Origin of the sequence: Hymenobacter sp. UYP22, from assembly GCF_040547285.1 — a bacterium.
In the GTDB taxonomy this organism is placed as follows: Bacteria; Bacteroidota; Bacteroidia; order Cytophagales; family Hymenobacteraceae; genus Hymenobacter.
In genome coordinates this window covers 686515-780718 of record NZ_JBEPPK010000001.1, presented here as the reverse complement: position 1 = coordinate 780718, position 94204 = coordinate 686515, and the positions used below count along the sequence as shown (strand labels likewise).

At 60.5% G+C, this 94204-nt stretch carries 79 protein-coding genes, 1 tRNA gene and 1 other RNA gene (1 of these 81 cut by a window edge); 41 read left to right on the top strand and 40 right to left on the bottom strand.

What is annotated here, in order from left to right:
• The first annotated feature begins 545 nt into the window (after window positions 1-545).
• The 7 genes from ABIB60_RS03360 to ABIB60_RS03330 all read left to right on the top strand — a co-directional run bounded on the left by ABIB60_RS03360 (window position 546) and on the right by ABIB60_RS03330 (window position 12404).
• Complete coding sequence (locus tag ABIB60_RS03360) at window positions 546-3089, top strand: type IA DNA topoisomerase (RefSeq protein ID WP_354577742.1); 2544 nt, start codon at window positions 546-548, stop codon at window positions 3087-3089.
• A 74-nt stretch (window positions 3090-3163) separates the two neighbouring features.
• A complete protein-coding gene (locus ABIB60_RS03355) occupies window positions 3164-4120 on the top strand; it encodes a hypothetical protein (protein WP_354577740.1) in 957 nt (318 codons plus the stop codon).
• 13 nt (window positions 4121-4133) lie between these two features.
• Entirely contained in the window at window positions 4134-4364 is a 231-nt protein-coding gene (locus ABIB60_RS03350; RefSeq protein WP_125432822.1) for a DUF2905 domain-containing protein, read from the top strand.
• 71 nt (window positions 4365-4435) lie between these two features.
• A complete protein-coding gene (locus tag ABIB60_RS03345) occupies window positions 4436-5521 on the top strand; it encodes an acyltransferase family protein (RefSeq protein ID WP_354577738.1) in 1086 nt (361 codons plus the stop codon).
• Window positions 5522-5956: 435 nt separating this feature from the next.
• Window positions 5957-8296: a glycosyl hydrolase family 28 protein gene (locus tag ABIB60_RS03340; RefSeq protein WP_354577736.1), complete on the top strand. Its 2340-nt coding sequence runs from the start codon at window positions 5957-5959 to the stop codon at window positions 8294-8296.
• Window positions 8297-8545: 249 nt separating this feature from the next.
• On the top strand, window positions 8546-10474 hold the full coding sequence (locus ABIB60_RS03335; protein ID WP_354577734.1) for a DUF4350 domain-containing protein: 1929 nt from the start codon (window positions 8546-8548) through the stop codon (window positions 10472-10474).
• A 304-nt stretch (window positions 10475-10778) separates the two neighbouring features.
• Window positions 10779-12404 carry a glycoside hydrolase family 43 protein gene (locus ABIB60_RS03330; RefSeq protein ID WP_354577733.1) on the top strand — a complete coding sequence of 542 codons (1626 nt, stop codon included), beginning with the start codon at window positions 10779-10781 and terminating at the stop codon, window positions 12402-12404.
• Window positions 12405-12447: 43 nt separating this feature from the next.
• Here ABIB60_RS03330 and ABIB60_RS03325 read toward each other — a convergent pair whose 3' ends face one another.
• The gene (locus ABIB60_RS03325; RefSeq protein ID WP_354577731.1) at window positions 12448-13476 is read right to left on the bottom strand and encodes a LacI family DNA-binding transcriptional regulator; all 1029 of its coding nucleotides are present in this window, start codon (window positions 13474-13476) and stop codon (window positions 12448-12450) included.
• Between the two features lie 454 nt (window positions 13477-13930).
• On the opposite strand from ABIB60_RS03325, the gene ABIB60_RS03320 reads away from it, so the two are divergent.
• The 13 genes from ABIB60_RS03320 (at window position 13931) to ABIB60_RS03260 (ending at window position 33670) form a co-directional block, all read left to right on the top strand.
• On the top strand, window positions 13931-17200 hold the full coding sequence (locus ABIB60_RS03320) for a SusC/RagA family TonB-linked outer membrane protein (protein ID WP_354577729.1): 3270 nt from the start codon (window positions 13931-13933) through the stop codon (window positions 17198-17200).
• 18 nt (window positions 17201-17218) lie between these two features.
• The gene (locus tag ABIB60_RS03315; RefSeq protein WP_354577727.1) at window positions 17219-19060 is read left to right on the top strand and encodes a RagB/SusD family nutrient uptake outer membrane protein; all 1842 of its coding nucleotides are present in this window, start codon (window positions 17219-17221) and stop codon (window positions 19058-19060) included.
• Between the two features lie 217 nt (window positions 19061-19277).
• Window positions 19278-19586, top strand: a complete 309-nt coding sequence (locus tag ABIB60_RS03310) for a cupin domain-containing protein (protein ID WP_354577725.1) — start codon at window positions 19278-19280, stop codon at window positions 19584-19586.
• Window positions 19587-19610: 24 nt separating this feature from the next.
• A complete protein-coding gene (gene pelA / locus ABIB60_RS03305) occupies window positions 19611-21788 on the top strand; it encodes a pectate lyase (protein WP_354577724.1) in 2178 nt (725 codons plus the stop codon).
• An 11-nt stretch (window positions 21789-21799) separates the two neighbouring features.
• Window positions 21800-23323 carry a tagaturonate reductase gene (locus ABIB60_RS03300; protein WP_354577722.1) on the top strand — a complete coding sequence of 508 codons (1524 nt, stop codon included), beginning with the start codon at window positions 21800-21802 and terminating at the stop codon, window positions 23321-23323.
• A gap of 62 nt (window positions 23324-23385) precedes the next feature.
• The gene (locus tag ABIB60_RS03295) at window positions 23386-25041 is read left to right on the top strand and encodes a UxaA family hydrolase (RefSeq protein ID WP_354577721.1); all 1656 of its coding nucleotides are present in this window, start codon (window positions 23386-23388) and stop codon (window positions 25039-25041) included.
• A gap of 340 nt (window positions 25042-25381) precedes the next feature.
• On the top strand, window positions 25382-26818 hold the full coding sequence (gene uxaC / locus ABIB60_RS03290; RefSeq protein ID WP_354577720.1) for a glucuronate isomerase: 1437 nt from the start codon (window positions 25382-25384) through the stop codon (window positions 26816-26818).
• 134 nt (window positions 26819-26952) lie between these two features.
• Window positions 26953-27963, top strand: coding sequence for a PfkB family carbohydrate kinase (locus ABIB60_RS03285; RefSeq protein WP_354577719.1), 1011 nt, complete (start codon window positions 26953-26955; stop codon window positions 27961-27963).
• 95 nt (window positions 27964-28058) lie between these two features.
• Window positions 28059-28727, top strand: a complete 669-nt coding sequence (locus tag ABIB60_RS03280) for a beta/alpha barrel domain-containing protein (RefSeq protein WP_354577718.1) — start codon at window positions 28059-28061, stop codon at window positions 28725-28727.
• Between the two features lie 200 nt (window positions 28728-28927).
• Complete coding sequence (locus ABIB60_RS03275; protein ID WP_354577716.1) at window positions 28928-30286, top strand: MFS transporter; 1359 nt, start codon at window positions 28928-28930, stop codon at window positions 30284-30286.
• Between the two features lie 20 nt (window positions 30287-30306).
• Window positions 30307-30783, top strand: coding sequence for a nuclear transport factor 2 family protein (locus ABIB60_RS03270; protein ID WP_354577715.1), 477 nt, complete (start codon window positions 30307-30309; stop codon window positions 30781-30783).
• 185 nt (window positions 30784-30968) lie between these two features.
• Complete coding sequence (gene fbp, locus ABIB60_RS03265) at window positions 30969-32039, top strand: class 1 fructose-bisphosphatase (RefSeq protein ID WP_354577713.1); 1071 nt, start codon at window positions 30969-30971, stop codon at window positions 32037-32039.
• Between the two features lie 89 nt (window positions 32040-32128).
• Complete coding sequence (locus tag ABIB60_RS03260; RefSeq protein WP_354577712.1) at window positions 32129-33670, top strand: aldehyde dehydrogenase family protein; 1542 nt, start codon at window positions 32129-32131, stop codon at window positions 33668-33670.
• A 147-nt stretch (window positions 33671-33817) separates the two neighbouring features.
• On the opposite strand, the gene ABIB60_RS03255 is transcribed toward ABIB60_RS03260, so the two are convergent.
• The 3 genes from ABIB60_RS03255 to ABIB60_RS03245 form a co-directional block, all read right to left on the bottom strand.
• On the bottom strand, window positions 33818-35653 hold the full coding sequence (locus tag ABIB60_RS03255; RefSeq protein WP_354577711.1) for a prolipoprotein diacylglyceryl transferase family protein: 1836 nt from the start codon (window positions 35651-35653) through the stop codon (window positions 33818-33820).
• Between the two features lie 364 nt (window positions 35654-36017).
• Entirely contained in the window at window positions 36018-37538 is a 1521-nt protein-coding gene (locus ABIB60_RS03250) for an SDR family oxidoreductase (protein WP_354577709.1), read from the bottom strand.
• Between the two features lie 167 nt (window positions 37539-37705).
• Window positions 37706-38305 carry a sce7726 family protein gene (locus ABIB60_RS03245; protein WP_354577708.1) on the bottom strand — a complete coding sequence of 200 codons (600 nt, stop codon included), beginning with the start codon at window positions 38303-38305 and terminating at the stop codon, window positions 37706-37708.
• A 78-nt stretch (window positions 38306-38383) separates the two neighbouring features.
• Here ABIB60_RS03245 and ABIB60_RS03240 point away from each other — a divergent pair, with 78 nt between their 5' ends.
• Both ABIB60_RS03240 and ABIB60_RS03235 read left to right on the top strand, forming a co-directional pair.
• Window positions 38384-38590 carry a hypothetical protein gene (locus ABIB60_RS03240; protein WP_354577707.1) on the top strand — a complete coding sequence of 69 codons (207 nt, stop codon included), beginning with the start codon at window positions 38384-38386 and terminating at the stop codon, window positions 38588-38590.
• A gap of 55 nt (window positions 38591-38645) precedes the next feature.
• On the top strand, window positions 38646-40298 hold the full coding sequence (locus ABIB60_RS03235) for an ArnT family glycosyltransferase (RefSeq protein ID WP_354577706.1): 1653 nt from the start codon (window positions 38646-38648) through the stop codon (window positions 40296-40298).
• A 477-nt stretch (window positions 40299-40775) separates the two neighbouring features.
• Here the strand turns inward: ABIB60_RS03235 and lysA are convergent, their stop codons facing one another.
• The 23 genes from lysA to ABIB60_RS03120 all read right to left on the bottom strand — a co-directional run bounded on the left by lysA (window position 40776) and on the right by ABIB60_RS03120 (window position 61629).
• Window positions 40776-41918 carry a diaminopimelate decarboxylase gene (gene lysA / locus ABIB60_RS03230; protein ID WP_354577704.1) on the bottom strand — a complete coding sequence of 381 codons (1143 nt, stop codon included), beginning with the start codon at window positions 41916-41918 and terminating at the stop codon, window positions 40776-40778.
• Between the two features lie 62 nt (window positions 41919-41980).
• Entirely contained in the window at window positions 41981-43321 is a 1341-nt protein-coding gene (locus ABIB60_RS03225) for an aspartate kinase (RefSeq protein WP_354577703.1), read from the bottom strand.
• A gap of 148 nt (window positions 43322-43469) precedes the next feature.
• A complete protein-coding gene (locus ABIB60_RS03220; RefSeq protein WP_354577702.1) occupies window positions 43470-43616 on the bottom strand; it encodes a hypothetical protein in 147 nt (48 codons plus the stop codon).
• A 125-nt stretch (window positions 43617-43741) separates the two neighbouring features.
• A complete protein-coding gene (locus ABIB60_RS03215) occupies window positions 43742-44395 on the bottom strand; it encodes a hypothetical protein (RefSeq protein WP_354577701.1) in 654 nt (217 codons plus the stop codon).
• Window positions 44396-44405: 10 nt separating this feature from the next.
• Window positions 44406-44915: a hypothetical protein gene (locus tag ABIB60_RS03210; protein ID WP_354577699.1), complete on the bottom strand. Its 510-nt coding sequence runs from the start codon at window positions 44913-44915 to the stop codon at window positions 44406-44408.
• 149 nt (window positions 44916-45064) lie between these two features.
• Window positions 45065-45832: a slipin family protein gene (locus ABIB60_RS03205; RefSeq protein ID WP_354577698.1), complete on the bottom strand. Its 768-nt coding sequence runs from the start codon at window positions 45830-45832 to the stop codon at window positions 45065-45067.
• Between the two features lie 435 nt (window positions 45833-46267).
• Entirely contained in the window at window positions 46268-47137 is an 870-nt protein-coding gene (locus ABIB60_RS03200; protein WP_354577696.1) for a hypothetical protein, read from the bottom strand.
• 73 nt (window positions 47138-47210) lie between these two features.
• On the bottom strand, window positions 47211-48569 hold the full coding sequence (locus ABIB60_RS03195) for a M20/M25/M40 family metallo-hydrolase (protein WP_354577695.1): 1359 nt from the start codon (window positions 48567-48569) through the stop codon (window positions 47211-47213).
• Window positions 48570-48731: 162 nt separating this feature from the next.
• Window positions 48732-50003: a beta-ketoacyl synthase N-terminal-like domain-containing protein gene (locus tag ABIB60_RS03190; RefSeq protein ID WP_354577693.1), complete on the bottom strand. Its 1272-nt coding sequence runs from the start codon at window positions 50001-50003 to the stop codon at window positions 48732-48734.
• A complete protein-coding gene (bioA, locus tag ABIB60_RS03185) occupies window positions 49996-51327 on the bottom strand; it encodes an adenosylmethionine--8-amino-7-oxononanoate transaminase (protein WP_354577692.1) in 1332 nt (443 codons plus the stop codon). Before bioA ends, ABIB60_RS03190 begins: the two co-directional genes overlap by 8 nt.
• Window positions 51328-51552: 225 nt before the next feature.
• Complete coding sequence (gene bioD / locus ABIB60_RS03180) at window positions 51553-52173, bottom strand: dethiobiotin synthase (protein ID WP_354577691.1); 621 nt, start codon at window positions 52171-52173, stop codon at window positions 51553-51555.
• Between the two features lie 47 nt (window positions 52174-52220).
• Window positions 52221-52571, bottom strand: a complete 351-nt coding sequence (locus ABIB60_RS03175) for an immunity 51 family protein (RefSeq protein ID WP_354577690.1) — start codon at window positions 52569-52571, stop codon at window positions 52221-52223.
• 103 nt (window positions 52572-52674) lie between these two features.
• Window positions 52675-53832: an aminotransferase class I/II-fold pyridoxal phosphate-dependent enzyme gene (locus ABIB60_RS03170; RefSeq protein WP_354577689.1), complete on the bottom strand. Its 1158-nt coding sequence runs from the start codon at window positions 53830-53832 to the stop codon at window positions 52675-52677.
• Window positions 53833-53910: 78 nt separating this feature from the next.
• Window positions 53911-54174, bottom strand: a complete 264-nt coding sequence (locus tag ABIB60_RS03165; protein ID WP_354577687.1) for a hypothetical protein — start codon at window positions 54172-54174, stop codon at window positions 53911-53913.
• Window positions 54175-54208: 34 nt separating this feature from the next.
• Window positions 54209-55216: a biotin synthase BioB gene (bioB, locus tag ABIB60_RS03160; protein WP_354577685.1), complete on the bottom strand. Its 1008-nt coding sequence runs from the start codon at window positions 55214-55216 to the stop codon at window positions 54209-54211.
• A 122-nt stretch (window positions 55217-55338) separates the two neighbouring features.
• Window positions 55339-55884 (bottom strand): sugar O-acetyltransferase, encoded by a 546-nt coding sequence (locus ABIB60_RS03155; protein WP_354577683.1) that lies wholly within the window; start codon window positions 55882-55884, stop codon window positions 55339-55341.
• 100 nt (window positions 55885-55984) lie between these two features.
• Window positions 55985-56407, bottom strand: coding sequence for an inner membrane protein YiaA (gene yiaA, locus ABIB60_RS03150; RefSeq protein WP_354577682.1), 423 nt, complete (start codon window positions 56405-56407; stop codon window positions 55985-55987).
• Window positions 56408-56798: 391 nt separating this feature from the next.
• The gene (gene rluF, locus ABIB60_RS03145) at window positions 56799-57917 is read right to left on the bottom strand and encodes a 23S rRNA pseudouridine(2604) synthase RluF (RefSeq protein ID WP_354577680.1); all 1119 of its coding nucleotides are present in this window, start codon (window positions 57915-57917) and stop codon (window positions 56799-56801) included.
• A 123-nt stretch (window positions 57918-58040) separates the two neighbouring features.
• A complete protein-coding gene (locus ABIB60_RS03140) occupies window positions 58041-58388 on the bottom strand; it encodes a hypothetical protein (protein WP_354577679.1) in 348 nt (115 codons plus the stop codon).
• A gap of 148 nt (window positions 58389-58536) precedes the next feature.
• Entirely contained in the window at window positions 58537-59619 is a 1083-nt protein-coding gene (locus ABIB60_RS03135; RefSeq protein ID WP_354577677.1) for a proline iminopeptidase-family hydrolase, read from the bottom strand.
• 277 nt (window positions 59620-59896) lie between these two features.
• On the bottom strand, window positions 59897-60631 hold the full coding sequence (locus ABIB60_RS03130; protein WP_354577675.1) for a YebC/PmpR family DNA-binding transcriptional regulator: 735 nt from the start codon (window positions 60629-60631) through the stop codon (window positions 59897-59899).
• A 142-nt stretch (window positions 60632-60773) separates the two neighbouring features.
• Window positions 60774-61202, bottom strand: a complete 429-nt coding sequence (locus tag ABIB60_RS03125) for a hypothetical protein (RefSeq protein WP_354577674.1) — start codon at window positions 61200-61202, stop codon at window positions 60774-60776.
• A gap of 31 nt (window positions 61203-61233) precedes the next feature.
• The gene (locus ABIB60_RS03120; protein ID WP_354577672.1) at window positions 61234-61629 is read right to left on the bottom strand and encodes a hypothetical protein; all 396 of its coding nucleotides are present in this window, start codon (window positions 61627-61629) and stop codon (window positions 61234-61236) included.
• A gap of 154 nt (window positions 61630-61783) precedes the next feature.
• Between ABIB60_RS03120 and ABIB60_RS03115 the strand changes: the two genes are divergently transcribed.
• Window positions 61784-62698: an arginase family protein gene (locus tag ABIB60_RS03115; RefSeq protein WP_354577670.1), complete on the top strand. Its 915-nt coding sequence runs from the start codon at window positions 61784-61786 to the stop codon at window positions 62696-62698.
• Window positions 62699-62727: 29 nt separating this feature from the next.
• Window positions 62728-63588, top strand: a complete 861-nt coding sequence (locus ABIB60_RS03110; protein WP_354577669.1) for a DUF4097 family beta strand repeat-containing protein — start codon at window positions 62728-62730, stop codon at window positions 63586-63588.
• A 73-nt stretch (window positions 63589-63661) separates the two neighbouring features.
• On the opposite strand, the gene ABIB60_RS03105 is transcribed toward ABIB60_RS03110, so the two are convergent.
• Entirely contained in the window at window positions 63662-64651 is a 990-nt protein-coding gene (locus ABIB60_RS03105; protein ID WP_354577667.1) for an MBL fold metallo-hydrolase, read from the bottom strand.
• A gap of 198 nt (window positions 64652-64849) precedes the next feature.
• Between ABIB60_RS03105 and ABIB60_RS03100 the strand changes: the two genes are divergently transcribed.
• Window positions 64850-65353, top strand: coding sequence for a cupin domain-containing protein (locus ABIB60_RS03100; RefSeq protein WP_354577665.1), 504 nt, complete (start codon window positions 64850-64852; stop codon window positions 65351-65353).
• A gap of 19 nt (window positions 65354-65372) precedes the next feature.
• Here the strand turns inward: ABIB60_RS03100 and ABIB60_RS03095 are convergent, their stop codons facing one another.
• A complete protein-coding gene (locus tag ABIB60_RS03095) occupies window positions 65373-65900 on the bottom strand; it encodes a GNAT family N-acetyltransferase (RefSeq protein WP_354577664.1) in 528 nt (175 codons plus the stop codon).
• Between the two features lie 107 nt (window positions 65901-66007).
• Here ABIB60_RS03095 and ABIB60_RS03090 point away from each other — a divergent pair, with 107 nt between their 5' ends.
• Entirely contained in the window at window positions 66008-66571 is a 564-nt protein-coding gene (locus ABIB60_RS03090; protein ID WP_354577663.1) for a Crp/Fnr family transcriptional regulator, read from the top strand.
• Between the two features lie 9 nt (window positions 66572-66580).
• On the opposite strand, the gene ABIB60_RS03085 is transcribed toward ABIB60_RS03090, so the two are convergent.
• From ABIB60_RS03085 to ABIB60_RS03075, 3 genes are all read right to left on the bottom strand, one after another.
• Window positions 66581-66907 carry a DMT family transporter gene (locus ABIB60_RS03085; RefSeq protein WP_354577661.1) on the bottom strand — a complete coding sequence of 109 codons (327 nt, stop codon included), beginning with the start codon at window positions 66905-66907 and terminating at the stop codon, window positions 66581-66583.
• Between the two features lie 209 nt (window positions 66908-67116).
• Entirely contained in the window at window positions 67117-68841 is a 1725-nt protein-coding gene (locus tag ABIB60_RS03080; RefSeq protein WP_354577659.1) for a phosphoglucose isomerase-related protein, read from the bottom strand.
• Window positions 68842-69049: 208 nt separating this feature from the next.
• On the bottom strand, window positions 69050-69511 hold the full coding sequence (locus ABIB60_RS03075) for a hypothetical protein (RefSeq protein WP_354577658.1): 462 nt from the start codon (window positions 69509-69511) through the stop codon (window positions 69050-69052).
• Window positions 69512-69645: 134 nt separating this feature from the next.
• On the opposite strand from ABIB60_RS03075, the gene ABIB60_RS03070 reads away from it, so the two are divergent.
• Both ABIB60_RS03070 and ABIB60_RS03065 read left to right on the top strand, forming a co-directional pair.
• Window positions 69646-70524, top strand: a complete 879-nt coding sequence (locus ABIB60_RS03070; RefSeq protein WP_354577656.1) for an alpha/beta fold hydrolase — start codon at window positions 69646-69648, stop codon at window positions 70522-70524.
• A gap of 100 nt (window positions 70525-70624) precedes the next feature.
• On the top strand, window positions 70625-70999 hold the full coding sequence (locus tag ABIB60_RS03065; protein ID WP_354577654.1) for a DoxX family protein: 375 nt from the start codon (window positions 70625-70627) through the stop codon (window positions 70997-70999).
• Between the two features lie 96 nt (window positions 71000-71095).
• On the opposite strand, the gene ABIB60_RS03060 is transcribed toward ABIB60_RS03065, so the two are convergent.
• From ABIB60_RS03060 to ABIB60_RS03040, 5 genes are all read right to left on the bottom strand, one after another.
• On the bottom strand, window positions 71096-72106 hold the full coding sequence (locus ABIB60_RS03060; protein WP_354577653.1) for a J domain-containing protein: 1011 nt from the start codon (window positions 72104-72106) through the stop codon (window positions 71096-71098).
• Between the two features lie 50 nt (window positions 72107-72156).
• Entirely contained in the window at window positions 72157-73059 is a 903-nt protein-coding gene (locus tag ABIB60_RS03055) for a histone deacetylase family protein (RefSeq protein ID WP_354577652.1), read from the bottom strand.
• A gap of 88 nt (window positions 73060-73147) precedes the next feature.
• Complete coding sequence (locus tag ABIB60_RS03050) at window positions 73148-73879, bottom strand: LytR/AlgR family response regulator transcription factor (RefSeq protein ID WP_354577650.1); 732 nt, start codon at window positions 73877-73879, stop codon at window positions 73148-73150.
• Window positions 73854-74933: a sensor histidine kinase gene (locus ABIB60_RS03045; protein ID WP_354577649.1), complete on the bottom strand. Its 1080-nt coding sequence runs from the start codon at window positions 74931-74933 to the stop codon at window positions 73854-73856. Before ABIB60_RS03045 ends, ABIB60_RS03050 begins: the two co-directional genes overlap by 26 nt.
• Before the next feature lie 120 nt (window positions 74934-75053).
• Window positions 75054-75503, bottom strand: coding sequence for a DUF4890 domain-containing protein (locus ABIB60_RS03040; protein ID WP_354577647.1), 450 nt, complete (start codon window positions 75501-75503; stop codon window positions 75054-75056).
• Between the two features lie 253 nt (window positions 75504-75756).
• On the opposite strand from ABIB60_RS03040, the gene ABIB60_RS03035 reads away from it, so the two are divergent.
• The 5 genes from ABIB60_RS03035 to ABIB60_RS03015 all read left to right on the top strand — a co-directional run bounded on the left by ABIB60_RS03035 (window position 75757) and on the right by ABIB60_RS03015 (window position 85749).
• Window positions 75757-78405, top strand: coding sequence for a PAS domain-containing sensor histidine kinase (locus tag ABIB60_RS03035; protein ID WP_354577646.1), 2649 nt, complete (start codon window positions 75757-75759; stop codon window positions 78403-78405).
• Window positions 78406-79328: 923 nt separating this feature from the next.
• Window positions 79329-80618, top strand: a complete 1290-nt coding sequence (locus tag ABIB60_RS03030) for a PcfJ domain-containing protein (RefSeq protein ID WP_354577644.1) — start codon at window positions 79329-79331, stop codon at window positions 80616-80618.
• A 155-nt stretch (window positions 80619-80773) separates the two neighbouring features.
• Window positions 80774-82336: a TROVE domain-containing protein gene (locus ABIB60_RS03025; RefSeq protein WP_354577642.1), complete on the top strand. Its 1563-nt coding sequence runs from the start codon at window positions 80774-80776 to the stop codon at window positions 82334-82336.
• 146 nt (window positions 82337-82482) lie between these two features.
• Complete coding sequence (locus tag ABIB60_RS03020) at window positions 82483-83322, top strand: TIGR02452 family protein (RefSeq protein WP_354577640.1); 840 nt, start codon at window positions 82483-82485, stop codon at window positions 83320-83322.
• Between the two features lie 1023 nt (window positions 83323-84345).
• The gene (locus ABIB60_RS03015; RefSeq protein ID WP_354577638.1) at window positions 84346-85749 is read left to right on the top strand and encodes an RtcB family protein; all 1404 of its coding nucleotides are present in this window, start codon (window positions 84346-84348) and stop codon (window positions 85747-85749) included.
• Window positions 85750-85841: 92 nt separating this feature from the next.
• Here ABIB60_RS03015 and ABIB60_RS03010 read toward each other — a convergent pair whose 3' ends face one another.
• Both ABIB60_RS03010 and ABIB60_RS03005 read right to left on the bottom strand, forming a co-directional pair.
• Complete coding sequence (locus tag ABIB60_RS03010; protein ID WP_354577636.1) at window positions 85842-85991, bottom strand: hypothetical protein; 150 nt, start codon at window positions 85989-85991, stop codon at window positions 85842-85844.
• Window positions 85992-86279: 288 nt separating this feature from the next.
• Complete coding sequence (locus ABIB60_RS03005) at window positions 86280-86804, bottom strand: MOSC domain-containing protein (protein WP_354577634.1); 525 nt, start codon at window positions 86802-86804, stop codon at window positions 86280-86282.
• A gap of 374 nt (window positions 86805-87178) precedes the next feature.
• On the opposite strand from ABIB60_RS03005, the gene ABIB60_RS03000 reads away from it, so the two are divergent.
• The 3 genes from ABIB60_RS03000 to ABIB60_RS02990 all read left to right on the top strand — a co-directional run bounded on the left by ABIB60_RS03000 (window position 87179) and on the right by ABIB60_RS02990 (window position 90283).
• Window positions 87179-87838, top strand: coding sequence for a Dps family protein (locus tag ABIB60_RS03000; RefSeq protein WP_354577632.1), 660 nt, complete (start codon window positions 87179-87181; stop codon window positions 87836-87838).
• A gap of 327 nt (window positions 87839-88165) precedes the next feature.
• Window positions 88166-88247 (top strand) — tRNA-Leu (locus ABIB60_RS02995).
• 143 nt (window positions 88248-88390) lie between these two features.
• Window positions 88391-90283 carry a DUF4153 domain-containing protein gene (locus ABIB60_RS02990; RefSeq protein ID WP_354577631.1) on the top strand — a complete coding sequence of 631 codons (1893 nt, stop codon included), beginning with the start codon at window positions 88391-88393 and terminating at the stop codon, window positions 90281-90283.
• Between the two features lie 62 nt (window positions 90284-90345).
• On the opposite strand, the gene guaA is transcribed toward ABIB60_RS02990, so the two are convergent.
• A complete protein-coding gene (gene guaA / locus ABIB60_RS02985; protein ID WP_354577629.1) occupies window positions 90346-91878 on the bottom strand; it encodes a glutamine-hydrolyzing GMP synthase in 1533 nt (510 codons plus the stop codon).
• Window positions 91879-92186: 308 nt separating this feature from the next.
• On the opposite strand from guaA, the gene ABIB60_RS02980 reads away from it, so the two are divergent.
• The 5 genes from ABIB60_RS02980 to ABIB60_RS02960 form a co-directional block, all read left to right on the top strand.
• Window positions 92187-92648 (top strand): carboxypeptidase-like regulatory domain-containing protein, encoded by a 462-nt coding sequence (locus ABIB60_RS02980; RefSeq protein ID WP_354577628.1) that lies wholly within the window; start codon window positions 92187-92189, stop codon window positions 92646-92648.
• A gap of 123 nt (window positions 92649-92771) precedes the next feature.
• Window positions 92772-92869, top strand: an RNA gene (gene ffs / locus ABIB60_RS02975) — signal recognition particle sRNA small type.
• Window positions 92870-93079: 210 nt separating this feature from the next.
• Window positions 93080-93736 carry a fructose-6-phosphate aldolase gene (fsa, locus tag ABIB60_RS02970; RefSeq protein ID WP_354577626.1) on the top strand — a complete coding sequence of 219 codons (657 nt, stop codon included), beginning with the start codon at window positions 93080-93082 and terminating at the stop codon, window positions 93734-93736.
• Between the two features lie 95 nt (window positions 93737-93831).
• Entirely contained in the window at window positions 93832-94035 is a 204-nt protein-coding gene (locus tag ABIB60_RS02965) for a fructose-6-phosphate aldolase (protein WP_354577625.1), read from the top strand.
• Window positions 94036-94125: 90 nt separating this feature from the next.
• On the top strand, window positions 94126-94204 hold the beginning of the coding sequence (locus ABIB60_RS02960) for a cell division ATP-binding protein FtsE (RefSeq protein ID WP_354577624.1). The gene runs 611 nt beyond the window's last position; only the first 79 of its 690 coding nucleotides appear in the window; it begins with the start codon at window positions 94126-94128; its stop codon lies off the right edge, out of view.

Below are 94204 nucleotides of genomic sequence, written 5' to 3'. Positions count from 1 at the left end.
GCGGAGAGAAAGGAGATGGGTCGCACCTCAAATTTCGCTCATGCCGTGGGAGTCCTTTGTGCTTTAACCTGGTGCACCCTTCCTAAACAGGTTCAATATCACCGGATTATCGTAGGCTACTGGTTATTAATGGTTATCTGCTGGTAATTGGTGTTCTGTTATTTGGATGCTCGTACATAATAGGCTTGCCAGATCAGAGGATAAGTGATGACGTCTTCAAAGTACTAGTGCTTCTATTTGTATTCCTCCTTATCACGGTGTTGACTAATGTAGGATATGCCATAAGACTGCTATTCAGAAAGAAATACAGACTAGCTCTGTGTTACGCATTGGTCGCTCTGCTATGGTGGCCGCTATTTTATTCTATATCGGAAGGGCTTGGAGCGTTGGGTAGCAAAATCGGGGGCTGAGTAGAAGTCCTGCATCAAGGACATTTGCTGGTTGTAAAACGGGGAGAAGAGTCCAGTGCACCGGACTTTTCTCCCCGTTATCTTTGTTGATTCCCTGCTGGCCCCGGCCGGTGTACTTCATCCAATCTGCTACGAGTGAAAGTTTGCATTGCCGAAAAGCCCAGTGTGGCCCGCGAAATTGCCCAGGTGCTGGGTGCCAACCGCAAAATGGACGGCTACTTCGAGGGCAACGGCTACCAGGTAACCTGGACGTTCGGCCACTTCTGCCAGCTGCGCGAGCCCGAGGACTACCGCCCCGAGTGGAAGCGCTGGAGCATTCACGATTTGCCCATGCTGCCCGAGCAGTTTGGCATCAAGCTCATGCGCCGCGACGACGGCGTGGTGCGGCAGTTCAACGTGATTAAGAACCTGCTGGCTTCCGCCGAAGAGGTCATCAACTGCGGCGACGCCGGGCAGGAGGGGGAGGTGATTCAGCGCTGGGTGCTGCTGGAGGCCAAGTACCGCAAGCCCACCAAGCGCCTCTGGATTTCCTCGCTCACCGAAGAAGCCATCCGTCAGGGCTTCCAGAACCTACGCGAGGGCTCGGAGTTCGATTCGCTCTACCAGGCCGGCAAAAGCCGCGCCGTGGGCGACTGGCTGCTCGGCCTGAATGCCACCCGCTTGTTCACGCTCAAGTACGCGCCCGGGCAGCGGCAGGTGCTCAGCATTGGTCGGGTACAAACGCCCACACTGGCGCTGCTGGTGGACCGGTACCACGAAATTCAGAACTTCCGGCCCGAGCCGTATTGGGTATTGCGCACCGAATACCGGGGCACGATGTTCAGCCACGTGGCCGTGGTGAAAAAGGGCAAGGACGACGATGAGCCCGACGAAAAAGCCCGCCTGAAGGCCCGTGGCTACTTTGTGACCCAGGAGGAAGCCGACGCGGCCCTGGCCCAGGTAACCGGCCAGCTCCTTACGGTGACGAACGTGGAAATCAAGAAGGCGTTGGAAAGTCCGCCCGCGCTGTTCGACCTGACCTCCTTGCAGGTGCAGTGCAACAACCAACTGGGGCTCTCGGCCGAGGACACGCTCAAAACCGTGCAGGGCCTCTACGAGAAGAAAGTGGTGAGCTACCCCCGCGTGGACACTACCTTCCTGCCCGACGACCAGTACCCCAAAATCCCCGGCATTCTGCGCGGGCTGGGCGGGGTGCACGCCGCCCTGGCGGCTCCGCTGCTGACGGGCGGCAAAATCCGCAAGAGCACCAAGGTGTTCAACAACCAGAAGGTGACGGACCACCACGCCATCATCCCAACCGGGGCCAACGCGGGCAGCCTGCACGGCACCGAGCAGCAGGTGTACGACATCATCGTGCGCCGCTTCCTGGCTGCTTTTTACCCTGATTGTGAAGTCTCGAATACGACGGTAACGGCCGATGTAGCCGGGCGTACCTTCCGGGTGCGGGGCCGGCAGATTCTGAGCCCCGGCTGGCGCGAGGTGTACGGCGACCCGGAGAAGCAGCAGGCTCCCTCGGCCCCCAAAGCCGCCGGCGAAGGCGACGACGATGTGGTGAGCACCGTGCTGCCCAGCTTCCAGAAGGACGAAACCGGCCCCCACAAGCCCCGCCTCGACGCCAAGCAAACCCAGCCCCCGCGCGAGTACTCGGAGGCGATGCTGCTGCGCGGTATGGAAACAGCCGGCCGCAACGTGGACGACGAGGAGTTGCGCCAGGCCATGAAGGAAAACGGCATCGGCCGCCCTTCCACCCGCGCCGCCATCATCGAAACCCTGTTCAAGCGGGGCTACATCCGCCGCGACCGGAAAAAGATTGTGCCCACGCCCACTGGCGTCGAACTGATTGGCCTCATCCGCAACCCCACGTTAAAATCGGCGGAGCTGACGGGGCAGTGGGAGCGGAAGCTGCGCCAGATTGAAGGCGGCCAGCTCGACCAGGAGCAGTTTCTGGGGGAGCTAAAGCAGCTGGTGCGCGAGATGGTGCTGGAAGTAAAGCACGACGGCTCCGGCCGCGCCGTGACGGTAGCCAACGCCGCGCAAGCCGCGCCGGCTGCTGGTAAATCTGCTGCTACTCGTTCGACCCCGGCGGCGTCCACGCCCGCTGTGCCCGGGGCATTGGGGCCGTGCCCTGCCTGCGGTGGAGGGCACGTGCTGCGCGGGAAATCGGCATTTGGCTGCTCTCGTTGGAAAGAAGGATGCCAGTTCCGGCTGCCGGTGGAGTTTGAGGGTAAGAAGTTTACTGATAAGCAAGTTGGCGACCTACTCAAAAAAGGCCGCACCCAAGTAATGCAGGGCTTCCTGGACGACGCCGGTAACAAGTTCGGGGCTGCCATCCGGCTCACGCCCGTACGGACGTTGGAACTGGTGCGCGCCGCCGAAAGCAAGCCCACCACCCCCCAGGACCCCGGCCAGATACCCTGCCCGGTATGCCGTCTGGGCCAAATGCTGAAGGGCAAAAGTGCTTGGGGCTGCTCCCGCTTCCGCGAGGATTGCCAATTCCGGGCCCCGTTCGAGTGGGGCGGCAAAACCCTCACCGACGCCCAGATGAACCAACTCCTGCGCAAAGGCAAAACCGGCGTCATTCGCGGCTTCATCTCCAGCAAAACCGGCAACCGCTACGAAGCCGCGTTGCAGGTGGGGGCCGACGGGCGCATTGAGCCGGTGTTTGATAATAAGGGATAGTATATAGGATATAAAAACGTGCTGGCTTGAGCTGAAGCATGGTATCTATTTAACTATATGCAATATTGATTTCTATGCTTGCCTACTTCGGTAAATCCCTTTTCCTAGCTGGCCTAGTTTTGTTATTACTTGGGGCAGCACCAGATACTTTTTGCCAAGTAGCAACGCAGAAGTATTTACCCGGCCAGATTGCTGCCATAAAAACGGATGCGCAGGTGCTAGAACTTATCCGGCCGTTCGGGTGGGAATTTGAAGAAGCTGTGTTGGGCGATTCAGCCGTAGCAGCGTACCGGCCTTACCGTTCTACCCGGTTTGCGGTGCGGGGCTCACAAACTTGGTTCAAGGCCGATTTTGACCACAACGGGTTACCTGATTTACTGGTGCTGGCCCGGCGCAGGAATATTCCGTTCCTGTTTTGCGTACTGGATAAGGGGGATAAATTTCAGATAGAGCGCAATTTCGCTAATGGTGTGCGTCGTCGCCGTCACCCCGTAGCCCGCGTGGTACATCGTAATAGTCAGGATTTGCTGGAATACGCTGATTTTGCTGGGCGGGTGCCGGGCGGTCAGGAGCGGTTGCGAAATCGTCGGTCAATGCTGCTGGCGTACGTGTCCGGTGGCTTCGTGGAATACAATGCTCATCCTATCCAACGCCAGGTTAAGGAAGTTACATACGAAAGCAGTTCCTTTTATCAGAGAACCACCCACACCAGCATCATTGTAAAGGGAGACTCCATTAAATTCTGGCAGCGCTATACTGAACGGTCTGACTCTACTCAGGTAACACAAATTGAGCATAAAAGGCTACTGTTACCCGCTCAACGCCAGCAACTCATCCAGCTATTATCGTATTTGAATTATTCCACCCTAAAAGGTACGTACGGTAGCTACTCTATAAACCATAGTACCCACGTCAGGCTGACTATAGAAAATGATAGTGGAGCGAAGAAACAGATTGATGATATAAACGGGGTAGGAACTTGGGGTTTGCGGCAGCTATACATATTACTACACGAATTAGGTAGACCTTAGAACTGTCTCTGTCATGCCTCCCCACCTCGGAAAAACGCTGTTCCTGCTCGGCCTGGGCCTGATGGTGCTGGGGGCGCTGCTGTGGCTGGGCGGGGGCAACCTGCTGGGCTGGTTCGGGCGGCTGCCAGGCGACGTGCGGGTGGAGCGGCCGGGCTTCAGGCTGTACGTGCCGTGGGTGTCGATGCTGCTGGTGAGTGCGGGGCTGAGCGCGCTGCTGTGGCTGGTACGGAAGCTGGGTGGGTAGAGGCTCTGGGACAATTGAACCGGCCGGCGGGCAGTAAATTGCGCCGCCGCTACTCATTTCACCCCACACCCATGACCTCAACCGACAGGCTGGCACCCGCCATAAAATCTCCAACACCCCACTTTGCCGTGCTGGATGGCCTGCGCGGCATTGCTGCTCTGTCCGTGGTGGTGTACCACTTTATGGAAATTGTGGTGCCCGACTACGACCAGCTGTTCATTGCCCACGCCTACTTGGCGGTGGACTTTTTCTTCTGCCTTTCCGGCTTTGTGATGGCCTGCGCCTACGATAAGCGCTTGGCCAGTCTCGGCATCCTGGCGTTTCTGCGGCGGCGGCTGATCCGGCTGCATCCGTTGGTGGTGGTGGGGTCGGTGTTGGGGCTGCTCACGTTCTGGCTCGACCCGTTCAGCTCGGTGTTTACCACGTACGCGTCGCGGGCGTGGCAGCTGTTTCTGGCTTCCTGCCTGCTGATTCCGTTGCCGGTGATGCCCGAGCGCACGTTCAATCTGTTTCCGCTCAACGCGCCCACTTGGTCCTTGTTCTGGGAATACGTGGCTAACGTGGTGTATGCCGTGGTGCTGGTGCGGCTGCGGCCTAGCATGTTGCGCCTGCTCACGCTGCTGGCCGCTGGGTGGCTCGTGTACGAGGCTACCCAGAACCCCAACCTGAGCATCGGGTGGGATGCGAATACGTTTTGGGGCGGGGGAGCCCGCGTTAGTTATTCGTTTCTGATCGGCATGCTGCTCTATCGTTCCCGCTGGATTATCCCCAACCGTCTTGGGGTTCTGGGCGTGGGGCTGTTGCTGCTCGTTGGCCTGCTGTTTCCCTACCGCAAAGAGGTAGCCGGGCTGACGGATATGGTGCTGGTGCTCGGGTATTTTCCGCTGCTGGTGGCGCTGGGGGCCGGTACGCAGGTGGCACCCCGCCTGGCCCGGACGTGCCGGTGGTTCGGTGAGCTTTCCTACCCGCTGTACATGGTGCATTACCCCTTCGTGTGGGTGTTCCTGAGCTACATGACCACGCAAAAACCTCCTATGAGCACGTTGGCGTGGCTAGTACCGGGCGCCACGCTGGCGCTGGTAGCCGTTGCGTATTTAATTCTGATGACCGTAGATGCGCCCGTACGACGCTTTCTCAGCCGCCGCAGCGCCACCTGACAATAGCGTCAGTAGGTAGCCGGAAACCGCTTGTTGGCTACGCAGCCGGTCATAGCAAATCCGCGTCCGACTTATAGTATAACCTCGGACCTCGGGCGGGAGCTTCCCGATACAGGTTTGGTTAAATAGAAGCAGAGAAAGGATTGGGCACGGGGCGGCGGAAGTACCAATTGCTCTGTGCCTTCTACTAAAGCTGGGGATAGAGCTAACCGAGAATATAGGGCCGTTTGGGCTTGGTGAATAACAGCCAACTCCGCTTCCGGCAACGTGCCCGATAACGTTTGCGCAAAAAATAGCCGGCTGGCGTGCGGCGGCGGCCAACTATTCCGCTAACCTTAACGACTATTTAGCACTCACTCACCAGTCCGGCTTCCCGGAAAACTGCTGTTTTGAGGGCTCCTGTTCGTCCCACGCTCCTTCCCACACCCGCCCAATATGAAGCAACTCTGTGCTCTGCTGCTGGCCGTGCTGCTACTAGCCTTCCGCCCGGCCGCCGATACCCGAAACCCCACCATCTTCCTCGTGGGAGATTCGACCATGTCGGATAAGCCGCTGGACAAGGCGGAGCGGGGGTGGGGCATGTACTTCCGCCAGTATTTTGACGAGGACGTGGCGCTGCAGAATCACGCCATGAACGGCCGCAGCACCCGCAACTTCCGCCACGAAGGCCGCTGGGCCAAGGTGCTGGAGCAAGTGAAGCCCGGCGACTGGGTGTTCATCCAGTTCGGCCACAACGACAGCAAACAGGAAGACACCGCCCGCTACGCTGCCCCCAAAACCGCCTACCGCCAAAACCTGACCCGGTACGTGCAGGAAGCCCGCGCCAAAGGCGCCAACCCGGTGCTGCTGACGCCCGTCGGCCGCCGCTACTTCGACGAGGCCGGCAAGCGCAAGGATGACCACGGCGAGTACCCCGGCGTAGTGAAGGAAGTTGCCAAAGCCCAAAAGGTGCCGCTGATTGACCTGCACGAAGCCAGCTGGACGATGTACAGCCAACTCGGCGACGCGGGCACCAAGCCGCTGTTCTGGAGCTACCAGAACGGCGCCAACAACACCAAGCTCGATAACACTCACTTCTCGGCCTACGGCGCGGAGCGGGTGGCCCAGCTGGTAGCCCAGGATGTGAAAAAGCAGAACCTCGGCATTGCCAGCCACCTCAAGCCGCTGGTCTTCGCCGGTAAATATGCCTACGAGCTGCCCATCGTGCTGCAGCCGTACTTCCGCAAGGATACTTTCAACATCATTAAATATGGGGCCGTGGCGGATGGTCAGCAGCTCAACACCGAGGCCTTTCGCAAAGCCATTGAGGCCTGCAGCCAGCAGGGCGGCGTGGTGCTGGTGCCGCGTGGCCTCTGGCTCACCGGCCCGATTCAGCTCAAAAGCAACGTGAATCTGCACGTGGCCAAAGGCGCGCTGGTGCAGTTCAGCAACAAGCTTTCCGATTATCAGCTCATCAAAACCAACTGGGAAGGCGAGGATGCCGTGCGCAACCAGTCGCCCATTTCCGGCTACGACCTGGAAAACATTGCCATTACCGGCGAAGGCACCTTCGACGGGGCCGGCGACGCCTGGCGCATGGTGAAAAAGGAAAAGCTCAACGCCGGCCAGTGGCAGCGCCTCGTGAAATCGGGTGGGGTGGTAGATGAGAAAGGTACCACCTGGTACCCCTCGGCGGGTTCCCTGAAAGGCTCCACGCTCAGCAAGCCCTGGACCTACGCGGCCGGGCAGGAGCCCGATTTCAGCAAGTTTGCCGAGTTCAAAGATTTCCTGCGGCCCAACATGCTTAGCCTGCAGCGCTGCAAGCAGATTCTGCTCGAAGACTTTACTATTCAGAACTCCCCGGCCTGGACCATCCACCCGCTGCTCTGCGACAATATCACGCTGCGCAACGTAACGGCCCGCAACCCTTGGTACGGCCAAAATACCGACGCGCTGGACCTGGAATCCTGCCGCAATGGCTTGGTAGAAGGCTGCACGTTTGACGTGGGCGACGACGGCATCTGCATCAAGAGTGGCCGCGACGCGGAGGGCCGCAAGCGGGGCGTGCCGACTGAGAACTTCATCATTCGGGATACGAAAGTGTACCACGCCCACGGCGGCTTCGTGATTGGCTCGGAAATGTCGGGCGGGGCGCGCAACCTGTACGTGAGCAACTGCACCTTCATGGGCACCGATGTAGGTTTGCGCTTCAAAACCGCACGCGGCCGGGGCGGGGTAGTAGAGAACATCTTCGTGGACGGCGTGGACATGACCGACATTGCCGGTGAGGCCATTCTGTTCGATATGTACTACGCCGCCAAAGACCCGGTGCAGGTAAACGGCGAGGCGTTTGGCATTCCTGAAATCAAGGCCGAGCCGCTGGGTGAAGGCACCCCGCAGTTCAAGAACTTCCGCATCACCAACGTGACCTGCAAGGGCGCCAACACCGGTATTCTGGTGCGCGGCCTGCCCGAAATGGCGGTGCAAAACGTGGAAATCGAAAACACGGTGCTGGAATGCAACAAAGGCCTCGTGTGCCAGGAAGCCGACGGTATCCGCTTCAAGAATGTGACTCTGCTTTCCCAGGAAACCAAGCCTGTGCTGGAAGTGCAGAACAGCCGCAACATTAGCTTCGATAACCTGCGTTACGCCCCCGGCGCCGACCTGCTGCTGCGCGTAACCGGGGCCCGCAGCAAAGCCGTAACCCTGCGTAACACCGATACCAAAGCCGCCAAGAAAGGCGTGGAGATGGGAGAGAAGGTGGCCAAGAAAACGGTGACGGTTTCCAAGCTGTAAGAAAAACATAGGCTTTAGCACAAACAATAAGAACGTCATTCCGAGCGAAGTCGAGGAATCTCGCGTGCTGATATTGTAGAGTAATTGTCATGCTGAGCTTGCCGAAGCATCTCTACTGCTTCGCTGGAATTACTACTACTACGTCAGCACGCGAGATTCCTCGGCTTCACTCAGAATGACGTGTAGGCGGAGCGGTAGAGATGCTTCGGCAAGCTCAGCATGACGTCAAAGAGAACAAACTTCCTATCCATGTCCTTTCGCCCTTTCCTGCTTGCTGGTTTACTGGCTGCCTCGCTTACAACCCAGGCGCAAACCACCCCGGCCGCGCGGCCCATGTCGCAACGCATGGCCGATGCGTTTATCAGTTGGCACCCGGATTCCATCGTCATCGGCAACCGCAAAACGGCCCGCTGGGACTACGAGCAGGGGCTGATGCTGAAGGCGCTGGAGCGGGTATGGCAGCGCACCGGCGACGCCCGCTACTTCACCTACATCCAGCAGGACCTCGACCAGTTTGTACGCCCCGATGGTAGTATCCGCACCTACAAGCTGGAAGACTACAACCTCGACAACCTGACCACCGGCCACGTGCTGCTCACGCTCAGCCAGATGTCGGTGCCGCAGGTGGAGAAGTACCGGCTGGCGGCCCAGCAGCTGCGCAAGCAACTGAATGGGCAGCCGCGCACCAAGGCTGGGGGCTTCTGGCACAAGAAAGTGTACCCCAACCAGATGTGGCTGGACGGTCTGTATATGGCCGAGCCCTTCTACGCCGAGTACAGCCAAGTATTTAACCAGCCGGCCGGGTTTGACGACATTGCCAAGCAGTTTGCCCTGATTGAGCAGAACCTCACGGACCCCAAAACCGGCCTGCTCTACCATGGCTACGACGAAAGCCGGGAGCAGAAGTGGGCCAACAAAACCACCGGCCAGTCGCCCAACTTCTGGGACCGGGGCATAGGCTGGTATGCCATGGCCTTAGTGGACGTGCTCGACTATTTCCCCCAGAACCACCCGCAGCGCCAGCAACTCATCAAAGACGTGCAGCGCCTCGCGCCGGTGCTGGTGAAGTACCAGGGTGCCAGCACCGGCACCTGGGCGCTGGTGATGGACCAGGCCGCGCGCAAGGGCAACTACCAGGAGGCCTCGGGCAGCAGCATGTTTGTGTATTTCCTGCAGAAGGGCGTGCGCATGGGCTACCTCGATAAGAAGTACGCCGCCGCCGCCCGCAAGGGGTACGATGGGCTGCTGAAGCAATTTGTAGCCGAGGAAAGCGGTGCGCTGGCCTTCAACGGCACTGTAAGCGTGGGCGGCCTCGGCGGTAAGCCCTACCGCGACGGTAGCTTCGAGTACTACCTCACCGAGCCCCTGCGCAAAAACGATTTGAAAGGCGTGGGCCCGTTCATTCTAGCCAGCGTGGAGATGGAAACAGCCGCCAGCGCCGTGGGCTCGGGCAAAACCGTGGCCGTGGACAATTACTTCAACCACGAGCTGCGCAAAAGTGCCCTCAGCGGCCAGCAGGAAACCTGGCACTATACCTGGGACGACCGAACGCACGGCGGCTTCTACTTCTGGGGCCAGCAGTTCCGCGACCTGGGCGCGAAAACCGCCACCCTCAGCACCGCGCCCACGGCCGCCGCCCTGAAAGGTGTGGACGTGTTTATCATCGTGGACCCCGACACCAAAAAGGAAACGCCCAACCCCAATTTCGTGCAGCCCGCCGACGTGCAGGCCCTTACCAAGTGGGTGAAAGATGGTGGCACGTTGGTACTGATGGCCAATGACACCAGCAACTGCGAGATTCCGCGCTTCAACACGCTGGCTAAGGCATTCGGGATGGAGTTTCTGCCCCTGAACCTGAACATGGTGAAAGGCAGCGAATTTGAGCAGGGCCAGGTGAATATCCCGGCCGGCAACGCTGTCTTCAAAACCTCGAAATCAGCCTACATCAAGGAACTGGCTCCGCTGAAAGTGCAGGCTCCGGCCACACCGCTGGTGAGGATGGGCGAGCACACCGTCATTGCCACCGCCAAGGTGGGCAAGGGAACCGTGCTGGCTGTCGGTGACCCGTGGCTGTACAACGAGTACGTGGACGGCCGCAAGATTCCGGCCTCATTCGAGAACTACAACGCCGCCCACGACCTGGCGACCTGGCTGCTGCAACAGTCTGGCCGCAAATAGCGGCGTGCCCCGGGCCGGCTGCCTGGTGAGTGAGCCGCTGGCCCGGGTGCTGCCGCCCGTCATTCCGACCAACGGGAGGAATCTGAGGGGTTCGGCCAAGCCGATATGCCGCAGAGGCCGCCGGTTGGTTGGAATGACGGCTTTGGGCCTTCACTACAGCGTAGTAGCGCGAACTGTGTAGTTCGCGCCCCAGAACGATAACTGCCCCAACGAGGCGGGGACGCGAACAACACAGTTCGCGCTACTACGGCTGCCCGCTCCATAGCTCAGTAAACCTTGGGCTAGCGAATTAAATCACTTCCGCATGAAGTTTCGCCTGTTTCTGCTGGCGCTGTTGCTGCCGCTCATCACCCAAGCCCAATCGTCCATCTCAAAGGTGTGGGTGCCGGATTTGGGCAACGGTAGCTACAAAAACCCGGTGCTGTACGCCGACTACTCTGACCCTGATGTAGTGCGCGTGGGCTCGGATTACTACCTGACTTCCTCCAGCTTCAACAGCGCCCCCGGCCTGCAGATTCTGCACTCCCGCGACCTGGTGAACTGGACTATTATTGGGGCCGCATTCAGCCAGCAGCCCCCACTAGCCCGCTACAACCTGCCCCAGCACGGCAATGGCGTGTGGGCTCCGGCCATTCGCTACCACAACAAGGAGTTCTACATCTACTACCCCGACCCCGACCTGGGCTTGTTCGTGACCAAGGCCCGGAACCCGGCCGGGCCCTGGAGCGCGCCAATCTGCATCAAAGAAGCCAAGGGCTGGATTGACCCTTGCCCGCTTTGGGACGAAGATGGGCAGGCCTACCTGGTGCACGGTTTTGCCGGCTCCCGGGCGGGCTTCAAAAGCGTGCTAGCCGTGAGTCGTATGCGTGCTGACGGATTGAGTTTGGTAGGTGATGAAGTACTGGTGTTCGATGGCCACGACCAGCATCCGACCATCGAAGGCCCCAAGTTCTACAAGCGCCGCGGCTACTACTACATTTTCGCACCTGGCGGCGGCGTGAGTACCGGCTGGCAGGTAGTGTTGCGCTCCAAAAACGTGTTCGGCCCCTACGAAGACCGCATTGTCATGGCCCAGGGCAAAACGCCCGTAAATGGCCCGCACCAGGGCGCCTGGGTGGATACGCCGGACGGGAAAGAAGATTGGTTTCTGCATTTTCAGGACCAGGGCGCCTACGGCCGCGTGGTGCACCTGCAGCCCATGCAGTGGCGCAACGACTGGCCCGTCATTGGCGAAGACCCCGACGGTGACGGGGTGGGCCAGCCCGTACTGGTTCACCGCAAACCCGCCGTAAAAGGTCCGCCGCAACCCCTGGCTACGCCCGCTACCTCCGACGAGTTTAGCGGCGCCGCGCTGGGTTTGCAGTGGCAATGGCACGCCAATCCGCAGTTGGGCTGGGCGTTTCTGAGCCCGGCCTCCGGTACGTTGCGCCTCTACTCAGTACCGCTACCGGCTGATTACAAAAATCTGTGGCAGGTGCCCAATCTGCTGCTGCAAAAACTACCCGCCGAGCAGTTCATGGTCACTACCAAGCTCACCTTTGTCCCGCGTTTTGAGGGTGAAAGAGTGGGGTTGGTGATGATGGGACTGGATTACGCGTATTTGGCCGTTAGCAACCAGGGCGGACAACTGGTGCTGAACCAAGTAGTGTGCAAAGATGCCGACAAGCTCACCCCTGAAACGACGGGTCCAACCCAGCAGATTCCGGCCGGTCAACCCGTGTACCTGCGCGTAAGCGTGCAGAAGGGCGCCAAATGCCAGTTCAGCTACAGCCTCGACGGTCAGCAGTTTACCCCGGCAGGTACCGATTTTCAGGCCCGGGGAGGCAAATGGATAGGGGCTAAAGTAGGCTTGTTCTGTACCCGGGCTGGCAAAACCAACGACGCCGGCAGCGCCGACGTGGACTGGTTCCGGGTGGAGGCAGCGCAGTAAATTCGGAAACTGTCCTCCTACGCTTTACTCAGGAGGGGGCTTCCTACAGCTTCACCACTTCCGCCCGGGTGGAGCTGCGCACGATGAGCTCGGTGGGGATGCGTACGGTTTCGATGGGGAGGGCGCGGTGCTTGCGCTCAATCTGGTCGATGAGGCGCTCGGCGGCTACCTGCCCGATTTCCTGGGCGGGCTGCACTACGGTGCTCAGGGCCGGGTTCAGCAAATGGGCTACATTGAGGTTGGTGAAGCCAATGAGCGAGACATCCTCGGGGATGTGCAGGTCGCGCTGCCCCAAAGCCTGCAAACAACCTACGGCCAGACGGTCGGAGGCCGTGAAAAACGCATCGGGTGGGGTGTCCAGGCGCATCAGCTCGTCAATCATGGGGCCTACCTCATCGGGCCCGAATGTGCCGTAGCGGATCAGGTTTTCGTCGAACTCCACGCCGTACTTTTCCAGCGCCGCGCGGTAGCCGGCCAGGCGCTCCTGCGTGATGCTCAGCCAGGGCTGAATGGTAAGGTGGGCAATGCGGCGGCGGCCTTCTTTCAGCAGGTGCTCGGTGGCGGCAAAGGCTCCGCCGAAGTTATCGGCCACTACTTTGGTCACGTTCAGCTCACTGGAAACCCGGTCAAAGAGCACCAGCGGCACGTTTTTGTCCAGCACTTCCTGCAGGTGCTCTACGTCGGCGGTTTCGCTGCTGAGGGATATCAGCAAACCATCTACTTTCCGCGACATGGCCTGCTGCACGTTGGCCATTTCCCGCTCGTAGCTTTCCTGGCTCTGGAAGATGATAACGTGGTAGCCCCGGTTATAGGCAATGGCCTCGATACCGTTGATGGCCTGGGAGAAAAAGTAATTGGCAATCTGGGGCAGAATCACGCCAATGGCGCGGCTGGCGCTGCCTTTCAAACTCAGGGCAATGGGGTTGGGGCGGTAGTTGAGCCGCTCGGCGCACTCCATTACCCGGCGCTTGGTTTCGGCGTTGATTTCGTAGCTGCCCCGCAGTGCCCGCGACACGGTGGAGGTAGATATTCCCAGCTCCCGGGCAATGTCCTTGATGGTGTATGTTTCCACGAGATGGTGCGGGGCTAGGTAAATGGAATAGGGACGGAGAGTGGGTACTTACTAAAGTACAAGAATGTACCTGTTACCGGAAAGGTGCCCAACTGCCCGAAAAATAGGCATACTCGGCGAATAACCGGAATAACGACCCCGAAAAACTGCGGCGGTGACTGATTGGTCACGTTCCCGACATCGTTTGCACAAATTAATCAGGTCAATTTCTTCCTTTTCGCGGGGGCTTCCTGTAACCTTAATCAAGCCAACCGCTGACCGGCTTCAACCCCAACGCAGCCAGCTTCTTCAAAAAGTATACAACACTTCAGCGAAGAAGACCAGCGGCCTGACGTGAGAAGCACCACTGCCGGCCCGAGGCCTCGTCGGCGTCCCGCTTTTTCATTCGTGCTTACCCAAGTACCCAACCGGCTGCTTGCCCACATTCCCACTTCAATTCCCACACCACTACGTCATGAAAAAAAATCTACTGTTACTGGCGCCTCTTCTGGTGGCGACGGTGGCACCTGCCTGGGCGCAGCAGCGCCGCGTACAGGGGGTTGTTAAGTCGGAAAAGGGCGAAGCTTTGCCCGGCGTAACGGTGGTCGTTAAAGGCACCAACCTGGGAGCCTCTACCGACGGGGAAGGGCGCTTCAGCCTGGCCGTGCCCGACAATGCCACGCTGCGCTTTAGCTACATCGGCTTTTTGCCCTATGAGGTGGCAGTGGGCAGCAAAACTGACCTGACGGTAGCCCTGCAGGAGGACAGCAAAACGCTGGACGACGTGGTGGTAATCGGCTACCAGGCCGTGCAGCGCCGCGACGTGACGGGCTCGGTGTCGTCGGTGAGTGCTCAGCAGATCAAGGATATTCCGGTGAACTCCGCCGCTGAGGCCCTCACGGGGCGCCTGGCCGGGGTGCAGCTGACATCCTCGGAAGGTACGCCGGGCAACCAGGATGTGCGGGTACGGGTGCGGGGTGGGGGCTCAGTAACGCAGGATAACTCCCCGCTGTACGTGGTGGATGGCATCCAGATAGAAAACGCGCTGAACGTTATTGCCCCCCAGGATATAGCCTCCGTGGACGTGCTCAAGGACGCTTCGGCCACGGCTATTTACGGGGCCCGCGGTGCCAATGGCGTAGTGATTATCACCACCAAAAAAGGCATCGAAGGCAAAACCGTTATCAGCTACAACGGCTTTGCCGGTTTCCGCCGCATCAGCAACAAGCTGGGTGTGCTTAAACCCGCCGACTACCTGAACTACCAGTACGAGCGGGCGCAGCTGGCCGGCGCTACCGGCCAGGGCGGGCTTTCGGCGTTTGGCAAGCTGTTCGGCTCGCGCAACTACCTCAGCGACACACTCGACCGGGCCCGCCAGGCTCCGTTTATGGACTGGCAGGACGAGGTATTTGGGCGCGACGCCTTCCAGCAAACTCATAACCTGTCGGTGTCGGGTGGGGTGAAGGGTACTACCTACTCCCTGAGCCTGACGCGCAACGACGAGGACGGTATTCAGCGCGGCTCCGACTTCACCCGCAACCTGGTGAACTTCCGCTTTGATACCAAGCCCATGGACCGCCTGCGGGTGGGCCTGAACATGCGCTTCAACGACCAGACGGTGAACGGGGCGGGCACTTCTTCCTCGGGCTCCAGCGTGACCTCCCGCCTGCGCAACACGGTGCAGTATATGCCCTTAATGGTGCCCAACGCCACGGGCCAGGTGCTGGACCCCAACACCTTCGATGACGAGTTCTTCACGAACTCCAGCCTGGTAAACCCAGTGCTCACCATCGACAATGAGTACCGCCGCGACAAGCGCCGCACCTTCAACATCGGGGCCAACGCCTCGCTGGAGCTGACCAAGGGCCTGATGCTGAGCTCCATTGCCGGCTTTGATATCACCAACTCGGAGCTGGGTACTTTCAACGGCCGCTACTCGCCCACCATCCGGCAGGCGGCCGGTGGTTACCTCAGCCTGCCCTTTGCCACCATTACCTCGGCTACCCAAAGCACCCTCAACAACTCCAACACCCTGAGCTATAGCTGGGAAAAAGGCAAGCACCAGGTAGGGGTGCTGGTGGGCCAGGAAATCTACCAGCAGCAAACCAAGCAGCAGTTCATCCAAACCAACTTCCTGCCCCTGGACATCACCGCCGAGCGGGCCCTGGCCAACATCAACCAAGGCGTGCTGCCGACGGGCGTAACCTCCCAGCCCGTACTGCCTGGCACCAGCATCCCCACCGATTACCGCCTGCTCTCGGGCTTTGGTCGCCTCACGTACTCCTTCGACGATAAGTACCTGTTTACCGGTACGTTCCGGGCCGATGGCTCCTCCAAATTCCGGGAGGGCAACCGCTGGGGCTACTTCCCCGGGGCTTCGGTAGCCTGGCGCATTTCCAAGGAAGAATTCTTTAAATCGTTGACCACTGTTTCGGATTTGAAGCTGCGCCTGAGCTACGGGCAGGCCGGCAACAACCGCATCAACGACTTCCTCTACGACCAGCTGTACTCGGCCGGTAGCGCGCCGTACTTCCTCAACCACATTCAGGTGCTGGGCGCGGCGGCTACCACCCTGCCCAACCCCGACCTGAAGTGGGAAGTAACCACCTCCCGCGACCTGGGCGTAGACCTGGCCCTCTGGGACAACCGCGTGCAGTTCACCGGCGACGTGTATTACAACACCACCTCTGACCTGCTCATCAACCAGCCCATTCCGCCATTTTTGGGCTATACCTCCCAGCTGCGCAACATCGGTGAAACCTCCAACAAAGGCATTGAGCTGCAGCTGACGGGTACCATTTTCAACAAGCCTAACTTCAGCTGGACGGCCACGGCCAACGCCTCCCTGAACCGGGGCAAAATCGAAAGCCTGGGCTCGGGCCTGCAGGAAATTCCGGGTATTGCCTCGGGCTGGGCCGGCACGGCTCTCAACCGTGACTACGTGGCCCGGGTGGGCCGGCCGGTGGGGGAGATGTACGGCTACGTAACCGATGGTTTTCTGACGGCCAACGACTTTGAGAGCTACAACGCCACCACCCAAACCTGGACGCCGAAGAAGAATGCGCAGGGAGCCAATATTTTTCCGAATAACCTGGGCCTGATTGGCGAAACCGCCGCCCGGCCGGGCCTGATTAAGCTGAAAGACCTGAACAACGACGGTGTCATCAATGACCAGGACCAGACGGTAATCGGCAATGCCAACCCCAAGATTGCGGGCGGCCTGAACCAGCAGTTCACGTTCAAAAACTTCGATGCCAGCGTGTTCGTGAACTTCGTGCTGGGCAACGACATCTACAACGCCAACAAGATTGAGTTCACCTCCAACACGGCCAATACCGTGTTCAGCAACCTGCTGGATGTAATGGAGGACCGCTACAAGGTAATTGGCTCGGATGGGGCGCTGGTGACGGATTTGAACGCCCTGAACCAGCTCAACCAGAACGCCAACATCTGGACGCCCACCCGCAACTACTTCCTGCACTCCTGGGCCGTGGAGGATGGCTCCTTCCTACGCATCAACAACGTGACCTTGGGCTACACGCTGCCTAAAACGCTGACTACCCGCGCCCATGTGCAGCAGCTGCGCTTCTACGTGACGCTCAACAACCTGTACACCTTCACCAAATACTCGGGCTACGACCCGGAGGTGAACACGCGCCGCTCGTCCCCGCTCACGCCGGGCGTCGACTACGCCGCCTACCCGCGCAGCCGCGCCTTCCTGTTTGGCCTGAACCTCTCCCTCTAATTCCCACCCCCAGTTGATATGAAATCCGCACTTACTTTCCGGACTGCACTGGCCGGGCTGGCCTTAGCGGGCAGCGCCGGGGCCCTGGTTTCCTGCCAGGATTACCTGAACGTGGAGCCGGTGGCCCTCAATACTACGGCCTACACCTTCAGCACCGTGGCCGGGGCTACGGCCGCCGTAATCGGGGCCTACGACCCGCTCTCGGGTGACCAGAGCTACGGTACCCGCGTGAGCATGTACTTCCCCTACGACTCCGACGAGATGATTGGCTCCTCGGGGGCTTCCGACGGAGCCCGGCGCAGTATTGCCCGCTATAAGTCCTTAGCTACTAATACCGAAATTACCAACCCTTGGAACACCTTGTACCAAGGTGTGGAGCGGGCCAACATCTGCATCCAGCAGATTCCACAGATGGCCGCCTACAACAGCGGCCCGGCTGCCGATACGGCCGCCCTGCACCGCCTGCACGGCGAGGCGCTTACCCTGCGCGCTCAGTATTACCTGGAGCTGATTCGGAACTGGGGGGATGTGCCGGCGCAGTTTACGCCCTCGGTTTCGGGCCAGGATTTCAACCTGCCCAACGCCGACCGCAACGCCACGCTCACCAAACTCATTGCCGATTTGCTGCAGGCCGAAAAGCTGGTGCCCTGGCGCACGCGGGCCGGTGCGGCCAGTGAGCGAATTACGAAGGGAGCCGTGAAGGCCCTGCGGGCCCGCCTGGCCCTGTACCGGGCCGGCTACTCGCTGAAGGATGCCCAGATGACGCGCCCCAGCGACTACCTGGAGTATTACCGCATTGCCCGCGAGGAGTGCGCCGGTCTGCTGGCCAACCGCGGGGAGCACACGCTGAACGCCAGCTTCCTGGAGCTGTTCAAGAGCATCAACGAGCAGCGCCCCGAGGCCGCCAACGAAATCATGTTCCAGGTGGGCATGGGCGGCTCCACGGCCGTGTCGGACAGCAAGCTGGGTTACTACAACGGCCCTCGCCTGAATGCCTCGCCCATCTATGGCTCCACGCAGGGTGCCGTGACGGTGGTGCCCACCTACTTCTACGCCTTCGACTCCCTGGATTCCCGCCGCGACGTGACCATCACCACGTACAGCATCCCGGCTACCAACTTCCAGACCGGGGTGGCCCTGGGGGCTATTACCGACGGTAAATTTCGCCGCGACTGGCATAATCCTGCCATTCCGGGCACCGGCAACTACCTGGGTTACAACTGGCCCATCATCCGCTTTGCCGATGTGCTGCTGATGTTTGCTGAGGCTGAAAATGAGTTGAGCGGCCCCACCACGGCCGCCCAGAATGCCCTGCTGGAAGTGCGCACCCGCGGCTTCGGGGGCAACCGCACCCGCGCGTTGGCTGGCCTGGACCTGAGCTCAAAAGCCGGCTTCTTCAACGCTATTGTAAACGAGCGGTACCTGGAGTTCGGGGGAGAAGGCATCCGCAAGTATGATTTGCTACGCTGGAACCTGTTTGAAGCCAAGCTGGCCGAGGCCAAAGCCAACCTGCTGAAACTGGCCCTCAACCAGGCGCCGTACCAGACGGTGCCGCAGTACATGTATTTCCGCACGCCGGCCGCCGGCAACATCCAGTGGGCGCGCTCCTTCTACCGGCCTTCACCCGCGGCCACGCCCGCCGGTACTACCCGCGTAAACTGGCGCCAGGCTATTGATGCCGCCTACATTGCCAACACCCGGCCCACAGGTTCCTCGGCCACAGTAGGCACCACCACGGCCGCCAGCACCGGCACCGGCCTCGCCGCCGAGTACGTGCCCGGTCAGGGCAAGGAGCTTCTGCCCATCCCGCAAAGCACCCTGGCCGCCGACCCGGCACTCAAGCAGAATTTCGGCTACTAAACACGGCAGAACGTCATTCCGAGCATGTTGCGCTTGGAGCAAGGACGAGGAATCTCGCGTGCTGACGCTGTCCGACCTCACTAGCCCAGGGTTTAAACCCTGGGCTACGGAACGGCTGACGGCCGGATTACTGCAACCTCAGCACGCGAGATGCTTCGGCTGCGCCTCTGCATGACGTTCTTTTAACTCACCACAATTCACCCTCATCACCCACACCATGAACAACGAAACCTGGCTAACCGTGGGGGAAGGCGTGCAGCGGCAGGTACTGACCTACGGGCCGGACCTGATGCTGGTGAAAGTGCGCTTTGCAACGGGCGGCATCGGGGTGCGGCACCAGCACGTGCACAGCCAGATTACCTACGTGGAAAGTGGCGTGTTTCGGTGCACAGTGGGGGAGAAGGAAGTGGTATTGCGGGCCGGCGAAACATTTTGCGCCGCGCCCCTGGTGTGGCACGGCGTGGAGTGCCTGGAAGCCGGCGTGCTGCTGGATTCCTTCAGCCCGATGCGGGAAGATTTTGTGTAAACGCGGCGCTTGGCGCACCTAAGTATGAAACGAATACTGACTTTGCTGTTCCTGCTGGTGGGGGTTGGGGAAATGGGAATCTTATCGGCCCAAGCCCAGCAGGTAACGGTGGCCGCGGATGGTTCGGGCGAGTTCCGGACCATCCAGGCGGCCATCAACAGCCTCCCCGACGAGGCCAGCAAGCCCCGCACTATCTACATCAAAAACGGCACCTACCACGAGAAGGTGTACCTGGATAACAAGCAGAACCTCACCCTGAAAGGCCAGAGCGAAAAGGGTGTGGTGCTGACCTACAGCCAGGCCCGTGACGCCTGGCGCTGCGACCCGGCCGGCAGTACCGACGACTGGGGCGCGGCCACGCTGAATATGCGCAACTCGCCCGACATCACCCTGGAAAACCTGACGGTGCTGAATCCCTACGGCTTCGAGGCTGCCGGCGACGTGCTGATTCCCTGCCCGCAGGAAGCCAGCGGCCAGCGTAAAGTGAGCAAAACCGGCCACCAGTTTGCCCTGCGCACTATGCCCGGTACCACCCGCCTCACCGTGAAGCACTGCACCTTCCGGGCCCTGGGCGGCGACACCGTAAGCCCTTGGGATATGGACGCGGGCGTATACTATTTCAAAGACTGCACCATGGAAGGCGGGGTAGATTTCTACTGCCCCCGGGGCTGGGCCTACGCCGAAAACTGCCGGTTTATCTGCCACAACCCCAATGCCGCCATCTGGCACGATGGCACCGGGGAGGAGGACCAGAAAACAGTGCTGAAAAACTGTCGTTTCGAGGGCGACCCGAACTTCAAGCTGGGCCGCTTCCACCGGGAGTCCCAGTTCTACCTGCTCAACTGCAGCTTCTCCAAAGAAATGGCCGATGCTGACATTTACTGGGCCCAGTCGGGGCCTGGGGCCAAGCAATGGGGCCGCCGCGTGTACTACTCCAACTGCCACCGCGACGGTGGCGACTACGCTTGGTTCAAGGATAATCTGAGCACGGCCAAAGGCAGCCCCAAAGCCAAGCAAATCACCGCCGACTGGACGTTTGGGGGCCGCTGGTACCCAAAGTCGAAGAAGCCCGCCACGGTAGCCCTGAAGCCTTCTAACCTGAACAAGGACCTGTTTACGGCGCTGCCCCGGCAAACCATTGTATCGGCCGAAACCAGCACGGCGGCTCCGCTGCCCGTGGTAGCGGCCGGAGCCGTGGCCCCCGCCACGCCAGTGCGGGATTCGGTGGCCGAGCGGATGCTGGTGTACCAGCGCGCAGTAGGCGGCTGGCCCAAAATGGTGAACGACGTGAAGGTGAAGTACGACCACCCGCTGACGGCCGCTGAGCGGGCCGCCGCCCGGGCCGCCACCCCGAAGTCGGATGCCACCATTGACAATGAGGCTACCACCCGCGAAATCCGCCACTTAATCGCCACTTTCCGCAGTACCCAGAACCCGGCCTACAAAGCCGCCGCCGAGAAAGGCATCCGCTACCTGCTGCAGATGCAGTACCCCAACGGCGGCTTCCCCCAATACTACCCCGACTTGGGCAGCTACCGCCACCTGATTACCTACAACGACGACGCCATGGTGCGGGCCCTGCTGGTGCTGCGCGACGTGGCCCGGGGTGCCAACGGCTTCTCGGTGCTGGATGCCTCCCTGGTGGAGCCCGCCAAACAGGCCGTAGCCCGGGGCATCGACTGCATCCTGAAAACCCAATACGTACAGAACGGCCAGCTCACGGCTTGGTGCGCCCAACACGACGAGAAAACCCTGCTGCCGGCCAAGGCCCGCGCGTTTGAGCTGGCCTCCCTGAGCGGCATGGAAACCGTGAACATCGTGCGGTTTCTGATGGACACGGAGAACCCCACGCCCGCCATCAAAAAGTCGATTGAAGCCGCCATGACCTGGTTGCAAGCCGTGAAACTCACGGGCTACGCCATCAAAGACGTGCCTGACCCCAAGCTGCCGAAGGGCTACGACCGGGTAATAGTGCCCGAAGCCGGCTCCACCATCTGGGCCCGCTTCTACGACCTCACCACCAACCAGCCCATCTACGTGGGCCGTGACTCCCAGCCACACGCCGCGCTGGCTGACATTGAATATGAGCGCCGCACTGGCTATGCCTACGCCGGCGTGTGGCCCGAAAAACTGCTCAGCCGCGACTATCCGCGCTGGCAACAAAAATGGAACCCTGCGGCTCCCGCCGCGCCCAAGCAATAACGGTTTTTCTCATGCCGCAACTATCCACCCAACTACTTTCCCAGGCGCCCACCGGGAAGGTGAGTTTCCCCTCTGCTGAGCTGCTGGCTCTGCCCGAAAAGGTGCTGCAATTTGGCACTGGCGTGCTACTGCGCGGCCTGCCCGATTACCTCATCGACAAAGCCAACCGCCAGGGCATCTTCAAGGGCCGCATTGTGGTGGTGAAGAGCACCGACGGCGGCGACATCGACGCCTTCCGCCGCCAGGACGGGTTGTACACGCTCGGCATCCGGGGTATTGAAGACGGCCAAGAGGTATCCGAAAATGTGGTGTGCTCGGCTATCAGTCGGGTGCTGTCGGCCAAAAGCCAGTGGGCCGAGGTGCTGGCCTGTGCCACCAACCCCGAGCTGACGGTGGTTATTTCCAATACCACGGAAGTCGGCATCCAACTCGTTTCGGACGACATTACCCAGTGGCCGCCCCAGTCGTTTCCCGGCAAGCTGCTGGCGTTTCTGCTGGCCCGCTACCGCGCGTTTTCGGGGGATAAATCCAAAGGCCTAGTGATTGTGCCCACCGAGCTGATTCCGGATAACGGTACTAAGCTGGAAAGCATTCTGCTGGAGCAGGCCCACCGCAACGGCCTCGACGCGGAGTTTATCGACTGGCTGGAAACCGCCAACCAGGTGTGCAACTCCCTGGTGGACCGCATTGTGCCCGGCCGCCCCGATGCCGGCACCCAGGCTACTTTAGAGGCTGAGCTGGGCTACGAAGACGAGCTGCTGACCATGTCGGAGGTGTACACGCTGTGGGCCATTGAGGGTGATGCGCGGGTGAAAAGCGTGCTGAGCTTCGAGCAGGCCGACGCCGGCGTAATCGTGCAACCCGACATTAATTTGTTTCGGGAGCTGAAGCTGCGCCTGCTCAACGGGACCCACACGCTCAGCTGCGGGCTGGCCTTCCTGGCCGGTTTGCCTACGGTGCGCGAGGCCATGGACGATGCCGATGTAACCAGCTTCATCCACAACCTTATGCTGGGGGATTTATTGCCGGGCATTCCCTACGCCGTGGACGAAAAAGTTGGCCAGCGCTTCGGCATGCAGGTGCTGGACCGGTTCCGCAACCCGGCCATTGAGCACCGTTGGTTATCCATCAGCATGAACTACACAGCTAAGCTGCAGATGCGCAACGTGCCTTCGCTGCTGCACTACTACCGTAAGCTGCGCGCCGTGCCGCACTACATGGCTCTGGGGTTTGCTGCCTACCTGCGCTTTATGCGCGCCGAGCGGGAGGAACAAGGCGTGTGGTACGGGGAGGTAAACGGCCAGGAATATCCCATTCAGGACGAAAAAGCCAGTTACTATGCCGGCCTCTGGCAGCGCCTGGAACCCGCCGAGCTGACGCGCACCGTGCTGCACAACCAAGCCCTCTGGGGCCACGACCTGCTAGCCCTGCCCGGATTTGCCGACTGCGTAACCCGTTACCTGGAGCAGCTGTTGGAACAAGGCGCCCGCGCCACCGTAGCTCAGGCCCTCAACCGCAAAGTGGTAGTGGGCTAACAGCTTACACTGCCTCGAATTCTTGACCTAAATACTAATAGCCTCCGCTATTAGCCCCGAATATGAAGCACCTGGTAGCCAAAATTCACCCCGACGATAATGTGCTGGTTGCCCTCCAGGATTTGCCCATCGGCACGCCCGTAACCTGGGAAGGCACCACCGTTACCACTACCGCCAAAATACCCGCCAAGCACAAGCTGGCCCTGCAGTTCCTGGCTCCCGGCGACCCGGTGCACATGTATGGCGTGCTGGTAGGCAAAGCCGCCGCGGCCATTGAGGTAGGCGGGCTGCTCACTACCAGCAACATTCGCCACGCCACCGACAGCTACGACGAGCACCAGCAGCGCCGCCTGGAGTGGCCCGTGCCCGACGTAAGCCAGTGGCAGGAGCGCACTTTCCGGGGGTACCACCGCGCCGATGGCAGCGTGGGTACGGCCAACTACTGGCTGGTAATTCCGCTAGTGTTCTGTGAGAACCGCAACATTCAGGTGCTGGAAGAAGCCCTGGTGAATGACCTGGGCTATGCCCGCCGCAAAAGCTACCAGCCCCAAACCCAGGAGCTTATTTCGTTGCTGCAGGCCGGTAAATCGGTGGAGGAAATTCTGGCCACCGACCTGCACTCCGCCGAAAACGGCCAGCACAAACCCCGCCTGTTCCCCAACGTGGACGGCATCCGTTTCCTGACCCACGAGGGCGGCTGTGGTGGTATCCGGCAAGATGCCCAAACTCTGTGCGGGCTGCTGGCCGGCTACATCACCCACCCCAACGTGGCCGGTGCCACGGTGCTCAGCCTGGGTTGCCAGAACGCGCAGGTGAGCATGCTGCAGGATGAAATCAACAAGCGCAGCCCCAACGGTTTCCAGAAGCCGCTCTACATTCTGGAGCAGCAGAAAATTGGCACCGAGGAAGCGTTGGTCAGCACGGCCCTGCGCCAGACGTTTGCCGGCCTGATGCTGGCCAACCAGCAAACCCGTCAGCCGGCCCCGCTCAGCAAGCTCTGCATCGGGCTGGAATGCGGCGGGTCTGATGGCTTCTCCGGTATTTCGGCCAACCCTGCTGTGGGCCACGTTTCTGATTTACTGGTGGCCCTGGGCGGCTCCGTCATCCTGGCCGAATTTCCGGAGTTGTGCGGGGTAGAGCAGGAACTGGTGGACCGCTCGGTGGATACGGCCACGGCCGAGCGGTTCAGCTCCCTTATGAAAGCCTACGGCGACTCCGCAGTGGCGGTAGGCTCGGGCTTTGATATGAACCCCTCGCCCGGTAACATCCGCGACGGGTTGATTACCGACGCCATGAAATCGGCCGGAGCAGCGCGTAAGGGTGGTTCCTCGCCGGTAGTGGCCGTGCTCGATTACCCCGAACCCGTAACCCAGCCCGGCCTCAACCTGCTCTGCACCCCCGGCAACGACGTGGAATCAACGACGGCGGAAGTAGGCTCGGGCGCAACGGTGGTGCTATTTACCACCGGCCTGGGCACGCCCACCGGCAACCCCATTGCCCCAGTGGTCAAAATCAGCAGCAACACGGCCCTGGCCCAGCGCATGCCCGATATCATCGACCTGAACACCGGCACCGTCATCGACGGGGAAGAGACCATTGAACAAGCCGGCGCCCGCATCCTCGACTACGTGGTGCGCGTGGCCAGCGGGGAGGAAGTAGCCGCCGTACGCCACGGCCAAACCGACTTTATTCCGTGGAAACGCGGGGTTTCGCTGTAAACAAGACCGTATGACAGCCCTCAGAACGTCATACAGAGCGCAGCGAAGCATCTCGCGTGCTGATACCAGAATGACTGTAGAGACGCGACACTTCGCATCTCGGCGCCAGACCAACTAGGACCGTGCACCTTATACAACCTCAGCAACGACGAGACGCGAAGTGTCGCGTCTCTACAGCCAGGCAATTACCCCAACCTACCACCCGACTACCGGCATCGTTTGCGTAGAAAAACTTGCCTGATGCCGCTAAAAACTGCCCGTTCTGGTTTCAGTCCGAATACCTTTACCAATCCCGCCACCCACCATTTTGCGGGTCCCGCCTACTTCATTCGAATTGATTATGAAGCCCTTCCTCAACGACGATTTTCTGCTGCAAACCGCCACGGCCCGCACGCTCTACCACGAGTATGCCCAGCAGATGCCCATCATCGACTACCATAACCACCTGCTGCCCGACCAGATTGCCGAGGATAAGCAGTTTGAAACGATTACCCAGGTGTGGCTCTACGGCGACCATTACAAGTGGCGGGCCATGCGCACCAACGGCATTCCGGAGCGCTACATCACCGGCGACGCTTCGGATTGGGAGAAGTTTGAGAAGTGGGCCGAAACCGTGCCCCAAACCGTGCGCAACCCGCTCTACCACTGGACGCACCTGGAGCTGCAGCGCTACTTCGGCGTAACGGAGCTGCTGAACCCCGGCAGTGCCCGCCGCATTTTCGACCAGTGCAACGCCCTGCTGCAAACCCCCGAGTACTCGGTGCGCAACCTGCTGCGCAAGATGAACGTGGAGGCCCTCTGCACCACCGACGACCCCGCCGATTCCCTGGAGCACCACCGCGCCCTGCAGGCTAGCAACTTCGAGATTCAGGTGCTGCCTACGTTCCGGCCCGATAAAGCCATGGCCGTGGAGGATGCCGCCAGCTACAATGCCTACCTGGATAAGCTGGGCCAGTCGGCGGCCGTGGATATCCAAACATACCACGACTTAGTAACGGCCCTGCGCCTGCGCCACGACTACTTTGCCGCCCTGGGCTGCCGCCTCTCCGACCACGGCCTGGAGCAGATTTACGCCGCGCCCTATACTGATTCGGAAATCAACGACATCTTTCTGAAAATCCGGGGTGGCGCGGAGTTGACGGAAGGGGAGGTACTGCAGTTCAAATCGGCCGCGCTGGTTTTACTGGCGGAAATGGACTGGGAAAAGGGCTGGACCCAGCAGTTTCACCTGGGCGCCCTGCGCAACAACAACGCCCGCATGCTGCGCCAGCTCGGCCCCGATACTGGCTGGGACTCCATCGGTGACTTCGCCCAGGGCCGGGCGCTGTCCAGCTTCCTGAATCGGCTGGATTCGCAGGATAAGCTGGCTAAAACCATCCTCTACAACCTCAACCCTGCCGACAACGAGCTGATGGCTACGATGGTGGGCAACTTCAACGACGGCTCGGTGGCGGGTAAAGTGCAGTTTGGTTCTGGTTGGTGGTTCCTCGACCAAAAGGACGGCATGGAAAAGCAAATTAACGCCTTGAGCAACATGGGCCTGCTAAGCCGCTTTGTGGGCATGCTCACCGATTCGCGCAGCTTCCTCTCGTACCCCCGCCACGAGTATTTCCGCCGGGTGCTCTGCAACCTTTTCGGGAATGACGTGGAGAATGGAGAGCTGCCCGCTGACATGGAACTGCTGGGCGGCATTGTGCAGAACATTTGCTACGGCAACGCCAAGGCTTATTTTGGCTTCCAGAAAGTAACTGCAGAGGTTGCTATAGCTGCTGTATAGCCAGAAAGCAGGCATAAAACTGCTCGGCTAAATAAAGTGCAAGCGTTTTTATCAACTCACCACAATCGATTGTGTAAGCAAAAGCCAACTAGCTATTGCTGCCACCCATGTCGTCACCGGAAAGTTATTGCCTAATGAAGCAAGTTGTCACCTTTGGTGAGATTATGATGCGGTTGTCGCCCCCGCAGTACCAGCGGTTGTCGCAGGCCGCCTCCCTGGATATCACCTATGGTGGGGGAGATGCCAACGTGGCGGCTGGGCTGGCCTACCTGGGCGTGCCAGCGGCTCATGCCGGCTGCTTCCCGGATACGGCTGTGGGCCACGCGGCTGCCCAGCATTTTCAGCACCACGGGGTAGATATGCAGCACTGCGTGTTCCGGGGGCAACGGCTGGGGCTGTATTTCCTGGAAGTAGGGGCTTCGCTACGAGCCAGCCGCATCGTGTACGACCGGTACGACTCGGCCTTTGCCAATCTGCAGCCCGAGTGGTTCAACTGGGACGCGGTGTTCCAAAATGCCCAGTGGCTGCACTGGACGGGCATCACGCCCGCTATTTCGGCCACGGCGGCACAGGCTACAAAAGAAGCCATTGCCGCTGCCCGTCGCCTGGGCCTCACCGTGTCGGCCGACGTGAACTACCGCCGCAACTTGTGGCAGTACGGCCAACGTGCTCAGGATGTGATGCCCGAACTGGTAGCTGGCTGCGACCTGGTCGTGTGCACCGAGGGCGACGCCGAGGATTTGTTTGGCATCAAGCCCGAGGCTGGGGCCGAGAACAGCTTCGTGTCGATGAGCCAGCAGCTGATGGCGCGGTTTCCGCAGATTCAGCAGGTTATTGCCACTCGCCGCAATACGCAAAGCGCCTCTCACGAGCGAATTCGGGGTATTGCCTACAGTGGTGGCAAGTACTTCGAAACTGAGGACTTCGATATCAACCCCGTGGTGGACCGCATTGGGGGCGGCGACTCCTTCATTTCCGGCTTCATTTACGGCCAACTGAATTACCCCACGGTGCAGCAGGCCCTCACGTTTGCCACCGCCGCCTCGGCCCTCAAGCACACCATCCCCGGCGACATTAACCTGGTAACTGCCGCCGAGGTGGAGCACATTGTCGCCGGCAACACTACCGGCCGCTTGCTGCGGTAGGAGTTTGGTTTTTGGTAGGTGGGTTTTGGCTGGTTCGGCTGAAAGCAGAAACCCAAGAAGCCAAAAACCAAAAACCAGTAACTAAAAACCACCATATGCCCCGTTTCTCCTCCGACCATATATTCGAAACCGTGCTGCGCTACCCAGTGGTGCCGGTGTTCTTCCACGCCGATGCCGCTCATGCCAAGCAGATTCTGAATGCGTGCTATGCTGGCGGACTGCGGGTGTTTGAGTTTACCAACCGCGGCGCCAATGCCTTCGAGGTTTTCTCGGAGCTGGTAGCGCACGTGCAGGCTAACTGCCCCGATATGGTGCTGGGCATTGGTACTATTTACACGGCGGAGGACGCGGAACGCTTTATTCAGGCTGGAGCCGACTTTGTAGTGCAGCCTTGCCTTACGGAGGAGGTGGCCGAGGTCTGCCGCCGCCACAATACGCCCTGGCTGCCCGGCACCATGACGGTTTCAGAAGTGTACCAGGCGACTCGGTTGGGTGCGGCCGTGGTGAAAATCTTCCCCGGCAATGTTCTCGGGCCGGGCTTTATCAAGAGCCTGCGCGGCCCCATGCCTACCGTGCCCCTGATGGTAACCGGGGGCGTGGAGCCCACTGAGGACAGCCTGCGCGAGTGGTTTGGGGCCGGGGTAAACGTGGTAGGCATGGGCTCCCAGCTGTTCAAAAACCCCAATGATACCGAGGCCCTGAGTCGGCAGATTGCCGCGCTACTGGCCTTTGCCCAAACCGCCGTGTCACCGCTGCCATCCTGAGTCACTGTCATCCTGAGCTTGCGAAGGACCTTATCACCTGAGAACGAGTTGTTGTGCCGTGATAAGGTCCTTCGCAAGCTCAGGATGACCGGGCCAAATATTCTGACCGGGCCGAATGTCCCGACAATGCCGGTTGCCCCAACAACCAGCCGCCCATTTCCCACTTTCCCAGTATCAGCCCCCGAATTCCCATGAGCGCCATGATACAGACTTCTGCCGCCGCGCCCCCGGCCGCTGCGCCGGCCACCGGCCTCGGCCGGTACCGCTGGACGATTTGCGGGCTGGTATTCTTTGCCACTACCGTTAACTACCTCGACCGGGCCGTTATTTCCCTGCTCAAGCCCTACCTCGAAACGGAGTTTAAGTGGAACGCGGGCGACTACGCCAACATCGAAATTGCCTTTAAGCTGGCGTATTCGCTGGGCATGCTGGGCGTGGGCCGCATCATTGACAAGCTCGGGACTAAAATCGGCTACGCACTGTCGACGCTGCTGTGGAGCCTAGCCGCCATTGGGCATGCCTTCGTGAGCAGCACTATTGGCTTCTCGGTGGCGCGGGCGTTTTTGGGCGTTACGGAGGCTGGCAACTTCCCGGCCGCCATCAAAACTACCGCCGAGTGGTTTCCGCAGAAGGAGCGGGCCCTAGCCACCGGCATCTTCAACTCGGGCTCCAACGTGGGGGCCATTATTGCCCCGCTCACGGTGCCGCTCATAGCCGAAACCATCGGGTGGAAGTGGGCCTTCGTGATTACCGGGGCGCTGGGGTTTGTATGGCTGGCTTTGTGGTTCTGGCTGTATGAGGTGCCCGCCCGCCAGGCTCGCCTCACCCAGGCCGAGTTCGATTACATCCACAGCGACGTGGACGACCAGGCTGCGGCCGCCATTACCACCGAGCCCAAGGTATCGTGGTTTAAGCTGCTTACCTTCCGCCAAACCTGGGCCTTTGTGCTGGGCAAATTTCTAACCGACCCGGTGTGGTGGTTTTACCTGTTCTGGCTGCCTGATTTCCTCAGTAAGCAATATGGACTTAAGGGCACCGATATTGCCTTGCCCGTGGCCATGGTGTACATGCTCTCGAGTGTGGGCAGCGTGGGCGGCGGCTGGATTCCGCTCAACTTTATTAAGCGCGGCTGGGCCCCGTTCCGGGCCCGCAAAACCAGCATGCTGCTTATTGCCCTGTGCGTGTTCCCGATTGTGTTTGCCCAGCAGCTGGGGCAGGTGAATATGTGGCTGGCAGTGCTGGTTATCGGGGTTGCGGCGGCCGCTCACCAGGCCTGGAGCGCCAACATCTTCACCACCGTATCGGATATGTTTCCGAAGAAAGCCGTGGCCTCGGTTACGGGTATCGGGGGTATGGCCGGGGGCTTCGGGGGCATTGTGTTGTCGGCCCTGGTGCAGAAGCGCATGTTTGTGTACTACGAAAGCATTGGGCAGCTGGATAAAGCCTATTTCATCATGTTCTGGATTTGCGGGGCGGCTTACCTGCTGGCCTGGGTGCTGATGCACTTTCTGGCCCCCCGCATGAAGCGCATTGACCTCGACGCGGCCCCAGCGGCCTAATTCTTCTTCCTTTCTGAGCTATGAAAAAGCTGTTGTTACTGCTGGCCCTGCTTGGGCTGGCCGGGCCGTTCCATGCCTTCGCCCAGGCTTCCAAAAAAGACCAGGCCGCTGCTAAGGAAGTGGAAATGCTGGAGCGCCAGCGCTTCGAGGCCCAGGTAAAAAAGGACTACGCCGTGCTGGAAAAGGTGTTTGCCGACGACTTGGTATATACCCACTCCAACGGCAAGCAGAACAACAAGCAGGAGTACATCCAGAGCATCCGGGACGGCAAAAGTCAGTACGACAAGATTGAAGTAGAAGCCCTGACTGTGCGTGCTTACAACGACGGCCGCACCGCTGTGGTCAACGGTACCATTACCATCACCCTGCCCAACAAACCCGATGGCACGCCCAACCTAGCCCACCTCAAGTATGTGGTGGTGCAGGTGAAGGACGCTAAAAAGGGCTGGCAGGTAGTGCTCTGGCAAAGCCAGAAACAGCCTGACGCGAAGAGCTGAGGCGGGACCTCACCCCCCGGCCCCCTCTCCTTGGGGTGAGGGTGGAGCCATTCACGTAGCTACCACCTGATAAGTAGCGCTTCCATGTTTTAAGAACAAGCATCATATGCTTAGTACCATGCTCGTCAGGCTCTCCCTCTCCCCAAGGAGAGGGGGCCGGGGGGTGAGGTAACACATTTTCCCGCATGAATATTTCTACCGAAAACACCATTGCCCAGCCGGTGGGCACCACCCTGGAGCGCTACATCATGCGCAAGCAGGCCGAGTTTCAGTTTGCCACCGGCGAGCTAAGCCAACTGCTGCGCGACATTGCCCTGGCCGGTAAAATCGTGAACCGGGAGGTAAACCGGGCGGGCCTCACCAGCATCATCGGGGCCATGGGCCAGCAGAACGTGCAGGGTGAGGCTCAGCAGAAACTGGATGTGGAAGCCAATATCCGCTTTATCCGGGCCCTTACCAATGGGGGCGAGGCCTGCGCCGTGCTCAGCGAGGAAGAGGATGACATCATTCATACCGGCAATTGCCAGGGCAAGTACGTGGTGGCCATTGACCCCCTGGACGGCTCCAGCAACATCGACGTCAATATCAGCATCGGTACCATCTTCAGTATTTACCGCCGCGTGACGCCGGTAGGAGAGCCAGCCACCGCCGCCGACTTTCTGCAGGGCGGGCGGCGGCAGGTGGCAGCGGGCTACATTCTGTACGGCTCCAGCACCATGCTGGTGTACACCACCGGCCACGGGGTGGCGGGCTTCACCTATGAGCAGTCGTTGGGCGAGTTTTTCCTGTCTCACCCCAGCATCACCATTCCAGCCAGCGGCACCGTGTTCAGCTGCAACGAAGGCTACTGGTTCGACTACCCCGAGTACGTGCGGGAGTACCTGACGGAGTGCAAGCGCCAGGGCCAGAGCGGGCGCTACGTGGGCTCCCTGGTGGCTGATTATCACCGCAACCTGCTCACGGGCGGCATCTACTTGTATCCGCCCACTGGCAAAAACCCCAGCGGCAAGCTGCGGGTGCTGTACGAAGGCTTTCCGCTGGCCTATTTAATTGAGCAAGCTGGAGGCCGGGCCGAAACTGGGACCGGGGCAGTACTCGACATTGAGCCTGCCGATTTTCATCAGCGTACCCCGCTGTTCGTGGGCTCCCCAGAGCTGGTGGGCCGGCTGTTGGCACCGTTAACAGGGGCTGCTGCCCTTACCCCGGCCGAACAAAGTGCCCAGCAACCGGCTTCTAGCGTGCAGCCGGCCGCATAGCGCCCGGATTCGTATACCTTGCCGGTGGCGAGCCAGGCTGCCCTTCTGCGCAGTGCTGGCTTGCCGTTGCAACCCCACACTTTCTCCCCATGGCAAAAATTGTTTCTCCGCAGGTTGAGTTTGCCTCCCTGCTGCAACAAACCAAAAGCGTAACGCCCGAAATCTTCACGGCCGATGGCACCGGCTACCTGAACCTGCTGGAAGGCCGCTGGCAGGAGCCCGGCACGCCCCGCCCGTTCATTTCGCCCATTGATGGCAGTGAGATAGGCAGTCTGCCCATACTCAGCCGGGAAGTAGCTTTGCGCGCCGTCCAGTCCGCCAAAAAAGAAGCCGCCGACTGGGCCCGCGTGGACCTGGATGAGCGTAAGCGCCGGGTGCAGGACTGCCTTAACCAGTTGCGCGACAACGTGGAGCTCATTGGCAAGCTGCTGATGTGGGAAATCGGCAAAACCTACAAGCTGGGCTTCACCGACATTGACCGTGCCATTGAGGGCGTGCAGTGGTACGTGGACAACATCGAAAGCATGCTGGGCCAGCGCAAGCCCCTGGGCCTGGTGAGCAACATTGCCTCCTGGAACTACCCCATGTCGGTGCTGCTGCACGCGGTGCTGGTGCAAGCCCTGTGCGGCAACGCTGTTATTGCCAAAACGCCCACCGATGGTGGGTTTATTTCCCTGAGCCTGACCTTCGCCATTGCCCGCCGTTGTGGCCTACCCGTTACGCTGGTGAGCGGCTCGGGCGGGGAGTTGAGTGACGTGCTGGTGAAAAACGAGGCTGTGGATTGCCTCAGCTTTGTGGGGGGGCGCTACAACGGCCGCAACATTGCCGATGCCCTCTCGCAGGAGCACAAGCGCTACATGCTGGAAATGGAAGGCGTGAACACCTACGGCATCTGGAATTTCAGTGACTGGGACGGCCTCTCCGACCAGCTCAAAAAGGGCTACGACTACGGCAAGCAGCGCTGCACCGCCTACGTGCGCTTCGTGGTGGAGCGGCGGCTGTTCCCACAATTCGTGGAAACCTACTGGAACACCATCCGCAGCCTGAAAGTGGGCAACCCCACGCTGGTTGACTCCGCCGACGATAAGCTGCCGGATCTGGCGTTTGGCCCCGTTATCAACAAAGCCCAAGCCGAAGACCTGGACCGCCTCTACGCCGACGCGCTGAAAACCGGTGCTACGCCCATTTATGAGGGTAAGCTGGATGAGAGCCTGTTCCTGCCCGGCCAGGATATGTCGGCTTACCGGGCCCCTCGGGCCCTGGTAAATCTGCCGCGCCAGAGTGAGTTGTACTTCAAGGAGCCCTTCGGCCCCATCGACAGCATTGTGCTGGTAGACCGGGTGGAGGAGCTGGTGGGCGAAATGAACATCAGCAACGGCGCCCTGGTAGGTGCCCTGGCTTCGGATGATGAAAAGTGGGCCACTCGGACGGCTAAGGAGGTGCGCGCCTTCAAAATGGGCATCAACAAGCTCCGTTCCCGCGGCGACCGGGAAGAGGTATTCGGGGGCCTCGGCGAATCCTGGAAAGGCGCGTTTGTGGGCGGCGCGCTGCTGGTGGAAGCCGTAACCGAGGGCGAGAAGCCCATTCTGGGCAACTTTCAGGAAGCTACCCTGCTGCCCGAGAAAATATAAGTTCCTGCTACCTTCACGCAACAGGCAACGCCCTTCTTCCTACTACGGGGGAAGGGCGTTGCTTTTAGCGGCTCTCTGTGAAACCAAGCGGCCCAGGTACGTTCTGCTGGCGTGCTCGGCTAGCCTGCAGAACGTATCTGCCAATCCTCACTTCTTTTTCAATGGAATCCGGTAGCCTACTCGCAGATTCAGTTGATGCATGCGGGCAAAGTTGGTAGCAGCGTAAGGGTAGAGCCTGAAGCCGCTCTGACCCAGCCGCAGGTCGGCGCTGACAAACCCCATCTTCGGGCTGGACTCTTCCACGGAAGTTGCTAGCCCTACCAGAATATGACGCCCATCCAGCTTGCCCAGCCCCGAGCCAATACCAGTCCGGACTGTTTGGTTGCCAAGGCCTAACGGTCCGCGGTTTACGTCAGCTTGTATATACACCTTGTCGCGGACGCCTGCCCACAGGCCAACATCCAGCAGGGTTTTCTGGAATCTTTCATCGTTTTGCCCTTTCACGTTGAGCCGGCCCATGTGCAAGCCAGCGCGGTAACCGAAACCGAGCTTTCCCGGGTGCAGCTCAGAGCTACCCTCTATGTACGGGTTGATGGTAAATAGCTGGTGCGTACTATCGGCCTCCCCGAGCAAGGTCCCGGTAGTAGGGTCCAGGAACTGGTACGCCACACGGTCGGTGCCCCGCCAAACGCCCAGGCCGTACGTGGTCTGATGGTCGCTGGTACGGTGTAGCTCCAAGGTGGCACCTTGCACGGCATATCGGTGGTCGTACGTGGTGCGGGTGGGGCTGCCCGAGCATCCTCCTTTCTTTTCCACATCCTCAAAATACGTTCCTTCCCCGGCACCTACACTAATTTCCAGCTCGTGCCGGGTTGAATCAACTGGGGCTTGGCTGGTTAGCACTATTACGCCCGCAGCTAGGCAAAACGGCAGGGCCACCCGGGCCGGCTGCAGCTGCCGGGCGGAGCCCCGAAGCGCGGCCCCGGCTTCCAGCACCAGTACGCAGAGCAGCAGGGCTTTCATCACCAGGATTTCAGGCAGGCTGAGGGCCGAGCTTCCCAGCCAGGCGGTAACCAGTAGTATGCAAGCAACCGCCAGCAGGTTCAGAACTGGCCGGGCCTCTGGGAGCTTTTCGGGCTGCTGATGCCCCGTTGCCGGCTGCCGGCGCAGCTGCCACACCCACAGGCCCAGCAGCGCGGGCGCTAGTATCAGCAGGGCCCATTGCAACTCGTTCAGGGCCAGGGCGCCGTGTTCGTGCAGCGCGGCACCTACCGGCTCGCCGGCCGCGTCGCGCCAGAACTCAATCAGCCAACGGCCGGCCAGTAGCAGCCCCAGGTGCAGCAGGTTGCGGCTGCCGCCCGGCCAAGGCTTATGCCGCGTGAACACCAGCAAAGCACCCACGCCCGCGCACAGCAGCAAGGTGTATAGTTGCGTGGGGTGCACCGGCAAAGAGTGCGCCGCGTCCGCCGCAATAGTGCCCTGCGTGGTCTGCGCCACGTAGGGCCAGGTGCCGGCCCCGTACGTGAGGCCCCAGCCCCCGGCCGTAGGCTCCCCGAAGCAGCATCCCGTAAGCAGGCAGCCCACGCACTGAATGGTAAGGGCTACACACATGGGCAGGGCGAAGGCATCGAACATATGCCAGCTAAACCCGAGGGGCCGGCGCAGCGCCAACAGCATAAGCGTACCGCTAACGGCCCCGCCCAGCACCGAGCGTCCCCCCGATACGGGCCAGTGGCCGGTAGAAAGCAGCAACTGCCACTCGGGGCCCGAAAGCGCCAGCAGCTTGGTGCCCAGAATAAAGGCCAAAGAGGAGCAGGCCAGCACTACCAGCCAGGAGCGCATGGGGTAACCGCGCCGCCAGCCTTCCCGCAGTAGCAGCAGCAGGTTCAGGCCGAAAGCCAGCACGTAAAAGGGGGTGTAGTAGTCGGCGTCGGCCCCGGGTACAGCCCAGCGGAAGGCTAAGGAAGCTAGAAGATTGTCCATGTATAGGCAGCAAAGAAATAGCGGTGGTTTTTGCTCAGAATGGGTAGTAAAATGGCCGCCTTCTGTTTCTCAAAATGAGGTGACAGAAGGCGGCCGGATTTTCTACTAACAACCAGTCGGCTAAGCAGGGGTGGTGTGACCCAGCACGTAGGAATAGGTGGATGAATAACGAGTGAAAGATACCCGAAGGCTCACCTTGTATGCCAACCAACCTATAGCTACATCAGACTTTGTGATAAAAACAATTAACTGTTATGTAGCTTATAGTTAAATAATTACTGCCAGGATTATAGGATTTTACGTCAGGGCAATACTATATAGAAAACAGGCTATTACTTCTCTTGCTACTGGAGTACCTGCGCACTTAGGGAGCAGGCGGAGCGCTAGGCTCGGGGAGGTGTGCCGTACCGGGTAGCAGCTGGGGGGCCGCGGCACGGGTTCCGTAGTGCACAATATTCTCAATCATGCCTTTGAAGATGATAAAGTGGAACGGCACCAACGAGTACCAGTACAGCCGCCCGGCCAGGCCGTGGGGCCGGAAAGCCGCTAGTTGCTCCAGGGTGTGGGTACCATCCTCATTAGGCAGAATACGGAACTGCAGCCAGGCCTCGCCGGGTAGCTTCATTTCGGCGTAAAGCAGCAGGCGGCGGCTGGCGCGGTCGGCTACCAGCACGCGCCAGAAGTCCAATGGGTCACCGGCGCGTAGGTCGGTGGGGGAGCGGCGGCCCCGGCGCAAACCCACGCCGCCCACCAGCTTGTCCAGCAGCCCCCGAATACGCCAGAGCCAATCGACCTTATACCAGCCCCGGTCGCCGCCAATGCTCCACACGTTTTGCAGCACCTCCCGGGGCAGACGGGTGAAGCGCAGCGTCTGGCGGTCGGTGAGCAGGCCGTGCTGCGGAATCTGGATGTGGTCCATGTAGTTGCGCGGCATCACGCCGCTGCTCAGCGCATCACTCCAGCTACTTACCACCTCGTTCTGCTCAATGCGCTGGAAAGCCAGTTCCACGGCCGCCCGGTAGGTCATGCAGGCATGAGGCACTGCTTTGTCGATACTGCGGCTGGGGTCGGCCACGGTATCATTGCGCAGGCTTTCCACCAGGCTTTGGGCCAACGAAAACGTGGTGCTGGTAACCAAGTACAGCCACCACGAGGACAGCCGGGGCGTGAGTACCGGCACCGTAATGATGTAGCGCCGCAGCCCGCGCACGGCCGCCAGTTCCAGCAGCATCTGGCGGTAGGTCAGCACATCGGGCCCGCCAATATCAAACGACTGCCCCAGGCAAGCCGGATTGTTGAGCACGGTAGTGAGGTAGTGCATCACGTCGCGGATGCCAATGGGCTGGCAGCGGGAGTTCAGCCAGCGCGGCGTTATCATCACAGGCAGCTTCTCCACCAAATCCCGGATAATCTCAAACGACGCCGAGCCCGACCCAATGATGATACTGGCCCGCAACACGGTGAGTTGGGCGATAGTAGCCTGGCCCAGTGTTTTCTCCACGGCCTTGCGGGAGCGAAGATGCACGCTCAGGGCCCGGTCGTTGGCTATGCCGGAGAGGTAAATAACCTGCCGGCAGCCGGTGCGGTTCAGGTACTCGGTAAAATGGCGGGCCGACTCCTGCTCCAGGCGGAAGAAGTCGGTATCGTGCCCGCTCATGGAATGCACCAGGTAGTAAGCGGCATCGATATTCAAGGGCAGAGTGGCCAATGAATCGGGCTTGAGCAAGTCGCCCTCGGCCACGGTGATGCGGCTACGCAGGCCCGGCGGCAGCTCGAAGCGGCGGGCGTCGCGCACGAGACAGGTAACGTGGTGGCCGGCTTCTACCAGCAGCGGCAGTAGGCGCTGGCCAATGTAGCCATTGGCCCCGGTAAGCAGAATATTCATGGCAGCTTCCAGACGGTATACTGCTATGTAACTGCTGAGGTAGCAAGGAGGTTACCGGTCTGCTCAGTAGCGCGAACTTGGCAGTTCGCGCCCCCGCACCATTAGGGTCGTTGCAACGGCACGGAGACGCGAACTACAAAGTTCGCGCTACTGCGCTGCTACCCAGCCTACCGCTTCGGGCGCTTTTTGCGGCGCTTGGCCATTCTTTCCCGCTCAGCTTTGCGCTCGGCCCGCATCAGCAGCCGCTCATCCATGCGGCCCATGAGTTGGCGGCGCACGAAGTGGGCCAGGTCGGAGAGGGGCACGAGCTTGGTAGTACGCAGAAAGTTGAGAATGTCGCGGCGGCGCAGGGCACTCACGCCCGGCAGGCCCCGGGCCAGCAGGTACTGCTTGATTTCCTCGACCCGCAGCAGGCCGGCCACGGCGGGCCGCTCCACGGTGGCATTATAGAGGGCCGGGCGGTGCAGCAGCAAACCCGTGGGCGAAGCTACCAGCACGCCCACCCACTCGGGCAATTGGGGCAGGAGCTTGGCCAGGTGCTTTTCAGTGATGATGAAGGTGACAAAATCATAGGCCTGGCTGTAGCAGGGCAGCTGCCGGGCCACGCGCTGCAGCGTATCGGCGTCGCCTTTCAGCTCGTAGCCGTGCATAAACTGCTCCGTAATGTGCACCACATCGGCGCGGGTGGTGCCGGTAGGCAACTCATCCACGTACACGCCGCCCTGCAGCAACGGGTACAGCAAAGTCCGGATTTCTGGGTCGTTCATGAAACTAGGTAGCCGCAAAAGCCGGGACAAAGTTCGCCAGAAGCGGGCAACAACGCTACCGGTTTCCTACATTGAGGAATGAACAACCGAATTGGTCCGTATCAGCTGGCGCCTATTTTCTACGCGGGCCTGGTGTGGGTATGTATTGGCTTGTTTGGGGAGCACCAAACCACCTTTCTCATCCTGGGGCTGCTGTTTATGGGTATGGGCTTGAAGCGAGTAGCCGAACCCACCCCGAAGCAGAAGCCACCCGGCGACCCGGAGGGCGAAGCCGGCAACCACTAGCGAGGCTTTGTGGCTACCTTCGTGGCTGTACTCACTGCCGCTGATTGTTGCCGCTATGCCTTTCCCCATGACCTCGCGCCGCTGGCTCTGGATTTTTGTACTGGTGCTGGGCGCCGCGTTTCTGTGGCAGCTGGGTAGCTGGGGGCCGCTGGAAAGCAGTGAGGCCCGCTACGCCGAAATCGGGCGCGAAATGCTCACGGGCCAGGACTGGCTGCACCCCCAGCTGCTGGGCATCTACCACTTCCATAAGCCACCCCTCACGTACTGGCTCACGGCGGCCGGCTTGGGGTTGTTTGGGCAGAATACGGTAGGTGTGCGGCTGCTGCCGGTGCTGGCGGTGCTGCTGCAAGTGGTGCTGGTATACGGCCTGGGGCTGCTGCTATTCAAGCAAGACCGGGCCCGGGCGCTGGCCGCCGCCGCCATCTACGGCACGTTGCCAGTGGTGCTCATTTCGGCCCTGAATGTGACAACTGATGCCTACCTGGCTACCCTGGAGTTGGCGGCGGCCTACGGCATTCTGCGTTATTACCACCAGGGTGGGGCGCGGTGGCTGTACCTGTTCTGGGTGGGGCTGGGGCTGGCATTCCTGACCAAGGGGCCAGTGGGCTTCATCCTACCGCTGATGGTGGTAATTGGGCACTACTTCCGCCAGGGCCAACGCAGGCAGCTATTCACGGTGCACCACGCGCTGGGGTTTGGGCTGTTTGTGCTGGTGGGCCTGAGCTGGTATCTGTATTTGATGGCTGAAAACCCCGCCTTCGTGCGCTACTTCTTGTATGAGCACACGGTGGAGCGGTTTGCCAACGCGGCCACCTTCAACCGTAGCAAGCCCTGGTGGTTTTACCTGGTGCTGGCCCCGGCTACCAGCCTGCCCTGGGCGGTGGCGCTGATAGTGCGGGCCGTGCGTACCCCCTGGAACTCGGTGCCGCGGGAGTGGCGCAACGTGCTCATCTTCTGGGTGCTGCTGCCGCTGCTGTTCTTTTCCCTATCCAAATCCAAGCTGCTGCTCTACGTGCTGCCCATCTTCCCCGGCATTGCGCTCCTCACGGTATACTACCTGGGCCGCTGCACCGAGGCCGTGCTGCTACGTTGGTACGTGGGCATTGTGGCGTTTTTCGGGCTGCTGCTGGGTGCTCTCTGCCTGTTACCCATCCTGAGCACGGTGCTGCCGCTGGGCTTGGAAGTGAAGCCACTCACGGCCGCGTGGCCAGCGGCGGGTGTGGTGGCATTGGTGCTCACGCTTACCCTCTGGAACCAGGTGCGCATTGCGCCCCGCCTGCTGGTAGCTACCACGCTGTTCACGGTGTTTCTGCTGCTGGCAGCCAAGCCCATTATGAGGCAAAATGAGCTGACCTTCAACGGAAGCCGCCCCTTGGCCGAGTTTATCCGCCAGAAACAGCTCACCAATCGTCCGGTGCTGGTGTACAACGAGCTGCCGTCGTCGTTGGCTTTTGAGCTGGGAAAGGTGCCGGTTTCCCTCAACGACGGCAACGCCAGCCTTAACCGCGAAACCCAGTTCCAGACCAACGACGCCTGGCGCCGCCAGCTCATCTACCTCCAGGACCCCACCCAGGAGCCGGCCCTCGGCGCTCTGCTGCTACAACGCCCCGTACTACTGAGCAAAGGCGAGCTGAAACCGGAGCGTCGCTGGATGCTGCGCTATTTCACGCAAGAGCAAAAGCTGGGTAAATGGACGGTGCGCTGGTAGGCAGCACGGAGCAGCCACCCAGGCAAACAGAAAAGCCGCTGCCAAAGGCAGCGGCTTTTTCTCAACGGGGTTGCGGTGAGCATTATAATTATCCACCCTATTCCTGCGTCAACCGCAACGCTTCACTGCGAAAGATGTTCCTTTCCAATTCATCTTTCCAGCGCCGTATGATATTGAAACAAAGATAGTATAGTGCCTCCTTGCCTTACCCAATGTTTTGCCCAACAGGTACTTCTGCCAAGCCAATAGTCACTTCTGGCCGGTAAAGCATCGGTAACTATGCTGCTAGGCTGTGTGGAGAGTCGCGTGGAGAGAACGTCATGCAGAGGCGCAGGCGAAGCATCTGGCGTGCTGACATTACAAGGATAAACTAGAAATCAGCACGCGAGACACTTCGTCCCTGGCTCAAGGCGCCACATGCTCGGCATGACGTGCTAGGCAGAACAGTTTATCAACTCTCCACACGCTCTAGTAAACCTACCGGTACACGGCCGCCGCCTTCTCGCGTAGATTGTAGCCCGAAGCCATTACTTCCCCGTAAGCTCCCGCCGAGCGGATGGCGACTAGGTCGCCGCGCTGGGTTTCGGGCAGCAGCACGCCCTTGGCAAACGTGTCCGACGACTCACAGATGGGGCCTACCACGTCGTAGGGCTGCAATTCGCCCTGGCTGCTCAGGTTCTGGATGTGGTGGTGGCTGCCGTAAAGGGCCGGCCGGATCAGCTCGGTCATGCCCGCGTCCAGAATAGCAAAACGTACCTGCTGGCTTTCTTTCACGTAGAGCACCCGGCTCAGCAGCGTGCCGCACTGCGCCACCACGGCCCGGCCCAACTCTACGTGCACCTGCTGGCCCGGCCGCCGCTGTAAATGCTGCTCAAACATGCCGAAGTAGGCCGCAAAATCCGGGATTAGATGCTCATCAGGCGTGTGGTAGTCGATGCCCAGGCCACCGCCCACGTTGAGGTGGGGTAGGTGGTGGCCCCGGCCTTCCAACCAGGTTTGCAGCTCGTTTAGCTTGCGGCTAAGTTCGGCAAACACCTGCAGGTTGGTAATCTGGGAGCCGATGTGGGCGTGCAGGCCAATCAGCTCCACGTTGGGCAGGCTGTCGAGGCTGTCGATAACGCCCGCCAAATCCTGCAGGCTAATGCCGAATTTATTGGCTTCCAGGCCAGTGGTAATGTAGGCGTGCGTATGGGCATCCACGTTGGGGTTGATGCGCAGGGCTACCCGGGCCGTGCGGCCCTGGGCGGCGGCCAGTTCATTCAGCACCCGCAGCTCCGGCACCGATTCGGCATTGAAGCAGAAAATATCGGCCGCCAGGGCCCGATTGATTTCAGTATCGGACTTCCCTACGCCGGCAAATACCACGTGGTCGGTGGCAAAGCCGGCTTCCAGAGCCCGTTGCACCTCGCCGCCACTCACACAGTCAGCCCCTAGCCCTGCCGCCTGAATGCGCTGCAGAATAGGTAGGTTGGAGTTAGCCTTGAGGGCGTAGTGCACCTGAAAGTTGCCGGGCCGGGCCGCTGCCATTAGGGTTGCCAGCGTCTGGTCCAGCAGCTGCAGGTCGTAGTAGTAAAAAGGCGTGGGCTGCTGAGCAAGCGCCGCCGGAAGTTGGAAAGACATGGTTATTTTGAGCTGTTAGCTATTAGCTGATTCTAAGACGGACAAAAGCTGATAGCCAACAGCTAATAGCTAGCAGTTGATGCCTGGAACAGCCCCGCATTCAGCGCCTGCAAAGCGCGGGTTTTGTCCGTAGTGCTCACCAGAATGCTGATGTTGTTAGGTGAGCCGCCGTAGCTGATCATGCGCACCGGAATATCTTTGAGGGCCGCAAAAGCCCGGTTGGCCGCCCCGTGCGAATCCTGCTCCAGGTTGCCCACCAGGCAGATAATGCTTTGGTTTTCATCCACGGCCACGGAGCCAAAGCGGCCCAGCTCCTCCAAAATCTGGGTCAGGCGGGTGGCGTCGTCGATGGTCAGGGACACGGCTACTTCCGAGGTAGTAATCATGTCGATGGAGGTGCGGTACCGCTCAAAAATCTCGAACAGGCTGCGCAGGAAGCCGTGGGCCAGCAGCATCCGGCTGGATTTCACGTTGATGGCCGTAATACCATCCTTGGCGGCCACGGCCTTGATGGCTTCGGCCCCGGTACGACTGGAAATGATAGTGCCGGGGGCCTCGGGCTGCATGGTGTTGAGCAGGCGCACCGGAATACTGTGCTTGGCCGCCGGCAGAATGGAGCTGGGGTGCAGAATCTTCGCCCCGAAGTAAGCCAGCTCGGCCGCCTCATCAAACGACAACTCCCGAATGGGGTAGGTGCCCTGCACTACCCGAGGGTCGTTGTTATGCAGTCCGTCAATGTCCGTCCAGATCTGAATTTCCTCGGCCCGGGCCGCTGCGCCAATCAGGGAAGCCGAGTAATCGGAGCCGCCGCGCTTAAGGTTATCAACCGAGCCCTGGGCGCTGCGGCAGATGTAGCCCTGGGTAATAAACAACTGCTGCGCGGCGTGTGGGGCCAAAGTGGCGGCCAAATGCTCCTGAATGTAGGCTGCGTCGGGCTCTTCATCCGCGTCGAGGCGCATGAAGTCGAGGGCCGGAAGCAGTACGGCCGGGCGGCCCAGCACCTGGGTTACGTAGCGGTGCACCAACAACGTGCTCAGCAGCTCACCCTGCGCCAGAATCACCCGCTCCCCATCGCCGGAAAGTGGGGCCTGCGTGAGGTCGAGTAGGGTCTGGAAGTTCTGGTTGAGGTCCTGGATGGCGTGCTCGGCTATGGCTGGCTCGGGCAGCAGCTCGCGGGCTACCTCGTGGTAGCGCTGGCGCAGGTCCTCAATGCGGGTTACAGCTGTTGCCCTGTCACCGGCGTACAGCAGCTGGCCAATTTCAACCAGGGCGTTGGTGGTGCCGCTCATGGCGGAGAGCACCACAATGCGCCGTTGCAGGTGGGGCGCGTGAATCAACTCTGCTACCTCGCGCATCCGCTGCGCCGACCCGACGGACGTGCCGCCAAACTTGAGAACTTTCATATCAGGTGAAAAACGAAACGTAGTGTCGAGGAAAATGCCCGGCTGGTTGCGGGAAATGAAAAAATCAGGGCCAAAAAAAGCGCCGACCCTGGGAGGACCGGCGCTTGAGAGTTCAGTAGTAGGGAGGTACGACGAACGGTTGCGACGGTCAGGTCGGGTTACGTTTCTTCGATTTCTTCATCAGCTGCAGGCCCAGAGTCAGGCCTGCCTGTTTGCTACCCTTCAGCAACGCGCACACCGCCGCCGCACCAGCCAAACTTGGCGAGAGGGAAGAAGTGTACGAAACAGTTGACATCAGCATAGCAGAAAGAAGCAAGGGCAAGGTGAGAGTAAGGCGCCGCGCCGTTTTGCGGCCGCAAGTACGGACGCGAAACAGAAGAATCCAAACGCCGCCGCTTCGTTACATTCAATTTATCAGATTTAATCTTCCTGCCGTGGGTTGCTAATAGCATCAATTACCCAGCCTTGCGACGCGGATTTGCTAAGCTCAAGAAGCAGCTGCTCTTGCCAGGGTGAGCCACTATCTGCGTGCTTGGGGCCAGCGGCCAGTACCACGGCGTGGGTTGGGGAGCTACTGGCAGAAGTGAAAGTGCCGGCTTGTAGCTCTTGTACTTTGCTGTCGGCTTCCTGCGAGTACAGGATGAAATCATACTCGAAGCCTGCCGCAGGGCCATCGTTCTGGGGGTGTACGCGCAAGGTGTCATTCTGCCGCCGGAAATAGGCGCGCCACGCGTTTAGGTAGGCGTCGGAGAAATAGCCGGTGGCTTGTAGAGACTTCAACCAGTTTTCTGTGCCGGGGAAATTAACGGCGTAAAACTTGGTGGTATCCGCTCCGTTGGCGTGCAATATAAAATTGGCCGGAAGCTTCTCCATGTTCACGGAGTACCATTGTAGCATGTTGCGCACTACTTTTTCGGCGGCCGGGGCGGCGTGCTGGACCGGTGCTGCCGCCGTAGCAGAGGCGCTATCGGGCAGCGGGGCAGCGGGGCGTTGGGTACTCATCGGGCTTTCCTGCGAGCAGGCGGGGAGAGCTAGGGCCAGTGGCAAAAAGCCGTAATAGAGTAAGCACTTCATGCCCGGCAAGTTAGCCCGCCAGCTGCTTTTTCACCCATTCGGCCAAAGTGCCTTTCGAGTCCAGCTTCACCAGCTCGTCCAGTTGTTTGTTCTTCTTGAAGCCCCCAGTCTGGTAGGCGCGCAGCATGGTCCGGATTCCTTCCGTGTTGAGCACGGCGGGGTCTTTGGTCTCGGGGTGTTGGAGCTGGTAACGGGCCCAGCCACCCATAAACAGCATCAGTAGCTCGGAGTCCTGCCCGGCCAAATCGGCCACGTATTTCTGCAGCTGCACCGATACCGAGGAGCTGCCGCTGATCCACTGGAACAGGAACTGGTCGGTTTCTTTACGCAGAGCGGCTTGCTGGTTCATGGGCGTTTTTTCCAGCCAATTCACCGCCGCAATAACCTGGGGCTCATACTCAGCATAGTCGTCGGCAGTCTGGAAGGAGTAGCCGGTGGGGGCTTTGTAGCTGGTTTGAGCCTGGGTAGCCGAAGCCGTCAGCAGTAGAAAAGCAGCAAAGAATAGTCGAAGTTCCTTCATGAAAATCAGGTAGATAGCGTAAGTGGAAATATAGGATAATCCTACCAGAAAGCGGGCAGCTTGCTGGCTGATCCAAACGCAAAAAAACACCGGCGCGACCTAGGGGCGTGCCGGTGCCTGCTGCGGGTGAATGAGGTAGGTGAGCGAGCTTACGAAACCGGGGTAGCCACTTGGTTTTGCGCGAAGCCCCGGGCCAGGTTGGTGAACTCCGAGGGAATGAGCACCACGGTGGTGGTATTGTTGTCGATGCCGATTTCGGAAAGCATCTGCATGCGGCGCAGCTCCAAGGCCATGGGGCTTTCCTCCATCTGCTTGGCACCCTGGGTAAGTTTGAGGGAAGCTTCCAGCTCGGCTTCGGCCTTGATGATGCGGGCCCGTTTCTCGCGGATAGCCTCCGCCTCCCGGGCCATGGCCCGCTGCATGGATTCCGGAATTTCTACGTCCTTAATTTCCACCATCTCAATTTTTACGCCCCAGGTTTCGGTGGCGGCATCTACCAGCTGCTGCAGGGTGGCGTTGATTTGCTGCCGCTCCTTGAGCACCTCGTCCAGCTGGTGCTGGCCGATGATATTGCGCAGGGCCGTAACGGAGAGTTGGTACACCGCCTGGTTGAAGTTGGCCACTTTGATGATGGCGTCCTCGGGGTTTACCACCCGAAACCAGAGCACCGCGTTTACCTTGATGGTTACCGAGTCCTTGGTAATGGTTTCCTGCTGCTCCAGGTCGACGGTTTTGGTGCGAATATCCACGGTGGTGCGGCGCTCAATAAACGGGATAATCCAGTACAGCCCCGGCCCGCGCCGCCCCGCGTACCGGCCCAGTCGGAACACAATGGCCCGCTCGTACTCCTGAGCAATGCACAGGCCCATACATAGCAAAATCAACCCCAGCCCCAGTACCGCATACAATGTAATCATGGTAAGAAATGGCCCACGGCCGCAAAAGTGAAACAGGTATAGCTGGAAGCACAGAGGCCGTGCCAACCAGTGCCGGCGTGGTATTTAACTCTGTTTCAGCCCTGAAAACGCAGGATGGAGCTGATTCCTGGTTTGCACACCAACCCATTTTGGAAGGGTGTAATGGTCGAAATGGTGTGGTTCTGTGAGAGCTGCCGGTAGCGAGAAGTTGACTTGCTGCGTGCTACTAAATGAAGCTTTCGGGCAGAAAATAGCTACATGGTGCAAAGCCGATAGATTAGGCCAGTAGCGTAAGCACCTAGTCGTGCATTCGGTAAAAAAGAGCGTGCCGCTCAGGTAAACGAAGCTCAGCAAAGACCAAAATACAGTCGGGCACTTAGGGAACAGATAGCCTATAGTAGGCGTAGCGGGCTAGCCAGGGCCGTGAGCAGATACCTATTTCTTCGGGGCAGCAGGCCGGGTTGCTGGCTGGCCTGTAGTGGCAGGCGCAGGCGCTGGTTTGCTAGGTGCCCGGAAGGATATAGGCCGGCCAGTGGCGGTGCTCCGGTTACCGGCCGCATCCAGGGCCTCAAACGTAACCGTACAGGTTTCATTCCACTGAAACGTAAAGTTGCCGCCGCAGGTAAACCAGCCAATACCCAGCTGATTCTGCCAGGGCGCGAGGTAGCTGATTACTGGCGCCGCTAGCCGTGCGCTCCAGATGGTGGCCCGCACGAGCACTGGGGAATTATCTTGCACAGGGCTAGAGAAGTGCACGTAATTGTTGATTCCTTCGCTATTTTCCGAGTACTCCCGGCGGACCACGGTAGGCGTGCCCGTCCAGCGCGGAGGCTCCGTATCGGGCGTAGCGGCTACGCGCCAACGGTACACCGGAACCAATTGGTTACTGCCGGCGCGGGCGCGTTGCATCCGAAACAGGTCACGGTACGAGTCATCGGAGGTGGCGTAGCGCAGGGAGTATAGGGTATCGGGCAGGAGCGGACGAACCGGCTGGAGCAGCAACTGCATGTCGCTGCTCTGGGGGTTAACAGGGCGCTCCAGTACCCGTAGCGGAACTGAGTCGTGGGCGGAGCGTAGGTAGAGCGGAATCTGGCGGCCCAACTGCCGGAAATCGTAGCGGGCGTCGCTGAAGCTCCCCACCGAAAGCAGGAAAAGCTGACGCGGCTGAATCGTTAGGGCGTGTTCACCTGGCCACACTGCTATCCAGGGGTAATATTCGCACTGCGCGGCAGCGGGTAGGGCGTATGTCAGCAGGAAAAATAGATAGCCAAAACAATAGCGGTAACGGATAAAAGCGGGCCTCATACAGCCGTAAGATATAAGTAAAAGCCCATTCTGCACTGCAGAATGGGCTTTTACGGGAATAGAACAGCGCAATTTACCGCACCGGCTTCGGAATAACGGGCAGGCTCTCGTGGCCCTCGGCATCTACTGAAACTACCCCGAAAATATAGTTGTCCTTGCTGTGGGGCAGGTCGGCTTTGGTGTCCGTCACGAAGAACTTCTGCTGCCACTCCGGGGCGCTGGTTTCGCGCATGAGTACGTAGTAGCCGGCTGGCTTCTCGCCGGCTTTGGGGGCTTCCCATTTCAGCTCGGTGCGGTTGGTGAGGTTGGCCGTGAGTACGCCCACGTTTTCGGGGGCGGCGGGAGCCAGGGCCAGGGCGGCCAGCGTAGCCAGGTTTACCCCGGTATTTTTGCGCAGATAGGGGAAGTCCATGAACTTGGCGTAGTCGCCGTATTCCTCCCCGCTTTCGGTGCGCAGATCCTGGTGCTGGTGGCGAAAATCCTCGTTCATCTCCGAGAAGCGCACCGCCGTGAAGCCCTGCTGGTTAAAAGGTGTATGGTCGCCGCCGCGCAGAAACCGGTCGGGGCGGTACTCCAGCACCACCTCGTGGCCGGGCACGTACTGCTGGCAGGCCAGGCGGGTGTAGCGGGCCAGGTTGCGACTGGGCGAGTCGTTTTCACTGCTCAATGTGCGGCGCACCCGGGCTTCGTCGGCGGTTTCGGTGGCGGGCACGCCCTCACTGAATACGCGCAGGCGCTTATCGTCCTTAATTTCCGGGTCGTGGCCCGTGGAGCTACCCATGATGTCGTTGTTGAGCATAGCTACCAGCTGCCACCCTTCCTTTTTGGCCCGTTTGGCCAAGTGGGTGGAGCCATAAAGACCCTGCTCTTCGCCCTGTACCGCCACGAAAATGATGGTGGCCGGAAACTGCTGCTGGCTCATCACCCGCGCCAACTCCATTACCGCCACCGTGCCCGAGCCGTCGTCGTTGGCGCCGGGCGCGTCGGCCGTGGCGTTCATCACGTCGGTCACCCGCGAATCAATGTGGCCGCTCACGATGAACACGCGCTTGTCGGTAGGGTCGGTGCCGGGCAGGGTAGCCATTACGTTAGCCATCAGCACCGGCCGGTTGATGCGGCGGCCATCGGGCTTGATGGTGAACGTATCCTGCTCTACTTTCAGGCGGCCGCCGCTGGCCTTGCTGTACTTGCGGAACTCGTCCTCCACCCAGTTGCGGGCCGCCCCAATGCCGCGCTTCTTGCTCTTGGTGTCGCTGAGGGTGTGGCGGGTACCAAAGCTTACGAGCTTATCAATATCATCGCGCAGCCGCTGTTCCGATACCTCCTGCACCATTTTGGTGATGAGCGGATCGGGTGTAGTAGCAGGTTTGGTTTGGGCGAAAACAGGGGCAGCAACACCCAGGGCAAGTAGTAGAGTAGCGGAACGGCGCATGGTGGTTGGTTGAGTTGTGGGTAGAGACGTTGGTTGGCGCCGTGGCGTTGCGGCCAGAAGGCAGCCAGTGCCAGTAAAAGTTGCTGGACATGCCAACTGCTAGCCCGAGCGCAGGCAGAAAGCCAGGGTAGTTGGTATACAGAAATTACCCCGAAACCCCATTTACTTACTGAGTACCGACACCAGCGCGCTGGCCGCATTACCGCCAAAACCAGCCGCATTGACCAGAATGCGCCGGATTGGTTGGGGTGTTTGCGTTGCCAAATCAGTAGCAAACGGGGTGGTGGGCCACTGCTGGGTTTCGAGTATGTGCAGGGCAAAATCCAGGCTCAGCGCGGCCGAAGCGCCCAGGGTATGCCCAAGCAGCCACTTATTAGACAGCAGCGGCGGCAGGTGTTCCCCAAATATAGCGTGCAGGGCGGCCCGCTCGGCCGCGTCGCCGGCCGGGGTACCGGGGCTGTGCAGAACCACAGCATCCACCTCGGCCGGCGACACCCCGGCCTGGCCCAGCACCTGCCGGATGGCCTGCTGAAAATGCTGGCCCTCGGGCGAAAGGCCGGTTTTGCTGCCAATGCCTTCAAAGCCAAAGCCCACCCCTTCGAGCACAAAAAGCGGCTGGGCCTCGGCAAGTGCCTGCTCAACGCCCACTTGCTCCAGAGCAAATACGGCCGCTCCTTCGCCCAGCACAAAGGTGGAAGGCTTACCCGCTCCGGGCCGGCAGGGCCAGGCTGCCGCCGCTAACGGAGAGTAAATACCAATGGCCTGCATCTGGGCCAAGGTGAAATTGGTGAGGGGGGCCTCCGCCCCGCCGGCCAGAAATCGGGTGGCCATGCCCGCCCGCAGCCAGGCCCGCGCATTACCCAAAGCCTGGAAGGCGCTACTGCAGGTACTGGAGTGGCTCAGGGCCACCTCGCTCGTAGCGCCGGCATCAAAGGCCACCCAACTGGCCACGTTGCCCAGAGTAGTGAGCGGGGAAGCAGCCACGGGCACCGTGCCTTCCGCCAGAAACTGCGCGTGAAACTGCTCCAGCCGCTCCGTAGCCCCCCGGCTGCTGCCAATACTGACAGCCAACGGTGAAATGGGGAAATGGGGAAATGGTGAATCGGCGAGGTGGCGTTCTTGTCCCTCACTCACCATTTCCCCACTCACCGTCTCACCATTTCCCCACCCAGCCTGGGCAGTAGCCTGGCGGGCGGCCAGCAGGGCTAGCAGCACGGTGCGGTCGAGCTGGCGGTAGCTGGGGTGGCGGCGCAGCTCGGCTACCGCCGCTTCGGCGGGGGCGGGCAGGGCGGCCACGGGTACGCCGGTGGGGTGGGTAGTGAAGGACGAAGTGAGGGCGTCGCCGGACGTTGGCAGCGCCCGGCCCAGGGCCGATACCCGGCCCCGGCCCCGGATAACGGTAAGGGCTTCGGACCCGGTGAGTGGGTTAGTCATGCAGGATTTCGGGCAGGTTGGGGGCGGGAATGAAGTCGAGCACCAGCTCGCGCATGCGGCGCAGCACCGCGTACAGTAGCTCCAGCTCCGCGTCGGTGGTGCAGTAAGGCGGCAGCAGGTACACCACGTTGCCGAGAGGACGCAGCACTACGCGGTGGTCAAGGGCCAGTTGGTAAAAGGCGTCGCGCAGGCGGCTGAAGTAGCTGGTGCCCTCGCCGGGGTCGTACTCCACGGCCAGGATGGTCCCCCGGTGCCGCACCGCCCGCACGCCCGGCTGGTTCTCAATTTCCTGCCGGAACGCGGCGTGCGCGGCCTCGATGCGCTGGCGCTGCTGGGTGCATTCGTCTGCCCGGGTAAGCTCCAGACTCGCCAAAGCAGCGGCGCAGGCCACGGGGTTGGCCGTGTAGGAGTGGCCGTGAAATAGGGCCCGCATCTTGTCGTGGCTGAGAAAAGCCTCGTAGATGGGCGCCGCGCAGGTGGTCAGGCCCATGGCCAACGTGCCGCCGGTGAGGCCCTTGGAGAAGCACATGATGTCGGGCTGCTCCGTCAGCAACTCGGAGGCGAACAGCGGGCCGGTGCGGCCGAAGCCGGTCATTACCTCATCCGAAATGCAGAGCACCCCGGCCTGGTGGCAGCGGCGCAGCAACTCACTCAGCACGTCGGGCTCGTACATCACCATGCCGGCCGTGCCCAGCACCAAGGGTTCGAAAATGAAGCCAGCTACATCAGGGCGCAGTAGCAGCGTGTCGAGCTGGGCCAGCGTTGCGGCCTCGTGGCCCGGCACTGGCACGTCCAGAAACTCCACGTTGAACAGCAGCGGCCAGAACGGCTCGGTAAAGGCCCCGCGGGCACTCACGGCCATGGCCCCGAAGGTGTCGCCGTGGTAGGAGTTCTGAAAGCAGATGAAGGTGCGACGCTCGGGCTGGCCCTGGTTATGAAAGTACTGCAGCACCATTTTCAGGGCCACTTCCACGGCCGTGGAGCCATTATCGGAGTAGAATACGCGGGCCTGGTTGGCGGGCAGCAGGGCCAGCAGCTGCTCGGCCAGCTCCACGGCGGCGGGGTGGGTGAAGCCGGCAAACAGCACGTGTTCCAGGGTGCGGAGCTGCTCGCTCACGCGGGCGGCAATGGCGGGGTGGCTGTGGCCGTGCAGGTTTACCCACCAGGAGGAAATGGCATCGAGGTAGCGGGTACCGTCTTCGGCCACCAGCCAGCTGCCCTCACCCCGCACAATGGGGATGGGCAGCGGGGCGGTGTGCATCTGGGTGTAGGGGTGCCACAAAACGGCGTGGTCGCGCTGAGCAAGGGGAGTAAGGTGGGGCATTGCGGGTGGGGCCGAAGGTAACGGCCGCGGCAAAGCTACAACCGCCCGCGCTGACGGTGGTTTGAGACGGGAATTCTCGGTTGGCGGTGCCATTGGACCACGTCTGTCATCCTGAGCGGAGCGAAGGACCTTATCATGTCAGCGCAAGTCGTTACTACGCCAGCAGTTCAGACATAATAAGTTCCTGCGCCAGCTCAGTATGACAGGCAACATGATAGATGGCCGCTACAGCCCGAACCACGCCCGGAACCCGGCGGCGTAGCGGCTCACCACCGCGGGGGTCACCTCTGGCTCCAGCAGTACGCGGGGCATAATCGGGACGCCGGTGTGCGCGGTAATGAACTCCTCGGTGGCAGGCGTGGGCTCCCCATTGAAGACGAGGCCGCGCACCCGCAGGCCGCGGGCCCGCAGGGCTTCCAGCGTGAGCAGGGTGTGGTTGATGCTGCCCAGGTAGTTGCGTGATACCACTACCACATCGAGGGCGAATTGCTGGGCGAGGTCGGCAATGAGGAAGCCGGGCGCCAAAGGCACCAGCAAGCCGCCCGCGCCTTCTACCAGCAGGTGGTTATTGGTGTGGGGCAGTTGAAAGTCATTGGGGCGCAGGATGAGGCCCTCGGCGGCGGCGGCGGCGTGGGGCGAGGCCGGCAGCTGCAGCCGGTACCGCTCGGGCCAGAAGTGGCTGACGGGGTTTTGGACGAGGCCGCGCACGGTGGCCGCGTCGGTGGTGGGGGTGAGGCCGGCCTGCACGGGCTTCCAGTAGTCGGCCTGCAGGGCTTCGGTAAGAATGGCCGACACGAGCGTTTTGCCCACGTCCGTGCCGATGCCGGTGATGAAGAGTCGTTCCAAATAATGTGGGTTTTGAGTTGCCAGCAAGCGGTGGCGTTTACATAAGGTTAGTCTAGCTCTGCCCGAGAAAATACGTCCTTAATCAAGCTTGTCTCTTCAACGGCCGCTTTAAAGGCCAAGGCAAACTGGTTTAATGCATCCTTGTCTGAGGAATAAGCGCAGAACATGCTGCCTTCCGGATCGAACTTTACGCTTCCAGCCAGCTGAGGCTGCTTTTCTGCCAGAAATACCTTCGCCAGCGAAGCCCAGTCATACCCGTTGCCCTCGAAACCCTCTGCTGCTCTGGACTGTAAAATTTCGTTTCGATAGCCCAGATCCGCTAGGCAAAAGGATGCGCTTTGCTCACTTTCCGACCAGAAGAATGGGGCAATAATTGCTTTGAAATCGGTGGGGCTCATGGTATGATCTATTGAAGGAAGAAGAGGCAGTCGGCCGTCCGGCTGCGCGCATATACTCATGTAGTAAGCCTACACTTCCGGCCAACCCAACCACCTGCCCAAGTTAGACCTGAATACCTATATCAGTCACGGAGGCCCGTAGTAGCGCCGCCAGCGCGTCAATTTCCGCCTCTGAGTTGAAGGAATGCACAATGAGCCGCAGCCGCTCGGTACCAGCTGGGACCGTGGGCGAGACGATGGCGCGCACGTCAAAGCCGGCGGCCTGAGTGGCGGCGGCCACGGCACGGACATGAGCCGGACCGGGGCTACCGGTGAAGAACACGGGGTGAATGACGTGGCTGCTGGCCGGGACGCGCAGGCCCACCACCGTATTCAGTTGGGCTTTCAGGTAGTCGGACAGTGCAAACAGCCGGGCGCGCTCCGGGCCGAGCTGGGGTAGCAGTGCGTAGGCGGCGGTGAGGGCGGCCACGGTGAGCGGGGGCAGGGCGGTGGTGTAGATGAAGGGCCGGCTGAAGCTGAGCAGGTAGTCGCGCAGCACGGCGGGGCCGGCCACGGCGGCGCCCTGGCTACCCAGGGCCTTGCCAAAGGTGAGGATACGGGCAAACACGGCGTCTTCCAGCCCCAGTTTCACTACTAACCCCTCGCCCTTAGAGCCATATAGGCCGTTGGTGTGGGCTTCATCTACCACCAGGTATAGCCCTTGCGTCCGGCACACCTCGGCCAGCTCCATCAGCGGAGCCACGTCACCATCCATGGAATATAAGGCCTCTACGGCCACAAAAACGCTGCCGGTGGCGCGGGCCAGCTTGCGGCGCAGGTCGGCTAGGTCATTGTGGCGGAAGCTCCAGGCAGTGGCGAAGGAACCCCGGATGCCGTCCTTGACGGAGGCGTGGGAGGCGTCGTCGTAGAGAATCGTGTCGCCGCGCCGGGGCACGGCGGCGAAGAAGCCCAGGTTGGCCGCGTAGCCGGAGTTGAAGAGCAGGGCTGCTTCGGCGCGGTGGAAACGGGCCAGCTGCTGCTCCAGAGCTTCGGCGGCGGCAGAGTTGCCGGTGAGCAGGCGCGAGCCGGTGCTGCCGGCGGGTAGTTGAGCGGCCTGCTGCACGGCCGCCTGTACCTGCGGGTGCCGGCTCAGCCCCAGGTAATCGTTGGAGCTGAAATCCGTGAGGCCCTGGGCGGGCGGGGCGGGAAGGCGGCGGCGAGTGCCGGTAGCCTCGCGCTTAGCCAGCTCCGTAGCAAGGCGGTGGTGAAGGGAAGAAGGCATTGAAAAGCCGGAAAAAACAGTGTCATCCCGCGCGCTGGGCCCAGGATGACACATTATGCAGTTAAAAGTTGGGGCGGGCTACACCTCGAAGCGCTTCACCGATAGCCAGACGCTGCCGTTCTGCCCGAAAGTGCGGGCCGTAACTACCAGCCACTCCGAGTCCACTTCCACCCGGTCGCCGACGCCCGGCAGCACGCCGTGCCGCTGCATAACCAAGCTCAGGGCCGCCCCAACTTTGTCTTCCAGCTCCAGAATTAACTCGTGCGCCTCGCGAGACTCGTGCTGCTGGCGGAAGGTTTCGGCGTAGGCGTGGTCCAGGTTGAGGTCGAAGGCAATATCCATGAAGAGCGGTTCTGAATCAGTGAAAAGGCGCAGCTTATGCTTCTACTGCCGCCGTGCGGCCGAGCACCGTGGCGCCCTCGGGCACGTCCTTGAACGACTTGCGGGGCTTGAGGCCGAGCAGGGCAAACATCTGCTTATCGGCGTCGAAATCGGGGTTGGGGGTGGTCAGCAGCTTCTCGCCCGAGAAGATGGAGTTTGCACCAGCCAGGAAGCAAAGGGCCTGCTCTGTCACGGGCATCTCCTGGCGGCCGGCCGAAAGGCGCACCATGGTGTGGGGCATCAGGATGCGGGCGGTGGCAATCATGCGCAGCATTTCCCACACGCTCACCCGGGGCTGCTCGGCCAGGGGCGTGCCGGCTACGGGCACCAGGGCATTCACGGGCACCGATTCGGGGTGGGCGGGCAGGGTGGCCAGCGTGTGCAGCATGGCAATGCGGTCCTCGTCGGTTTCACCCAGGCCGATGATGCCGCCCGAACATACCGAAATACCGGCTTTGCGCACGTGCTCCAGCGTGTTCAGCCGGTCGTCGTAGGTGCGGGTGGTGATGATGTCGTCGTACTTCTCGCGGCTGGTGTCGAGGTTGTGGTTGTAGGCGTAGAGGCCGGCCTGCTTGAGACGCTCGGCCTGGTACTCGTTCAGCATGCCCAGGGTGCAGCACACTTCCAGGCCCAGGCCGTTCACCTGCTCCACCATGCCCAGCACGCGGTCAAAGTCCCGGTTGTCCCGGATTTCGCGCCAGGCGGCACCCATGCAGAAGCGAGTGGAGCCGGAGTCTTTGGCGCGCTGGGCTGAGGCCAGTACTTCGGTATCGGGCAGCAGCTTGTGGGCCTGCACGCCGGTGTGGTAGCGGGCGGCCTGGGGGCAGTAGGCGCAGTCCTCGGGGCAGCCGCCGGTTTTCACGCTCAGCAGGGTGCACACCTGCACTTCGCCGGTGGCCTGGGTTTCGGCGTGGATGGCGGCAGCCTGGGTTACCAGTTCCAGCACGGGCTGGTTATAAATGGCGTGTACTTCGTCGAGGGTCCAGTCGGTACGGAGTGTCATGGGGCGGGGAGGGTGTTTCGGTGGATGCTGGTCGATGCGGAGCGGGACAAAATGGGGCGGCCCGCCGGAGCCGAAGCTGCCAGCGGGCCGCAAGATACACGAGAAGCGGATTTGTCCGGCCTCTACAGCGTCCGAATCACGCGGCAGGGGTTGCCCACCGCCACCACGCCGGCCGGAATGCTGCGCGTTACCACGCTGCCCGCGCCAATGGTGGTGCCCGCCCCAATGGTTACCCCAGGCATCACCAGCACGCCGGCGCCCAGCCACACATTGTCGCCGATGGTAATAGGGCGGGCAAACTCCCAGCCGGTGATGCGAGGCTCCACTTCCACCGGGTGGCCCGCGGTACTCAGCACCACGTTAGGGGCCACAAATACATTGTCGCCGATAACTACCGGGGCGCAGTCGAGCACCGTGAAGTTGTAGTTGGCGTAGAAATTCCGGCCCAGCCGGATATTATAGCCGTAGTCGCAGCGGAACGGGGCTTCAATGTGAGCATCGGTTTCATACCCTAGCAACTCAGTTAATATCTGCCGGCTCAGGTGTACGGGCTCCTGGTTATAGCGGTGGCAGAGCTGCTTGGCGCGCAGGCGCTCCGCTACCAGCTCGGGGTCGTTGGCCTGGTATAGCTCGCCGGCCAGCATTTTCTGTTTTTGTGTCGAATCCATAGCTAAAAGTAGCGCGAACTTTGCAGTTCGCGTCCCCGCGCCGTTCGGGTGATTTCGTTGTTATTGCGCGGGGACGCGAACTGCAAAGTTCGCGCTACTTCTAATTGTGAAATACCGTTTCTGGCTCCGGAACAGCTGTCATTTTAGCGTCACGGGTGTTTTTCTGCACGGCAACGGCTCCGAACAGGCTTAACAGGAAGGCCATGGCGTAGAAGCCTTTCTCGCTCAACAGCAGCGTGGCGTTCCAGAGGCCCACCGTGAGCAAGGCAATGGCCAGAATGGTGGAAAACCAGCTCAGACCGTAGTAGATGCCCGTAACGGGAATGCCTTCCAGCTGGTCGCGCACCGATTTTTGGAGGGAAATACCCGAAAAGAGCCCGTACATGAGCACGGTGAAGTAGTAGCCCTTTTCGTTGAGCTGCATCTGGGCGTTCCAGAGGCCGATAACGAAGGCGGCCATACCGGCCAGCAGGGCAAACCAGGAAGCGGCAATAAAGGCGTTGGAGGGCTTGGCGGTGTTCATAGCGCAGAGAAGTACGGGGTGAAGAAAGTAATCCGGACGTTTCCTTGTCCGACGGCTCAAACATAGCGGACAACCGATGCTACTTCGTACACCACCATTTTCAGTAATCAGACTTTTGACTGTTGGTAAAACAAAGGCAACCCTCAAGCCGGTGCAGTTTGTGCGTTCTGGGTAAAACAGCTTTTATTAAGCTACAAGGCCCTTATTTTGCCGATGCTGATAATTACGGTCTGCTCACACGCTTTCTACTATCAGACATTTCAACAAGGCTAAATACGTACGGGGCATTATCATAAAAGCGCCGGGCTACCCCACATGGGGTAGCCCGGCGCTTCAGGATTCTCCAACAGTGCCTCAGAACCCGAGCCCTGGGGCGCCGGCTACAGCCAGCTTAGCGCTTGCCGGGGCGGCTGGCTCCGCGGGAGCCGCGGGTGGTGGTTTTGCCCTTGGGCGGCGCGGCCGGCGCTTTGCCGGCGCTGCGCGAACGGGAGCCAGTGGGGCGGCTGGCTTTCCCGAAACCAAGGCCCTCGGGCCGAACAATGCCACCCCCGGCGGGCCGGCCGGGGCCGGTGGGCCACTGCAGAGCCTCGGGAGGGGTGGGCGCGGCTTTGGCGGGCTTGCTGGCGCGGGCAGCAGCTACTCTCTTGCGGGTAGGTTTTTCAACCCAGGCTCCGGCGGGGCGGTTCTGGTCGGGGCCGGTTTCCGGGGATTTGGGGGCTCCCTGGCGGGCGGGGCGGTCGGTCCAGAAGGCGGCGGTAGAGGGGCGCTTGCGGCGGCGCGGGCCGGAGCCGTCGTCGGTGCCGCTGGAGTCTTTAATCATCTCAAACAGCACCTTCAGCTCCTTTTCGCGCAGCTCCCGCCACTCGCCCACGCCTAGGCCCTTCACGTTGATGTTCATCACTCGGATGCGCTCTAGCTGCACCACCTCGTAGCCGAAGTACTCGCACATCCGCCGGATCTGGCGGTTGAGGCCCTGCACCAGCGTAATGCGGAAGATGTAGGGCGTTTCCTTGGATACCTTGCAGGGCTTGGTCATTACGCCGCCCAGGGGCACGCCATTGCCCATGGCCTCAATAAACTGCTCATTGATGGGCTTGTCCACCATCACAATGTACTCCTTCTCGTGCTGGTTGCCGGCGCGCAGAATCTTGTTGACAATGTCACCGTTGCTGGTCAGCAGAATCAGGCCCTGCGACTCCTTATCCAGGCGGCCGATGGGGAAGATGCGCACCGAGTGCTTGATGGCGCGCACAATGTTGTCCTTGATGCTGGTATCGGTGGTGGCAATGATGCCGGGCGGCTTGTTGTAGGCAATGTACACGGCATCTTCCTCGGCCCGGGGCTCGATGAGGTTGCCATTCACCACCACCCGGTCCTTGGGGGTCACCTGGTCGCCGATGCCGGCCCGCTTGCCATTCACGAACACGTTGCCCTGCTCGATGTGGCGGTCGGCTTCCCGGCGGGAGCAGATGCCACTTTCACTGATGTATTTATTGAGTCGGGTTGCCATAAGCGGAGTGCGTGGTGCTTGGGGCCTGGCTGGCAGGCAGGTAAAAAAAACAGGCTGCCGCCCGCGTAAGGGGCCGGCAGCCTGCAAAGATACGGCAGAACCCGGGGCTACGGAACCCGCCCGCTACTGCCAGCCAAAATAGTCGCGCACGGCGGCCTCAGCGCGCAGGGGCAACTGGGGCTCAGGGGGTACGCTCAGCTTCACTGGTTCGGCCGGGGCCGGGGGCGTGTACGTACCCTGCGCGGTGTCGAATTCGAGTAACCCCTCAGCAAAGGCGCGGCGCTGGGTTTCGCCCTCTTCCATGCTGGAAAAGGTGAGTGGGGTGAGCTGGTTGTTGTGGTAGTTGAAGTGGAACCAGAAGTACTTCTTGGCGGGCTCGTCGCTCTCCACGTCCAGGCGTTTCAGCTCGAACATCAGCTGGTCGTCGGCGGCTAAAACGTACAGGAGGCTAAAGGGGGCAGTTTGTGGCATACGGGCAGGTTGTCAGGTGAGGATATGGGGTAAGAATACTAGGCTGTGTCTGAAAACTCCAAAACGGTTCTGCTTCGACCAGCCCAGCTAGACGTTCAGCAAGTTGAAAAACGTTTTTTCAGATACAACCTAACATAGGGTAGGAAGGCTAAAGGGCAACTTGTTGCTGGCCTTGGTCTATACCCTGCATAAACTTAATCAACCCGCGCATGTAGGCTTGCTGGTCATCGTAGAAGCTCATGTGGCTACCGTTGGGGCAAATAAGGGCGGTGCCGTGCTGCACCTTGTGGGCTACCATGCGCATGTGCTCGGGGTCCATGGTATCATGCTTGCCGCCAATGCTGAGTACTGGTACGGAAAGCTTGGGCAAATCGGCGGTTCGGTCCCAGTGTAGCAGCTTGCCCGATACGCCAAATTCGCTGGGGCCCTGCATGGTCACGTACAGCGACTGGTTCATTTTGGCGAAGGAGCGGTTCACGGGCTCCGGCCACTTCGCCAGGGGTAGGCGCAGGATGTGTTCGGTATAGAAGTTAGGCAGCAGTAGCTCCATGTAGCGCGGATTCTGAAAGTCCTTGCGCGCCTCAATCTCCCGAATTTCGCGCAGCACCTCGGGCTTCATCTGCTTGGCCAGCACTTCATCGGCGTAGCGGCCATAGGCGGGTATGCTCATCATCATATTGCTGATGATAAGCCCCTTCAGGTGCTGCTGGTACTTCAGGGCGTATTCGGCGGCCAGAATACCGCCCCAGCTGTGGCCCAGCAGGTAAAAATTATCCTTGTCCAGCTTCAGGGCCTGGCGCACCTGCTCTACTTCCTCCACATAGCGCGGCAGGCTCCACATGGCCGTATCCTTGGGGTTATCGGAGTTGCCGCAGCCGAGCTGGTCGTAGTAAATGAACTCAATACCTTCCTGGGGGAGGAAGCTTTCCATGCACTCAAAGTATTCGTGCGTGGCTCCGGGGCCGCCATTGAGCAGCAGCAGCTTAATGCGCGGGTTATTCCCGAAACGCTTGGTCCAGACGTTGAACTTGCCCTTGGGCGTGCTGATAGGAACCAGCTGCACGCCCCCGTCCTTCACCCGGGTTGTGTCGCTGGCGAAGTAGGTAGCAGGCAAGGAAGCACCCGCCGCCGCATCGGGGCGTTGTTGCTGTTGGGAGCAGGAAGCAATGCTGAAGCCGGCGGCCAGCAAGCAAGCGCACACAAACAGCCGGGAAGGGTATAAACGGGCCATAGAATGAGGGGAGTAACGGTAGCCGCGGCTAAGTTCGCCGAGGAGCTAAACCTACTATTATTTCGGCAACCACCCACCAAGCCTGCCCGGCCGCCCACTGGCCGCCCGCCCAGCCTTTGCAGGGGCTGGCAGCGGCCTGGCAAGGACCGGGCAGGCGGCCAGTGGGCGGCCGGGCTACAACAAAAGCGGGCCGCCCCAACCGGAGCGGCCCGCTTCTGTAAGGTGTTGTGGCTGGGGAGCAAAGCCGTGCAAGCTCCTGGCTCACTGCATCCGGGACTTAGCCCAGCGTGTGGTAGACTGCCTGCACGTCGTCGTCGTCCTCGAACTTCTCAATCAGGTTCATCACTTCTTCCAGCTGCTCGCCTTCGAGGTGCACGGTGGTGTTGGCCACTCGCTGCAGCTGCGCCGATACCACGTTCAGGCCCTTTTCATCCAGGGCTTTCTGCATCTGCCCAAAGTCGGTGAAGGCCGTTTCGACCACAATGTACTCCTTCACGCCGCCGTGCTCGTCCTCTTCCTGGTCGGCGTACACGTCCTCGGCGCCGGCGTCAATCAGCTCCAGCTCCAGCTCATCCAGGTCCAGGCCTTCGGCGGCCAGCTTAAACACGCCCTTGCGGGTGAAAGTATAGTCGGAGGAGCCGGCAGTGCCCAGGGCGCCGTTACCCCGGTTAAAGTACATGCGCACGTTGGCCACGGTGCGGGTGGGGTTGTCGGTGGCGGTTTCAATTACCACGGCCACGCCGTGGGGAGCGTAGCCCTCGTACACCACTTCCTGGTAGTCTTTCTCCTCCTTGCTGCTGGCCCGCTTAATGGCGGCTTCTACCCGGTCTTTGGGCATGTTCACGCCCTTGGCGTTCTGCATGGCCGTGCGGAGGCGGGAGTTGGTATCGGGGTTGGCACCCGATTCTTTCACGGCCATTACAATTTCCCGGCCGATGCGGGTAAAGTCTTTGGACATCCGGTCCCAGCGCTTCATTTTGCGGCCTTTGCGGAATTCAAACGCGCGTCCCATCTATCAGTTAATTGGTGAAGTGGTGAATTTGTGAGTGGCCCCGGCGGCGCAGGTGGGGCCGAAGGGGCCGCAAGTTAGCAGAAACCCCGGCCGGGCGCAACGCCAGCCGAGCCCGGCTCCGCTGGCGTATCATGTCCCCAGCTTATTGCCGCTGCAGCGTGTAAATGCTCTGATTGCCCGCCGGAAACCCGTTCAGCGTGATGGTCAGCAGGCCGTTGCGCAGCCGGAAAGTGCCTTCATCGGTGCGGGAGTTGCCGTTGCGGTCAGAATGAACGAAGCTGATATGGTCACCCGAGAAGGTGAAGCGGCCATCCTGGTCGAAGCGCAGGGTGGTACCGTTGCCGGCCAGGGTGAGGCGCTTCTGATACGAGCCATCGGGCCGGAGCAGCAGGGTGCCGCCCACGCCTTTGGCCGGCAGGGGCGTGGGGCTGGTGCCTTTATCCAGAATGGAGTAGGTGAGGTACGCGTACGTGGCGAAAAATGACGCGCTGGGAGCTACAGCCCGGGGGCGCTGGGCCAGTACCACTGCAGGCAGGAGGGCCAGCAGCAACGAGAAAACAGACAATTTCATCCGGAAAGATACACCGCCGCCCACACCTTCCTTAGCGGGCCAAGCTGTCGAGCCAGCGCGCCGCCGCTTCCCGCTCATCAAAATCGAAGGTATGGATGAGTAAGCCGCGGGCGTGCTGCACTGAGCGAGCCACGGCATGGCGGGAGGGCCAGTCCATGGCATTCACCCAGGCCAGGGCCAGAACCCCGGAGTCGGCCAGCTGCGGGATAAACTCCTTGCCAATCCATTCGGCCAGGTCCAGCCATTCGCCAAATGCCTCGCTGCTGTCATTGAGAATTTTGGTACAACGGGTTTGCTGGACGTAGCCCAGCATCTTCAGGCAGTCATGGTAAACGGATTGGGTAGTGTGGTGGCCAATCCAGTGCACCCGCAGCAGCTGGTTGCCGGGGCTGTACTCAATAGTGAGGGTGGGGGTATCGAGTAGCATAGCAAAGAAACACGGGCTCTGCAGAACGGATGCATGAAAATACTGATTTCTGAATATTGTTCAGTTTATCAGGCGCTCTACTTGGTACGAAACTGAGAAAGAAACGCACGGATAAACTCCTGCTGCCCTGAGTATTTCCCGCTACATTTGGAGCATGCCCACTTTTATTCGTGATTTAATTCGTTCCGCTACCGAACTACCCGAGGCGGATGTGTGCTTAGTAGGGTTGCCGCTTGATTTTGGAACGGTGCTGGAAGGTGGCCGGGCCGGGGCCGCTGGCGCCCCCGATGCCATTCGGCGGGAGCTGCGCCGCTACCACAAAACGTATAACCTGGAGCACCATGTACGCCTTGATGGCCTGCGCATAGCCGATGCCGGCAACCTGGATTTGCGCCACCCCGACCATGCGACTAATCATCAAACCATTCGGAGTGAGCTGGCGCGGCTGCTCAACCAGTACCCGCGCGTAGTGGTGCTGGGCGGCTCGCACGATGGTACCTACAGCACCGTGCGCGGCCTGCGCGACGCTACCGGGGGGCAGGCCGTGGGGGGCATCAACCTGGATGCCCACGCCGATGTAAAGGACCGGCCGGGGCTGCTCAGCAGCGGTACGCCCTTTGGCAAACTGCTGCGGGAGGAAGTGCTGGCCGGGCCGCGCTTCACCGAAATAGGGCTGCACTCCAACCTGAACACCTGGGAGGATATCGACTTTCTGCGCCAGCAGCAAGCCCATATTGTGCCACTGGCCCAGGTGCAGCAGGACGGCATGCTCGAGTACATGCGCCGAGCCCTGCGCCACGCCACCACCGAAGGGCCGGCCTTTGTGAGCTTTGATGTGGATGGCTGCGCCGAAGCCTATGCCCCGGCGGTAAGCGCCCCCAGCGCCGACGGCTTTACGCCCCGCCAGGCTACTCAGGCGGCCTTTCTGGCTGGCAAAGAGCCCGATGTGCTGCTGTTTGAAGTAGTAGAGTTCAACCCCCTGTTCGATCGGGACAACCAGACGGCCCGGCTGGCGGCCACCATTGTAGCCGCCTACCTCACGGGCGTAGCGGCCGGGCTGGAAAGTTGATTCCGTTTTTGCGCGCTACAGCTCCCTATATGAAACACGTACTACTCGGCTTGTGTCTGTTGCTAAGCGCTGGGGCTGCCCTGGCCCAGAAAAAAAACGTGCGGGCCACCCCCGCTATTCCGTTCACCCTTGCCTGCACCAGCCCGGCCCCGGCCAACGCGTTGCAAAAGCAGCACTGCGAAACCCGCGACGTAACCCTGCCCGCCCCACCAGCCGGTACTGCCCTTACCATTGATGCCCGAATGAACGGCGGAATTAGCGTACGGGCCTGGACCGGCAACACGGTGCAGGTGCGGGCCCTCGTGGTTGGCCGCGCGGCTACGCCCGAAGCCGCCAAAGCCCTGGCGGCGGCCGTGCAGGTAGCCACCCAAAACAACCTGCTGCGGGCTGCCCGGGCCAATGAGGTGCTGGATGGGTGGAGCGTGGATTATGAAGTACTGGTGCCCGCCCAAACAGATGTAGTGCTGAAAGCTGTGAACGGTAGCCTGAGCGTGGAGGGCGTCAGCGGTAATATTCGGCTGGAAACTACCAATGGCGGCCTCACGCTGCGCAACGTCAACGGCAACGTTCGGGCCCAGACCACAAACGGCCCGGTTAGCATAGTCCTGGCCGGCCCCGGCTGGTTGGGCCCAGGGCTTGAAGCCGCTACGGTAAACGGCAGCGTGGAGTGGCAGTTGCCGGCCGTATACGCCGGTACGCTGCTGGCCCGCACTACCCGGGGTAAGGTGTCGGCTGAGCTTAACACCAAGCGCAAGAGTGTGCTGCCACACAACCTGGCAGCTACTTTAGGCAAAGGCGGTGCCCAGCTCAAGGTGAGCACCGTAAATGGCAGCATAGCCGTGCGGCAACCACCCGAAACTACTGCTCCCCCCACTGATCCGGCGGAGTAACATACCGTTTGTACGCTCAAATAAAAGGGCGCCTCCGTAGCTACGGAGGCGCCCTTTTACTAGTATACGCCGCTTAACGTACTACTTCCTCGGTGCGCTGGCGCTTGGGCTCAGCCGATTGAGGACGGGGATACTCGTTTTGCTTGTGTTTCTGGTAGCGTTTAATGAGTAAGGCTGCCCCGGCCAATGCACCCAGTCCCGCCGCCGCTATAGCAAATTTGGTACGAATGGGGTCATGCGGAGCCGGTGGCAGGTAAGCCACACCGTTTTCGTCGGTGCGGGCCGGGGCGACTACGTAGCGGCCGTGAGCCGGCACTTTAAACTCGTCAGCCAGGGTTTGAAGCTGCTCAGTGAACTTCTGGCCGGCAACTGCCGGGCCGTGGCCGCAGCCAATGGCCTCGGGGCGCAACGCCGCCAGCTGCTTGATGGACTCGCCCACCTGCTGCCAGTTGTAGTTGAACGGAGCGCCGGCAATGCTGATTTTGGGTAGTTGCAGCAGCAGCTCCGGCACCGATTCGTGGTTGGCAGTGGCAAAGGCGTCGCCGGCCAGCAAGGTGCGGTCCTTCTCCCGGAACAGAGCAACCTGGCCGGGGGCGTGGCCCGGTACGTGCAGCCACTGCCAGTCGGGCAGGAAGGGTACGTCAGTGTCATTGGCCGGCAGCTGCTGCACGAATTCGCTGAGCTGAAAAGACTGGGGCGGAAAGAAGCGGGCCACAAAAGCCAATGAGCCACCTCCGGCCACCGTGGCATCGGCGGGCGGGTACACGGCGCGGGCCGTAAGGAATGGCAGCTCCAGCGGGTGGGCCAGCACGGGCACCTTCCAGTGCTCAGCCAGCGCCTGCACCGAGCCGGAATGGTCCATGTGGCCGTGGGTCAGAACAATAGCTTCGGGGTGGGTGCCAGGATAAAATAGCTTGTCGGCAGCGGCAATAATGCTTTTCTCGGAGCCGGGCAGGCCGGTATCTACCAGCACCCACTCGCCGGCCGTGCCGGTTTCCACAAAATATACATTCACAAAGCGCTGAATGGTGAGCTGGTGAACCCCAGCGGCTACTTTTTTCATGAGTTCAGAAGGTAGATGAACGGATACAAACACTACGCTATCCAACCCAGCTTAGATATCCTTTGGTCACATATTTGTACCCAAAAAGTACTGCGGCAACCAGATGAATTACTACTTTGCCAGCCGTAACCCCGGGCAGCTGTAGCCAAATTGCGGGGGTGCGTTTCCTCTGACCTGCCACCTTCAGCCACAGCTTTCATGCTTGCCGACCACTCCAAATCAGCCTTGTTCTCGCAAACTGAGCAGCACCTGCAACAGCAGGGTTTTCGCATTGAGCGCAAGGATGAGGCCCGGCCTTGGGGCGGCTTTTTTGTGCTGGACGAAGAGCAAGCCCAGCAGTTTGCCGACACCTATTTCGAGGGCCTGGCCGTGGATAGCCTCCGGATTTCGGGCCGCCTCAGCCCCAAAATTCTGCTAGTGGCCCCGCACCAGCGCCTGAGCTGGCAGTACCACCACCGCCGCGCCGAAATCTGGCGCGTGGTGAGCGGCACGGTGGGCGTCATCACCAGCCCCACCGACGCGGAAGGCCTTCTGAAAACCTACGGCCCCGGTGAGCAAATCACCCTGCAGCAGGGGGAGCGGCACCGCCTCATCGGCCTCGACGGCTGGGGTCAGATTGCCGAAATCTGGCAGCACACCGACGCCACCCAGCCCTCTGACGAGGACGATATTGTGCGGGTTCAGGACGATTTTGGACGGTAACCGGCCTTTTGAAAACGGTTTAGCGCGTGGCTACTGGCCGCTTCATCATAATGTCGGTCTGCTCGTCGTCGCCTAGCTTGAATACGTGCTTGCCGAATTCAACGAAGCCGTTTTTCTGATAAAAACGGAGGGCACGTTGGTTTTCCTCCCACACGCCCAGCCACACGTACTTCACCTGTGCCTCTTGGGCCAAGTGCATGGCCTGTGCGTAGAGCTGCTGCCCAACTTTTTGCCCATGAAAATCCTGTAGCACATAAATCCGCTCGATTTCAAGGGCGTTGGCCTCCTGCGGTTCTGTTTGGGCCAGGCCGGTGTTTACTTTCAGATAGCCGATTACGGTACTATGCAACTCGGCCAGGTAGAACACCGAGTCTGGGTTCAGCAGCTCCACGGTCAGCTTCTCCGCGGCAAAGCCCTCCGACAAATACGCCTGCATATTCTGCTCCGAATTGCTGGCGGCAAAGGTTTCGAAGAACGTCTGGCGGCCAATACGCTGCAGGTGGGCAACGTCCTGATCAGTGGCTTGCCGAATGGTAATGCGGTCCATGTGTTTGCTAGGTGATACTATTTGTTATGTGGTATTAGATGGGGGATAGGGCCGCGGTGAATCTTTGCACCTTTGGTTCCATCTGCTTTCTGTATTGCCCCGCCCGCATGACGCTGCCCGAGATTCTTCAAGCCACGTATCCGCTGCCCGCTGCCTCGTTGCAGCAAATGCTGACCCTGGCTGAGCATGTAGAGCTGCCAAAAGGCACGCTGCTATTCCGCGACGACCAGCTCGCGCACCACATCTACGTGCTGCAGCGGGGCTTAGCGCGTGCCTACGCCCGGCGCGCCGACCAAGAAATAACCTTCTGGTTTTCCAGCGAAGGCGCGGTGCTTGCTTCCATCCGGGGGTACACTGAGCAGGTGCTGAGCTACGAAACTATTGAATTGCTAGAGGATAGCAGCCTGTTTCGGATAAATATGCCCGCCCTGTTGCACCTGTACCGCACCGACGTGCACCTGGCCAATTGGGGACGCGTAATGGTGGAGCGAGTGTGGCTGCAAACCGAGCAGCAACTCATTGCCCGGCAGTTCCGGACCGCCGAGGAGCGATACGTGGAGCTGCTACAGCAAAACCCACAGTTGCTGCAGCGGGTGGCTTTGGGTCATATTGCCTCGTATCTGGGCATCACGCAGGTTACTCTGAGCCGGGTGCGAGCTAAGCTGAAATAGCCAGGCGCCTCAGACTGATACCAACTTCAGGCCCAGCACGGAACCAGTGAGTGTGGTCAGAAAGAATAAACGCGGACCAGTAAGTGGGTCGCCGAACACCACCATGCCCAGCAGGGCAGTGCCCACCGCCCCAATGCCCGTCCAGACGGCGTAAGCCGTGCCCAGAGGCAACTGGCTTAAGCTGAGGTTGAGCAGGTAAAAGCTCAGGGCCGAAAAACCGGCAAAGGCCACATACCAGCCGACGGATTCGTTGCCCGCCGACAGCTTGGCCTTATTGAGGCAGAAGGCAAACGTTACTTCTGCCAGCCCGGCCAGTAGTAAAAACAACCAGTGCATAGCAAGGTGAGAAGGTATGTGACAAAGGTCCGCAGTAGCTCATAGGTTTCTTTTTACCAATGTTAAAAACGACGCGGCCTCCCTGAAAATTCTGGCTGGAGTGGGTAGCTGAAACACAAACAGCCCCGGCTTACAGGGCCGGGGCTATTCAAAGTATGCAAGAAGTAGAAGCCAACAGGCCAATCCTTCCTACAGAAAGGGCTGGCCAGTTACGCCAGGGCCTTTTTCAAGTCTTGCAGTAGTTGAGCTACACCGGCCTCTTCGCCTACTGTGCCGAGATGTACGCGCAGAGTGCGGCGGTTGTAGTTGTGCAGGGCCTCCAGGTCGCCGGCAGCTTGGGCGTTCTGGAAGGTGCCAAAGGTGTAAGGGCGGCCGGGCAGGGCCAGGTCCTGGGCGTGGTCGGTGGTGAGCTGCAGGAACAGGCCGGTGTTAGGGCCGCCCTTGTGGTACTGGCCGGTAGAGTGCAGGAAGCGGGGGCCGTAACCAGAGGCCGTGGCAATGTGCAGACGCTGCTGTACCAGCTGGCGCAGCTCATCCAAGTCCGCGTTCAGGGCCGGGGTTTCCATCAGGTAGGCCTGAATGCACAGGAAGTTATCGGGGCCGGCCTGCTCAAAAAAGGCTTTCAAAACTTCCACGCCGCTCTGGCCGGTTACGCTGGTGTAATAGCTGAGGCCATTTTCTTCCAGCACTGGGGCGCTGGTCTGGGGCAGGGAGCCCCGCTCTACCACCACCTTCATCAGCTGGTCGGTGGCGGTTTTGGCGGCCTGCACGTTGGGCTGGTCGAAGGGGTTGATTTCGAGCACCGCACTGGCTACGGCCGTGGCTACTTCCCAGCGGAAAAACTCGGCGCCCAGGTCCAAGGCATCACGCATCAGAATGGTTACCACGGGATGGCCGGCGGCCTGCAGGGCGGCTACCTTCTGTCGGTTTTCCTCATCAGGCTGGTTTTCGTAGCCCACGTACACAAACACGCGGTCCTGGCCATACACCTCGGGGGTGCCCAGCGGGTCGCCGGCTACGGGCAGAATGCCTTTGTCTTCTTTGCCGGTGCTTTCGGCAATGAGCTGCTCAAGCCACAAGCCCAGGTCGGTGAGGTTTGCGGGGACTACCAGCGTGAGCTTGTCGCGGCCCTGCTGGGCCAGCACGCCCAGGGCCACGCCCAGCTCCAGGCCGGGGTTCTGGGCCACGTTGCCCTCCGAGCCGGTGGCGCGCATCATCTCAATAGCGCGCTCCAGCAAGGTTTTGATGTTGATGCCGTACAATGCGGCCGGTACCAGCCCGAAGTAGGAGAGGGCCGAAAAACGGCCGCCTACCTCGGCAAAGTTCAGGAAAATGCGGCGGTAACCCTCGTTGGTAGCCTGGGTCACAAACTTGGAGCCCGGGTCGGTAATGGCCACGAAGTTCTCACCGGCTTTGTCGCCTTTCAACTCCTTCAGGCGGGCGTAAAAGTAGTCACCGAAAGCCAGGGGCTCAGCCGTAGTGCCCGATTTGCTGGCCACCACAAACAGGGTTTCGGGCAAGGACACGGCTTCCTCAATCTCGCGCACCGAGCCGGGGTTGGTAGTATCCAGCACGAGCAGGGGCAGGCCGTCGGCGCTTTTCTCAAAAGCCTGCTTAAACACGATGGGCGTCATGGTGCTGCCGCCCATTCCCATTACCACCACGTGCTTAAAGCCGGCAGCCCGCACTTCCTGGGTGAATTCCTCAATTTCACCAACGCGGGGCAGCATCGTTTCGGCCACCCGCAGCCAGCCCATAAAGCTGCGCAGACTCTGCTGGGCTTCGGCATCCTGCACCCACAGGTCGGCCTGTTTCTGCCAGAAGCCGGCGGTGAAGTTACGAGCGTTGAAATCGGCAAGTTTGGCCGAAACGGCTGCCTGGTACTGGCCCAGCTGCACGGTCATGGCGGGGATGGAGAAGGAAGAAGTATCCATACTATTGAGGTTCACGAAATGGCGGTTGAAAAGGCGACTTGCAGCGGAACCTCCCGCAGGATGGTGCCACCAGAAGCCACGCTGCGCCTGAGCCGGCAACGGCCAGGCAGCCGGGCAAAGGTAGAGAAGTCGGTACATTCGGGCCCTATGCCGGGAGTAGTTCAGTAGTTGGGGTGGGGGCGGGTGGTGGGAGCCAGGTAAAACGAGCTTATTCCGGCACGGCTATGGGACCCGGCTGCCACTCCTGCTCCAGGGCCACCTGGGCGGCCGGGTTCTGCTCCCCCACCAGCCAGTCGAGGGCTTCGGCCGCATTGCTGAAAAACTGAATTTCGTAGCGCATAAAGTGGCGGCCGGCTCGGATAAGGCTTTCCACCACCATCTGGTTGTATATCGTATCGGGAGGAATAACCAAGGCTACTTGCTCAATAGCCCGCACCGAAACCCGACCCAGCCAGTTGGCGGCCAGCCACAGCTGCTCATCCAGCCCCAGGTTGGGTAGGCCGTGCATATCCAGGAGTACAACCGAAATATCCCCTTGCTCCAGCAGCTGGGCCACGCTGCTCATGCTGCGCTGGAAGCGGCGGCGGTCTGCCGAAGCAGCCCACTGAAAGCGGAGCAAGCCAGCTTCCGGGGCAAACTGAGCCCGGATATCGGAAAGGGTAAGCAGCATAAGGCATTGCCGGCCTGATTGGCCGGCGGGCCCGGACCTACGTAAGCCTTACTCCGCTGGATTGTCCATCTGCCAGAAAGGGGCTATTTCGGGCGGGTTGCCAGTTTCTGGGGCCAGACGCGGATATTTGCGGCATGCCTACTATTTCCCCTCCCCCGGTTACCTCCTTGCCCCCGGGTGTCAAGCTGCTGCAACTCAAGTTCCGGCTGCTGGCGGCCGTATCCACTGAATGGGCATTCGGAGCAGCCTGGAAGCTGTTTACTACCCCCCGGCAGCTCCCCGAAAAGCACTGGGAAGCGGCGGCGCTGGCTATGGCCCGCTCATTCACGGTAGCTACCAAAACGGGCTCGGTAACTGCTTACGAGTGGAACCCGGCGGGCCGGCGCACGGTGCTGCTGGTACACGGCTGGGAGCACCGGGCCAGCTTTTGGGGCGTACTGGCCCGGGAGCTGGTAGCGGCGGGTTTCCGGGTAGTGGCCCTGGATGGGCCCGCGCACGGGGCCTCCGAGGGCCGGCGTACCACGTTGCCCAACTTTGCCCGTGCCGTGCAGGCGGTGGCCGATGTGGTGGGCGAGGTGTACGCGGTGGTGGCACATTCGCTGGGTGGGGCAGCCACGGTGGGCGTGCCGGTGCAGTTCAACCAGGCGCACACCGGCCGGCTGCCGCGCCTGGTGCTGCTGGCGGTGCCGGGCAGCACAGCGGCGGTGGCCCGGCGTTTTGCCGAGTTGCTGCGGCTGCCGCCGGCCGTGGTGGCGCGCCTGAACCGGTACGTGCAGGAGCAGCACGGCCGCGACGCTGAGAGCTTCAGCCTGATTCAGGTGGGCCACCGGTTTCCGGCCGACCGCGCCCTGCTGCTCCATGACCACGACGACGCCAGTATTCCCTTCGCGGAAGCAGCGGAAATTGCCGCCAACTGGCCCGGCCTCGATTTTCGGGCTACCGTTGGTTTAGGCCACAACCAGATCATGCGCGACCCGGCCGTGCTGCGGCAGGTGGTGGAGTTTCTGGGGTAGCCGGTGCTAAGCGCGGAAGAGGAATGGGCTGGGGAATAGGAACAAGTTCGGAGGGAATCGTACATTCACCGGCTCACTCCACTTTCAGCCTTTCCTGCGTATGTCGGCTTCTACCCGCAACATCATTGCCTGGATTCTGCAAGGCCTGCTGGCTTTGGCTTTCCTCGCATCCGGCGGTAAAAAACTCCTGGACTTACCCGGCACTGTAAACATGTTCGGGCAACTGGGCTTACCCGGAGTGCTTGCCTACATAGTGGCCATTGGCGAAGTGCTGGGGGGCATTGGACTGCTGGTGCCGCGCCTGGTGCGGCCGGCCGCGTTGGGCCTCATCGTCATCATGATTGGAGCCGTAGGGATGCACGCCACCAAAATACCGGGGGGTATAGCGGGCGGAATGCCGGCCCTGGTGCTACTGTTGCTGCTGGGCGTGGTACTGTGGCTGCGTCGCCCGGCCCCAGCCTCCCAGCAGCTGTAGGCGCAGGGTTGGCTATTGTTGGCGCAGCGGCTCATTTGCGCGCGTCCGCGCCTGTAGCTGAGCTTACTCCGCTGCACCCGCGCTTCGGGCCAGGCGCTAGAGCGTGGCGTGCCCTTCGGCGGCCAGCTCACGCAGTACTTCCCGCAAGCCGGCCGGCTCCTGTATGCACCTGAAAATATGCTGCAGGTACTCGGCTTCGGCGCGAAGGAGGCGCTTAAGCTGACGGATTTCCTGCTCCCGCTTTTTGCCCGTGCTGCCGCTGAAGCCATTCGCGCCGTACTTAAGCTCATTCAGCTGCTGCTTAAGCTCCGTTTGCTGCTGCTGCAAAGCTTGGGTGTACCGGGTGAGTACGTTTTCGTCGGTGGCAGAAGTTGGGGTGGTATCCGACAGGAGCTGGAGCAGCGTGTACAGGTCGTTGGTTTCGTAGGCCTCCGTGATGCGCTGCATCAGCTGGGTGCGGTGCTGCTGGGTGGCTTCGTCACGGGCCAGGTCGGGGTGATGGGCGCGGGCCAGCTGGCGGTAGAGGTCTTTGGTGTTGCTGAGTAGCTGCTGCTCGGCGGCGCGGGTGGCCTGGGCAGCAGCTTCCTCCGCTTTCTGCTGCTTGGTTTTGCGCCGGGCCCGGGCCGCGGCGGCGGCTTGCTCGTGGGGCGGCAGGGAGGAGTCCACAGGTTCGGTTGGTGCGGCCGGGGAAGGGGTTTCATCGGCTTCATCCATGCGACGGCGCGGGGCGTATTTGCGCAGCACCGCCGAGGCATCTTCCCCAAACCGATCCTGCAGGGCCCGAGCATTGCCCACAATGAAGCCAGTAATCTGCTGCTCTTCCAGGCGGCTGAAATACCCCAGTAGTAGGGCTTCTTCCAGCGGGGCAAACAATGCTTCCCGGGCCTGTACCACCACTTGGGCGGCCGGACCTACCTGCTGCCAGTAGCGCCGGCGCGCCTCCGCCTGCTCCTGTTGTAGCTCCTGCAGCCGCTGGCGCAGCCCTTCCACCTGGGCCACGGCCTCCCGGAATGCCCGTTGAGCCGGCGTGCCCGGCGCCTCGGCGGGGGCGGGGGCAGGAAGTTGGTTGGCAGCGGGCAGGTCGGTGAGGGGGTTGTGCAGATTCATGGGCGCAAAGGTAGCGCGGGGAACAGGTGGATGATCATGTAGCGGCCTGTTCACCCAAACAGCTCGTAGGCCACCCGAAACGTGTTGCAGTGCGCGTCCACAATGTCGCGGAGCTGCTCGGAGTAGCCCCCACCCATGCTTACCGCCACGGGCAACTGCTGCTGGCGGCAGAGGCGCAGCACGTACTCGTCGCGCTGGCGGCAGCCGGCTTGGCTGAGGGCCAGCTTGCCCAGCTTATCGGTAGCCAGCACATCAACCCCGGCCTGGTAGAACACGAAATCGGGCTGCACCTGGGCCAGCAGCCGGGGCAGCGTTTCCTCCAAAATGCGCAGGTAGGTGGCATCATCGGTACCCAGATCCAGGGCCACATCCAGATCCGACTGCTCTTTGCGCAAGGGGTAATTGGCGCCGGCGTGCATGCTGAACGTGAACACGCGGGGCTCATCGTGAAAAATGCTGGCCGTACCGTCGCCCTGGTGCACATCCAGATCGACTACCAGCACTTGCCGGGCCAGGCCTTGGTGCAGCAAATGGGCGGCGGCCACGGCAATGTCATTGAGCACGCAAAACCCTTCGCCCCGGTCCCGGAAAGCGTGGTGGGTGCCGCCCGCCAGGCTCAACCCAATACCATCCCGCAAAGCCCGCTTCGCCGATTCTACGGTGCCGGCCACGCTGCTCAGAGAGCGGCGCACCAGCTCGGGGCTCTGCGGCAAGCCCAGGCGGCGCACCTCGGCGGCCGAAAGCTGCAGGTCGCGCACCCGGTGCCAGTAGTCGGGGGAGTGCACGCGCAGCACATCCTCTTCGGCGGCAAAGCCAGGGTCATAGAAGTCGGCGGGGGCGGCAATGCCCTGCCAGAGTAGCTGCTCCTGAATAAGGGCGTATTTGGCAATGGGGAAGCGGTGGCCGTTGGGCAGGCTGATGCTATAGCGGGCGGAAGAGGCGAGACAGGGCATAGGGTTTCAGCTCAACGCAACGGCTCCCTGGCAGGTTGGGAAACCCGCGACGCACGGCAGCTTCCGTTCGTGTACTGGCCCCGCGCCGCTAGTGCATATTCCGCTCCTCAATCAGCTTGAAGAAGGCATCGGCGTAGGATTCGCCGATGGGAATGATGGCCTCGCCCATGTAAATGCGGTTTTTGCGGATGGAGTCGATGTGGGCCAGGGACACGATGTAGGAGCGGTGCACGCGCACGAAATCGGGGCTGGGCAGGCGGTCCTCAAAGGCTTTCAGGGAGTTGAGGGTGAGAATGGGCTTGGCGCCGGCGTAAATCTTGATGTAGTCCTTCAGGCCCTCCAAATACCGGATGTCGCGCAGGTTCAGGCGCTGGGTGTGGTAGTCGGCCTTCACGAAGATGTAGTCGTCGGCGGTGGGGTGAACGGCAGGCGCAACGGGAGCTGGGGCCGGCTCGGGTTGGCGCGGGGCCAGGCGGTCCTGGGCCTTTTGGGCCGCCTGCAGAAACCGCTCAAAGGCAATGGGCTTCACCAGGTAATCCAGGGCGTTGAGGTTGAAGCCCTCCAGGGCATAGTTCTCATAGGCTGTAGTGAAGATAACCAGGGCCTGGGGCTGCATGCTGCGCACAAACTCCACGCCCGTCAGGTCGGGCATCTGAATATCCAGAAACAGCACGTCCACCGCCTCGCGCTGCAGCACCGTGAGGGCATCGAGGGCGCTGCGGCAGGTGCCCACCAGCTCCAGAAAGGGCACACGCTCCACGTAGGAGCTGAGCAGGCGCAGGGCCAGGGGTTCATCATCCACGAGCAGACACCGGAGCATAGGCAAGAGTGAGGGTTAGGTCAATGATAAATTCGTCGGCGGTTTCTTCCACCTGCAGTTGGTAGCGGCCATCGGGGTACAACAGGTTCAGGCGCTGGCGCACGTTGGGCAGGCCAATACCCGAGTTGGGGTCGTGGGTGCCGGTGGCGGCAAAGCGGGAGTTCTGCACCCGAAACAGCAGCCGGCCTTCCCGCACCAAGATATCAACGGCAATGCGCGAGAAATGGCGGCCACTTACCCCATGTTTAAAGGCATTTTCCACGAAGGGTATCAGGAGCATGGGCTCAATCAGGGCCCCATCCAGCTGCCCATCTACCTCAAACTGAATGTGTACCTGCTCAGCATCCAGGCGCAGGCGCTGCAGGTCCATGTAGTTGCGCAGGTACTCCACCTCCCGCAGCAAGGGCACCCGCGCCGCCTCCGACTCATACAGCATGTAGCGCATCAGCTGGGAGAGTTTGAGGATGGCCTCTGGCGTGTCGTCGGACTTGAGGTGGGCCAGGGAGTAGATGTTGTTGAGCGTATTGAACAGGAAGTGCGGGCTCACCTGCGACTTAAGGAACGCCAACTCGGCCGTGAGCTGCTTGTTGGCCAGGTCCTGGCGGGCCCGCTCCGTATCAAACCACTCCTCCGTAATGCGCAAGCCCGTGCTGATAATCCAGGCCAGCACCCCAATCAGCCACAGGCCCTGCGGGGGCCGGGAGTAGTGCATGCCGCCCGGCGGCGGAAAAGGCGGGTGGTGCATGGGCGCGTGGTGGCCCAGCAAACCCGCCATGCGCAGCAGCATGGGCAGGTACACCAAGGCCAGCAGCCCGGCGGCCGCCAGAAAGTACCACCCAAACCTGCGGCGGGCGAAAAGCCGGGGCACCAGCACGTAGTAGTTCAGATAAAAATACCCAGCTACGGTAAGCGGGAGCATCACGTCGCGCAGGCGTAGCGGGGGCGGATTTTCGGAGAGCAGGCGCGGCACGGCCCCCACGGCCACCCACGCGGCCACGTGCACAATCACGCGCAACACCTGCTGGCGGCTTACTCGGGAAACGGAAAAGGCCATGCGAAAGAAAATGGAGGATGCAAGTACGGAAATGGCCGGTTACGGCCCCAGGCCCGCGCCGCCATGCGCCGGGTGGCAAGAGGGCGGTGCGTACTCGAAGGGGGGAGGCGACGGTTGGGTTTAGCGGTTGCCGGCGGGCGGGCCCGTGCGCTGGGGCCGCTGCTGCTGCCGGGTCTGGTATTGCTGGTACTGCTCGGCGGTAAGCACCTCCTTCAGCTTGGCATCGGTGGCGGCGCGCTGGGCCTGTAGTTGCTGCTGCCTAGCGGCCCGGTCGCCGCCCTGGTTATTGGCGCGCTGGGTCTGCATCTGCTGCATCTGCTCCTGCTGGAGAGCGGCTACTTTGGTTTGCTGCTCGGGCGTGAGGTTTAGCTCTTTCGTCATTTCGGCCAGGTGGTTGCCGGGGCCCCGGCCGCCGCGGCTTGTGTCATGGGGCTTGCCGACTTCGGCAGTTTTTGCCGGGGCTTTATCCTTCCTGACTTTCACCTTTTGTACGGGTTCCGTTTGGGCCTGGGCCGGGGGCACGGTGGCCAGAGTACTTAGCAGGAGGGCGGCAATCAGCAGCTTTTTCATAAGAACAACGAGAAAATGAGTGCCGCTGACCAGGCGGCGTGGTAGGCCAACTCGACAAACGTATTACTCTGCTTTCAGCCCGCCGAAAAACATCTGCCAACTCCGTTGTTTCCTCGACGCGCCAACCCGCCTGAATCAGCGGAGCCCCTCAACTACTCCACGCCCGCTGCCAGCAGGGGCGGAGTGCGCGCCGCTTTCGGCAATCCTTCACGTCTGAGGCTGCGTACCTTGTACCCTATTTTAGTCTAGTGCCATGCCTGATTCCGCTTGCTCCTCCCTTCCTGCCGCCGCTGTTTCCGCCGACTGGCTTCTGGATACTCTGCCCAGCGGCCTGTTGGTGCTGGATGAGGAGGGCCGTATTCGGCGCCTAAACCAGCAGGCGGCTACGTGGTGGGGGCTGCCTGCCGGGCAATTGGTGGGTCAGCTTATTGCTGACGCTCCCGCCGCCGCCCTGCCGCCGGAGCTGCACGCGGCCCTTCGGCAACTTCCCCAGGAGGCTCCAACGGCTTCAGCTACCTATTTTCTGCCCCAACACCAGCAGTGGCTCTCTTTGGTGAGTCAGCGCCAGCAAGCGTACTGCGTGGTACACTGGCAGCCCGTGGCCCCTCCTGCCCAGGAGCCGGCTGCCCTGCCTTCGGAGGCCGCATTCAGCGCAAATCTGACGGCCTACCAAACCTTTTTTCAAGCCATTGACGAGGGGTTCTGCGTGATTGAGATGCTGCTCGACCACCAGAGCCGCCCCATCGACTACCGTTTTCTGAGTACCAACTCGGTTTTTGAGCGTCAGACGGGGCTACAGAATGTGGTGGGCCGCTGCGTGAGTGAGCTTGCTCCCTCCCTGGAGCAGCACTGGTTTGATACGTATGGCCACGTGGCCCTCACCGGTGAGCCCCTGCGGTTTGAGCAGCGGGCTGCCGAGCTGCACCGCTGGTTTAATGTGCTGGCCTTTCGGGTTGGAGAGCCTGCTCAACGGTACGTAGCTGTTCTGTTCCGGGACGATACGGCCCGCAAACGGGCTGAGGATGCCTTGCGCCAGTCGGAGGAGCATTTTCGGGTGGTGGCCAACCTCGTGCCCGACCTACTCTGGACCAACGCACCCCAGGGGGCTACCGACTGGTGCAACCAGCGCTGGCTGGAATATACCGGCCAAACCCTGGAAGAGGTGCTCGGCTACGGCTGGACCAACGTTATTCACCCCGACGACCGGGAACAGTCGCACCGGCAATTTCAGGCGGCCGTTGATGCGGGCCGGCCCCTATACCTGGAGCACCGCATCCGGAGCGCCTCCGGCGAGTATCGGTGGTTTCAGGTGCGGGTAATACCCTTTACGCAGCAGCAGGGCCAGATTTTGCAGTGGGTAGGGGCCGCCACCGATGTGCATGAGCGCCGGCTGGTGGCCGAGGCCATAGCCGAACACAAGCTGCAGCTGGAGCGGCAGGTGGCCGAGCGCACCCAGGCCCTGGAAGAAAGCCAGGAGCTGCTGCGCTCAGTATTCGAGGCCAGCGTCAACTCCGTATCGGTTCTGAAAGCAGTGCGTGACACCCAGAATGAGATTATTGACTTTGAGTACGTGCTGTCCAACCAGATTTCCCGGCTCTATAATAACGGCGCCAACGACCCGGGTACCAGTTACACGAGCGTGCATCCGGGGATTCGGCAAACGGTCCTGTTTCAGCGCTTTCAGGAAGTAGTGGAGTCCGGCCAGCGGGTTGATGTAGAGCTGTTCTACGGTCATGAGGATATCAACCAGTGGTTTCGGGTAATAGCCGTGAAGCTGCAGGATGGCTTGGTGGTAATGGCCGAAAATATTACGGACCGCCGAACCTATGAGCAGGAGCAGGCCTACAGCCTGCAGCTACTGCAGCAGGCCGAGGAAGTATCCTTGATGGGCAGCTGGGAATATCATTTGGCCGAACAGCGCATGCAATGGTCGGCGGGCATGCACCGGCTCTACCATTGGGCTTCGGGTAACAATCCCGTCACACCCCTTATCTACCTCAAGTATGCGGTGCCTGAGTCGTACGCCGCTGCCGAGAAGCTAGTGGAGCAACTGCTGGCTGGGAGCACCGGGCTGGATGAAACCCTCCGGCTGCGGCTGAATGGGGGAGAGAAAACCATTCGGGTAAAAGCCATACTGGTAGCGGATGCCGAAGGCCAGCCTGCCCGCCTCGTGGGGATGGATGTGGATATCAGTGAGCGGCAGCAACTGGAGCAGGAGAACCTGCGCCTGCGCCTGACGCAGCAGCAAGGGTTGTTTGCAGCCGTGCAGCAGGCCCGGGAGGTGGAGCGCCGCCGGGTGGCCGAAGGGCTGCACAATGGGGTAGGACAAATACTGTATGCCACAAAACTTCGCCTGGAGCAGCTTTCCCCCCATATCCGCCACCTCACCCCAGACGCCGGAGTGGCGTACCGGGAGTCGAGCCAGTTGTTGGGGGAAGCCATCCGTCAAATCCGGGACCTGTCGCACGAGCTGGTGCCGCACATTTTGGAGTCGTTCGGGCTCAGTACTGCTTTCCTGGATATCTGCCACAAGCTCAGCAGCCCCCGGCTGCGGCTGGATTGCCGGAGCATGCTGGCCGATGCGCAGCACAAACTCTCAGGAGCGTTGCAGCTGGCCTTGTACCGCATGGCCCAGGAGCTGGCTCAGAACATCGTAAAACATGCGCCGGGCGCTACTCAGGCCCTGGTACGGCTGGAGGCTACGGCCGAGGAAATTCTGCTGCGGGCCGAGGACAACGGCGGGGGCTTTATTTCTGACCCAAGCCAGAGCACCGGCCTGGGTTTGCGCAGCATCCGAAACCAGGTAGCCCTGCTGGGTGGCACCATGACGGTTGGTGTAAGTGAGCTGGGCGGTGCCCGCGTACAGCTACACATTCCGCTCACTAGCTTACCCATTCTCTAGCAGTAGCCGGGCCCTTCTTCAGGCTATCCGCTGCTTTGGCACGTGGCGCGCTACTCGTGCCCAGCTGGGTTGGCCGTGTTAATTGCGCGGCAGCAGCACGCAGGATACGTATATATACTACGTATTTACAGTCCGCATGTAGTGTGCTACCTGTTGAGCCTGCTGATAATTAATCACGAAATATAGTGGTGCACAATAAAACGTTAGGGGTGTGTAGGCGGATAATTAAAGGTGCAGTACAAGGAAATGACTGGTTATTTTGGTTGATGAAAAAAATATTAAAAAATATTTACGTGGATATTGACTTTAATAAAATAACCTTTCTACCTTTGTCACGTTCACAAGCACCAAAGCAACTTTCGAACGCCCAACCTCTCTCTGTCATGCGCCTCCATTTCAATCAATATCAGCCAATGCTCAGTGGCCTGGATCGGAAGATTCAGCCGGGGTTCGGCGCGCATGCTCCCAGATGAGGGTTACTACCTGATATCATCTTACGCAAACGCCCGAATCTCTCCAGATTCGGGCGTTTTGTTTTTATTCTTCTCCGCTTTTATCCTTCTACTGCCATGTTCCCCTTCCTTTCTCCTTCCTCCAGCCTCCGGCGGCTGCTTGCTGCCCAGGGCCGCCCGTTTCCTTCCGCTACAAGCCGATACGCGTATTCATTCAAGTAATTCTGCCTTTGCAGGAGCGTTGAAAGCGTAATTGTTGCATAGTATTTCTGCGTGTTTGCGGCGTAAATTATTGCGCTGTTAGAAAAATTATTGCCCAATTATTTCGGTTTAATTAGCGATGATTATTGCAAAATAATCAGGCCGGATACGTGCGCCTTTACACCCAAGAAATATGACCTGGAAATTAATTAGCTGCCCCCGCGGCACGTCCTTTTCCTCGGCCGCTTCTACGCAAGGCGGCACCTCCCGATGTCCAACCGAAACAAGCCTCTCTCACTGGAGGTGCAAACCACCCGGCGCGTGGCCGCCGTGCTGGCCAATCGTCCTGCCGGACACAAATGGCCCCTAGCTCGCCAGATAGAATTCATTTGTACCCGTGCCAGCGTGGCGGAAGTGCATGCTGGCCTAGAGCCCGATGCCGTAGCGGCGTTACTGTACTGCCACTGCCTGCACGGTCGCAGTAGTGCCGAACAAGAGCAGGCCCGCCAAGCCCTGCGGGCCCTGGTAAAATGCCAAGCCAACATCCTTACCCGCGTTGAGTTGGTGCCGGCCGTGGCAGCCCTGACCCGCCTGTATCAGCACCGCCACCGCAACCTAATTGACTGGCGTCCCCACCGGCGTAATGCTTTCCGCCAGCTCTACAACCTGGTGCGGCATCTGTTCGATGAGTTTGGGGATGTGCCGGGGTGGGTTCTGGAAGCTTGGGCAACCGGGCAACTCACCCAGCACGGGGTGGATATGGCCCTGCTGACGGTGCATGTGGGTAGCGGCAAATCCTTGCGCAGCTTTCCTGGGCTGCCGCTGCCGCTAAGCCGCCGCCTGGAGCACGAACTGCGTCGGGTTCCCTACGAGTACACCCTGGTGCCGGCCTTGCGCTATGCCCAACTGGCCGCCACCAATGCCCTGGCTTTGCTGCCGCCGCTGTTAGCTACGCCGTTGGGCCGTGAAATTACCCCGCAGGATGCGTTTTGGCTGAATGTAGTGGAGTTTTTCCGTGAGGCACCCATGGTTGACTACTGGCAGCTGGGGCCGGTGTGCGAGTGGATTGAAGTAGTGCGCACTGTGGGCACCAATGGGCAGCCTCCGCACCCCGGCTTCTCGCTGAAAGGCCGCTGTATGCGGGCAGTGCTGGCCCAGGCCGGGCAGTGGCACCGCCGCACCCACCGGGCCCGGAAATACTGGGGCTACAACGTGGCCCTTACCTCCGCCTGGGCTGGGTTGCCAGTGGCCGACTATTCTTCCTCGGAAGCCGGCCGCGTGCAGATTACCCAACTGCTCAGCTATGCGGCTTTGGTAGAGGAGGGCAGTTCCCAGAAGCACTGCGTATCCTCGTACGTGTACTCTTGTCTGCAAGGCCGCTGCGGTATTTTCTCGCTGCGGGTCAATGGCGCCCGGGCTCTTACTCTGGAAGTGCGGCCCAACCGCCAACTGGTGCAGATCAGGGGCCGGGAAAACCGCCGGGCTACCGAGCAAGAGCTGCACTGGCTTAAGCAATGGGCTGAGGTAGCCGGCCTCAGCATCGGCGCTACAGCCTGCTAACTGAACCTGTATGCCTGCCAATCCCACCACTACCCGCCCCGCGGCTACTGCCACCGACATCCGCTCCTTCGTCAACTACTTACTATTTCTGTCCTCCCTGCCACCGCCGCGCCCGCCCCGGTAACCTACCGCTTGGTGCCTTGCTTCCCCATCCTATGCGTTTCAATCAGCTACTTCCTACTCCGCCGGTGCTCAACCACGCCGGTGCCCCGGCCTACACCCTCACGCCGGCCCTGGAGCTGTACGCGGCCGCAGCCACGGCCGGCCTCAGCAACCAGTTCTACGAAAAAGCCGACACTCGCCTGGCCCGCTTGCGCACTCTGGTTGCCCAGAATGAGCCCCTGTTCGTTGCCCGGTTGGCCGTGTATGCCCGCGAAAAACTGTATCTGCGCTCCGTGCCGCTGGTGCTGGCTGTGGAGCTGGCCCGCCGGCACCAGGGTACTGCCTTGGTGAGCCGCCTGGTAGCCCGGGTGGTGCAGCGCCCCGACGAAATTACGGAGCTGTTGGCCTACTACGCCGCTGCCAACGGCCGCTCGGGGCCCAAAACCCTGGGCCGCCTTTCCAAGCAGGTGCAGAAAGGGCTGGCCTTGGCCTTCAACAAGTTTGACGGCTACCAGCTGGCCAAGTATGACCGGGCCGGCGCGGTACGGCTGCGCGACGCCTTATTTCTGGTGCACCCCCGTGCCCAGGACGACGCCCGCCAAGCCCTGTTCGACCAGTTAGTGGCTGATACCTTACCTACGCCTTACACCTGGGAAACTGAGTTGTCGGCGCTGGGGCAGGAAACGTTTGCCACAGCTGAGGAACGGGCCGCCGCTTTCCGCCGCAAATGGACGGAGCTGATTGGCAGCGGCAAGCTAGGCTACATGGCCCTGTTGCGTAACCTGCGCAACATCCTGGAAGCTGGCGTCCCCCCCGAAGCCCTGGCCCAGGTGTGCGCCACGCTGGCCGATGCCCGGCAGGTAGCCCGCAGCAAGCAGCTGCCCTTTCGTTTCCTGGCCGCGTACCGCGAAGTCAAGGCCTTTGAAGCTGGATTGGTAAACACCACGCTGGCCGCCCTGGGGCTGCGGCAGAACCCCACTGCGCCGGTACTGGAAGCCCTGGAAGCTGCCATCGGCCACAGTGCTGCTAACCTGCCCGGCTTCGGCCCCGAAACCCGGGTGGTAGTGGCCTGCGACGTATCGGGCTCCATGCAGCAGCCGGTATCGGCGCGCAGCAAAGTGCTGCTCTACGACGTGGGCCTGGTGCTGGGAATGTTGCTGCAAAGCCGCTGCCACAACGTGGTAACCGGCATTTTTGGCGACATCTGGAAGCGCATTGGCCTGCCCCGAGGGCAAGTGCTGCGCAACGTGCAGGAGCTGTACAAGCGCGAAGGTGAAGTGGGCTACAGCACCAACGGTTACTTGGTAATCGAAGACTTGCGCCGCCGCCGTGAGGTGGTGGAGAAGGTGATAATTTTCACTGACTGCCAGCTCTGGAACAGCCATTTTAATGGCAGCAGCCTAGCCAAGGAGTGGGCCGAGTACCGCCGCACGGTGGCACCCCAGGCCCGGCTCTACCTCTTCGACCTGGCCGGGCACGGTACCACCCCGGTGCAGATTCAACCCGAACACGGTGCTTACCTCATTGCCGGGTGGTCGGACAAGATTTTTGACGTGCTAACGGCGCTGGAAAACGGTGGCTCGGCCCTCACGGAAATCGAGCAGATAGAACTATAAATACTGTATTGCTACTCATCAGTTGCTAGGTAAGCGTTATCCGATATACAAATTAGCGCGGCCCCGGGAGTGGCCTTGATACCCAATTAAAGCGGTGCCACTCCTGGGTTGCGTCCCGATTTCTTACTCTTTTTTTCCTTCTACCGATGACCCGCGAAATCCGCCAGCACATTGCTCAGACTACACTAGAGGCCCTGCAAACGGGCAGCTACCAGCCCGCCAACGGGCCGGCTGTGGCCCTGGCGGCCTGGCAGCAGCAGGCCGTAACCGGCAGTCGGCTCTACAGCCCCGCCGATGCCAGTTTGCTGCTGCGGGAATTGTCCCCAACCCCTGGCCCACCTGCAGAAGTGCGGGTGTATCAGGCCACTACCTTGGAAGCTGCTGCCCATCTAACAGCGGAGTTCAGCAAAGTGGCGGGCCTGAATTTTGCTTCGGCTCGTAACCCCGGCGGAGGATTTTTGAATGGTAGTCAGGCCCAGGAAGAAAGTTTGGCACGCTCCTCCGGGCTCTATCCTTGCCTGAAGCAGTTCTCTCAGATGTACTCCCACAACAGCCGCGCTGGCAGCACTGGCTTATACAGTGACTACTTGGTGTACTCGCCGGCAGTGCCGGTGTTTCGGGGTGAGGCCGGGGAGTGGCTTGCCCAACCTTTCCCGCTCGACATCATTACGGCTCCGGCCGTGAATGCCGGAGCCCTGCGGCGTAACTCCCCCGAGCTACTGCCGCAGTTGGAGCCGGTGATGCGCTACCGCTTGCGGCTGGTGCTGGCCGCGGCCACCCGGCACGGGGTAGAGGCACTGATATTGGGCGCCTGGGGCTGCGGCGTATTTGGCAACGACCCAGCTCAGGTAGCCCGCCTTTTTGCCGAAGCCCTAGCCGACCCAGCCATCCGCAACCGGTTCCGCCGAATCGATTTTGCCATCTTCGACCCCAAGCCGCCACACGCTACACTACGGGCATTTGAACAGGCGTTCAACTCGTATTAGCCCGCCGCCTCTTACCCGTAGTCGCTAATTATTCCCGGCAAGTAGTAGGCTGAGGGCACTTTTCTCCATAGTCATGTTCCACTTCAACTAATATCCGTTTTGGGAAGGCGGCTGCTACACAACAGCATCCGCCGGCCGGAATGGCTCCGGTGCCGCACCCGGCGGCCCGCCCGTTCCAACCCGACTGACGCTTTCCGGCTTTCGGAGGCAGGTGTCGTAAGCAGGCGTTCCTTCGTCTGGTAGAAGCCCACACTGTGGGTTGGGGTTCGAGTCCCCGCCGCGGCCCTGCCGTGGTGCACACGCCCGCCGTTTGTTGCCCTGCTTCCTGCCGGAGGCGCAGTCGTTGTTTGTTTTTCTGGTGTAGCGGGTGCCGTAGCTGTGGCTTACTTCGCATTCTTAACGCCCAGGTCGCGGGTTCGACTCCCGCCGGTTGCTGCCTTCTGGCAGTGCCGTAGCTCAGGTAGGTAGAGCAGGACTGGCCCAGCGCTTGTTGCCCCGCAGCACCAGAAATTCGGAGAGAAGTATCGTTGAGTTGGCCTCCTTCGCCGGTAGGCTTTCATCACGCAAGCCCTTGCCCGCACACCCGGTCAGCGGCTACCTTCTCTCATGCTGCCAAAAATCAGTAGTACCCCAGCCGGATGCCGTAGGGCGGCCATACTTCGCACTATGGTTGCCCGGGTCGCAGGTTCAAGTCCTGCCACAGTAGCCAATGGGTTGCTGTGTAACTCAGCTGGTTAGAGCAGGATAGAGGCCGCCTGCCTGTTGCTCCGGCCTTGGTACTGCTGGTTTTGGTTGGGAGTGCCCGCAAGGTGCCGTAGAGCTGGCTTACTTCGGTGGTTCAAAGCGTCGGCTCACCTAATTGCCCTTGCAGTGCTTCCTGATTTTGGTGGGTTCCGGCTGCCGTAAAGCCGCGTTCCTTCGACCTGTCTTGTCGCCAGGGTGTTCCGGCACCGGCCTTGCGCGGTTTGCCTGTTGCGCCGGCACCTCCCAAAATCTATTTTTTCTTCTTCTGAATCTACCGTTATGGCCTCACAATTACGCGGCAACGACCTTCGTCAACTGGGTTTCCCGGAGGGTCGAGCCATTGGGCTGGCGCTGGCCCAATTACAGCGCAAACACCTCAAAAAACTTTCTCAAACCGACCAGCTGACCTTGCTCAAGGAACTGCTGGCTAACCCCCAAACCTACCTAACCCACCTCGACTGGAGCCACACGGCCGCCGCGCTGCTGCCCCCACCCAGCCGCCACATTGCCCTGGCCGAGCGTAAAGACTACACCGTGTTCGGGGCCGAGCATATTGAGCAGGGGGCCATCCATCAGATGGAAACGGCCATGAAGCTGCCCGTTACCGTGGCCGGCGCGCTCATGCCCGATGCCCACCACGGCTACGGCCTGCCCATTGGCGGAGTGCTGGCCACCGATAACGCCGTAATTCCTTACGCCGTGGGCGTGGATATTGGCTGCCGCATGGCTCTGTCGGTGTTTCCGCTGCCGCCCAAACACCTGGAGCAACGCGTGCAGGAACTGCGGAAGCTGCTGCTGGAGTACACTAAATTCGGTGGTCGGGACGTATTCCGCCACGGCCAGCGACTGGACCACGCGGTGCTAAGCCGGGCCGAGTTTCAGGATATTCCGTTTCTGCGCAACAAGCTGGATACGGCGGCGGCCCAGATTGGCTCCTCCGGCGGTGGCAACCACTTCGTGGAGTGGGGGGTGGTAGATATTACCGACCCCACCAACGAGCTGGGCGTGCCAGTGGGGCAATACCTGGGCTTACTCTCGCACTCCGGCTCCCGGGGCTTGGGGGCCAGCATTGCCAACCACTACACTAAGCTCGCTCAGGACACCTGCCAGCTACCCGCCGAAGCCCGCCACCTGGCCTGGCTGGGCCTCGATACGGAAGCCGGCCAGGAATACTGGGCCGCCATGAACCTAGCTGGTGACTACGCCTCCGCCTGCCACCACCAGATTCATCAGCGTCTGGCTAAAGCCCTGGGTGAGAAGTCGCTGGGTAAAGTGGAAAACCACCACAACTTTGCCTGGAAAGAAACGCTGGCCTCGGGGCAGGAAGTGGTGGTGCACCGCAAAGGCGCTACGCCGGCCGGAGCGGGAGTACTCGGTATCATTCCCGGCTCCATGACGGCTCCTGGCTTTATTGTACGGGGTAGGGGTGAGGCAAGCTCCCTGAGCTCTGCCTCCCACGGGGCCGGCCGGCTTATGTCGCGCACCCGGGCCAAGCAGGAATTAGGCGAGGCCGAAGTGCGCCGCTACTTGCAACTGCACGGCGTAGAACTTATGGGTGGGGGACTCGACGAAGCCCCCCAGGCCTACAAAGACATCCGCCAGGTAATGCAAAGCCAGACTGAGCTGGTGGATGTGTTGGGTTCCTTCACGGCCCGTATTGTGCGCATGGAGGGCGGAGTATAGCGCGCAGTAGTTTTGGCTTCCAGTCTTGAAGCCCGCACACGCAAAGAGCCAGTTCCTACTAAAGGAGCTGGCTCTTATAGTTGAAAATTAAACTAGGAGCGTCGCCGTCGGTGCCGGTAAACGTCTGTTGCGCTGGCTGGCTGCGGAGTGCCCGAGGCAGCAGCAGTGGGCAGCAAATCAGTGAGGAGCAACAGCGCCAGCGCAGTAGTTGCCAAGTTGGGAGCAGAAACGGGCGTTTCCATACGAGGAGAAGTGTAGCATAGAAAATTTTCGACAACCTGCAGCCGATGTGAGGGCCTAAGGCAATAGGGATAGAAGAGGGCGGTACGCTGCGGTAACTCCGTAGAGCCGTGCGGCGTGTGAGGTATTTACGGGGGTAAAGCTACAATCGGATTCAAAAGCCGCCGACTTTTTTTCGGAGAACTACGCCTTTGCGCTCGATAAACACCAGCTCACACACGATGAAACTCCCATTGGGCTGACCTTTCCGGCTAAGCAAATGGACCGTGGCTTCTTGGATAAATTCAAAATTATTGTTGTGGCTCTTCCACCCATACTGCGTCACCAATGCGGAGGCGGCCGCCCTGTACAATGCGGGCCGTAAGCCCTCCGTGGCCTCGCATGGCATTGTAGCCCCCGGGACCAAGTTCCTCCTCCATGCGGGAGCAGGGGTGACATTCGCCGGTAATTTCCAGCACTACTTCCGTCCCTATGTGCACCCGCCGGTTTTTCAGGGCCAGCAGGTTCAGGCCGCTTACTACCAAATTGCGCCGCAGCCGCGCTGGGTCTACGGGCTCGGCCACGCCCAGAAAGCTGCCCACCGCCGCCAAATACTCATGCTGAATCAGGGTAATCTGGCGCTTACCGCCTGGTTTGGGGCGGGCGTGGTCACCGGCTAGGTGCCGGTCGGTTTCCGCCTCCGCTTCCAGCACCGCCTGCAGCGGTTCCCGTCGGGCAGGTCGTAGGCCAATCCACTCCAGGCGGCCTTGTTGGGGTAGGGTACTCAGGAGGCGGGCAATGGTCGACTTGTCGTCGCCGACAAATGGAAAGGGCATACAACGCTTGGTTAGGTGAGTGGAAAGGTAAGGACAACTGAAGCCGGGGCTAGCGGCTTGCAAATTGCCGGGCCACTAGAAAAGCTGCGCCGGCTGCCAGAGCACCGGTGCCCCGTGGCGACCAGCTTGCATGCGCCCCGCTCAGCCCAGTGGCGAGGGCCAATGGCTCCATTAGCCCATCCGATAAATCAATGACCATATTCTGCCGCTTGCCGAACGGCTTGGGTGATTTTTGGGGTGCGGATATTGGCATTGTATGGAAGGCGAAATGAAGGCGTATCATCAACCTGATGGGTTTTTACGCGTATGTAGGGCAGATGGTAGCCGTTACGGCTGCTTTCCTCTTAACCGATATCTTTTTCTTCCCTCGTATCATGGCCAAAACCACCGCCAAACCAGCTGCTGCTCCCAAAGCGGCTTCAAAAGCTTCGGCTGTTAAATCTGCATCTAATGGCCAGGCCGCACCTAGCGTGCAGCCCATCCTCAATCAGCAGTTCAATGCCCCCACGCCCCTGCAGAAATACGGTACCGTATCCCAGCGCCTGCCCATCGGCCTCGACGAGAAAACCCGTCAGCAGAGCGTAACCAACCTCAACCAGTTGCTGGCAGATACCATCACGCTCCGCGACCTGTACAAAAAACACCATTGGCAGGTAGTAGGCCCCACTTTCTACCAGTTACACCTGCTCTACGACAAGCACTATGAAGAGCAAAGCGCCCTGGTAGACACCATTGCCGAACGTATTCAGATTTTGGGTGGCGTAGCCGTAGCCATGGCCCACGATGTAGCAGAGCTGACCAGCATCCCGCGCCCGCCCAAAGACCGGGAAGAGGCTCCTGTGCAGGTAGGTCGCCTGTTGGAAGCCCACCAGATCATCCTGAAAAACTGCCACGACTTCGCCAAACAGGCTGATGAGTCTGGCGACGATGGCACCAACGACCTTGCCGTGAGCGACGTAATGCGCCTCAACGAAATGCAAGTGTGGTTTGTGTCGGAGCACGTGGTAGATACTCCTCTGGCCCGGGCCGAGTAAGCCGTTCTGCTTCTCACAACTACCAGCGGCTTCCTTCCAGCACTGGAGGGAAGCCGTTTTGGTAGCTGGCATGTACACAAAGCCGGCAATTAACCACTGAACAGTGGCCGCAGCCTTCCTGTGGCTACGTTGGAAGTTGGTTGCTTACAAAAACTTTCGGGCTGACAGTGAGGCTGAAACCGTGTTGTTGGGCAAAATATAACCTAAAAAACAGGCTTCGTCTTGCACCCTTGCTGGTAACCCTCTACTTTTGTCCTCGATTCGCCGCCTCAGTGAATCCGGAAGTAACGGCTTCTGCCTGAATAAACGGAGTGCCAACCAACCTCTGCGCACGTGGTGAAACTGGTAGACACGCCATCTTGAGGGGGTGGTGCCTTCGGGTGTGGGAGTTCGAATCTCCCCGCGCGCACTCTGATAAAACGCTGCTTCGGTCCTTCCGAAGCGGCGTTTTTGTTTTTTCGGGCCGCGCCGAAGTAAGTAGCCCGGAGTTACGCGGGTAAGCCAAGCAGGTCCGGTACTTTTCGTTTCTTGACGGCCTATTCCTGTGCTTTCATGAAATTACCCTCCCTGCAGCAGCTAGCTGCCGAAGCGGCCCGCGTGGTGCGGCGCTTTCCCCTCACATTGTTGTGCGCCGTTGTGTTGTGCAGCGTGGGTATCTACACCAACCACCTCAATTACCAGGAGAAGCAGCACCTGGACTGGCTGTTTCCTCTGCTGTCGGCGGCCGGGCTGGGCTTGTCGGGTACCTTGGCCGTGGCCCTCACTGCCGAGCGGTACCACTGGCGGCCGGCGTTGCGGTGGGGGGCGTTGGCGGCGGTGCTGGGGCTGCTGGTAGTCTGGTACACCGTAGCGCCGGCCGAGCCGAACACGGAGTGGGGTGCCCGGCTGGCCTTGCTACTGTTGGGCGCGCACCTGGGCGTGGCGGCCGGGCCCTATCTTTCCGAGCTGCGCCACCAAGCCGATACGCCCGGGTTCTGGCGCTACAACGAAACCTTGTTTCTGCGCATTCTCACGGCGGGGCTGTACTCCGGAGTGCTGTTTGCGGGCTGCGCGTTGGCCCTGGTAGCCGTCGAAAACCTGTTTTTCGTGGACATTAAACCCCGGGTCTACGCTGATCTGTTTGTCGTGCTTGGCTCCATTTTCAACACCTGGTTTTTCCTAGCGGGGGTGCCGCGTGATTTTGCGGCGTTGGAGCAGGAAGCCACCTATCCCAAGGGACTGAAGGTGTTTACCCAGTTTGTGCTGCTGCCGTTGGTGGTACTGTACTTGGGCATTCTGTACGCCTATATGGGCCGAATTTTGCTGCTTCAAGCGCTGCCGCAGGGCTGGGTATCCATGCTGGTGCTGGCCCTGGCCGTAGCCGGGATCTTTGCGCTCCTGCTGATTCATCCCATCCGCCAAGCCGCCGAAAATACCTGGATTCGCACGTTCGGGCGGTGGTTTTATTTGGCTTTGTTTCCATTGTTGGGGTTGCTGGCCGTAGCCATCAGCACCCGCATCCGGGCCTACGGCATCACCGAGGAGCGGTATTTCGTGCTGGTACTGGCCGCCTGGCTGTTCGGTATTGCCCTTTACTTTCTGGTGCGGCGCGGGCAGGGCATCATCTGGATTCCGGCTTCCTTGGCAATGGTGGCTTTTCTGGCCTCTGGCGGGCCCTGGGGTGCCTTTGCCGTGGCCCAGCGCAGCCAACTGAACCAACTCCGCGAAATCAGCGTGCAGTACGGGTTGCTAAAGAATGGCAAGTTGGACGGAGCGGGCAAGCGGGTACCCAATTTGCCCAAAGAGGCCCGCAAACGAATCAGCTCTATCTTCGACTTCTTCGCGGACCGGGAAGCTGCGAAAAAGCTGCAGCCGTTTTTTACTACAAAGCTTTCTACGCCAGATTCGCTCCAGAATAGGTCCAGATGGGCCCGTACGTATCAACAAACCAAGCAACTCTACGTCATCAGCGGTTTACCCGAGTGGAATGAATACACCGATGATTCAGAAGAAAACTCAGGCATCATTTCTTTCTACACCGAAAACCCTGAAGTGCAGCCCTTAGGGAATGGACGCTACTGGGTGCCAAACGTCAATTCAAGTGTAGTAGAAATCGAAGGCACTATTCCACTCACTCTCCTGGAAGGTAACTACCGCCTGCGTATTCCGGACTCCGGTGCGGATGTAATTCTGGAGCAGGAAAGCGCCACAGGGCAATGGAAACCGCAACTGACGGCTAATCTTAACCGTCTGGCCGATTCATTGGTGGTACAAACCAATGCTAAGCGAAATACTTCCCAAGAACTGCCGGCCCGGTCACTTACGCTAGGCACAACTCAAGGCAGGTACACGCTACACCTATATCTGGAACGACTAACCTGCGACATACAACACAAAAACAGCTACACCTTTGAGGGCAGCGCCCTGCTTGAAATAGCGCCTGCTCCTGGAAAACCAGCGAAATGACCCAATGCAGAAAGAGCCGTTGGCACCACGCCAACGGCTCTTTTTGCAGCTAAACTGCTGTTTTACTCCCACTCAATAGTTGCTGGGGGCTTGCTCGAAATATCATACACCACGCGGTTGATGCCACGCACCTGGTTGATGATTTTGTTGCTGACGTCGGCCAGGAATTCGTAGGGCAGGTGGGCCCAGTCAGCCGTCATGCCGTCCACGCTGGTTACGGCGCGCAGGGCCACTACCCGCTCGTAGGTCCGCTCGTCGCCCATCACGCCCACGCTCTGCACCGGCAGCAGCATTACGCCAGCCTGCCACACTTTCTCGTATAGGTCGTGCTCTTTCAGGCCATTGATGAAGATGGCGTCGGCGCGCTGCAAAAGGTCCACTTTCTCAGGGGTAATGTCGCCGAGGATGCGGATGCCCAGGCCGGGCCCGGGGAAGGGGTGGCGGTGTAGGATGTGCTCGGGCAGTTCCAGGGTGTGACCCACCTCGCGCACTTCATCCTTGAACAGGGCTCGCAGCGGCTCCACAATCCGCAGGTTCATCTTCTCGGGTAGGCCGCCCACGTTGTGGTGGCTCTTGATGGTGACGGCCGGGCCCTTTACTGATACCGACTCGATTACATCGGGGTAGATGGTGCCCTGGGCCAACCAGCGGGCGCCCTCCACTTTCTGCGCTTCCCGGTCAAACACCTCAATAAAGGTGCGGCCGATGGCCTTGCGCTTCAGCTCGGGGTCCGTCAGGCCGGCCAGTGCATCGTAGAATTCCTGGGAGGCATCTACGCCCTGTACGTTCAGGCCCAGGCCCTGGTAGGAGTGCAGCACCTGCTCGTACTCGTCCTTGCGCAGCAGCCCATTGTTCACGAAGATGCCGTGCAGGCGCGTGCCAATGGCCTTGTGCAGCAGCAGCGCCGCCACCGACGAATCGACCCCGCCCGAGAGGCCCAGAATTACCTGGTCTTCCTCGCCAATGGTGCGTTGCAGGGTTTCCACCATGCTATCCACGAAGTGCTCCGGCGTCCAGCTCTGGTCCAGCCCGCAGATGTTCACCACGAAGTTCTGCAGCAGCGTTTTACCGTCGGTGGAATGCGTTACCTCGGGGTGAAACTGGATGCCGTAGGTTTCCTGCTCAGCAATTTTGAAGGCGGCCACGGCTACTTCCGGGGTGCTGGCAATGATATCAAAGTTCTGGGGCAGCGTCTTGATGGTGTCGCCGTGCGACATCCACACCTGCGACTCGGTGGGTACGCCGTGCAGCAGGGGAGAACTGTGGTGCACGCGGGCCAGGCGGGCGCGGCCGTACTCGCGGATAGTGGCGGGCAGCACCTCGCCGCCCTGCTGGTGGGCCAGCAGCTGCGCGCCGTAGCAGACGCCCAGCACCGGCACCTGACCCAGGTACCGGCTCAAATCGGGGTTGGGCGAATCGGCGTCGCGCACGGAACAGGGCGAGCCCGAAAGCACAACGCCCCGGATATCCTCAGTGAGGGCCGGGGCGTGGTTATACGGGTGAATTTCGCAGTAAACGTTCAGTTCCCGGATGCGCCGGGCAATGAGCTGGGTGTACTGCGACCCAAAATCGAGAATCAAGATTTGTTGCGGCATGGGCAAAAGTAGTGCGCAGATTTCAGACCAGTCATACCCCAACAGGTTTTGGCGGAGAAATTTTTCGGCAGAATTGAAGTAACAGCCCTCCGCGCAACCTGTAAGTTATCAGCCAAGCATAGTCACAAAACGAAGGCGGTAAGCTCAACCTTAAAGACGATGTGCATAGCGTATGGCAGTTTCTGGGGCTATAATGCCACGGCTATCTGGCATTAATGCAAGTCACAAAGCAGCGGAGCCTTGCCTTTACTTCTGCTTCGGTAGGAAGCATTTTTGTCTTTCTACTAGCCTGCTTACCTGCCGTAACTATGCATTCTGCCCTGCCGCTACTTGCCCTGTCCCTGTTGGGCGTGCTGGTGCTGCCGCCGCCCGCTGCGGCCCAGCAAACCCCGGAGCCTGCCGTTGCTCCCAAACCCGACATGCTAGCCGAAGCCATGCCCGTTACGCCACCGGCCAGTCCGGCCCGGCCGGAGAAAAAGATACTGGCCGGTAACGTGGTGGATGAGTGGGGCAACGCCCTGAAAGGGGCCACGGTGATGGTGGTGGGCGACCAGCTGCACTCCGTAAGCACTAACTCGGCCGGGGACTACCTGCTGCCGGTTACGGCCGTTGCGCCGCCGCTACTACGGGTCAGCTTTGCGGGCTACCAGGATGCCGAGCGGGTGGCCAGGGGCCCGGCCGATTTGCTGTTTAAAATGGAGCCGGTGGCCGGTTATCGGAAAGCGCTTAAAAAGCGCACGAAGGCCGCCACGAAAGCCTGGAAGCACTAGGAAACCACTGAATGAAAGGCGCAGCAGCAAAAAAACGCGTTGAGTATCTTGCTGATAGCGCCGCTACAGGAAAAAGATAGCGCCCAATTGCGCGGAACCGTCGGAAAGCTGCCTATCTTTGCATCGGCGAGTCAGAACGACCAGCTCCTGCTGAACTCCCCCAGGACCGGAAGGTAGCAAGGGTAGGTGGTTGTAGCGGTGCGATTTTGGCTCGCTTTTTTATCACGGATTGCGCCGGACTTCTCCGGGACTCACGAACAGGTGACCAATCCGACAGCAAGCAAAGAGCGGCTCATTGAGCCGCTCTTTGTGTTTTAGCCCACTTCGGAGGTAGCAACCGGCAGCTGGTGGGGTACAAAATCCGCGCAATCCGAAAAATCCGCTGAATCCGTGCTTAGCTTTGGGCCATTGTTGTTTTTCACCCTACCCGCATGAAATTTTTCGTTGATACTGCCAATCTGAAGGAAATTCAGGAAGCCGTGGAGCTTGGTGTGCTCGATGGCGTAACCACCAACCCTTCGCTGATGGCCAAAGAGGGCATCAAAGGCACGGATGCTGTACTGGCTCACTACCGCCGGATTTGCGAGATGGTGGACGGAGACGTATCGGCGGAGGTAATTGCTACGGACTTCGACGGCATCATCCGGGAAGGTGAGGCCCTGGCCGACCTGCACCCCAACATTGTGGTGAAAGTTCCCATGATCCGGGAAGGCGTGAAAGCCATCCGCTACTTCTCCGACAAAGGCATCAAAACCAACTGCACCCTCATTTTTACGGCCGGTCAGGCGCTGTTGGCTGCCAAAGCGGGCGCTACTTACGTATCGCCGTTTGTGGGCCGCCTCGATGATATCGGGCACGATGGCTTGCAGCTGATTCAGCAGATTGTGGATATTTTCAGCAACTACGGCTACCCCACGCAGGTGCTGGCCGCCTCGGTGCGCCACGTACCCCACCTGATTCAGTGCGCTGAGCTGGGCGCCGACGTGGTGACCTGCCCGCTGAGCGTCATCACCGGCCTGCTCAACCACCCCCTCACCGACAAAGGGCTGGCCACTTTCCTGGCCGACCACAAGCGTGTGAACGGGTAATGTTTCATAATGTGTGAAATGTGAAGAATGTGTTGAATGTGCCCTTGGTAGCATTTGCACATTTTTCACATTTTCACATTTCTCACATTATAGCCATGTACATCATCAAAGTAAAAGGCAAGGCCAAGATTCCGGACTACATTCAGCTGCGGGATGAGGCTTTTGTGCTGATTGCCTATTTCCGGGCCGACCGGCCACTGAAGGATTTGCACCGCTACGGGCTGGAAGGCAAGGAGGAAAGCTTGGCCGCTGTTATTGCCAGTCTGGAGTTTGGTAAGCTGCAAAAGCTGGAGGTATGAAGTAGTAGTAAGGCGCTGAGCCGGCAGTTATATGCATCCGAAAAGCGGCTGGCTGCCGTACATGTGCCACGCACCCGTTTTTAAGCTTTTATGACTGTTTTAGAGCTACACGACGCGTTCATTATGCAGGACGTGAATACGATTCTGCAGAAGGTGAGCTTTTCGCTGG

Excerpts from the sequence above, each read along its gene's own strand:
- ABIB60_RS03125 (WP_354577674.1), bottom strand. The coding sequence starts at position 61,202 with ATGAAATTGTCTGTTTTCTCGTTGCTGCTGGCCCTCCTGCCTGCAGTG.
- ABIB60_RS03030 (WP_354577644.1), top strand. The coding sequence starts at position 79,329 with ATGTCCAACCGAAACAAGCCTCTCTCACTGGAGGTGCAAACCACCCGG.
- ABIB60_RS03085 (WP_354577661.1), bottom strand. The coding sequence starts at position 66,907 with ATGCACTGGTTGTTTTTACTACTGGCCGGGCTGGCAGAAGTAACGTTT.
- ABIB60_RS03000 (WP_354577632.1), top strand. The coding sequence starts at position 87,179 with ATGGCCAAAACCACCGCCAAACCAGCTGCTGCTCCCAAAGCGGCTTCA.
- ABIB60_RS03140 (WP_354577679.1), bottom strand. The coding sequence starts at position 58,388 with ATGCCACAAACTGCCCCCTTTAGCCTCCTGTACGTTTTAGCCGCCGAC.
- ABIB60_RS02990 (WP_354577631.1), top strand. The coding sequence starts at position 88,391 with ATGAAATTACCCTCCCTGCAGCAGCTAGCTGCCGAAGCGGCCCGCGTG.
- ABIB60_RS03015 (WP_354577638.1), top strand. The coding sequence starts at position 84,346 with ATGGCCTCACAATTACGCGGCAACGACCTTCGTCAACTGGGTTTCCCG.
- bioA (WP_354577692.1), bottom strand. The coding sequence starts at position 51,327 with ATGCCCCACCTTACTCCCCTTGCTCAGCGCGACCACGCCGTTTTGTGG.
- ABIB60_RS03195 (WP_354577695.1), bottom strand. The coding sequence starts at position 48,569 with ATGCGCCGTTCCGCTACTCTACTACTTGCCCTGGGTGTTGCTGCCCCT.
- ABIB60_RS03355 (WP_354577740.1), top strand. The coding sequence starts at position 3,164 with ATGCTTGCCTACTTCGGTAAATCCCTTTTCCTAGCTGGCCTAGTTTTG.
- ABIB60_RS03295 (WP_354577721.1), top strand. The coding sequence starts at position 23,386 with ATGAAGCACCTGGTAGCCAAAATTCACCCCGACGATAATGTGCTGGTT.
- ABIB60_RS03335 (WP_354577734.1), top strand. The coding sequence starts at position 8,546 with ATGTCCTTTCGCCCTTTCCTGCTTGCTGGTTTACTGGCTGCCTCGCTT.
- ABIB60_RS03200 (WP_354577696.1), bottom strand. The coding sequence starts at position 47,137 with ATGAGGCCCGCTTTTATCCGTTACCGCTATTGTTTTGGCTATCTATTT.
- ABIB60_RS03130 (WP_354577675.1), bottom strand. The coding sequence starts at position 60,631 with ATGGGACGCGCGTTTGAATTCCGCAAAGGCCGCAAAATGAAGCGCTGG.
- ABIB60_RS03040 (WP_354577647.1), bottom strand. The coding sequence starts at position 75,503 with ATGAAAAAGCTGCTGATTGCCGCCCTCCTGCTAAGTACTCTGGCCACC.
- ABIB60_RS03165 (WP_354577687.1), bottom strand. The coding sequence starts at position 54,174 with ATGGATATTGCCTTCGACCTCAACCTGGACCACGCCTACGCCGAAACC.
- ABIB60_RS03135 (WP_354577677.1), bottom strand. The coding sequence starts at position 59,619 with ATGGCCCGTTTATACCCTTCCCGGCTGTTTGTGTGCGCTTGCTTGCTG.
- uxaC (WP_354577720.1), top strand. The coding sequence starts at position 25,382 with ATGAAGCCCTTCCTCAACGACGATTTTCTGCTGCAAACCGCCACGGCC.
- ABIB60_RS03045 (WP_354577649.1), bottom strand. The coding sequence starts at position 74,933 with ATGGCCTTTTCCGTTTCCCGAGTAAGCCGCCAGCAGGTGTTGCGCGTG.
- ABIB60_RS03155 (WP_354577683.1), bottom strand. The coding sequence starts at position 55,884 with ATGGATTCGACACAAAAACAGAAAATGCTGGCCGGCGAGCTATACCAG.
- ABIB60_RS03275 (WP_354577716.1), top strand. The coding sequence starts at position 28,928 with ATGATACAGACTTCTGCCGCCGCGCCCCCGGCCGCTGCGCCGGCCACC.
- ABIB60_RS03315 (WP_354577727.1), top strand. The coding sequence starts at position 17,219 with ATGAAATCCGCACTTACTTTCCGGACTGCACTGGCCGGGCTGGCCTTA.
- ABIB60_RS03330 (WP_354577733.1), top strand. The coding sequence starts at position 10,779 with ATGAAGTTTCGCCTGTTTCTGCTGGCGCTGTTGCTGCCGCTCATCACC.
- ABIB60_RS03005 (WP_354577634.1), bottom strand. The coding sequence starts at position 86,804 with ATGCCCTTTCCATTTGTCGGCGACGACAAGTCGACCATTGCCCGCCTC.
- ABIB60_RS03115 (WP_354577670.1), top strand. The coding sequence starts at position 61,784 with ATGCCCACTTTTATTCGTGATTTAATTCGTTCCGCTACCGAACTACCC.
- ABIB60_RS03070 (WP_354577656.1), top strand. The coding sequence starts at position 69,646 with ATGCCTACTATTTCCCCTCCCCCGGTTACCTCCTTGCCCCCGGGTGTC.
- ABIB60_RS03075 (WP_354577658.1), bottom strand. The coding sequence starts at position 69,511 with ATGCTGCTTACCCTTTCCGATATCCGGGCTCAGTTTGCCCCGGAAGCT.
- ABIB60_RS03035 (WP_354577646.1), top strand. The coding sequence starts at position 75,757 with ATGCCTGATTCCGCTTGCTCCTCCCTTCCTGCCGCCGCTGTTTCCGCC.
- ABIB60_RS03105 (WP_354577667.1), bottom strand. The coding sequence starts at position 64,651 with ATGAAAAAAGTAGCCGCTGGGGTTCACCAGCTCACCATTCAGCGCTTT.
- ABIB60_RS02980 (WP_354577628.1), top strand. The coding sequence starts at position 92,187 with ATGCATTCTGCCCTGCCGCTACTTGCCCTGTCCCTGTTGGGCGTGCTG.
- ABIB60_RS03225 (WP_354577703.1), bottom strand. The coding sequence starts at position 43,321 with ATGAAAGTTCTCAAGTTTGGCGGCACGTCCGTCGGGTCGGCGCAGCGG.
- ABIB60_RS03285 (WP_354577719.1), top strand. The coding sequence starts at position 26,953 with ATGAAGCAAGTTGTCACCTTTGGTGAGATTATGATGCGGTTGTCGCCC.
- ABIB60_RS03205 (WP_354577698.1), bottom strand. The coding sequence starts at position 45,832 with ATGATTACATTGTATGCGGTACTGGGGCTGGGGTTGATTTTGCTATGT.
- ABIB60_RS03100 (WP_354577665.1), top strand. The coding sequence starts at position 64,850 with ATGCTTGCCGACCACTCCAAATCAGCCTTGTTCTCGCAAACTGAGCAG.
- ABIB60_RS03240 (WP_354577707.1), top strand. The coding sequence starts at position 38,384 with ATGAACAACCGAATTGGTCCGTATCAGCTGGCGCCTATTTTCTACGCG.
- ABIB60_RS03050 (WP_354577650.1), bottom strand. The coding sequence starts at position 73,879 with ATGCTCCGGTGTCTGCTCGTGGATGATGAACCCCTGGCCCTGCGCCTG.
- bioB (WP_354577685.1), bottom strand. The coding sequence starts at position 55,216 with ATGACACTCCGTACCGACTGGACCCTCGACGAAGTACACGCCATTTAT.
- ABIB60_RS03220 (WP_354577702.1), bottom strand. The coding sequence starts at position 43,616 with ATGTCAACTGTTTCGTACACTTCTTCCCTCTCGCCAAGTTTGGCTGGT.
- ABIB60_RS03095 (WP_354577664.1), bottom strand. The coding sequence starts at position 65,900 with ATGGACCGCATTACCATTCGGCAAGCCACTGATCAGGACGTTGCCCAC.
- fbp (WP_354577713.1), top strand. The coding sequence starts at position 30,969 with ATGAATATTTCTACCGAAAACACCATTGCCCAGCCGGTGGGCACCACC.
- ABIB60_RS03210 (WP_354577699.1), bottom strand. The coding sequence starts at position 44,915 with ATGAAGGAACTTCGACTATTCTTTGCTGCTTTTCTACTGCTGACGGCT.
- ABIB60_RS03260 (WP_354577712.1), top strand. The coding sequence starts at position 32,129 with ATGGCAAAAATTGTTTCTCCGCAGGTTGAGTTTGCCTCCCTGCTGCAA.
- ABIB60_RS03010 (WP_354577636.1), bottom strand. The coding sequence starts at position 85,991 with ATGGAAACGCCCGTTTCTGCTCCCAACTTGGCAACTACTGCGCTGGCG.
- ABIB60_RS03020 (WP_354577640.1), top strand. The coding sequence starts at position 82,483 with ATGACCCGCGAAATCCGCCAGCACATTGCTCAGACTACACTAGAGGCC.
- ABIB60_RS03270 (WP_354577715.1), top strand. The coding sequence starts at position 30,307 with ATGAAAAAGCTGTTGTTACTGCTGGCCCTGCTTGGGCTGGCCGGGCCG.
- ABIB60_RS03300 (WP_354577722.1), top strand. The coding sequence starts at position 21,800 with ATGCCGCAACTATCCACCCAACTACTTTCCCAGGCGCCCACCGGGAAG.
- ABIB60_RS03245 (WP_354577708.1), bottom strand. The coding sequence starts at position 38,305 with ATGAACGACCCAGAAATCCGGACTTTGCTGTACCCGTTGCTGCAGGGC.
- ABIB60_RS02965 (WP_354577625.1), top strand. The coding sequence starts at position 93,832 with ATGTACATCATCAAAGTAAAAGGCAAGGCCAAGATTCCGGACTACATT.
- pelA (WP_354577724.1), top strand. The coding sequence starts at position 19,611 with ATGAAACGAATACTGACTTTGCTGTTCCTGCTGGTGGGGGTTGGGGAA.
- ABIB60_RS03120 (WP_354577672.1), bottom strand. The coding sequence starts at position 61,629 with ATGCTACTCGATACCCCCACCCTCACTATTGAGTACAGCCCCGGCAAC.
- ABIB60_RS03235 (WP_354577706.1), top strand. The coding sequence starts at position 38,646 with ATGCCTTTCCCCATGACCTCGCGCCGCTGGCTCTGGATTTTTGTACTG.
- ABIB60_RS03065 (WP_354577654.1), top strand. The coding sequence starts at position 70,625 with ATGTCGGCTTCTACCCGCAACATCATTGCCTGGATTCTGCAAGGCCTG.
- ABIB60_RS03060 (WP_354577653.1), bottom strand. The coding sequence starts at position 72,106 with ATGAATCTGCACAACCCCCTCACCGACCTGCCCGCTGCCAACCAACTT.
- ABIB60_RS03190 (WP_354577693.1), bottom strand. The coding sequence starts at position 50,003 with ATGACTAACCCACTCACCGGGTCCGAAGCCCTTACCGTTATCCGGGGC.
- ABIB60_RS03025 (WP_354577642.1), top strand. The coding sequence starts at position 80,774 with ATGCGTTTCAATCAGCTACTTCCTACTCCGCCGGTGCTCAACCACGCC.
- ABIB60_RS03215 (WP_354577701.1), bottom strand. The coding sequence starts at position 44,395 with ATGAAGTGCTTACTCTATTACGGCTTTTTGCCACTGGCCCTAGCTCTC.
- lysA (WP_354577704.1), bottom strand. The coding sequence starts at position 41,918 with ATGTCTTTCCAACTTCCGGCGGCGCTTGCTCAGCAGCCCACGCCTTTT.
- fsa (WP_354577626.1), top strand. The coding sequence starts at position 93,080 with ATGAAATTTTTCGTTGATACTGCCAATCTGAAGGAAATTCAGGAAGCC.
- ABIB60_RS03320 (WP_354577729.1), top strand. The coding sequence starts at position 13,931 with ATGAAAAAAAATCTACTGTTACTGGCGCCTCTTCTGGTGGCGACGGTG.
- ABIB60_RS03350 (WP_125432822.1), top strand. The coding sequence starts at position 4,134 with ATGCCTCCCCACCTCGGAAAAACGCTGTTCCTGCTCGGCCTGGGCCTG.
- ABIB60_RS03345 (WP_354577738.1), top strand. The coding sequence starts at position 4,436 with ATGACCTCAACCGACAGGCTGGCACCCGCCATAAAATCTCCAACACCC.
- ABIB60_RS03080 (WP_354577659.1), bottom strand. The coding sequence starts at position 68,841 with ATGGATACTTCTTCCTTCTCCATCCCCGCCATGACCGTGCAGCTGGGC.
- guaA (WP_354577629.1), bottom strand. The coding sequence starts at position 91,878 with ATGCCGCAACAAATCTTGATTCTCGATTTTGGGTCGCAGTACACCCAG.
- ABIB60_RS03255 (WP_354577711.1), bottom strand. The coding sequence starts at position 35,653 with ATGGACAATCTTCTAGCTTCCTTAGCCTTCCGCTGGGCTGTACCCGGG.
- ABIB60_RS03280 (WP_354577718.1), top strand. The coding sequence starts at position 28,059 with ATGCCCCGTTTCTCCTCCGACCATATATTCGAAACCGTGCTGCGCTAC.
- rluF (WP_354577680.1), bottom strand. The coding sequence starts at position 57,917 with ATGGCAACCCGACTCAATAAATACATCAGTGAAAGTGGCATCTGCTCC.
- ABIB60_RS03055 (WP_354577652.1), bottom strand. The coding sequence starts at position 73,059 with ATGCCCTGTCTCGCCTCTTCCGCCCGCTATAGCATCAGCCTGCCCAAC.
- ABIB60_RS03110 (WP_354577669.1), top strand. The coding sequence starts at position 62,728 with ATGAAACACGTACTACTCGGCTTGTGTCTGTTGCTAAGCGCTGGGGCT.
- ABIB60_RS03175 (WP_354577690.1), bottom strand. The coding sequence starts at position 52,571 with ATGAGCCCCACCGATTTCAAAGCAATTATTGCCCCATTCTTCTGGTCG.
- ABIB60_RS03250 (WP_354577709.1), bottom strand. The coding sequence starts at position 37,538 with ATGAATATTCTGCTTACCGGGGCCAATGGCTACATTGGCCAGCGCCTA.
- ABIB60_RS03340 (WP_354577736.1), top strand. The coding sequence starts at position 5,957 with ATGAAGCAACTCTGTGCTCTGCTGCTGGCCGTGCTGCTACTAGCCTTC.
- yiaA (WP_354577682.1), bottom strand. The coding sequence starts at position 56,407 with ATGAACACCGCCAAGCCCTCCAACGCCTTTATTGCCGCTTCCTGGTTT.
- ABIB60_RS03170 (WP_354577689.1), bottom strand. The coding sequence starts at position 53,832 with ATGCCTTCTTCCCTTCACCACCGCCTTGCTACGGAGCTGGCTAAGCGC.
- ABIB60_RS03310 (WP_354577725.1), top strand. The coding sequence starts at position 19,278 with ATGAACAACGAAACCTGGCTAACCGTGGGGGAAGGCGTGCAGCGGCAG.
- ABIB60_RS03090 (WP_354577663.1), top strand. The coding sequence starts at position 66,008 with ATGACGCTGCCCGAGATTCTTCAAGCCACGTATCCGCTGCCCGCTGCC.